This window comes from Sphingomonas sp. R86521, assembly GCF_042466235.1.
Lineage (GTDB): Bacteria > Pseudomonadota > Alphaproteobacteria > Sphingomonadales > Sphingomonadaceae > Sphingomonas.
In genome coordinates this window covers 62,695-174,470 of sequence record NZ_JAXHBY010000001.1, presented here as the reverse complement: position 1 = coordinate 174,470, position 111,776 = coordinate 62,695, and the positions used below count along the sequence as shown (strand labels likewise).

General features: G+C 67.5%; 109 protein-coding genes, 2 tRNA genes and 1 pseudogene (2 of these 112 only partly in view). 47 read left to right on the top strand and 65 right to left on the bottom strand.

Annotated features, from left to right (window positions below; genetic code table 11):
- Window positions 1–546: the 5' portion of an NAD(P) transhydrogenase subunit alpha gene (locus SJY20_RS00880; protein WP_380784718.1), read on the bottom strand. The gene continues 576 nt to the left of window position 1, outside the view; the window shows 546 of its 1,122 coding nt (coding positions 1–546); the start codon lies at window positions 544–546; its stop codon lies beyond the left edge, outside the window.
- A complete protein-coding gene (locus SJY20_RS00875) occupies window positions 546–671 on the bottom strand; it encodes an aa3-type cytochrome c oxidase subunit IV (RefSeq protein WP_380784717.1) in 126 nt (41 codons plus the stop codon). The genes SJY20_RS00880 and SJY20_RS00875 overlap by 1 nt, the downstream gene beginning before the upstream one ends.
- 130 nt (window positions 672–801) lie before the next feature.
- Here SJY20_RS00875 and SJY20_RS00870 point away from each other — a divergent pair, with 130 nt between their 5' ends.
- Window positions 802–2,217: a sigma-54-dependent transcriptional regulator gene (locus SJY20_RS00870; protein ID WP_380784716.1), complete on the top strand. Its 1,416-nt coding sequence runs from the start codon at window positions 802–804 to the stop codon at window positions 2,215–2,217.
- A gap of 19 nt (window positions 2,218–2,236) precedes the next feature.
- Here SJY20_RS00870 and SJY20_RS00865 read toward each other — a convergent pair whose 3' ends face one another.
- Window positions 2,237–2,521 carry a hypothetical protein gene (locus tag SJY20_RS00865; protein WP_380784715.1) on the bottom strand — a complete coding sequence of 95 codons (285 nt, stop codon included), beginning with the start codon at window positions 2,519–2,521 and terminating at the stop codon, window positions 2,237–2,239.
- Between the two features lie 630 nt (window positions 2,522–3,151).
- Here SJY20_RS00865 and SJY20_RS00860 point away from each other — a divergent pair.
- Window positions 3,152–4,072: an alpha/beta fold hydrolase gene (locus SJY20_RS00860; protein WP_380784714.1), complete on the top strand. Its 921-nt coding sequence runs from the start codon at window positions 3,152–3,154 to the stop codon at window positions 4,070–4,072.
- Window positions 4,069–4,593 carry a cupin domain-containing protein gene (locus SJY20_RS00855; RefSeq protein ID WP_380784713.1) on the top strand — a complete coding sequence of 175 codons (525 nt, stop codon included), beginning with the start codon at window positions 4,069–4,071 and terminating at the stop codon, window positions 4,591–4,593. Before SJY20_RS00860 ends, SJY20_RS00855 begins: the two co-directional genes overlap by 4 nt.
- Here SJY20_RS00855 and SJY20_RS00850 read toward each other — a convergent pair.
- The 6 genes and pseudogenes from SJY20_RS00850 to SJY20_RS00825 form a co-directional block, all read right to left on the bottom strand.
- Complete coding sequence (locus SJY20_RS00850) at window positions 4,574–5,458, bottom strand: bestrophin family protein (RefSeq protein ID WP_380784712.1); 885 nt, start codon at window positions 5,456–5,458, stop codon at window positions 4,574–4,576. The genes SJY20_RS00855 and SJY20_RS00850 overlap by 20 nt on opposite strands.
- A 69-nt stretch (window positions 5,459–5,527) precedes the next feature.
- Window positions 5,528–6,577, bottom strand: coding sequence for a dihydropteroate synthase (gene folP, locus SJY20_RS00845; protein WP_380784711.1), 1,050 nt, complete (start codon window positions 6,575–6,577; stop codon window positions 5,528–5,530).
- A 134-nt stretch (window positions 6,578–6,711) separates the two neighbouring features.
- A complete protein-coding gene (locus tag SJY20_RS00840) occupies window positions 6,712–7,866 on the bottom strand; it encodes a site-specific DNA-methyltransferase (RefSeq protein ID WP_380784710.1) in 1,155 nt (384 codons plus the stop codon).
- Window positions 7,867–8,014: 148 nt separating this feature from the next.
- Window positions 8,015–8,644 (bottom strand): ribonuclease HII, encoded by a 630-nt coding sequence (locus tag SJY20_RS00835; RefSeq protein WP_380784709.1) that lies wholly within the window; start codon window positions 8,642–8,644, stop codon window positions 8,015–8,017.
- Window positions 8,632–9,467 (bottom strand): annotated as a pseudogene (locus tag SJY20_RS00830) (hydroxymethylpyrimidine/phosphomethylpyrimidine kinase). Before SJY20_RS00830 ends, SJY20_RS00835 begins: the two are co-directional and overlap by 13 nt.
- Window positions 9,468–9,586: 119 nt before the next feature.
- Window positions 9,587–10,042: a peptidylprolyl isomerase gene (locus tag SJY20_RS00825; protein WP_380784708.1), complete on the bottom strand. Its 456-nt coding sequence runs from the start codon at window positions 10,040–10,042 to the stop codon at window positions 9,587–9,589.
- Between the two features lie 107 nt (window positions 10,043–10,149).
- Between SJY20_RS00825 and mgtE the strand changes: the two genes are divergently transcribed.
- Together mgtE and SJY20_RS00815 are read left to right on the top strand one after the other, a co-directional pair.
- Window positions 10,150–11,547: a magnesium transporter gene (gene mgtE / locus SJY20_RS00820; RefSeq protein WP_380784707.1), complete on the top strand. Its 1,398-nt coding sequence runs from the start codon at window positions 10,150–10,152 to the stop codon at window positions 11,545–11,547.
- Window positions 11,548–11,563: 16 nt separating this feature from the next.
- The gene (locus SJY20_RS00815) at window positions 11,564–11,980 is read left to right on the top strand and encodes a DUF1489 family protein (protein ID WP_380784706.1); all 417 of its coding nucleotides are present in this window, start codon (window positions 11,564–11,566) and stop codon (window positions 11,978–11,980) included.
- Between the two features lie 37 nt (window positions 11,981–12,017).
- On the opposite strand, the gene SJY20_RS00810 is transcribed toward SJY20_RS00815, so the two are convergent.
- From SJY20_RS00810 to SJY20_RS00785, 6 genes are all read right to left on the bottom strand, one after another.
- Window positions 12,018–12,713: a GIN domain-containing protein gene (locus SJY20_RS00810; protein ID WP_380784705.1), complete on the bottom strand. Its 696-nt coding sequence runs from the start codon at window positions 12,711–12,713 to the stop codon at window positions 12,018–12,020.
- 61 nt (window positions 12,714–12,774) lie between these two features.
- Window positions 12,775–13,506, bottom strand: coding sequence for a head GIN domain-containing protein (locus SJY20_RS00805; protein ID WP_380784704.1), 732 nt, complete (start codon window positions 13,504–13,506; stop codon window positions 12,775–12,777).
- Window positions 13,507–13,619: 113 nt separating this feature from the next.
- Window positions 13,620–14,153: a CarD family transcriptional regulator gene (locus tag SJY20_RS00800; RefSeq protein ID WP_380784703.1), complete on the bottom strand. Its 534-nt coding sequence runs from the start codon at window positions 14,151–14,153 to the stop codon at window positions 13,620–13,622.
- Window positions 14,154–14,356: 203 nt separating this feature from the next.
- Window positions 14,357–14,698: a ferredoxin FdxA gene (fdxA, locus tag SJY20_RS00795; RefSeq protein WP_147083476.1), complete on the bottom strand. Its 342-nt coding sequence runs from the start codon at window positions 14,696–14,698 to the stop codon at window positions 14,357–14,359.
- Window positions 14,699–15,212: 514 nt separating this feature from the next.
- On the bottom strand, window positions 15,213–15,518 hold the full coding sequence (locus SJY20_RS00790; protein WP_380784702.1) for an RNA-binding S4 domain-containing protein: 306 nt from the start codon (window positions 15,516–15,518) through the stop codon (window positions 15,213–15,215).
- Window positions 15,511–17,994 (bottom strand): helicase-related protein, encoded by a 2,484-nt coding sequence (locus SJY20_RS00785; protein ID WP_380784701.1) that lies wholly within the window; start codon window positions 17,992–17,994, stop codon window positions 15,511–15,513. Before SJY20_RS00785 ends, SJY20_RS00790 begins: the two co-directional genes overlap by 8 nt.
- Before the next feature lie 239 nt (window positions 17,995–18,233).
- Between SJY20_RS00785 and SJY20_RS00780 the strand changes: the two genes are divergently transcribed.
- The gene (locus SJY20_RS00780) at window positions 18,234–19,736 is read left to right on the top strand and encodes a M23 family metallopeptidase (RefSeq protein WP_380784700.1); all 1,503 of its coding nucleotides are present in this window, start codon (window positions 18,234–18,236) and stop codon (window positions 19,734–19,736) included.
- Here the strand turns inward: SJY20_RS00780 and SJY20_RS00775 are convergent.
- Window positions 19,733–20,620 carry a LysR substrate-binding domain-containing protein gene (locus tag SJY20_RS00775; RefSeq protein WP_380784699.1) on the bottom strand — a complete coding sequence of 296 codons (888 nt, stop codon included), beginning with the start codon at window positions 20,618–20,620 and terminating at the stop codon, window positions 19,733–19,735. The two genes, SJY20_RS00780 and SJY20_RS00775, sit on opposite strands and share 4 nt — an antisense overlap.
- Before the next feature lie 246 nt (window positions 20,621–20,866).
- On the opposite strand from SJY20_RS00775, the gene SJY20_RS00770 reads away from it, so the two are divergent.
- The gene (locus tag SJY20_RS00770) at window positions 20,867–23,137 is read left to right on the top strand and encodes a CDC48 family AAA ATPase (RefSeq protein WP_380788508.1); all 2,271 of its coding nucleotides are present in this window, start codon (window positions 20,867–20,869) and stop codon (window positions 23,135–23,137) included.
- Between the two features lie 53 nt (window positions 23,138–23,190).
- Here the strand turns inward: SJY20_RS00770 and SJY20_RS00765 are convergent, their stop codons facing one another.
- A complete protein-coding gene (locus SJY20_RS00765) occupies window positions 23,191–23,511 on the bottom strand; it encodes an antibiotic biosynthesis monooxygenase (RefSeq protein WP_380784698.1) in 321 nt (106 codons plus the stop codon).
- 158 nt (window positions 23,512–23,669) lie between these two features.
- Here SJY20_RS00765 and SJY20_RS00760 point away from each other — a divergent pair, with 158 nt between their 5' ends.
- Window positions 23,670–24,284: a class I SAM-dependent methyltransferase gene (locus SJY20_RS00760; protein ID WP_380784697.1), complete on the top strand. Its 615-nt coding sequence runs from the start codon at window positions 23,670–23,672 to the stop codon at window positions 24,282–24,284.
- A 271-nt stretch (window positions 24,285–24,555) separates the two neighbouring features.
- Here SJY20_RS00760 and SJY20_RS00755 read toward each other — a convergent pair whose 3' ends face one another.
- The gene (locus tag SJY20_RS00755) at window positions 24,556–25,716 is read right to left on the bottom strand and encodes a phosphatidylserine/phosphatidylglycerophosphate/cardiolipin synthase family protein (RefSeq protein ID WP_380784696.1); all 1,161 of its coding nucleotides are present in this window, start codon (window positions 25,714–25,716) and stop codon (window positions 24,556–24,558) included.
- Window positions 25,717–25,833: 117 nt separating this feature from the next.
- Between SJY20_RS00755 and rpoZ the strand changes: the two genes are divergently transcribed.
- Window positions 25,834–26,178 carry a DNA-directed RNA polymerase subunit omega gene (gene rpoZ / locus SJY20_RS00750; RefSeq protein ID WP_147083484.1) on the top strand — a complete coding sequence of 115 codons (345 nt, stop codon included), beginning with the start codon at window positions 25,834–25,836 and terminating at the stop codon, window positions 26,176–26,178.
- A 106-nt stretch (window positions 26,179–26,284) separates the two neighbouring features.
- Here rpoZ and SJY20_RS00745 read toward each other — a convergent pair whose 3' ends face one another.
- Both SJY20_RS00745 and SJY20_RS00740 read right to left on the bottom strand, forming a co-directional pair.
- On the bottom strand, window positions 26,285–26,977 hold the full coding sequence (locus tag SJY20_RS00745; protein WP_380784695.1) for an RlmE family RNA methyltransferase: 693 nt from the start codon (window positions 26,975–26,977) through the stop codon (window positions 26,285–26,287).
- A complete protein-coding gene (locus SJY20_RS00740) occupies window positions 26,974–27,993 on the bottom strand; it encodes a Ppx/GppA phosphatase family protein (protein WP_380784694.1) in 1,020 nt (339 codons plus the stop codon). The genes SJY20_RS00745 and SJY20_RS00740 overlap by 4 nt, the downstream gene beginning before the upstream one ends.
- A gap of 181 nt (window positions 27,994–28,174) precedes the next feature.
- Here SJY20_RS00740 and SJY20_RS00735 point away from each other — a divergent pair.
- Both SJY20_RS00735 and SJY20_RS00730 read left to right on the top strand, forming a co-directional pair.
- A tRNA-Gln gene (locus SJY20_RS00735) sits at window positions 28,175–28,248 on the top strand.
- Between the two features lie 234 nt (window positions 28,249–28,482).
- Window positions 28,483–29,004, top strand: coding sequence for a hypothetical protein (locus SJY20_RS00730; RefSeq protein ID WP_380784693.1), 522 nt, complete (start codon window positions 28,483–28,485; stop codon window positions 29,002–29,004).
- Window positions 29,005–29,089: 85 nt separating this feature from the next.
- On the opposite strand, the gene SJY20_RS00725 is transcribed toward SJY20_RS00730, so the two are convergent.
- Together SJY20_RS00725 and SJY20_RS00720 are read right to left on the bottom strand one after the other, a co-directional pair.
- Complete coding sequence (locus SJY20_RS00725) at window positions 29,090–30,463, bottom strand: FAD-containing oxidoreductase (RefSeq protein WP_380784692.1); 1,374 nt, start codon at window positions 30,461–30,463, stop codon at window positions 29,090–29,092.
- Window positions 30,460–30,915 carry a DUF4126 domain-containing protein gene (locus tag SJY20_RS00720; protein WP_380784691.1) on the bottom strand — a complete coding sequence of 152 codons (456 nt, stop codon included), beginning with the start codon at window positions 30,913–30,915 and terminating at the stop codon, window positions 30,460–30,462. Before SJY20_RS00720 ends, SJY20_RS00725 begins: the two co-directional genes overlap by 4 nt.
- Window positions 30,916–31,166: 251 nt before the next feature.
- On the opposite strand from SJY20_RS00720, the gene SJY20_RS00715 reads away from it, so the two are divergent.
- From SJY20_RS00715 to SJY20_RS00700, 4 genes are read left to right on the top strand one after another with little or no spacing between them, the layout of a single operon-like run.
- On the top strand, window positions 31,167–34,355 hold the full coding sequence (locus tag SJY20_RS00715; protein WP_380784690.1) for an efflux RND transporter permease subunit: 3,189 nt from the start codon (window positions 31,167–31,169) through the stop codon (window positions 34,353–34,355).
- On the top strand, window positions 34,348–35,490 hold the full coding sequence (locus SJY20_RS00710) for an efflux RND transporter periplasmic adaptor subunit (protein WP_380784689.1): 1,143 nt from the start codon (window positions 34,348–34,350) through the stop codon (window positions 35,488–35,490). Before SJY20_RS00715 ends, SJY20_RS00710 begins: the two co-directional genes overlap by 8 nt.
- Window position 35,491: 1 nt before the next feature.
- A complete protein-coding gene (locus SJY20_RS00705; RefSeq protein ID WP_380784688.1) occupies window positions 35,492–36,880 on the top strand; it encodes an efflux transporter outer membrane subunit in 1,389 nt (462 codons plus the stop codon).
- A 20-nt stretch (window positions 36,881–36,900) separates the two neighbouring features.
- Window positions 36,901–37,689: a DUF72 domain-containing protein gene (locus SJY20_RS00700; protein ID WP_380784687.1), complete on the top strand. Its 789-nt coding sequence runs from the start codon at window positions 36,901–36,903 to the stop codon at window positions 37,687–37,689.
- 19 nt (window positions 37,690–37,708) lie between these two features.
- Here SJY20_RS00700 and SJY20_RS00695 read toward each other — a convergent pair whose 3' ends face one another.
- Window positions 37,709–39,340, bottom strand: a complete 1,632-nt coding sequence (locus SJY20_RS00695; protein ID WP_380784686.1) for a uroporphyrinogen-III synthase — start codon at window positions 39,338–39,340, stop codon at window positions 37,709–37,711.
- Window positions 39,337–40,245, bottom strand: coding sequence for a hydroxymethylbilane synthase (hemC, locus tag SJY20_RS00690; RefSeq protein ID WP_380784685.1), 909 nt, complete (start codon window positions 40,243–40,245; stop codon window positions 39,337–39,339). The genes SJY20_RS00695 and hemC overlap by 4 nt, the downstream gene beginning before the upstream one ends.
- 92 nt (window positions 40,246–40,337) lie before the next feature.
- Here hemC and tsaD point away from each other — a divergent pair, with 92 nt between their 5' ends.
- The 3 genes from tsaD to SJY20_RS00675 are packed head-to-tail and all read left to right on the top strand — an operon-like array spanning window position 40,338 to window position 42,864.
- Window positions 40,338–41,363 carry a tRNA (adenosine(37)-N6)-threonylcarbamoyltransferase complex transferase subunit TsaD gene (gene tsaD, locus SJY20_RS00685; RefSeq protein ID WP_380784684.1) on the top strand — a complete coding sequence of 342 codons (1,026 nt, stop codon included), beginning with the start codon at window positions 40,338–40,340 and terminating at the stop codon, window positions 41,361–41,363.
- Window positions 41,360–42,331 carry an NAD(P)H-dependent glycerol-3-phosphate dehydrogenase gene (locus tag SJY20_RS00680; RefSeq protein ID WP_380784683.1) on the top strand — a complete coding sequence of 324 codons (972 nt, stop codon included), beginning with the start codon at window positions 41,360–41,362 and terminating at the stop codon, window positions 42,329–42,331. The genes tsaD and SJY20_RS00680 overlap by 4 nt, the downstream gene beginning before the upstream one ends.
- On the top strand, window positions 42,331–42,864 hold the full coding sequence (locus tag SJY20_RS00675; protein WP_380784682.1) for a DUF1697 domain-containing protein: 534 nt from the start codon (window positions 42,331–42,333) through the stop codon (window positions 42,862–42,864). Before SJY20_RS00680 ends, SJY20_RS00675 begins: the two co-directional genes overlap by 1 nt.
- Before the next feature lies 1 nt (window position 42,865).
- Here the strand turns inward: SJY20_RS00675 and SJY20_RS00670 are convergent, their stop codons facing one another.
- From SJY20_RS00670 to SJY20_RS00635, 8 genes are all read right to left on the bottom strand, one after another.
- Window positions 42,866–45,112, bottom strand: a complete 2,247-nt coding sequence (locus SJY20_RS00670) for a glycosyltransferase (RefSeq protein WP_380784681.1) — start codon at window positions 45,110–45,112, stop codon at window positions 42,866–42,868.
- Window positions 45,109–46,209 carry a zinc-binding alcohol dehydrogenase gene (locus SJY20_RS00665; protein ID WP_380784680.1) on the bottom strand — a complete coding sequence of 367 codons (1,101 nt, stop codon included), beginning with the start codon at window positions 46,207–46,209 and terminating at the stop codon, window positions 45,109–45,111. Before SJY20_RS00665 ends, SJY20_RS00670 begins: the two co-directional genes overlap by 4 nt.
- Complete coding sequence (locus tag SJY20_RS00660; protein WP_380784679.1) at window positions 46,202–48,268, bottom strand: glycosyltransferase; 2,067 nt, start codon at window positions 48,266–48,268, stop codon at window positions 46,202–46,204. Before SJY20_RS00660 ends, SJY20_RS00665 begins: the two co-directional genes overlap by 8 nt.
- A complete protein-coding gene (gene glf, locus SJY20_RS00655; protein WP_380788507.1) occupies window positions 48,265–50,451 on the bottom strand; it encodes a UDP-galactopyranose mutase in 2,187 nt (728 codons plus the stop codon). The genes SJY20_RS00660 and glf overlap by 4 nt, the downstream gene beginning before the upstream one ends.
- A gap of 180 nt (window positions 50,452–50,631) precedes the next feature.
- On the bottom strand, window positions 50,632–51,777 hold the full coding sequence (locus tag SJY20_RS00650; protein WP_380784678.1) for a glycosyltransferase: 1,146 nt from the start codon (window positions 51,775–51,777) through the stop codon (window positions 50,632–50,634).
- Window positions 51,778–51,846: 69 nt separating this feature from the next.
- Window positions 51,847–53,064: an MFS transporter gene (locus SJY20_RS00645; protein WP_380784677.1), complete on the bottom strand. Its 1,218-nt coding sequence runs from the start codon at window positions 53,062–53,064 to the stop codon at window positions 51,847–51,849.
- A gap of 12 nt (window positions 53,065–53,076) precedes the next feature.
- Complete coding sequence (gene nhaA / locus SJY20_RS00640; RefSeq protein WP_380784676.1) at window positions 53,077–54,207, bottom strand: Na+/H+ antiporter NhaA; 1,131 nt, start codon at window positions 54,205–54,207, stop codon at window positions 53,077–53,079.
- A 55-nt stretch (window positions 54,208–54,262) separates the two neighbouring features.
- The gene (locus SJY20_RS00635; protein ID WP_380784675.1) at window positions 54,263–55,624 is read right to left on the bottom strand and encodes an MATE family efflux transporter; all 1,362 of its coding nucleotides are present in this window, start codon (window positions 55,622–55,624) and stop codon (window positions 54,263–54,265) included.
- Between the two features lie 122 nt (window positions 55,625–55,746).
- Between SJY20_RS00635 and SJY20_RS00630 the strand changes: the two genes are divergently transcribed.
- Both SJY20_RS00630 and SJY20_RS00625 read left to right on the top strand, forming a co-directional pair.
- A tRNA-Leu gene (locus tag SJY20_RS00630) sits at window positions 55,747–55,833 on the top strand.
- Between the two features lie 65 nt (window positions 55,834–55,898).
- Window positions 55,899–56,048, top strand: coding sequence for a hypothetical protein (locus SJY20_RS00625; RefSeq protein WP_380784674.1), 150 nt, complete (start codon window positions 55,899–55,901; stop codon window positions 56,046–56,048).
- A 30-nt stretch (window positions 56,049–56,078) separates the two neighbouring features.
- Here SJY20_RS00625 and SJY20_RS00620 read toward each other — a convergent pair whose 3' ends face one another.
- On the bottom strand, window positions 56,079–56,687 hold the full coding sequence (locus SJY20_RS00620; protein ID WP_380784673.1) for a PilZ domain-containing protein: 609 nt from the start codon (window positions 56,685–56,687) through the stop codon (window positions 56,079–56,081).
- Between the two features lie 145 nt (window positions 56,688–56,832).
- The gene (locus tag SJY20_RS00615; protein WP_380784672.1) at window positions 56,833–57,300 is read right to left on the bottom strand and encodes a hypothetical protein; all 468 of its coding nucleotides are present in this window, start codon (window positions 57,298–57,300) and stop codon (window positions 56,833–56,835) included.
- 393 nt (window positions 57,301–57,693) lie between these two features.
- On the opposite strand from SJY20_RS00615, the gene SJY20_RS00610 reads away from it, so the two are divergent.
- From SJY20_RS00610 to SJY20_RS00590, 5 genes are all read left to right on the top strand, one after another.
- Window positions 57,694–57,858, top strand: coding sequence for a hypothetical protein (locus tag SJY20_RS00610; protein ID WP_380784671.1), 165 nt, complete (start codon window positions 57,694–57,696; stop codon window positions 57,856–57,858).
- Between the two features lie 77 nt (window positions 57,859–57,935).
- Window positions 57,936–59,000, top strand: coding sequence for a type III polyketide synthase (locus SJY20_RS00605; protein WP_380784670.1), 1,065 nt, complete (start codon window positions 57,936–57,938; stop codon window positions 58,998–59,000).
- Entirely contained in the window at window positions 59,000–59,674 is a 675-nt protein-coding gene (locus SJY20_RS00600) for a methyltransferase domain-containing protein (protein WP_380784669.1), read from the top strand. The genes SJY20_RS00605 and SJY20_RS00600 overlap by 1 nt, the downstream gene beginning before the upstream one ends.
- Window positions 59,653–60,759, top strand: a complete 1,107-nt coding sequence (locus SJY20_RS00595) for an NAD(P)/FAD-dependent oxidoreductase (protein ID WP_380784668.1) — start codon at window positions 59,653–59,655, stop codon at window positions 60,757–60,759. The genes SJY20_RS00600 and SJY20_RS00595 overlap by 22 nt, the downstream gene beginning before the upstream one ends.
- Before the next feature lie 33 nt (window positions 60,760–60,792).
- Window positions 60,793–62,934 (top strand): transglycosylase domain-containing protein, encoded by a 2,142-nt coding sequence (locus SJY20_RS00590; protein ID WP_380784667.1) that lies wholly within the window; start codon window positions 60,793–60,795, stop codon window positions 62,932–62,934.
- Here SJY20_RS00590 and SJY20_RS00585 read toward each other — a convergent pair.
- Genes SJY20_RS00585 through SJY20_RS00575 form a run of 3 tightly spaced genes read right to left on the bottom strand, consistent with a single transcriptional unit; the run spans window position 62,910 to window position 64,607 of the window.
- Entirely contained in the window at window positions 62,910–63,584 is a 675-nt protein-coding gene (locus SJY20_RS00585; RefSeq protein ID WP_380784666.1) for a M48 family metallopeptidase, read from the bottom strand. The two genes, SJY20_RS00590 and SJY20_RS00585, sit on opposite strands and share 25 nt — an antisense overlap.
- A 7-nt stretch (window positions 63,585–63,591) precedes the next feature.
- Window positions 63,592–64,032 (bottom strand): YcgN family cysteine cluster protein, encoded by a 441-nt coding sequence (locus SJY20_RS00580; protein ID WP_380788505.1) that lies wholly within the window; start codon window positions 64,030–64,032, stop codon window positions 63,592–63,594.
- Window positions 64,020–64,607, bottom strand: coding sequence for an SCO family protein (locus SJY20_RS00575; RefSeq protein WP_380784665.1), 588 nt, complete (start codon window positions 64,605–64,607; stop codon window positions 64,020–64,022). Before SJY20_RS00575 ends, SJY20_RS00580 begins: the two co-directional genes overlap by 13 nt.
- Before the next feature lie 74 nt (window positions 64,608–64,681).
- Between SJY20_RS00575 and SJY20_RS00570 the strand changes: the two genes are divergently transcribed.
- Window positions 64,682–65,278 (top strand): ankyrin repeat domain-containing protein, encoded by a 597-nt coding sequence (locus SJY20_RS00570; RefSeq protein ID WP_380784664.1) that lies wholly within the window; start codon window positions 64,682–64,684, stop codon window positions 65,276–65,278.
- A 7-nt stretch (window positions 65,279–65,285) separates the two neighbouring features.
- Here the strand turns inward: SJY20_RS00570 and SJY20_RS00565 are convergent, their stop codons facing one another.
- From SJY20_RS00565 to SJY20_RS00515, 11 genes are all read right to left on the bottom strand, one after another.
- Window positions 65,286–65,780, bottom strand: a complete 495-nt coding sequence (locus tag SJY20_RS00565; RefSeq protein WP_380784663.1) for an MmcB family DNA repair protein — start codon at window positions 65,778–65,780, stop codon at window positions 65,286–65,288.
- Between the two features lie 137 nt (window positions 65,781–65,917).
- Window positions 65,918–66,565, bottom strand: coding sequence for a cell wall hydrolase (locus SJY20_RS00560; protein WP_380784662.1), 648 nt, complete (start codon window positions 66,563–66,565; stop codon window positions 65,918–65,920).
- A 152-nt stretch (window positions 66,566–66,717) separates the two neighbouring features.
- A complete protein-coding gene (locus tag SJY20_RS00555; RefSeq protein WP_380784661.1) occupies window positions 66,718–67,041 on the bottom strand; it encodes a DUF1491 family protein in 324 nt (107 codons plus the stop codon).
- The gene (locus SJY20_RS00550) at window positions 67,038–67,502 is read right to left on the bottom strand and encodes a PaaI family thioesterase (protein ID WP_380784660.1); all 465 of its coding nucleotides are present in this window, start codon (window positions 67,500–67,502) and stop codon (window positions 67,038–67,040) included. The genes SJY20_RS00555 and SJY20_RS00550 overlap by 4 nt, the downstream gene beginning before the upstream one ends.
- Window positions 67,492–67,959, bottom strand: a complete 468-nt coding sequence (locus tag SJY20_RS00545) for a PTS sugar transporter subunit IIA (protein ID WP_380784659.1) — start codon at window positions 67,957–67,959, stop codon at window positions 67,492–67,494. Before SJY20_RS00545 ends, SJY20_RS00550 begins: the two co-directional genes overlap by 11 nt.
- 61 nt (window positions 67,960–68,020) lie before the next feature.
- A complete protein-coding gene (gene hpf, locus SJY20_RS00540; RefSeq protein WP_380784658.1) occupies window positions 68,021–68,623 on the bottom strand; it encodes a ribosome hibernation-promoting factor, HPF/YfiA family in 603 nt (200 codons plus the stop codon).
- A gap of 50 nt (window positions 68,624–68,673) precedes the next feature.
- Window positions 68,674–69,366, bottom strand: coding sequence for a DNA polymerase III subunit epsilon (gene dnaQ / locus SJY20_RS00535; protein WP_380784657.1), 693 nt, complete (start codon window positions 69,364–69,366; stop codon window positions 68,674–68,676).
- Window positions 69,367–69,373: 7 nt separating this feature from the next.
- Window positions 69,374–69,961 (bottom strand): dephospho-CoA kinase, encoded by a 588-nt coding sequence (gene coaE, locus SJY20_RS00530; RefSeq protein ID WP_380784656.1) that lies wholly within the window; start codon window positions 69,959–69,961, stop codon window positions 69,374–69,376.
- Window positions 69,958–70,770: a shikimate dehydrogenase family protein gene (locus tag SJY20_RS00525; RefSeq protein WP_380784655.1), complete on the bottom strand. Its 813-nt coding sequence runs from the start codon at window positions 70,768–70,770 to the stop codon at window positions 69,958–69,960. Before SJY20_RS00525 ends, coaE begins: the two co-directional genes overlap by 4 nt.
- A 28-nt stretch (window positions 70,771–70,798) precedes the next feature.
- Window positions 70,799–71,389 carry a Maf family protein gene (locus tag SJY20_RS00520; protein WP_380784654.1) on the bottom strand — a complete coding sequence of 197 codons (591 nt, stop codon included), beginning with the start codon at window positions 71,387–71,389 and terminating at the stop codon, window positions 70,799–70,801.
- A complete protein-coding gene (locus SJY20_RS00515; RefSeq protein WP_380784653.1) occupies window positions 71,386–72,204 on the bottom strand; it encodes a pyruvate, water dikinase regulatory protein in 819 nt (272 codons plus the stop codon). Before SJY20_RS00515 ends, SJY20_RS00520 begins: the two co-directional genes overlap by 4 nt.
- 306 nt (window positions 72,205–72,510) lie before the next feature.
- On the opposite strand from SJY20_RS00515, the gene hemE reads away from it, so the two are divergent.
- The 4 genes from hemE to SJY20_RS00495 all read left to right on the top strand — a co-directional run bounded on the left by hemE (window position 72,511) and on the right by SJY20_RS00495 (window position 76,453).
- The gene (gene hemE / locus SJY20_RS00510; protein WP_380784652.1) at window positions 72,511–73,539 is read left to right on the top strand and encodes a uroporphyrinogen decarboxylase; all 1,029 of its coding nucleotides are present in this window, start codon (window positions 72,511–72,513) and stop codon (window positions 73,537–73,539) included.
- On the top strand, window positions 73,536–73,997 hold the full coding sequence (locus tag SJY20_RS00505) for a CopD family protein (RefSeq protein ID WP_380784651.1): 462 nt from the start codon (window positions 73,536–73,538) through the stop codon (window positions 73,995–73,997). The genes hemE and SJY20_RS00505 overlap by 4 nt, the downstream gene beginning before the upstream one ends.
- A 265-nt stretch (window positions 73,998–74,262) precedes the next feature.
- Window positions 74,263–75,519 carry a transcription termination factor Rho gene (rho, locus tag SJY20_RS00500; protein ID WP_055874916.1) on the top strand — a complete coding sequence of 419 codons (1,257 nt, stop codon included), beginning with the start codon at window positions 74,263–74,265 and terminating at the stop codon, window positions 75,517–75,519.
- Window positions 75,520–75,733: 214 nt separating this feature from the next.
- Window positions 75,734–76,453, top strand: a complete 720-nt coding sequence (locus SJY20_RS00495) for a TerC family protein (RefSeq protein WP_380788503.1) — start codon at window positions 75,734–75,736, stop codon at window positions 76,451–76,453.
- Window positions 76,454–76,487: 34 nt separating this feature from the next.
- On the opposite strand, the gene SJY20_RS00490 is transcribed toward SJY20_RS00495, so the two are convergent.
- Entirely contained in the window at window positions 76,488–77,186 is a 699-nt protein-coding gene (locus tag SJY20_RS00490) for a dienelactone hydrolase family protein (protein ID WP_380784650.1), read from the bottom strand.
- 133 nt (window positions 77,187–77,319) lie between these two features.
- Here SJY20_RS00490 and mnmE point away from each other — a divergent pair, with 133 nt between their 5' ends.
- Genes mnmE through SJY20_RS00465 form a run of 5 tightly spaced genes read left to right on the top strand, consistent with a single transcriptional unit; the run spans window position 77,320 to window position 82,769 of the window.
- On the top strand, window positions 77,320–78,594 hold the full coding sequence (gene mnmE / locus SJY20_RS00485) for a tRNA uridine-5-carboxymethylaminomethyl(34) synthesis GTPase MnmE (protein ID WP_380788502.1): 1,275 nt from the start codon (window positions 77,320–77,322) through the stop codon (window positions 78,592–78,594).
- Window positions 78,595–78,653: 59 nt separating this feature from the next.
- Entirely contained in the window at window positions 78,654–80,489 is a 1,836-nt protein-coding gene (mnmG, locus tag SJY20_RS00480) for a tRNA uridine-5-carboxymethylaminomethyl(34) synthesis enzyme MnmG (RefSeq protein ID WP_380784649.1), read from the top strand.
- Complete coding sequence (locus SJY20_RS00475) at window positions 80,486–81,100, top strand: 16S rRNA (guanine(527)-N(7))-methyltransferase RsmG (RefSeq protein ID WP_380784648.1); 615 nt, start codon at window positions 80,486–80,488, stop codon at window positions 81,098–81,100. Before mnmG ends, SJY20_RS00475 begins: the two co-directional genes overlap by 4 nt.
- On the top strand, window positions 81,097–81,876 hold the full coding sequence (locus SJY20_RS00470) for a ParA family protein (RefSeq protein ID WP_380784647.1): 780 nt from the start codon (window positions 81,097–81,099) through the stop codon (window positions 81,874–81,876). Before SJY20_RS00475 ends, SJY20_RS00470 begins: the two co-directional genes overlap by 4 nt.
- Entirely contained in the window at window positions 81,873–82,769 is an 897-nt protein-coding gene (locus tag SJY20_RS00465) for a ParB/RepB/Spo0J family partition protein (RefSeq protein ID WP_380784646.1), read from the top strand. Before SJY20_RS00470 ends, SJY20_RS00465 begins: the two co-directional genes overlap by 4 nt.
- On the opposite strand, the gene holA is transcribed toward SJY20_RS00465, so the two are convergent.
- From holA to SJY20_RS00445, 4 genes are read right to left on the bottom strand one after another with little or no spacing between them, the layout of a single operon-like run.
- Entirely contained in the window at window positions 82,766–83,785 is a 1,020-nt protein-coding gene (gene holA / locus SJY20_RS00460) for a DNA polymerase III subunit delta (protein WP_380784645.1), read from the bottom strand. The genes SJY20_RS00465 and holA overlap by 4 nt on opposite strands.
- Entirely contained in the window at window positions 83,782–84,276 is a 495-nt protein-coding gene (lptE, locus tag SJY20_RS00455; RefSeq protein WP_380784644.1) for an LPS assembly lipoprotein LptE, read from the bottom strand. The genes holA and lptE overlap by 4 nt, the downstream gene beginning before the upstream one ends.
- Entirely contained in the window at window positions 84,273–86,867 is a 2,595-nt protein-coding gene (gene leuS / locus SJY20_RS00450) for a leucine--tRNA ligase (RefSeq protein ID WP_380784643.1), read from the bottom strand. The genes lptE and leuS overlap by 4 nt, the downstream gene beginning before the upstream one ends.
- Window positions 86,868–86,878: 11 nt before the next feature.
- Complete coding sequence (locus SJY20_RS00445) at window positions 86,879–87,322, bottom strand: DUF3576 domain-containing protein (protein WP_380784642.1); 444 nt, start codon at window positions 87,320–87,322, stop codon at window positions 86,879–86,881.
- Between the two features lie 255 nt (window positions 87,323–87,577).
- On the opposite strand from SJY20_RS00445, the gene SJY20_RS00440 reads away from it, so the two are divergent.
- Entirely contained in the window at window positions 87,578–88,291 is a 714-nt protein-coding gene (locus SJY20_RS00440; RefSeq protein WP_380784641.1) for a hypothetical protein, read from the top strand.
- A 179-nt stretch (window positions 88,292–88,470) separates the two neighbouring features.
- On the opposite strand, the gene SJY20_RS00435 is transcribed toward SJY20_RS00440, so the two are convergent.
- Window positions 88,471–88,947 (bottom strand): thiamine phosphate synthase, encoded by a 477-nt coding sequence (locus SJY20_RS00435; protein ID WP_380784640.1) that lies wholly within the window; start codon window positions 88,945–88,947, stop codon window positions 88,471–88,473.
- Window positions 88,948–89,004: 57 nt separating this feature from the next.
- Here SJY20_RS00435 and SJY20_RS00430 point away from each other — a divergent pair, with 57 nt between their 5' ends.
- Both SJY20_RS00430 and SJY20_RS00425 read left to right on the top strand, forming a co-directional pair.
- Window positions 89,005–89,661 (top strand): YggS family pyridoxal phosphate-dependent enzyme, encoded by a 657-nt coding sequence (locus SJY20_RS00430; RefSeq protein WP_380784639.1) that lies wholly within the window; start codon window positions 89,005–89,007, stop codon window positions 89,659–89,661.
- Complete coding sequence (locus SJY20_RS00425) at window positions 89,658–90,323, top strand: HAD family hydrolase (protein ID WP_380784638.1); 666 nt, start codon at window positions 89,658–89,660, stop codon at window positions 90,321–90,323. The genes SJY20_RS00430 and SJY20_RS00425 overlap by 4 nt, the downstream gene beginning before the upstream one ends.
- A gap of 73 nt (window positions 90,324–90,396) precedes the next feature.
- On the opposite strand, the gene SJY20_RS00420 is transcribed toward SJY20_RS00425, so the two are convergent.
- From SJY20_RS00420 to SJY20_RS00400, 5 genes are all read right to left on the bottom strand, one after another.
- Window positions 90,397–90,915 (bottom strand): YdcF family protein, encoded by a 519-nt coding sequence (locus tag SJY20_RS00420; protein WP_380784637.1) that lies wholly within the window; start codon window positions 90,913–90,915, stop codon window positions 90,397–90,399.
- A 1-nt stretch (window position 90,916) separates the two neighbouring features.
- Window positions 90,917–91,960, bottom strand: coding sequence for a GTP cyclohydrolase II (gene ribA / locus SJY20_RS00415; protein WP_380784636.1), 1,044 nt, complete (start codon window positions 91,958–91,960; stop codon window positions 90,917–90,919).
- Window positions 91,957–92,739: an exodeoxyribonuclease III gene (gene xth, locus SJY20_RS00410; protein WP_380784635.1), complete on the bottom strand. Its 783-nt coding sequence runs from the start codon at window positions 92,737–92,739 to the stop codon at window positions 91,957–91,959. The genes ribA and xth overlap by 4 nt, the downstream gene beginning before the upstream one ends.
- Window positions 92,740–93,046: 307 nt before the next feature.
- Window positions 93,047–93,664 carry an outer membrane lipoprotein carrier protein LolA gene (locus tag SJY20_RS00405; RefSeq protein WP_380784634.1) on the bottom strand — a complete coding sequence of 206 codons (618 nt, stop codon included), beginning with the start codon at window positions 93,662–93,664 and terminating at the stop codon, window positions 93,047–93,049.
- A 170-nt stretch (window positions 93,665–93,834) separates the two neighbouring features.
- Window positions 93,835–96,141 carry a DNA translocase FtsK gene (locus SJY20_RS00400; RefSeq protein WP_380784633.1) on the bottom strand — a complete coding sequence of 769 codons (2,307 nt, stop codon included), beginning with the start codon at window positions 96,139–96,141 and terminating at the stop codon, window positions 93,835–93,837.
- Window positions 96,142–96,247: 106 nt separating this feature from the next.
- Between SJY20_RS00400 and SJY20_RS00395 the strand changes: the two genes are divergently transcribed.
- Window positions 96,248–97,462 carry a UbiH/UbiF/VisC/COQ6 family ubiquinone biosynthesis hydroxylase gene (locus SJY20_RS00395; protein ID WP_380784632.1) on the top strand — a complete coding sequence of 405 codons (1,215 nt, stop codon included), beginning with the start codon at window positions 96,248–96,250 and terminating at the stop codon, window positions 97,460–97,462.
- A gap of 61 nt (window positions 97,463–97,523) precedes the next feature.
- Here SJY20_RS00395 and SJY20_RS00390 read toward each other — a convergent pair whose 3' ends face one another.
- The gene (locus SJY20_RS00390; protein ID WP_380784631.1) at window positions 97,524–98,612 is read right to left on the bottom strand and encodes an alkene reductase; all 1,089 of its coding nucleotides are present in this window, start codon (window positions 98,610–98,612) and stop codon (window positions 97,524–97,526) included.
- Between the two features lie 133 nt (window positions 98,613–98,745).
- On the opposite strand from SJY20_RS00390, the gene SJY20_RS00385 reads away from it, so the two are divergent.
- The 5 genes from SJY20_RS00385 (at window position 98,746) to SJY20_RS00365 (ending at window position 104,037) form a co-directional block, all read left to right on the top strand.
- Window positions 98,746–99,399, top strand: coding sequence for a COQ9 family protein (locus tag SJY20_RS00385; protein ID WP_380784630.1), 654 nt, complete (start codon window positions 98,746–98,748; stop codon window positions 99,397–99,399).
- Between the two features lie 194 nt (window positions 99,400–99,593).
- Complete coding sequence (locus tag SJY20_RS00380; protein WP_380784629.1) at window positions 99,594–99,857, top strand: ferrous iron transport protein A; 264 nt, start codon at window positions 99,594–99,596, stop codon at window positions 99,855–99,857.
- Between the two features lie 15 nt (window positions 99,858–99,872).
- Window positions 99,873–101,747, top strand: coding sequence for a ferrous iron transporter B (locus SJY20_RS00375; RefSeq protein ID WP_380784628.1), 1,875 nt, complete (start codon window positions 99,873–99,875; stop codon window positions 101,745–101,747).
- A 169-nt stretch (window positions 101,748–101,916) separates the two neighbouring features.
- Window positions 101,917–102,492 carry a single-stranded DNA-binding protein gene (gene ssb / locus SJY20_RS00370; protein ID WP_380784627.1) on the top strand — a complete coding sequence of 192 codons (576 nt, stop codon included), beginning with the start codon at window positions 101,917–101,919 and terminating at the stop codon, window positions 102,490–102,492.
- 24 nt (window positions 102,493–102,516) lie between these two features.
- Window positions 102,517–104,037: a sensor histidine kinase gene (locus SJY20_RS00365; RefSeq protein WP_380784626.1), complete on the top strand. Its 1,521-nt coding sequence runs from the start codon at window positions 102,517–102,519 to the stop codon at window positions 104,035–104,037.
- Window positions 104,038–104,060: 23 nt separating this feature from the next.
- On the opposite strand, the gene SJY20_RS00360 is transcribed toward SJY20_RS00365, so the two are convergent.
- Window positions 104,061–105,314, bottom strand: a complete 1,254-nt coding sequence (locus SJY20_RS00360) for a dipeptidase (protein ID WP_380784625.1) — start codon at window positions 105,312–105,314, stop codon at window positions 104,061–104,063.
- A gap of 185 nt (window positions 105,315–105,499) precedes the next feature.
- Window positions 105,500–106,267: an energy transducer TonB gene (locus SJY20_RS00355; protein WP_380784624.1), complete on the bottom strand. Its 768-nt coding sequence runs from the start codon at window positions 106,265–106,267 to the stop codon at window positions 105,500–105,502.
- A 169-nt stretch (window positions 106,268–106,436) separates the two neighbouring features.
- On the opposite strand from SJY20_RS00355, the gene bla reads away from it, so the two are divergent.
- Together bla and SJY20_RS00345 are read left to right on the top strand one after the other, a co-directional pair.
- Window positions 106,437–107,318, top strand: a complete 882-nt coding sequence (gene bla, locus SJY20_RS00350; RefSeq protein WP_380788500.1) for a subclass B3 metallo-beta-lactamase — start codon at window positions 106,437–106,439, stop codon at window positions 107,316–107,318.
- 52 nt (window positions 107,319–107,370) lie between these two features.
- The gene (locus SJY20_RS00345) at window positions 107,371–107,886 is read left to right on the top strand and encodes a ferritin-like domain-containing protein (protein WP_380784623.1); all 516 of its coding nucleotides are present in this window, start codon (window positions 107,371–107,373) and stop codon (window positions 107,884–107,886) included.
- A gap of 257 nt (window positions 107,887–108,143) precedes the next feature.
- On the opposite strand, the gene SJY20_RS00340 is transcribed toward SJY20_RS00345, so the two are convergent.
- The 3 genes from SJY20_RS00340 to sucC all read right to left on the bottom strand — a co-directional run bounded on the left by SJY20_RS00340 (window position 108,144) and on the right by sucC (window position 111,264).
- On the bottom strand, window positions 108,144–109,073 hold the full coding sequence (locus SJY20_RS00340; RefSeq protein ID WP_380784622.1) for an electron transfer flavoprotein subunit alpha/FixB family protein: 930 nt from the start codon (window positions 109,071–109,073) through the stop codon (window positions 108,144–108,146).
- Window positions 109,070–109,816 (bottom strand): electron transfer flavoprotein subunit beta/FixA family protein, encoded by a 747-nt coding sequence (locus SJY20_RS00335; protein WP_380784621.1) that lies wholly within the window; start codon window positions 109,814–109,816, stop codon window positions 109,070–109,072. Before SJY20_RS00335 ends, SJY20_RS00340 begins: the two co-directional genes overlap by 4 nt.
- Window positions 109,817–110,061: 245 nt before the next feature.
- Entirely contained in the window at window positions 110,062–111,264 is a 1,203-nt protein-coding gene (gene sucC / locus SJY20_RS00330) for an ADP-forming succinate--CoA ligase subunit beta (RefSeq protein WP_380784620.1), read from the bottom strand.
- A 265-nt stretch (window positions 111,265–111,529) separates the two neighbouring features.
- Here sucC and SJY20_RS00325 point away from each other — a divergent pair, with 265 nt between their 5' ends.
- On the top strand, window positions 111,530–111,776 hold the 5' portion of the coding sequence (locus SJY20_RS00325; RefSeq protein WP_380784619.1) for a pilus assembly protein PilZ. Its footprint extends 98 nt past the window's final position; the window shows 247 of its 345 coding nt (coding positions 1–247); it begins with the start codon at window positions 111,530–111,532; the stop codon falls past the right edge of the window.

Here is a 111,776-nt window from a genome sequence, read left to right as displayed (position 1 = left end):
GATCGCCTGCAGACCGGCGACGCCGACGCCCATCACGAACGCCTTCGCCGCGCTGACCGTGCCCGCCGCGGTCATCATCATCGGAAACGCACGGCCATATTCCGCCGCCGCATCGAGCACCGCCTTGTAGCCGGCCAGGTTCGACTGCGACGACAGGATATCCATCGACTGCGCGCGCGTGATGCGCGGCATGAATTCCATCGCCAGCGCTTCGTACCCCGCGGCCGCATAGCCATCGATGCGGGTGCGCTCCCCGAACGGGTTGAGGCTCGCGACGATCCACGCGCCGGGCGCGACGCCGGTCAGGCTCGCAGCATCGGGACCCTGCACGCCCAGCACGATGTCCGCCCCCGCCAGCGTGGCCGCGCGATCACCGACGGTCGCCCCGGCCTCGGCATAGGCGGCATCCGCGATCGACGCGGTTTCGCCCGCACCGGTCTCGACTGCCAGCGTCGCGCCGAGCGCGATGAACTTCTTCACCGTTTCGGGCGTCGCCGCGACGCGCCGCTCGCCGTCCGCTTGCTCTTTCAGGACGGCGATCTTCATCAGTGCGCGATCAGCCAGATGACGACGGCGGCGATGATCGCGACCGCGACGCTGCCCCATTTCATCATCGTGGTGACCTTGCCATAGGTCGCCACATGCGCATTCATGTTCCCGTCGCCGGCCATCGCCCATCCTCGATATCGTTGCTTCGACGCTATCCTGCCCCCGCCTAACCCTCAAGTCCACCGCGCAACGGCTTAAGGCGCCCTTTACCCTGGTGCGGTACGGCTGTCCTATTAGGGGACGGGAATCGCCATGACGCGCAACGGGCAGCGCCTAGTATTGTTGATCGACGACGAGCCGGCACAACGTCGCCTGGTCGCAGCCCTTGCCGCGCGCGGCGGCTGGCGGGCGATCTTCGCGACCGACAGCGAGATGGCGATCGCGACGCTGGGCACGCAGGATGGGATGCAGCTCGATGCGATCGTGCTCGATCATTGGGCACCCGACGGCGACGCCACCGCGCTGATCGCCGCGCTCCGCGAGCGCCGGCCCGCGCTGCCGATCCTGATGCTGACCGCCAATGGTTCGGTTTCGCATGCGGTCGCGGCGATGCGCGCCGGCGCCACCGACTTCCTGGTCAAGCCGCTCGCCCCCGACCGCTTCCTCGCCGCGCTCGACGCCGCGGTCGCCGGCACCACCGCGGGCGAGTTGCGGCCACTGACCGAGAAGATCCCTGCGCTGCTCGCGTTCGACGAGATCGTCGGTTCGTCGCCCGACTTCCGCTCGGCGCTCGCGATCGCCGCCAAGGCTGCGCGCGCCCGCGTCGCGGTGCTGCTCGAGGGCGAGATCGGCGTCGGCAAGGAGGTCATCGCCGAGGCGATCCATTCCGCCTCGCCGCGATCGAAAAAGCCGATGACGAGCGTCAATTGCGGTGCGATCCCGGCGAACCTGGTCGAATCCGAACTGTTCGGGCACGAAAAAGGCGCGTTCACCGGCGCGTTCGAACGCAAGATCGGTCGTTTCCAGGATGCCGACGGCGGCACGCTGTTCCTCGACGAGGTCGGCGAGATGCCGCTCGAGGCGCAGGTCAAATTGCTCCGCGTGCTGCAGACCGGCGAGGTCCAGCCGATCGGCGCGCGGCATCCACGCCAGGTCGACGTCCGCGTCATCGCCGCGACCAACAAGGCGCTGCTCGACGAGGTCGAGGCCGGGCGGTTCCGCGAGGACCTGTATTACCGGCTGAACGTCGTCCAGGTCGCGATCCCGCCTCTACGCGAGCGCACCGGCGACATTCCGGCGCTCGCCCGTCACCTGCTCGCGCGGATCGCGCAGCAGCCCGGCTTGCGTCCGCTCGGCATCACCGACGACGCGCTGGCGCTGCTGGTGCAATATGACTGGCCCGGCAACGTCCGCCAGCTCCAGAACGCGCTCTTCCGCGCCGCCGTGCTGTGCGAAGGCGCCGCGCTGACCAAGGCCGATTTCCCGCAGATCGCCGCCCTCGGCAACCGCCAGCGCGGCCCCACCGCGGCAGCCGCGGGCGGCGGCGGCGTCACGCTGTTCCGCCCCGACGGCAATCTCCGCGCACTGGAGGAGATCGAGGCCGACGTCATCCGCCTCGCGATCGGCCATTATCGCGGCCGCATGACCGAAGTCGCGCGGCGGCTCGGGATCGGCCGGTCGACGCTGTACCGCAAGCTCGGCGAACTGGGGATCGACAACGCCGCGTGAAGACGGCGCATCGCCGAGCCTATGTCGACGATGCCATGATACAATAGACGAGCACCGGAACGCCGACGACGACGATCAAGAGAAACAGGTTCATGTCGATCAGTCGCCCCAGCCATTTCTGGCTGTCGTCGGGCCTCTCTTCAAGTTCGGCTTTGGAATAGTCCTCGACGATTTCCATATCGAACTTGTTCGAGAAGAAATGCTTCGGCCGTACCCGGAGAAACGGTTGCGGCGGCGTGTTATCGCCCGAGCGATTACGGTTTGCCGGATTAGGCGTATCGGATTCTGAAATATCGTTTGGCACGGTGCGGTATCCGCTTATTCGAGATCATGGGCGCGCAGAGCACGTCCCAAAAGTCAGATCGAACGAAGCCCGAACTCAAACGGCCAATTGCCGCGAGCTCGGGCTAACCGCGTGCGGCGAGTTGGCCGGAATGGTCGCGGAAGCGCAAATGTGTCGCAGGAGCGTACATGCGGCTGTTATCAGGGACGTGCCGCCTGTTGTCAACGTCCGCCAAATCTACCGTTCTCGTCTTTGTCCGTTCTACCGAGAACTGGTTGTACGCGCTGGAAAAACAGCCTCATTCGCTTGGCCGATCTCGTAGCAGTCGTACACGCCCGGCCGCGCGCGGAGAGGAGACGTCAGCCGAACGGTCGACCTCCTACGATTTTCGCAGAACGCCCGCCGAAGGCCTCGACGCCGATCTCCATAGGTATAGCTTGTTACTTATCTTGAGTTTTTAATATAACCGCATCGTAAATATAGAATTTGCCGATTATAGTGTTATAAACGTCTTATTGGCGTGTTAGTATCAGCGCGATAGCGCGATAGTTATCCTGATTAGTTGGTTGTTGAGTTTGCTTGCCGAACTTGCCTGCGACTGCGTGCGCTCACGCGGTTGGCAGGTCGATGCCAAATGTCCGGAGATAAGTCATGATTCGATCCCTCATCGCCATGTTGACGGTCCTCGTGCTTTGCAGTCCCGCGGCGGCGCAGGCTCCGCCATTCTCATCGGCTTTCCGAACTCAGGAGATCGCGACGAATGGCGTCACCATCCATGTCCGCGTAGGCGGTAAGGGGCCCGCCGTCGTGTTGCTCCATGGTTACGGCGAAACCGGCGACATGTGGGCGCCGATGGCGGCCGATCTCGCACGCGACCACACCGTCATCGTTCCGGACCTTCGCGGTCTTGGCCTGTCGTCAAAGCCTGTCGGTGGCTTCGACAAGAAGACACAGGCAGGGGACGTTGCAGGGGTGATGGACGCCTTGAAGATCGCGAAGGCCGATCTCGTCACGCATGATATCGGAAATATGGTCGGCTACGCGTTCGCCGTTCAACACCCCGAGCGCGTGACGCGATTCGTCCTGATAGACGCGCCGCTTCCCGGCGTCGGTCCTTGGGAGGAGGTCCTCAAGAATCCGCTGCTCTGGCATTTCCGCTTTGGCGGCCCGGATATGGAGCGGCTCGTCGCAGGACGCGAGCGCATCTATCTCGACCGGTTCTGGAACGAGTTCTCGGCAACCCCCGCAGCCTTCACGGAAGGGTCGCGTGAGCATTATGCCAAGCTCTACGCCATGCCGGGCGCGATGCATTCCGGCTTCATGCAGTTTGCCGCGTTCGATCGGGACGCGATCGACAACACGGCGCTCCTTGCCGCCAAGGGCAAGCTGGACATGCCGGTACTGGCAATCGGCGGCGAGAAATCGTTCGGGCCGATGATGGCAACCGTCATGCGGTTCGCCGCCAGCAACGTGCAGGAGGGGATCATCCCCGGGTCGGGGCACTGGATCATGGAAGAAAACCCCAAGGCAACCGGCGCGATCGTCCGCGCCTTCCTCGAGCGAGGCAAGTGAGCGCCCGCAACCCAGTGCTCGGCCTGAGCCTTGCACTGGCAGCGACCTCTTCCGTGTTCGCGGCGCCACCGGTCGGCGAAATCCGCCTGAGTCCATCCGAGATCGCAGCTATGACAAAGGGCGGCGCCGGCACCGGCACGTCGGGCGTCGCCGGTATACAGACCACCACGCTGTACGGCGATCCAGCCGTCGCGGGCCCCTATACGATCGCGCTGCGTGTTCCGGCGAACACGCGGATCGCTGCGCACACCCACCGCGATGAGCGCTCTGCCGTCGTCGTGTCGGGCACCTGGTATTTCGGCTATGGCACCAAGGCCGGAGAGGCGGCTGTAAAGCCTCTCGTTTCCGGCAGCTTTTATACCGAACCGGCAGGCGCGCCGCATTTCGCGCTGACGCGTACCGAGCCGGCGCTGGTCTATATCAGCGGGTTTGGTCCGACCGACACGCACTATGTCGAGGCGGCGTCCGATCCAAGACCTTCGCGCGCGGATCGCCCCGCCACTACCACAGCACACCCTTGACCGGCGTCAGCGGCTCGGGTGCGGGGTCGCCGATGGCTTGCAGCAGGTCGATCTCGATCGTCCGGCACATCGCGTCGAGCGGGACGTCGTGGATGGTGTCCGCGAACGGGTCAACCAGGTCGTCGCCGATCTGAAGTACCGCCAGGAACATCAGCCCCGCGATCGTCGAGCCGATCGGCGTGGCGAACCCCAATGTCTCGACCAGCCCGATCGGCAGCAGGATGCAGAACAGCCGGGTAAAGATGCTCGGGAAGAAGCGGTACTGGTTGGGCAGTGGGGTGTTCTTGATCCGCTCCATCCCGCCCTGCGCGTTGGCGATGTCGACCAGGATGCGCTCGAACGAGGCCTGCTGGATGGTGTCGATCCAGCCGTTGCGGCGGCAGATGTCGATGCGTCGCCCGGTGCCGTCGAGGATGCCGTTGGCGATGTTGGTGCGCGCCAGCGCGAACGACGCCTCTTCCTCGGACAGGAACCGCCGGACCTCCGGTGGCACCGGATGGCGACGCAGTTGGCAGCGCAGCGCGTTCACATAGGCGATCTGGCGGAGCACGATGGTCCGCTTCATGTCGTGGCCCTCGGGTTCGGGCAGCATGTTGCGCGTCATCCGCGCCAGGCTGCGCGAGGCGTTGATCATCAGCCCCCACAGCCCGCGGCTTTCCCACCAGCGCTGATAGGCGGAATTGTCGCGGAACCCGAGGAACAGCGCCAGCGCGGTCCCGAACAGCGTCAGCGGCAGCGACGGCGCGTGGAACGGCAGCACGTAATAGGTGACGGTGACAATGACGTCCCACACGAACAGCCCAAGCAGCGGACGCCACACCTCGCTGAGGATCTGGCTGAGGCGAGGCGTAGCGGTAACGATCACGAGGCGGCTCCGATTATGAACGATCCGTCATGCCCGAACCGGGCATATGCTGCAACGCAGTAGAGATGGTCAGCCCCCGGTCAGCGCCTGATCGCGCAACCCGCGCCAGACCCTCAGCGCCTGGACCGTCTCGGCGACGTCATGGACGCGTAGGATCTGCACGCCCAGTTCGGCTCCGCGGACCGCGAGCGCAATCGAGCCGCCGAGACGCTGGTCGGGCGGCGCCTCGTTCGACAGCGCTCCGACCAGCCGCTTGCGACTGGCGCCGAGCAGGATCGGACACCCGAGCCCGTGGAAGATCGCGAGCCCGTTGAGCAGCGCGAGGTTCTCCGCGAGCGTCTTGCCGAAGCCGATGCCGGGATCGACGATGATCCGCGCGGGATCGACGCCGCCTGCGACCACCGCGGCGATCCGCGCCTCCAGCCAGTCGAACACATCGGTCAGGACGTTGGCATAGCCCCCGCTGCCGTGCCCGCCGGCCTTGGGATCGGGCGAGTGCATCAGCACCACCGGGCAACCGCTGCGCGCGACCATTCCGAGCGCGCGGTCGTCCCACAGCAGCGCCGAGACGTCGTTGACGATGTGCGCGCCCGCCGCCAGCGTCGCCTCCATCACCGCGGACTTGCGGGTGTCGATCGAGACCAGCGCACCGCTCGCGACCAGCCGTTCGGCGACCGGCAGCACGCGCGCGATCTCGTCGCCCTCCCACACCGCCGCGGCGCCGGGGCGGGTCGATTCGCCACCGAGGTCGATCAGCGTCGCGCCGGCCGCGGCCATGTCGACGCCGGCCGCAGCGGCATCGACGCCGTGCCTGCCGCCGTCGGAGAAGCTGTCGGGAGTGACGTTGAGGATACCGGCGACGACCGGCTGGTCGAACCGCAGCGTGCGACTGCCGAGCGTGAGCGGCGCGCGGGGGGCGACGATCGCGGCATGCAGCCGCGCGGCGCGATCGCCGAGCGCGACCGCGTCGGCGATCGGCATCGTTCGCCGGGTTCTCCCCTCGATCACCTCATACGCGGCGAACCACGTCATCCCGCCGGCAAGCCGCGCGACGGCGCCGTCGGGGTGGGTCATCGGGGTGTCGACGAACTGGACGGGGCGAAGGTGGAGGCTGGTCATGGCGTTCCTTGTGCGTCGGCCCTTGTTCCCCGGCGAAGGCCGGGGCCCAGTTGGCGGACGTTCGTGGCAACGAACGGTCCTTCGTCAGCAAGGACTCCCCACCTGGGCCCCGGCCTGCGCCGGGGAACAGCAAATCAGATCGTCGTCGCCAGCAGATAGGTCTGGCGCAGCGTGTCGATCGGCTTCAGCCCCTCGGGCGTCTCGTGGTGCCAAAAACTCCAGCCATTGCACGCCGGCGCGTTCTGCAGCGTCGAGCCGAGCTTGTGGATCGATCCGATCGTGCCGCAATCGCTGAGCAGCGATCCGTCGGCGCGCACCGCCGCACGCCAGCGCCGCTTGGCATCGGTCAGCACCGCACCCGGCACCAGATAGCCGTTTTCGACCAGCACCCCGAACGCGACCTTCGGCTGCGTCCGCGGGCTCATCATCGTCGACAGCGCCGATTCGTCGAGCGGCAGCGCGGCTTCGATCCGCTCCAGCGCCGCGTCGATATAATCGCCCTCGCGCTCGATCCCGATCCAGTGCCGCCCCAGCCGCTTCGCCACCGCGCCAGTCGTGCCAGTGCCGAAGAACGGATCGAGCACGACGTCGCCGGGCTTGGTGCACGCCAGCAGGATGCGATAGATCAGCGCCTCGGGCTTCTGCGTCGGATGCACCTTGGTGCCGTTCTTCTTCAGCCGCTCGCCCCCGCCGCAGATCGGGAACTCCCAGTCGGAGCGCATCTGCAGCTCGTCGTTGAGCGTCTTCATGCTGCGATAGTTGAAGGTGTATTTGGCCCTGTCGCCCTTCGACGCCCAGATCAGCGTCTCGTGCGCGTTGGTGAAGCGCGTCCCCCGGAAGTTGGGCATCGGGTTGGTCTTGCGCCAGACGATGTCGTTGAGGATCCAGAAGCCCTGGTCCTGCACCGCCGTGCCGACCCGGAAGATGTTGTGATAGCTGCCGATCACCCAGATCGTGCCATCGTCCTTAAGGATGCGGTGCGCTTCCTTGAGCCAGGCGCGGGTGAAATGGTCGTAGGCGGCGAAGGTGTCGAACTTGTCCCAGTCGTCTGTGACCGCGTCGACATGGCTGCCGTCGGGGCGGCACAGGTCGCCGCCGAGCTGAAGGTTGTAGGGCGGGTCGGCGAAGATCATGTCGACCGACTTCGCCGGCAGCGCGCGCATCGCCGCGATGCAATCGCCGCGCAGGATGCTGTCCAGCGGCAACACCACGGGCGCTACTGCAGAAACGGCTCGTGGCCTCGCGGCTGCAGAAACGGCTCGCGGCCGCGCGATTTCGATCACACCCATATGTCCGCCCCCATTGTCCGGGCATACCGGCGGAATCCTTCGACCCCGTCAAGCAAACTTTGGTTAAGGGCGGTGGCGGCGATCGCCGGTGTCGCGCGACATTCGACCGCTTCCCCGCCAGATATTGAGTCGGGTCGCACGCGCCGACTCAAGCAGTAGCGGTGTTGCGCGAAAGACTCAGCTCCAGACTTGCGTACGCCGCGGCGACCGGCGCGAAGCTGCGGCGGTGCAACGGGGTCGGCCCGTGCTCGCGCAATGCCTTCAGATGATGCTGGCAGCCATAGCCCTTGTTCGAATGCCAGTTGTACGCCGGGTGCAGTTCGGCATGCGCGAGCATGATGGTGTCGCGGGTGTGCTTGGCGACGATCGACGCGGCGGCGATCGACAGCGACTTGGCATCGCCGCCGACCAGCGCGGTCGCGGCATGGCGCCAGCGCGGCAGGCGGTTGCCGTCGACCAGCACGTGCGCGGGCGCCTGTGCCAGCGCCTCGACCGCCAGCGTCATCGCCTTCATCGTCGCCCAATAGATGTTGAGCGTGTCGATCTCGTCCGCCTCGACGATGCCGATCCCGACCACCGCGCAGCCCAGCAGCCGCGCGCACAGCCGTTCGCGCTCGGAGGCCGAAAGCTTCTTCGAATCGTCGATCCCGCGCGGCACCCCGCGCGCCGGCAGGATCACCGCGGCGGCGACCACCGGCCCGGCCAGCGGCCCGCGACCGGCCTCGTCGACGCCCGCGACCGGCGCGATGCACAGCTTTTCGTGTTTCAGTCCCGGCATCGGTCGAACGGTATCTTTCCCAGCGCGTGTCCCATCGGCCCATGGCCTTCGCCCAGACCGGGTGCTGCGGCAAGCGCGGCACGCACGAACGCGATGGCGCGGTCGATCGCGTCGGCGAGCGGCATGCCGGCGGCCAGACCGGTGGCGATCCCGCTGGCGAGCGTGCAGCCGGTGCCGTGGCTGTGCCGGGTGACGATGCGTGGGTTGGACCATGACGTCTCGCCGTCGTCGGCGACCAGCCGATCGGTGACGGTCTCGCTCTCGGCATGCCCGCCCTTGACCAGCACCGCAGCGCCGAGCGCACGGATCGCGGCTTCTCCGCCGAGCGCGGCGAGTTCGGGGAGGTTGGGGGTCACCAGCGTGGCGATCTGCATGAGGCGGGTAAAGGCGGCGATGGTGTCGACATCGGCCAGCACCGAACCACTGGTCGCGACCATGACGGGGTCGAAGACGATGGGGACCCGCCCGCCCCCTTGTTCCCCCGCGAAGGCGGGGGCCCAGCCTGGGCCCCCGCCTTCGCGGGGAACAACTGCGCCAGACGATCAGCTACGGCGTTGGCGGTTTCGGCTGATCCGATCATCCCGATCTTGACCGCATCGACGCCGATGTCGGACACGACCGAGTCAATCTGCGCTAGCACCATCGCGGTCGGGATCGGGTGAACCGCCTGCACGCCGAGCGTGTTCTGCGCGGTGATCGCGGTCACGGCGGTCAGCGCATGGCAACCCAGCATCGTGATCGTCTTGATATCGGCCTGGATACCGGCGCCACCGCCGGAATCCGATCCGGCGATGACGAGGATACGGGGGATGCGCGCGGACATGGAGTGTCCCTAGCGCCGTGCGCGTTGAGCGTCACCGTCCCCAGCGTACGTTCTCCTGCGAAAGCAGGAGAACACAGGCGTTTGCGTCACCCCGGCGTCAGCCGGGGTGACGGCATTGCTTACGCGGCGCGGGCCTTGACGATCTTGCCCGGCGTCTTCGGAGGCTCGCCCTTGGGCAGCGCGTCGATCAGGTCCATGCCGTCGGTGACTTCGCCCCAGACGGTGTACTGCTTGTCGAGGAATCGCGCGTCGTCGAACACGATGAAGAACTGCGAGTTCGCGGTGTCGGGCTGGTTGGTGCGCGCCATCGAGCACACGCCGCGGACATGCGGTTCGGCCGAGAATTCGGCCTTGAGGTTGGGCTTGTCGCTACCGCTCATGCCGGTGCCGGTGGGATCGCCGCCCTGCGCCATGAAGCCTGGGATCACGCGGTGGAAGACGACGCCGTCGTAGAAGCCGTCATTCGCCAGCTCGACGATCCGCTCGACATGCTTGGGCGCCAGATCGGGGCGCAGCTTGATCGTCACGTCGCCGCTTTCGAGCGTCAGCGTCAGCGTTTCGGGGGTGTCGGCCATGATAGTCTCCTGAATTGATCCGCGGCAGATAGGGAGCCGCCGCCCGACTGGCAAATGCGCGCCGGGCGGGTTAGGGCCCATCCGAACATCGAAAAAGCGAGCCAGCGATGAGCGAGATCGAGCTTCCCGAAGCGGAAACCGAAACCCAGCTCGATGAGGACGACCGGCTCAAACCCGAGTTCGTGCGTGCCGTGCTCGACGCGGTCGAGGCCGGCGACACCGAAAGCGCGCGGGCGCTGGTCGAGCCGCTGCATCCGGCCGACATCGCCGATCTGTTCGAGCTGACCCCGCGCGAGGATCGCGCGGGCCTCGCGCATGCGGTCAGCGACCTGCTCGACGGCGACGTCTTCGCCGAGATGAACGATTATGTCCGCGAGGACCTGATCGATGCGCTGACCCCGACCGAGGTCGCCGACCTGGCGTCCGAGCTCGACACCGATGACGCCGTCGCGATCATCGAGGACATGGACGAGGACGAGCAGCGCGCGGTGCTGCGCGCGCTCGACCCCGACGATCGCGCCGCGATCGAGGAAGCGCTGAGCTATCCCGAGGAATCCGCCGGCCGCCTGATGCAGCGCGAGCTGATCGCTGTCCCTGAGCATTGGACCGTCGGCGACGCGATCGATTACCTGCGCGGCCATGAAGAGCTGACGACCGATTTCTGGGAGATCTTCGTCGTCGATCCCGCGCACAAGCCGATCGGCACCTGCCAGCTGTCATGGATGCTGCGGACCCCGCGCGGGATCGCGATGGCCGACGTCATGAAGCGTGAACAGACGCTGATCCCGGTCGACATGGACCAGGAGGAAGTCGCGCTGCGCTTCCAGAAATACGCGCTGATCTCGGCGGCGGTGGTCGACAATGGCGGCCGGCTGGTCGGGATGATCACGGTCGACGACATCGTCCACATCATCTCCGAAGAAGCGGGCGAGGATACGCTGCGGCTGGCAGGTGCTGGCGACGGCGACATCAACGAACCGATCCGGCTGACCGTGCGGACGCGGATGACCTGGCTGATCGTCAACCTGGGGACGGCGATGATCGCGTCGTCGATCGTCGGGCTGTTCCAGGGCACAATCGCGACCTTCGCGCTGCTCGCGGTGCTGATGCCGATCGTCTCGGGGATGGGCGGCAATGCCGGGACGCAGACGCTGGCGGTGGTGGTGCGCGCGATCGCGACCAACCAGCTAACCAGTTCGAACACGCGGTGGATGGTGCTGCGCGAACTGCGGATCGCGGCGGCGAACGGCGCGATGCTGGGCGCTCTGATCGGCGTCGGCACGTACGTGATCTTCGACAATCGCGACCTGTCGATCGTGATCGCCGCGGCGATGATGATCAACAACGTCACCGCCGGACTGGGCGGCGTGCTGGTCCCGGTGACGCTCGACCGGATGAACGTCGATCCGGCGGTGTCGTCGGCGGTGTTCGTGACGACGCTGACCGATACGATGGGGTTCTTCTCGTTCCTCGGCCTCGCCACCTTGTGGGGGCTGCACGGCTGACCCATCTGGGCTGTCCATGCCGCTCCATCTGACAAAAGTCGCGTTCGGCGCGGAAAGCGTCGAGCATCTCGCCGAACGGCTGCGGCTGCGCGGGACGGAGGGGCCGGTGTTCCTGACGACGCGCTATCTACCGAAACGGCACGAGGAGATCGCGGGCCCGGTAGGCGAAGGGGGTTCGATGTTCTGGATCCTCAAGCACCAACTGGTCGCGCGCTCGCCGATCCTCGGGTTCGGCGAAGCGGAGGGCGGCCGCGTCGCGATCCATATCGATCCCGAGCTGGTGCTGGTCCAGGCGCGACCGAAGCGCGCGCATCAGGGCTGGCGGTATCTGGAGGGCGCGGACGCCCCGGTCGACCTGGGCGGCGATTCCAGCGGACTGGACGCGATGCCCGCGGCGCTGGTCGGCAAGCTCGCGGAACTTGCGCTGATCTGACCCCCCACCGTCACCCCAGCGCAGGCTGGGGTGACGATCAGGGGGATGCGGCCCCGCAGATCACCGGGCCACCGGCCGGCGCCTTCACGACGCATTTCGCCGGGCCGAGCACCGTCACCTTCCCCAGCCCGGTATTCGTGACCTGCGCGGACCCGCGCGCCCTAGCCTTGGTATCGCCGACACCGTCGACCGAGACGATCAGGTCGCTGGTGTCGAGCGCGGACGCGTCGATCACGCCGGGGCCACTGGTGGTCAGCCGTGCGCGCGCGGCGCGGCCTCCGATCGTCATCTGGCCGGTGCCGATCACGGTCGCGTTCAACTGGTCGGTATCGGCCTTGGCGAGCGTCAGGCTGCCGGCGCCGCTGACCGACAGGTCGACGCGCATCGCCTTCATCCCCGATATCGTCACCCGCCCGCCGCCGACCACGACCGCGGAGACCAGGGTCGGCGTGGTCAGCGTGACGACGACGGGTCCGGTACCGGTCCGCGATTGCTCACCCCAGCCGTTCAGGCCCTTGCCGACCACCAGCGTCGATCCGGTGACGCGGACCTCGACATCCTCGGTGGCCCGGCCGTCGCCCGAGATCGTCGCGCCCGGCGAGCGCCCGGTCTCGACACGGACCTCGAACGGGCCGTCGATGCGGATGCGTTCGAAGCTGCCGATCGAAACCGTACGGGTCGCGGCCGGCGCAGCGGCGGGAACGAGGAGCAGCGCGAGCAGGAGGTATCTCATGCTCGACAGCCTCGCGCGTCCCGCCGCGGCTGGCAAGTCGGGTGCCGACCCAGGCGCCAGCTCAGTTGGCGCAGCGAACCGAGCCGGACCCCATCTTCGACACCTTGCAGTGGGCGTTGGGGCCGAGGTCGACATCGCCCGACCCCATCATGTCGACCTGGGCGGCACCGTTGACGACCGCCGTGGCGTCGCCCGATCCCACGATCGCGACGGTCGCCGATCGCGCCTGGAGCTTGCTGCCTTCGACATTCCCCGATCCGGCGATCTCGATCTTCAGCGCCTTTGCGGTGCCCGCGGCGGTCGCGTTGCCCGACCCGGCGATCGAGAATGCGGCCTCCTCGACCTGTAGCGCGGCGACCTGCAAATTGCCCGATCCGGCGATCCCACCATCGAACTTGCTGCCTTCGACACGGTCGACGGTCATGTTGCCCGACCCCGCGACGTTCGCCTCGATCAGCCGCGGCAGCGTGACGAAGACCTTGACCTTGCTGCCCCCGCTCCAGTTCAACCCGGTGCGGTTCTTGCGGCCGACGTTGAGCGTCGACCCGTCCTTGTCGATGCGCAGCTTGTCGAGTTCCGCGGTCGGCCCCTCGGCGCGGACCGAGAAGCCGGTGCCGACGCGGACGTCGATATCGTCGGACCCCTTCAGCGCGATCCCGGTGAAGTCGGTGACCTGGAAGCTGCGGGCGCCGCCACTGCCTTGCGCGGCAACCGCGGTGCCCTCGGCGTCGCTGCTCGAACTGAACGAGCAGGCTGCGAGCGGGATAAGTAGGCCTAGCGCGAACGACTTCATGGCGATCCCTCCTGTGTGTTGCATGAACAATACACCGGATCGCCAGTCGCGCCAATCAAAAAAAAGGGCGGCCCCGAGGACCGCCCTTTCCGTACCCGGATAGGAGCCAGCGCTTACGCGGGCACCTTGTCCTTGTTGTAGATCGCGGCGGCAGCGCGGAGGATATCGAGGATCTTCTCCTGCGCCTTGGGCTCTTCGACCTCTTCCATCGCGGCGAGTTCGCGCGCCAGGCGGCTGGTCGCGCCTTCGAAGATCTGGCGCTCGGAATAGCTCTGCTCGGGCTGGTCGTCGGCACGGAACAGGTCGCGGACCACTTCGGCGATCGACACCAGATCGCCCGAGTTGATCTTCGCTTCATATTCCTGGGCGCGACGCGACCACATCGTGCGCTTGACCTTGGGCTTGCCCTTGAGCGTGTCCATCGCCTCGCGCATGGTCTTGTCCGACGACAGCTTGCGCATGCCGACGCTTTCGGCCTTGTTGGTCGGCACGCGGAGCGTCATGCGCTCCTTCTCGAACCGCAGCACATAGAGTTCCAGCGTCATGCCGGCAATTTCCGACCGTTGCAGGTCGATCACGCGGCCGACGCCGTGCTTCGGGTAAACAACATAATCACCGACGTCGAAGGACAGTGCCTTGGCAGCCATATGGGGCCTTTCCGGGTCATGCCTCCACAGCGATACAGCGGCAAAGGACTTGCCGCTCAGCTATCCGGGAGGGAATAGGGTTCGAACACACTCCAGCGGGCGCGATTCATCGTGCCCGTTACGGACCCTCTTAACAGCTTTGGAACAAAATTACCAGCCGATCATGGCAGGACGCTTGTCCCACCTCGCGACCGACGCGGACCTCAGTCGCCGGCGCCGGGCTCGGGCGAGAAATACTTGTCGAACTTGCCCTCGACGCCCTTCATCGCATCGGCATCGGGCGGCGTCTGGTTCGCGTTGCGCGTGACGTTGGGCCATTGCGCCGAGAAGGTGGTGTTGAGTTCGAGCCACTGCTCCAGCCCGCTCTCGGTGTCGGGCAGGATCGCTTCCGCCGGGCATTCGGGCTCGCACACGCCGCAGTCGATGCACTCGCTGGGGTTGATGACGAGCATGTTCTCGCCTTCGTAGAAGCAGTCCACGGGGCACACTTCCACGCAGTCCATGTACTTGCAGCGGATGCAGGCATCGGTGACGACGTAGGTCATTCTGGGCTCCCTTGGCCGAAGTCTTTCCGGCGACGAACGCGCCAGCGACTATGCGCGCATGCCGGTCGCGTCAATCATAGCAAGCCTTCTGCGAAACGTTATCAGGCTTTCGCCCGTCTCGCCCCCACGCGTCCCGGCCGCTCGGAGGCCACGCCGTCATCCTGACGAAAGTCAGGACCCAGAGCCACAAGGCGCTGTCCTATGGTATCCTGGGTCCTGACTTTCGTCAGGATGACGGGAGGGGGTGCGGCGGCGGCGTGCGCTTCGACGATCGCTCGTGCCGGTCGCGTCAATCATAGCAGGCCTTCTGCGAAACGTTATCAGGCTTTCGCTCGTCTCGCCCCTCACGCGCCCCGGCCGTTCGGAGGCCACTCCGTCATCCTGACGAAAGTCAGGACCCAGAGCCACAAGGCGCTGTCCTATGATATCCTGGGTCCTGACTTTCGTCAGGATGACGGGATGGGGTGCGGCGGCGGCGTGCGCTTTGGCGATCGCTCGCCCCGAAGCGCATCGGTCACTCGGCCGCGGAATCGCGGACGCTGTCGGCGGGCGTGTTGCCGGGGATCAGATCCTGATAACACGCCTGCGCCTCGGGGGCGGGGCCTCTCCGGGCGGGCAATGCTTCGATGCGGATCACGCGGACGTGGTCGCCGGCCGCGAACGTCAGGACGTTGCCGATGCGGACCGGGCAATGCGCGCGGTCGATCGGGCGGCCGTCGATGCGCAACCGGCCCTTCTCCGCGATCGCCTGCGCGGCGCTGCGGGTCTTGGCCAGCCGGACGTACCACAGGAAGCGATCGATCCGCATGCCGTCAGCCATGGCGGACGCGTTCGGCCAGCGCGGCGAACGCGCCGGACATCGCGGTGTCGAACGCCGGTGGCGGCGGCGCCTTGGCGGGCGGCCGGCCGCGCCAGACCCAGCGCGGGGTGTCGCCGGCGACCGGCCGAAAGCCGAGTTCCGCCATCAACCGATCGAGCGACGCCGCGTCCAGCCCGATCGACGTCGCGAGCGCCGGATCGGGCGCGAACGGCGTTCGGCCATCTCTGGAATCATGCGCCGCACGGGCGATCCGTTCGACCAAGTCGACGCGGACGCACTGGTGCGCGAGCGGACGGAAGCCGTTCTCTAGGCCGGCGCCCGACCGCGGCAACACCGTGGCTCCATCGGGCGCGGGCGACGGCGGCGTCCCCCGCGTCGCGAGCAACGCGCGGCGCCAATAGGCTGCACCCGGCTTCAGCAACCGCGCATCGAAAAGGTCTAGCGCCCCGATCGTGACGCCGATCGTGCGCAGCCGCTTGCGCTCGTCGGGGCGCAGCGCATCGAGCGACAGGCGCAGCGGCAGCCGCGGGGTGATGCCCCCCGCCGCCTCGACCGCGCTCGCCACCACGCGCAGCGCCGGCGTCGCCTGCGGATCGCGCGCGACCTCGGCAAGGCGGACCAGCCCGCCGACGCGCTTGCCCAGCATCGTCGCCAGCCACGCGCCGAGCCGCGCCTGCACCCGGTCGCGCATCGTCCGGTCGAGACAGTCGAGGTCGCGGTCGAGCACCAATTTCGGGCGTGCGAGCGACGGCCCCGCGCCCAGCGTCGCGACGCGGTGGCCGGCCCAGGCGATTCCGGTTTCGGTCAACGTGATATCGGCGTCGGCAGCATCCGAGAGCGCCTGCCCGCGCCGCGCCCGTTCGCCCGCGAGCCGCTTCTCGGCCGCCGCGAGCAGCAGCCGCTTGTCGCTCGCGCGGGCATCGGCGGCGACGGTGAAGCGAAAACCGTCGAGCCGGCCGATCGCATGCTCCTCGACCATCACCTCGCCCTCGGCACCGATCACGACCGGCAGCGACGACGCATCCGCGCCGATCTGGCGCATCAGCGCGGTGGTGCGCTTGTCGACGAAGCGCTGCGTCAGGCTGGCGTGGAGCGCATCCGACAGCCGTTCCTCGAGCGCGGCGGTGCGGCCAGCCCAATGCGCCGGATCGGCCAGCCAGTCGCTGCGCTGCGCAATATACGCCCAGCTGCGCGCGGCGGCGATCCGCCCCGCGATCACCTCGACATCGCCCGCGACGGTATCGAGGCGGGCGATCTCGTCGGCGAACCACTGGTGCGGGATATGCCCGCGCGCCTCGCTCAGATGGCCGAACAACCGCGAGACGAAGCGCGCATGCGGGTCGAGCCCGGTCTTGCGGAAATCGGGCACGCCGCACGCCGCCCACAACCGCGCCACCATCTTCGGATGCCGCGCCCGCTCACGGACCCAGCCTTCCTCCGCGAGCCGCTTCAGCACGCCGAGGTCGAGCGCCTGAGGCGCGGCGCGCAGGACGCCCGATGGCGGGCGCGCTTCCAGGCTGGCGATCAGCGCGTCGACGCTCGAGAAATCGGGTTCGCCCTGTCGCCAGTAGAGGTTCTCGAGCCGCGGGAAGCGGTGTTCCTCGATCGCCAGCACCTCTTCGGGCAGGAACGCGCCGGGGCCGTCGTCCGACAATGCGCCAAAGGTGCCGTCGCGCTGGTGGCGGCCGGCGCGGCCGGCGATCTGCGCCATCTCGGCGACGGTCAGCCGGCGCTGGCGCTTGCCGTCGAACTTGTTGAGCGACGCGAACGCGACATGCGCGACGTCCATGTTCAGCCCCATTCCGATCGCGTCGGTCGCGACCAGGTAATCGACCTCGCCGGCCTGGAACATAGCGACCTGCGCATTGCGAGTGCGGGGGGACAGCGCGCCCATCACCACCGCCGCGCCCCCGCGCAACCGCCGCAGCATCTCGGCGACCGCGTAGACCTCCTCTGCGGAGAACGCGACGATCGCGGAGCGCTTGGGCAACCGGCTGATCTTCCGCGCGCCGGCATAGCTCAGCGTCGAGAAGCGCGGGCGGTTGACGATCTCGGCGGTCGGGACCAGCGACTTGATCATCGGGCGCAGCGCTTCGGAGCCGAGGATCATCGTCTCCTCACGCCCGCGTGCGCGCAGCAACCGGTCGGTGAAGACATGGCCGCGCTCGGGATCGGCGCCGAGCTGCGCCTCGTCCAGGCCGACGAACGCGACATCCCGGTCGGGCATCGACTCGGCCGTGCACAGCAACCAGCGCGCGTCGGGCGGCGTGATCTTTTCCTCGCCGGTGATCAGCGCGACGCGGTTGGCGCCCTTGATCGCGACGACCCGGTCATAGACTTCGCGCGCCAGCAGCCGCAGCGGGAAGCCGATCATGCCGCTGGAATGCGCGCACATCCGCTCGATCGCGAGATGCGTCTTGCCCGTGTTGGTCGGCCCCAGCACCGCCGTGATCGCACCGGACCCATCGTCGTTCATCGCGGTAACATCGGAGGTTACAGGCGGGCTTGCAATGACTTGCGATAAGCAGACCGTCCAGAGAGGGCGCCGCGTGTTGGTTCCCACCCGAAGTTTCGAACCGGCTTCGGCGCACCACGCACTGTCGCAAAGGCAGCGTCGGTTAATTTGACTTTAGGGTCTGATCTCCACAACCACCGCACCCTGACCAGAGGGGAATACCGCCCTCTTTCCGACCCCAATTTTTCGAAAGTGCCCGCGTGTTTGTTCGTGACGAGACTGGAGTGGAGCTGGCAGGCGGCACCAACGCTCGTACCCTGGGGCGGGCGTTCGGCCGCGCGTTCGTGCCGGATCATGCAACAACGCCGCTCGATACCCTGCGCGAGACGATCGCGCGGATCGACTGGGTGCCCGACCTGGGATCGCGGATCGGGTCGCGCGACTGGTGGCGTGGCCTCGTTACCTGCAGCGCTTTGTGTGCCGCGACGTGGATGCTGTCGCCAGGCTTCCGTCCGCTGACCGGCACGGTACCACCGCCGCTGGCCGGTGCCGAATGGGACGAATCGCGTGCGCTGGCGATCTCACCGCTCGCGCTGGGCGCCGATACCGGCCGGCACATGGCCGCGAACGACCTGGTCGCGCCGCTCACCGAAGCACCCGAACGCCCGACCGTCGAACTCTCCGCGACGCTGGGCGAAGGCGACGCGATCGACCGGGTGCTGATGCGCGCCGGCGTCGGCCGCAACGATGCCGAAGCCGCCGCCGGGCTGGTCGCGCAGGCGGTCGATCCCCACGCGATCAAGGCGGGGACGCGGATCGCGCTGACGCTCGGCCGCCGTGCCGACCGCACCGTCGCGCGGCCGCTGGAGACGCTCGATTTCCGCGCACGGTTCGATCTCGGCCTGACGCTGTCGCGCGCCGCGAGCGGGCTGACGATGACTCGCAAGCCGATCGCGGTCGACGACACCCCGCTCCGTATCCAGGGCCTGGTCGGATCGAGCCTCTATCGCTCGGCGCGCGCCGCGGGCGTGCCGGCCAAGATCATCGAATCCTATATCAAGGCGATGGCGTCGCGGCTGTCGATCGGACGCGACGTCACCGCGGCGGACGGCTTCGACCTGGTCATCGCGCGCGAGCGGGCGGCGACCGGCGAGACCCGGATCGGCGACCTGCTGTTTGCCGGGCTCAACCAGGCGAGTCGGAAGCTGCAGCTGGTACGCTTCGGTGCGGAGGGCGCCGAGTCGGACGGCAATGTCGACGGCTGGTTCGACGCCAACGGCCAGACCGAACGGCGCGCGGTCTCGGGGCTGCCGGTGCTTGGCCGGATCACATCGAGCTTCGGGTGGCGGATGCATCCGCTGCTGGGCTTCACGCGGATGCACAAGGGGCTCGATATCGGCGCACCCTATGGCTCGCCGATCCACGCGATGACCGACGGCATCGTCGCGTTCGCGGGCCGCACCGGCGGTTACGGCAACTTCGTCAAGCTGGTCCACGGCGGCGGGATGGCGAGCGGCTACGGCCATATGAGCCGGATCGCGGTCTCGTCGGGCACCCGCGTCCACCAAGGCCAGGTGATCGGCTATGTCGGCTCGACGGGGATGTCGACCGGGCCGCATCTGCACTGGGAAGTCTGGCGCAACGGCACCGCGATCAACCCGCGGCTGGTCTCGTTCTCCAGCGTGACGGCGCTGTCGGGCGACAAGCTGCGCGCGTTCAAGGCCAAGGTGGCGCGGCTGCTCGCGGTGCGGGTCGGCGGCTAGACTCCCGCGGCGATCGTCTTGATCAGCCAGTCGTGGAACAGCTTCACCGGTTTTTGCTGCAGCGCGCGGGGGCGGCAGACGAACCAGTAGCTGTAGGGGCTCTCGACATCGATATCGAACAGCCGCACCAGCCGGGGGTCGTTGGCATCCTCGAAATGACTCGCGTGCATGAACGCGATGCCGAGGCCCTGCGCCGCCGCCTCGAGCATCAGCGCGCCCGAATCGAAATGGTCGATCGCCAGCGGCTCGATATCCTCCAGCCCCGCCGCGGTCCGCCATGCGGTGAAGGTGTCGGGCATGTCCCGGTGCAACAGCGCGGTCAGTTCGGACAGCTGTTCGGGCCGCGTCACCGGATCGGGCCGCTCCAGCAGGCTGCGCGCACCGATCACATAGACCGAATTGCGATCGAGCCGCTTGGCATAGAGCGTCGGGTCGATCTCGCGCTGCAACGCGATCACCGCGTCGAGCCCGTCGCCCAGCCGCGACACGCCGTGCCCCGCGGTATCGATGTCGAGGTGGAGTTCGGGATGCGAGACGCGCAGTTCGCCCAGCCGCGGGAACAGCCGCTGCGATGCGAACAGCGGCAGGATGCCGAGCCGCAGCCGCAGCACTTCGGTGCCGCTGGTCATCGATTCGACCGCATCCGACAGGCTGTCGAGCACCGGCGCGATCTGCGTCAGGAGCCGTTCGCCATCGGCGTTGAGCACCATCGCCTGGTGCCGCCGCGCGAACAACGGCTTGCCGATGAAGCGTTCCAGGCTCTGCACCCGGCGGCTCAGCGCGGGGGCCGACAGCGCCAGATCCTCCGCCGCAGCCTTGATCGACCCCAGCCGGGCGACCTGCACGAACGCCTCGATCGCACCCAAGGGGGGTAGTCTGCGCATGGTCACCTCCCCAACACCGTCTGGTGCAATCGTACCGACGATTGCGTGAACTGCAATCGTAGTGATTCCTTTCGCACTTGCAACATGAACCGGCGCGAGGGAAAGAAACCTCGCCTTTCAGGCATCCTCTCCTAAAAACTTTCACGGGCTGGCCTTTCGAGGCCGGCCCTTTTTTTGTCCGTCCAAGTCCTCGCGAACCGCCCGCCGGTCACCTATCTCTCGCGGTACGAAGCCGAAGGGATGATGATGGCCGACAGCGAAACTCCGACGCGGAAAATCCAGGTGGCGAACAGCCGCGCCGAGGACAGCGGCCGCGGGCTGGCGCATCTGCCGCGCGCGTTGATGGCGGCGCTGCAGATCGCCGAGGGCGACGTGATCGAGATCCTCGGCAAGCAGAACACGCCCGCGCGCGCCGTTGGGCCCTATCCCGAGGACGAGGGCCTCGACATCGTCCGCATCGACGGGTTGCAGCGCGCCAATGCCGGCGTCGGCTCGGGCGATTTCGTCGAGGTGCGCAAAGCCGAATCGAAGCCCGCCACCCGCGTGGTGTTCGCCCCCGCGCAGCAGAATTTGCGGCTCCAGGGGTCGACCAACGCGCTGAAGCGCACCTTCCTCGGGCGGCCGATCTGCCAGGGCGACATCGTCGCGACCGCGGGGCATCAGCGCGTCGGCAACATGCCGCCCAACGTCCAGCAGTTCATGAACGCGCCGGCCTATGCGTTGCAGGAGATCCGCCTCGCGGTGATCGCGGCGAGCCCCAAGGGCGTCGTCCATATCGACGAGAATACCGAGATCGAGCTGCGCGCCGAGTATGAGGAGCCCGCCGACGCACGGCGTGCCGACGTCACCTATGACGATATCGGCGGGATGGCGCAGACCATCGACCAGCTGCGCGAGATGGTCGAGCTGCCGCTGCGCTACCCCGAACTGTTCCAGCGCCTCGGCGTCGATCCGCCCAAGGGCGTGTTGCTGCATGGCCCGCCCGGCACCGGCAAGACGCGCCTCGCACGCGCCGTTGCCAATGAATCCGACGCGCAGTTCTTCCTGATCAACGGTCCCGAGATCATGGGGTCGGCGTATGGCGAGTCCGAGGGCAAGCTGCGCCAGGTGTTCGAGGAAGCGGCCAAGGCTGCGCCGTCGATCGTGTTCATCGACGAGATCGATTCGATCGCGCCGAAGCGTGGCCAGGTGTCGGGCGAGGCCGAGAAGCGCCTCGTCGCGCAGTTGCTGACACTGATGGACGGGCTTGAATCGCGTGCCAACCTCGTCGTGATCGCGGCGACCAACCGGCCCGAGGCGATCGACGAGGCGCTGCGGCGTCCCGGCCGGTTCGACCGCGAGATCGTCGTCGGCGTCCCCGACGAACGCGGGCGCCGCGAGATCATCGGCATCCACACCCGCGGCATGCCGCTGGGCGACCGGGTCGATCTCGATGAGCTGGCGCGCACTACCTATGGCTTCGTCGGCGCCGATCTGGCGGCGCTGACCCGCGAGGCGGCGATCGAGGCAGTGCGGCGGATCATGCCCAAGCTGAACCTCGAGGAGCGCACGATTCCGCCCGAGGTGCTCGACGAGCTGTCGGTGACGCGCGAGGACTTCCTCGGTGCCCTGAAGCGCGTCCAGCCATCAGCGATGCGCGAAGTCATGGTGCAGGCGCCGACGGTGCGCTGGGCCGATGTCGGCGGGCTCGACGACGCGCAGATGCGCCTGAAGGAGGGCGTCGAACTGCCGCTCAAGAACCCCGATGCGTTCCGGCGCCTGGGGATCCGCCCGGCCAAGGGCTTCCTGCTCTATGGTCCGCCGGGCACCGGCAAGACGCTGCTGGCCAAGGCGGTCGCGCGCGAGGCGGAGGCGAACTTCATCGCCACCAAGTCGAGCGACCTGCTGAGCAAATGGTATGGCGAAAGCGAGCAGCAGATCGCCCGGCTGTTCAGCCGCGCCCGCCAGGTCGCGCCGTGCGTGATCTTCATCGACGAACTCGATTCGCTGGTGCCCGCCCGCGGGTCCGGCGCCGGCGAGCCGCAGGTGACCGAGCGCGTCGTCAACACCATCCTGGCCGAGATGGACGGGCTGGAAGAGTTGCAGTCGGTGGTCGTGATCGGCGCGACCAACCGGCCCAACCTGATCGACCCGGCGTTGCTGCGGCCGGGGCGGTTCGACGAACTCGTCTATGTCGGCGTGCCGGACAAGGCGGGGCGTCGGCGTATCCTCGGCATCCAGACGCAGAAGATGCCGCTGGCCGCCGATGTCGACCTCGACGCGATCGCCAGCCGCACCGACCGGTTCAGCGGTGCGGACCTGGAGGACGTCGTGCGTCGTGCCGGCCTGGTCGCGCTGCGCCGCGCGATCGAATCGACCGAAGTGACGATGGCCGATTTCGACAAGGCGCTGACCGAATCGCGGGCGTCGGTGACGCCGGAGACCGAACGCGAATACGAACAGATGGCGGCGCGGCTCAAACAGGATGCGACCGCGATCCAGCCGATCGGCTTCGCATTCCCGAAGCGCGAGGACTGAGGTCGCCAGGCCGCCGTTCTTCCGCAAAGGCGGGAGAACGGCGGCGGATCGCATCATCCCGGCCAGCGATACCCGCGCGTCACCGTCGCGACCGACACGCTGTACCGGTCATACCACAGCGCCCGGCCCCGCTCGCGAATCGCGGTATGCTCGGCATGCTGGCGCCACGCGACCGCTGCGGCGTCATCCGCCCAATAGCTGACCGTGACACCGACGCCGTCGTCTCCACGTGCGCTGTCGATGCCGCGATACCCCGGTTGCGCGGCGGCAAGCCGGTCCATCGCCGCGGCGGCGGCGGCATAGCCCTCGTCATCCGCGTCGGTGCGACGGGAGACGAAGATGACTGCGGTCTGTCCGTTCCGATCGTCGTTCATCCGCACCGATTAGGCGCTGGTCCGGGCGTGGCAAGTCCCTGCCGACCCGCGTCTCGTCGCAGCCGTGCAACCGAGGTGCTTGAAACGCGTTCGGAAATCGTGCGACGGAGGGGTCAAAGCTTCGCCAGCGCGTGAGCAGTTGGAAATTAAGGAACGCGATGCCCAGTTCGACCACCGCCGCCCGACGTGCGCGCACCCGTCCCGCCGGCGTGCCGTCCCCGTGGCAGATGTTCTTCTCGGAATTCCTGAAGCATCCCGTGATGGTCGGGTCGGTCGTGCCGTCGTCGGACAAGCTGATTCGCAAGATGCTCGACCGCGTCGACTGGGCCAACTGCAAGCTGTTCGTCGAATATGGCCCGGGCGTCGGCACGTTCTGCCGCCCGATCCTCGACCGCATGGCGCCCGACGCCAAGCTGATAGTGATCGACACCAACGCCGATTTCATCCGCTATCTGCGTCACACCATCACCGACCCGCGCTTTTTCGCGGTGCTGGGGTCGGCCGCCGAAGTGCAGACGATCGTCAGCGATCACGGCTTCGAATCGGCCGATTACGTGCTGTCGGGCCTGCCGTTCTCGACCTTGCCGTCGGGTGTCGGCCCGGCGATCGCCGATGCGACACACGCCGTGCTCCGTCCGGGCGGCGCGTTCCTGGTGTATCAGTTCAGCCCCAAGGTGAAGGACTTCCTCACCCCCCATTTCGCGACTATCGATCACGACATGGAATGGTGGAACGTACCGCCGGCGCAGTTGTACTGGGCGTGGAAGGACTGAGCGGAGGCGGGGCCACGCCCGCGCCGGTGCGCGCAGCGCATCGCCAGGCCCGGCCGGCGGTTCGGCCAAGCCGAAGCCGTCCGACGGCGGCTTTGCCGTCGGCGCTGGGTAAGATCACACACTTTGTCCAGCATCGCGCCTCTGCCGTCACCCCAGCGAAGGCTGGGGTCTCCCAGTTGGTGAACGTCGCGGCCTGAACGGGGAGCCCCCAGCCTGCGCTGGGGTGACGGACGTTCTTCGCGATCCGCGGCGCATCCGATTGCGCCGCCCTTTACTCGTCGATCCCGAAGTTCAGTCCCCGCGACACGCTGGGGTCGACCACCGCCACCACGAAATACGCGCCGAACTGCTTCAGCCGCTGGAGCCAGCCGGTATTCGCCTTGTACAGCGCCGCGGTGATCTCGGTCGACCGCGCGACTTCGCCGTCGACATAGCAGCGGACGTGCGCGGCAAACGCCCGGTCCTCGATCCGCAGCATCAGTTCCAGGTTGATGAACAGGCTGCGCATGTCGAAATTGGCCGATCCGATATGGACCGCGTCGTCGATCACATACAGCTTCGTATGCAGCTTGGTCGGCTGGTATTCGAACACCCGCACGCCCTTGCGTAGCAGCCCGGCATAGGTGAAGCGCGCCGCCGCGATCGTCGCGTTGTTGTCGGATTTGCTGGCGGTGACGATGCGGACACTCGCGCGGCGCTTGCCGGCACGGTCCAGCCGTCGCAGCAACGCCGGGCTCGGCGTGAAATAGCCGGCGATGACGTCGATCCGGCTACCGGCACGCATGTCGCCGCGCACCGCCCGCGCCCAGGGCGACAGCCGCCGCGTCGGTCCGCCGATCAGCCAGCGGGTGGTGCCTTCGGTCTCGCTCCACCGCGACAACGCCGCGTTGATGTGGCGCAGCTTGCCGGTACCGGCGTGGATCCAATCGCTCAGCGCATCGAAATATCCGGCGAGCCGACCCGCGGCCGGCCCCTCGACCAGCAGTCCCAGGTCGCGCCATGCGTGATCGGCGACGGTGCCGAAATAATCGTCCTCGATATTGAACCCACCGATGATGATCCGTCGTTCGTCGGCGAGCGCGAGCTTCTGGTGGTTGCGCAACAGATAGCGGCGGCCGAACCGCGCCGAGAAGCGACAGACCGCAACGCCGGCGGCCTCGACGGAATCGAAGAAATGATCGCCGGTCTGGTCGCTGCCGAACCCGTCGACGATCAGCGCGACCGTTACCCCGCGTTCGGCGGCGGCGATCAGCGCGGCGTTGACGCGCCGCCCCGATTCGTCGTCGGCATAGATGTAATAGAGGATGCGCAGCGATCGTTCGGCGCCGTCGATCAGCGCGATCAACGCGTCCAGCCGTCGCGGGCCGGTGTCGAGCAGCGTCAACACATTGCCGTCGACGGTGAAGCTCGGCTGCGGCGGGGGCGTTTCCATGGTCGCGGGTGATGGCCATGCCGCGCGGTGCTGGCAAGCATCGGCGTTTTCTTGACTTCTACGCCTCGGTCGCCTAACCGGTCCGCTTCCATTTATCGTTGTTGCGAAGGATGCGGCATGGCGCGCGTTACCGTCGAGGATTGCGTCGACAAGATCCCCAACCGGTTCGACCTGGTGCTGTTCGCAGCACAGCGTGCGCGCCAGATTTCGGGCGGTGCCGAACTGACGCTCGAGCGTGACCGCGACAAGAACCCGGTCGTCGCGCTGCGCGAGATCGCCGACCAGAACGTCAAGCCGGCGCATCTCAAGGAACAGGTCATCCAGGGCCTGCAGAAGGTTCGCGTCGACGACGACGACGAGGTCGATGCAGTCGGCAGCCTGTCCGCTTCGGCCGAGGCGCTCCGCCTGACCGCCGCCGCGCCGCCGCGGAACCAGAATCTGGGTGCGGATTACGAGGGTTGAGGCACGGGGTCGGCTAACGCCGATCCGGTTCCGACTGCCAGCGCAGTGCGACTACAAAGCCCGCGGGTAACCCCCGCGGGCTTTTTCGTGTCCGCCCAGCGGCAGACTAGTCCTCGTCCGCCACGGCCGCTCTGGCGGAGCGGCCCTTGAACCCCTGCGCGACCACGAACCACTCCACCGACCCCTTGCGGCTCGCGGGCGGCTTGGCGTGCTTCACGCTGGTGAAGTTCCGCTTCATTTCGGCGACCAGCTGCGAATCCGCGCCGCCGGCAAACACCTTCGCGACGAACGCGCCGCCCGGCTGCAGCACGTCGCAGGCGAAATCGAGCGCGGTCTCGACCAGCGCCATCGTCCGCAGCGCGTCGGTCTGCGGGTGCCCGACGGTGTTCGCGGCCATGTCCGACAGCACCAGGTCGGGTGCGCCGCCCAGCGCCTCGATCAATTTGCCCGGCGCGGCATCGTCGAGGAAGTCCATCTCGAGGATCGTGACGCCGTCGATCGGGTCGACCGGCAACAGGTCGATCCCGACCACGGTCGCGCTCGGCAGCTTGCGGCGCAGCACCTGTGCCCAGCCGCCCGGGGCAAGCCCCAGATCGACGATCCGCTTCTTGCCGCGCAGGAACGCGAACCGCTCGTCGAGCTCGCTCAGCTTGTACGCCGCGCGGCTGCGGAAACCGTCGGCCTTGGCGCGCTTGACGTACGGGTCGTTCAGCTGCCGCTCGAGCCAGCGGGTCGATTGCGGGGTGCGCTTGCGCGCGGTGAGCACGCGGGTATGCCCGCCGGAGCCTCCGCGGCTCATGGCTTTTGCGCGCCCATCAGGCGGCGCAGGATGCCCTCGCGAATGCCGCGATCGGCGATGCCCAGGCGTTCGGCGGGCCACAAGTCCATGATCGTCTCCAATATCGCGCAGCCCGCGACCACCAGGTCGGCGCGCTCGTGGCCGATGCACGGCAGTTTCGCCCGGTCCTCGATCGCCATATGCGACAGATCCGCGCTGATCTTGCGCATCGCCGCCGCCGGCACGACCAATCCGTCGACCACCGAGCGATCATAGTGGCTAAGACCCAGATAAACACTCCCCAACGTCGTCACCGTACCGCTGGTGCCGAGCAGCCGCGGGCGTTCGACCTGTCGCGGCAGGCGGCTGGCGAAGTCGGCGAAGCTGTCGGCGACGATGCGGCGCATCCGCGTATAGGCCTCGCGCCGACCCGCTTCGCCTTCGCCGCCACCGGCGTGTTCGGTCAGCGACACCACGCCCCACGGCGCGGAATGCCAGTCGAGCACGGTCGGCACCGGGGTCGAGGTGTCGATCAGGACCAGCTCGGTCGATCCGCCGCCGATGTCGAACACCAGCGCCGGATCATTTCCGGGCTCGATCAGCGCATGACAGCCGAGCACCGCAAGTCGCGCTTCCTCCTCCGCCGAAATGACGTCGAGGTGGATGCCGGTCTCCTCCAGCGCGCGCGCGATGAAGGCGGCGCCGTTGGTCGCGCGCCGACACGCCTCGGTCGCGACCGAGCGCGCGAGCGTGACGTTGCGGCGCTTCAGCTTGTCCGAACATACCCGCAGCGCGGCGATCGTGCGCTCGATCGCGGCGTCGCTGAGCTGGCCGGTCGCGGCGAGCCCCTCGCCCAGCCGGACGATCCGCGAGAACGCGTCGACCACCGCGAAACCACCGCCATTCGGGCGCGCGATCAGCAATCTGCAATTGTTGGTACCCAGGTCGAGCGCGGCAAACGCCTGCGCATCGGACCAGCGGCCACGGGAGGGCCGGGTCGCCACCGGACGGGCAGGAACACCCTGCCGGTACGGCATTCGGGCGGAACCATCCCCCATCGCCGTAAAACTCGCTATCTGTCTGCCGTCGCGGGACGATACCCGCTCGGTGCTTGCCTTCGATGTAGCGCAGCACCGGGGCAACGACAAGGAGAGCGGCGCGGATCGTCTGCAACCCGTTGACACAGGGAGAGGCGCCGCCTAGATCGCCGACCGCTGATGCCCCGTCGTCTAATGGTAAGACTGCGGTTTCTGATACCGCCTATTGAGGTTCGAATCCTCACGGGGCATCCAGCCTTCTCTCGCCAAGCGATCGAGATCTTTTCATTTTGAGACGTGCCCTAGGACGCTCGCGGCGCTCGAGTTCATTGGCGGCGGTTGTCGGCTTGCACCGCGTGCAACGACGGACTCATCCCCATGACGGGCGGAAATAGGTTAGCGGGGCGCTAACCCTCAATATGCGGAACGATCGCCCCGCTCGTCGGCTTCTACCTCACGCTACAGTTCATGATCGCGAGAGGAATGACGATGACTTCGACCCTGGTATCCGCTGTGTTCGACACCCATGCCGAGGCCGAGCGCGCGGTATCCGATCTGCGCAGCGCCGGCGTGTCCGACAGCGCGATCTCGATCGTCGCGCAGCATGACGGCAAGACAGCCGCCACCGATGGCGGCGGCAACGACACGCAGGAGTTCGTCGGCAAGGTCGCGGCTGGTGCCGGGATCGGGACGTTGCTGGGGATCGCCGCGCTTGCGATTCCGGGGGTCGGTCCGCTGGTCGCCGCCGGTGCGATTGCGTCGGCGGCGATCCCCGCTGCGGCGGTGACCGGCGCTGCACTTGGCGGTGCCGTTGGTGGCCTGGAGAAGGTCATGACCGATCACGGCGTCAGCCGCGTCGATGCGAGCTATTATGAGGGCCGCATCAAGGAAGGCGGCGTGTTCGTTTCGGTCGACACGGCAACGGCGAACATCAGCCCGGACGTCGCTGCAGACGTGCTGCATCGCTCCGGTGGGCACACTTCCACGCGAACGAAGGTCGCTATGGCGTAATTACGCACGTCGCATCAATGATCTAACGAGGGGCGCTCCTGATTTGGGGCGCCCCTTTTGCGTCGACTATCGAGTGCGGTTCCGGTCAGGTGGCAGGCTTCAGATCGCCTAGCAGCGTGGGGATCAGCTCAGACACCGTCGGATGGATCGGTACTGCCCAGTGCAGGGTGTCGAGCGGCTGGTCGGCGTGCATCATGTCGAGGATGCCGTGGATCGCCTCGTCGCCGCCGGTACCGAGGATCGCCGCGCCCAGGATGCGGCGGGTCTCGGCGTCGGCGACGATCTTCATCAGCCCGGTCGTCTCGCCCTTTTCGATCGCACGCGAGACCCGGGTCATCGGTCGGCTCGACACCAGCAGCGGTCGGCCGGTCTTGCGCGCCTGGACTTCGGTCATGCCGACGCGGCCGAGCGGGGGATCGGTGTAGAGCGCATAGCCGGGCACGCGCTGGCTGACGCGGCGGTCGCCCTGGTCGAGCAGGTTGGCGGCGACGATCTCGTAATCGTTCCAGGCGGTATGCGTGAAGGCGCCGCGGCCGTTGCAGTCGCCGAGCGCCCAGATCCCGGGGACGTTGGTCGTCAGACGATCGTTGACCGTGATGTACCCCCTCGCGTCGACGGCGATCCCAGCCTTGTCGAGGCCGAGGTCGTCGCTGTTGGGGATGCGGCCGACCGCCAGCAGTACATGGCTGCCGACCACCGCGCGATCGCCTTCGGTGCAGTTGACGCCGACCGCGATGCCGTCGTTCGTGGCTGCGAAGGTGATGCAGGTTGCGCCGGTGCGGACCGCGATGCCCTCGGCCTCCAGCATCGTGCGGATCGCATCGCTGATCTCCGGGTCCTCGTGTGCAATCAGGCGGGGTGCCTTCTCGACGATCGTGACCTGCGCGCCGAAGCGACGGAACATCTGCGCGAATTCCAGGCCGATGTAACTGCCGCCGACGACGACGAGATGCTCGGGTAACGTGTCGAGCGTCAGCATCTCTTCGTTGGTCAGCGTTGTGACCTGGTCGCTGCCGGGCATTACCGGGCGCGACGGACGACCGCCGACGTTGAGGAAGATGCGTGGTGCGCTGATTTCCTCCGCGTTCACCGTCATCGTCGTCGGGCTCGTGAAGCGGGCTTGGCCGCGGATCAGCGTCAGCCCTGCCATGCCGGCGAGCCACGCTTCGTTGTTCTCGCGCGAACGGGTGGCGATCGCCTGCGCTCGCGCGATAACTGCGGAAAAGTCGACCGTGACCGGGCCAGTGCCGATGCCGAAATCGCTGGCGCGGCGGGCGAGGTGCGCGGCATAGGCGCTGGCGACGAGGGCCTTGGTCGGGGTGCAGCCGGTGTTGACGCAGGTTCCGCCGACACGGTCGCGCTCGACCAGCGCGACGGTCATGCCCGCCGCGGTCAGGCGACTCGCCAGCGCGGGACCAGCCTGCCCCGCGCCGACGACGATCGCGTCGAAATTCCTCAAAGCGCCAGGACGATCAGCACAGCACCGCCGATCGCCACGACGTCCTCGATCAGCGCCGCCGGACGATCGTTACCGAACGCGCGCGCCATTGCCGCGCGCGCCGCGGCACCGCCATAGGTGCCGAGCACCGCGCCGACGACACCGAGCACGGCGCCGGGCCAGAGGCTTCCCATCGACGCGCCGATCGCCGCACCGCTGATACCACCCATCAGCATCCGGGTGGCGAACTGCGGCGGAACCTTGCGACTCGGCGTCCCCGGCAGCTGGTCGGTGACCAGTTCCGCAAGCGCCAGTAGCGACAGGATCCACGGCGTGAAGCGGTAGCCGAGAAAGGCGAGCCATGTTCCATCCAGCGCTAGGCCATGGGAATGCGCGGCCCAGCTGACCGCGGCGGGGGCGGTCAGCGCGCGAAGTCCGGCGATGATACCGATAAGCAAGGCGAACAGGATCATGGCAGTGTCTCCCCATGGTGTCGTCCGGGCGACAGGTTAGGCGTTCTGCCGGGTTAAGCCAGCGATCTTCGCGCCCGGCGTGCGGCGCCCGAGCTGGAGACGGGGCCGGTTTTTCCGCTGCCTGCCGAGCCACGTCCGACGCGCCTTGAAACGTAAGCAATATTGACACTTGCTATCGTGCTGCGCTGCGGCAAGAGGGGAGCGGCGTCGCCGGCGATCACCTGCCGTCCACGCGCGAGGAGGTCCGCTGCGTGATCGGTATCGTCAGGGTCGCATTGTCGCGGCCCCTCACCTTCATCGTCATGGCGATCCTGGTCGCGGTGGTCGGTATCCTCGCCGCGATCCGCACCCCAGTCGACATCTTCCCCGAGATCAAGGTACCGGTGATCGCCGCCGCCTGGACCTATCAGGGGCTGTCGCCCGACGACATGGCGGGCCGGGTCATCACGCCGTACGAGCGCGTGCTGTCGACCACGGTCAACGACATCGACCATATCGAAAGCCAGTCGATGCCCGGCATCGGCGTGGTGAAGATCTATTTCCAGCCGGGCGCCGATATTCGCACCGCGACCGCGCAGGTCACCAGCGTCTCGCAGACCGTGCTGAAGCAGTTGCCGCCTGGCGTCACGCCGCCACTGATCCTCAACTATAGCGCATCGACGGTGCCGATCCTGCAGCTTGCGCTGTCGGGTCACGGACTGTCGGAGGGCAAGCTGTTCGACACCGCGGTCAACCAGATCCGGCCGGGGCTGGTCACCGTGCCGGGCGCGGCGATCCCGTATCCGTCGGGCGGGCGCCAGCGGCAGGTGCAGATCGACCTGGACCCGCAGGCGCTGCAGTCGAAGGGGCTATCGGCACAGGATGTCGGGCTGGCGATCGCCGCACAGAACCAGATCAACCCCGCGGGCTTCGCCAAGATCGGCGGGTTCCAGTACAATGTCCGGCTGAACAACGCGCCTGGATCGATCGACGAGCTCAACAACCTGCCGGTGAAGGTCGTCAACGGCGCGACGATCTATATGCGCGACGTCGCCCACGTCCGCGACGGCAGCGCCCCGCAGACCAACGTCGTCCATGTCGACGGGTCGCGATCGGTGCTGATGACGATCCTGAAGAACGGATCGACCTCGACGCTGGCGATCGTCCAGGGGATCAAGGACGCGCTGCCCGCGATCCAGGCGACCTTGCCCGACAGCCTGAAGATCGTGCCGATCGGCGACCAGTCGCTGTTCGTGAAGGCGGCGGTCGAGGGCGTGGTCAAGGAAGGCGGAATCGCGGCCGCGCTGACGTCGCTGATGATCCTGCTGTTCCTGGGATCGTGGCGCTCGACCGTGATCATCGCGATCTCGATCCCGCTGGCGATCCTTGCCGCGATCATCGCGCTGTCGGCGACCGGGCAGACGCTCAACGTCATGACGCTCGGCGGGCTCAGCCTTGCGGTCGGCATCCTGGTCGACGATGCGACGGTGACGATCGAGAACATCAACTGGCATCTGGAGCAGGGCAAGGGCGTCAAGCAGGCGATCCTCGACGGCGCCGCGCAGATCGTCACGCCGGCGTTCGTGTCGCTGTTGTGCATCTGCATCGTGTTCGTGCCGATGTTCTTCCTGCCGGGCGTCGCGGGCTTCCTGTTCGTGCCGTTGGCGCTGTCGGTGGTGTTCGCGATGATCGCGTCGTTCGTGCTCTCGCGCACGCTGGTGCCGACGATGGCGATGTATCTGTTGAAGCCGCATGCGGGCGACATTCACGCGGCGGGGACGCCGACCTCGCGCAATCCGCTGGTCCGGTTCCAGCGCGGGTTCGAGGCGCGGTTCGAGCGGGTCCGGGCCGGTTATGGCGGGTTGCTCGAACGCGCGCTGGCGACCGGCAAGCCGTTCCTGCTCGGGTTCATGGCGGTGATGCTGCTATCGCTGCTGCTGATCCCGTTCCTGGGCCAGAATTTCTTCCCAGCGGTCGATGCGGGACAGATCACGATGCACGTCCGGGCGCCGATCGGCAGCCGGATCGAGAGCACGTCGGCGCAGTTCGACCGTATCGCCGCGAAGGTCCGCGCGACCATCCCCGCCGAAGAACTGGTCTCGGTGGTCGACAACATCGGCCTGCCGGTGAGTTCGATCAACGCGGTGTACGGCAATTCGGGGACGATCGGCCCGCAGGACGGCGACATCCTGATCCAGCTGGCGCACGAGCATGCGCCGACCGCGGACTATGTGCGGAAACTGCGCGAGACGCTGCCGGGGGCGTTCCCGGGCGCGACCTTCTCGTTCCTGCCCGCCGATATCACCAGCCAGATCCTCAATTTCGGCGCGCCGGCACCGATCGACGTGCAGATCGCCGGCAAGGACGCCGCCGCCAACTATGCCTATGCGCGCACCCTGCTGCGCAAGATCGCCGCGATCCCCGGCGTCGCCGACTCGCGCATCCAGCAATCGGCGCGCTACCCCGAGCTGCGCGTCAACATCGACCGCAGCCGGATCGGGCAGCTGGGCCTGACCGAGCGCGACGTTACCGCCAGCGTCGGATCGTCGCTGGCCGGCACGCTGCAGACCGCGCCGGTCTATTACCTGAACCCCGAAAACGGGGTGTCGTACAGCGTGGTCGCCCAGACCCCGGAATACCGCGTCGGATCGATGAGCGACCTGTCGAACATCCCGGTCACCGGCACCACGACGGGCGGCACGGCGCAGGTGCTGGGCGGGATCGGCACGGTCGCCCGGGCAAGTTCGCCGGCGGTGATCTCGCACTACAACATCGCGCAGGCGATCGACATCTATGCGACGCCCAACGGCCGCGACCTCGGTGCGGTGGCGGGCGACATCAAGCGCGTGCTGGCGGAGGCTAAGGCGACGGTCCCCAAGGGCACCATTGTCACGCTGCGCGGCCAGTATGCGACGATGAACAGCGCATTCTCTGGGCTGTTCTTCGGGCTGATCGGCGCGATCGTGCTGATCTATCTACTGATCGTGGTGAACTTCCAGAGCTGGCTCGATCCGTTCGTGATCATCACCGCGCTGCCCGGTGCGATCGCCGGGATCGTGTGGATGCTGTTCCTGACGGGCACGACGCTGTCGGTGCCGGCGCTGACCGGGGCGATCATGTGCATGGGCGTCGCCACCGCGAATTCGATCCTGGTGGTCAGTTTCGCGCGCGAACGGCTGGCGGAGATCGGCGATTCGACCAAGGCGGCGCTGGAAGCGGGGATGACGCGCTTTCGGCCGGTGCTGATGACCGCGCTGGCGATGATTATCGGCATGCTGCCGATGGCGCTGGGCTTTGGTGAGGGTGGCGAGCAGAACGCGCCGCTGGGCCGTGCGGTGATCGGCGGGCTGATCGTCGCGACGATCGCGACATTGATGTTCGTGCCGGTGATCTTCAGCCTCGCGCATCGCCGCGACGCGGCGCGCGTACGTGATACGGATTTGGAGGAAGTGCATGTCTGAGTCCCGCGGATCGCTGAAGACGGTCGGGATCGTCGCGGTCGTCGTCGCGCTGGTGCTGGTGGCGGCCGGCATCTTCACGCGCCACCGGTCCGATTCGCAGCTCGCGACCTGGACCAGTGCGCAGGCGACCCCGATCGTCACCGTGATCCATCCCAAGGCGGCGGGCGACAGCGACGCACTGACGCTGCCGGGCGCGGTGCAGGCGTATAACAGCGCGGCGATCTTTGCGCGGACCACCGGATACATCCGCAAATGGTTCGTCGATATCGGCGACCCGGTCCGCGCGGGACAGACACTCGCGATCCTCGACGCGCCCGAAGTGGACCAGCAGGTCGCGGCAGCGGAGGCCGACCTGCAGACCGCGCGCGCGAACCGATCGCTTGCGGCGTCGACCGCGACGCGCTGGCGCGATCTGCTCGCCAAGGATGCGGTGTCGAAGCAGGAGACCGACGAGAAGATCGGCGACCTTGCCGCGAAGTCCGCGATCGCCAATGCGGCGTCGGCGAACGTCCGCCGGCTGGGCGCGCTGCAGGGCTTCACCCGGCTGACCGCGCCGTTCGCGGGCGTGGTGATCAGCCGGTCGACTCAGATCGGCGCGCTGGTGACGGCGGGAACGGCGGCATCGACGCCGCTGTTCACGGTCGCCGCGATCGATCGGATGCGAATCTATGTCCGCGTGCCACAGGCGAGTTCGGGGCAGATCCACCAGGGCATGCACGCGACGCTGACCGTGCCCGAGTTTCCGGGACGCAATTTCGACGTGACGCTGACCCGCAGCGCGGGCGCGGTCGACCCGCAGTCGGGCACCGTGCTCGTCGAGCTGCAGGCGCCCAACGCCGACCGCGCGCTGAAGGCCGGTGCCTATGCCCAAATCAAGTTCCCGGTCGGGGCCGGCGGCAGCGGCGTTCGCCTGCCGTCGAGCGCGCTGATCATCGGCGCCAAGGGGACGCAGGTCGCGGTGGTCGGCGCAGACGGCAAGGCACGGCTGAAGACCGTGACGATCGGTCGTGACGATGGCGACAGCGTCGCGATCAGCGCCGGGCTGACCGCCGCCGACCGCGTGATCGACAGCCCGCCCGATTCGCTCCAGTCGGGCGACCCGGTGCGGATCGCGCCGCCCGTGGCGGGGAAGTAGGATGCGCCGGCTGATCGGATGCCTGGCGCTCGCGGGGCTCGGCGGTTGTTCGCTGGCACCACCGTACAGCATCCCGCCAAGCCCGGCCGCGTCGGCGTACAAGGAGGCCGGATCCTGGCAGCTGGCCGCGTCCGAGCCTGCGCCAGGCGCGTGGTGGGACGCGTTCGACGATCCCGTGCTGGCCGAGCTGGAAGCGCGCATCGAGGCCGGCAATCCCGACCTCGCCGCCGCGGTGGCGCGTTACGATCAGGCGCGGGGACTGCTGCGCGAGAGCCGCGCCGATCTGTTTCCCAGCGTCAGTGTCGGTGCGGATGCCGAGCGTGCGCGTGTCTCCGCGGGACGGCCGCTGTCGCAGGGTAGTGCCGCGACCTACAACAACGCCTCGCTTGGCGCTTCGCTCGCCTATGAGATCGACCTGTTCGGCCGGGTGCGCAATTCGGTCCGTGCCGATGCCGCCGCGGCGCAGGCCAGCGCGGAGGATGTCGCGGGAACGCGCCTCGCGTTGCAGTCGACGCTGGCCGACACCTATTTCCAGATGCGCGGGCTGGATGCGCGTACCGTGCTGTTGCAGCAGACCGTTGCCGCGTTCCAGCGCGCCTATGACCTGACCGACACGCGGCACAGCGGCGGCATCGCATCGGGGATCGACGTCAGCCGTTCGGCCGCCTTGTTGTCGAGCGCGCGTGCGGAACTGTCCGCGGTCGCCGGCGAGCGCGCGGCGTTCGAACATGCGATCGCCGCGCTGGTCGGCGAATCGGCCTCGCGCTTTGCAATTCCGGTCGCCGACACGATGCGCAAGCCGCCGGTGTTCCCGGTCGGCATCCCCTCTACCCTGCTCCAGCGGCGCCCCGACGTGGTCGCCGCCGAACGCCGTATCGCCGCCGCCAACGCGCGGATCGGGGTCGCTCGCGCGGCGCAATATCCGTCGCTGACGCTGGGCGGATCGGGCGGGTTCGAGGCGGGGCACGGCAATATCCTGAGCGCGTCGAACAGCTTCTGGGCGCTGGGGCCGCTTTCGGCCGCGCTGGCGATCTTCGACGGCGGCGCGCGGCGGGCGCGGGTACGGATCAGCCGCGCGCAGTATGACGAGGCGGCGGCGAGCTATCGTTCGACCGTGCTGGCGGCGTTCCGCGAGGTCGAGGACGATTTGGCGCGCGCGCGTGCACTGGCGGCGCAGGAGGCGGACCAGCTTGCAGCAACGCGCGCGGCGGAGCGGACCCGCGACCTGGCGCTGACCCGCTACCGCGACGGCGCCTCGGACTATCTCGAGGTGGTCACCGCGCAGACCGCGGCGCTCGACGCCCAACGGCTGTTGCTCGAAGTGCAGAGCGCGCGGCTGCGGATCGCGGTGGATACGGTGCGTGCGATCGGCGGCGTCGCCACCGCCTGATTGGCGCGTATAGTGCCGTCATGAGCATCATTCGAATCGGCATCGGCGGCTGGACCTACGAACCCTGGCGCGGGACCTTCTATCCCGAGAAGTGGGCGCAGAAGCGCGAACTCGATTATGCCGCAGAGCACGTCACCGCGATCGAGATCAACGGCACCTATTACGGCAGCCAGAAGCCGGCGACCTTCGCATCCTGGGCAGCGGCGGTGCCCGACGGGTTCGTCTTCACGCTGAAGGCGTCGCGCTATTGCACCAACCGGAAGGTGCTGGCCGAGACGGGCGAGTCGATCGCGAAATTCGTCGGGCAGGGCATCGTCGAACTCGGCGACAAGCTCGGCCCGATCCTGTGGCAGTTCATGGCGACGAAGAAATTCGACGCGGACGATTTCGGGGCGTTCCTGAAGCTGCTGCCGGCCAAGCAGGACGGCATCGCACTGCGCCATGCGATCCAGGTTCGGCACGAGAGCTTTGCGGTGCCGGAATTCGTTGCGCTGTGCCGCGATGTGGGGGTGGCGATCGTCTATGCGGATTCTGCGGAATATCCGGCGATCGCCGATGTCACCGGCGACTTCGTCTATGCGCGGCTGGAGTCGGCGGAGGAGCGGTTCGTCGCGGGCTATGCACCGCACGCGCTCGACGACTGGGCGGCGAAGGCGAAGCTGTGGGCGGCGGGTGGCCGGCCGGAGGGCTTGCCTTATGTGACCGAGGCGGCACCGAAGAAGGCCGCGCGCGAGACGTTCGTGTTCTTCATCAACGGTGCCAAGGTCCGCGCGCCCCAGGGTGCGATGGCGTTGATCGAGCGGGTATAACGCCTGCTCTATGCGCGAGTCAGGGCGTTGGCGTCGCCGCCGTCGGTGCTACTGACGGCGTTACCGCAGGCGTTGCGGCCGGTGCAGCCACAGCGGGCGTAACCGGGACCGCATTCGGCTGTACCAACTGGCCCAGGATCGCGGCATTCTCGATCCCGTCCAGCGCATGGCGCGCCTGGACGTAACGCGCTGCCGACGCCATCCAGTCGCCGGCGTTGCGGGCGCCCGGCAGCCGCGCGACCTCCGCGCGTGCCGCCTCGACCTGGTCGCTCTCGAGCCAGCGCCGCGCGCGCGCGAGCCGGTCGGCGGCCATCGGCGGCGGGGTGTCGGATCGCCGCAGCACGATCAGCTGGTCGATCTGCTGGCGCAACGTCGCGCCCCAGGTCTCGCCGGTCGTTGCCGTGATCTCGGGCGCGATGTCGTCGAGGCCCTGGCGGAGGTCCTCGATCGTCACCGGCTGGCGCGCGGCCTGAATCACCGCGAAGGTCGCACGCGGCTGGCTTGCGCCGAAACGCAGCCGCAACTGTTCCTCAAGATAGCCGAGGGGCAACCCGCGATCGAGCGCGCGTCGCGCCGCGAATGCAACCAGCAGCCCTTCCGCGCGCGTCGCCTGGCCGCTGGCAGCGGCGGCATCGATGGTGACGGCTGCGGTGCGCGCTTCCAGGGCCGCCAATTGCCCGGCCAGTGCCGCCTCGCGCGTCGCCAGCATCGCCGGATCGAGCGCGGCGGCAGCGGCAGGCGCCTCGCCATTCGCGTTGAGCGGCTGTTGCGGGACATAGCCGGCGTTGGTCGTGGGCTTCTCGACGGTCGCGACGACCGGCGTCGTGGTGCCGAGCCAGCCGCGGCGCATCGCATAGCCCATCAGCGCGAGGCCCGCGGCGAACGCCAGCACGACGCACAGGAGGATGGTGCCAAGCCTGGCCCTGCGTGGCTGTGGGGTCGGCACATAGTCGGTCATGGCGTGCTTATCCCCGCCAGCGGACGCCCGGTCAATCGCGCGCGTCGCGGCCAGCGGGACGAGCGCGTCGTCGCTTGGCTCGGCGGCGATATCGACGCTCTCCCAGCCCTCGCCGGCCGCCTCGCCGACCGCGAGCGACAACGCGACCAGCGCGATGGCCCCGCGTTCGGTCTCGAACACCCGTGCCGCGAGCATCTGCGCGGCGCGGGTGGAGTGGAGCAGGACGACGCAGCCGGCCAATGCGCGGATATCGGAGTCGCTCACGGGGGTCGGATCGCTGGCATAGACGGTCAGCGCGGTGACGCCTTCGCCGGTCCGCGCGCGGTCCTGTCCCGCGAGGTGGAGCAGTCGGGCGAACCCCGCTTCGTGCGCGAGCGTGACCGCCGATGCGGCATCGCTCTCGCCGATCTTCGCGATCCCGAAGCCGGCCGCGCGCGCTACGGCGGCGGTGGCGGCGCCGACGGCGATGACGGGAAGGCCCTTGAGCGCGTCCAGTCCCGGGCCGCCGTGCCGGACCGCGTTGGCGCTGGTCAGCAACAGCGCGTCCCAATCGGTGGCGTCAGGGCCGGTCCAGGGGACCGGTGCGGCGGCGAAGAACGGCAATTGGCGGACGGTGAGCCCGAGCGCACGCAACCGGGCGGCGGTGGCGGCGTCACCCGGCGCGGGGCGCAGCACGACGACCGTACGGCTCACGCCGCGAACAGCCGCCGTACGCTGTCGGGGGCGCGGGTGAGCAGGTCGACCGCCAGCGCGGTGCCGAGATCGTCGCCGAGCGCGCCTTCGATCGATCCCGCGACGTCGCACGTGCCGTCCTCGGCGATCAGTTCGGCGCGCAGGTTGAGCGTCTCGCCCGCCAGCGACGCGAGCGCCGCGACCGGCGAATGGCAGTCCGCACCGAGCCGCGCGAGCAAGGCGCGTTCGGCGCTTACGCAGGCGCTGGTATCGGCATGGTCGATCGCCGCCACCAACGCGTGTGCCGTGCTACCGTCGAGCGTCTCGATCCCGATCGCGCCCTGTGCCGGCGCCGGCAGCATGACGTCGGTCGGGATCGCATGGCCGCAATCGGCGCGTCCCAGCCGGTCGAGCCCTGCCGCTGCGAGCAAAGTGGCGTCCATGTCGCCGCCCGCGACCTTGGCAAGCCGGGTGTCGACATTGCCGCGGATCAGCACGATGTCGAGGTCGGGGCGCAACCGCAGCAGCTGCGCACGACGACGCGGCGAGCTGGTCCCGACCACCGCACTGTCACGCAGGTCCTCGACGCGTTCCGCACCGATCAGCCGGTCGCGGACGTCGGCGCGCGGCAGCATCGCGGCGATGCGGATTTGCGCAGGGCGGATCGTCTCGACGTCCTTCATCGAATGCACGCAGGCGTCGATCTCGCCGGCCAGCAGCGCGCGGTCGAGCTCCTTGGTCCACAGCGCCTTGCCGCCGATCTCGGCGAGTGCGCGGTCCTGGACGCGGTCGCCGGTGGTCCTGATCACCACCGTCTCGATGTCGTCGGGCGTCCAGCCATGCGCGGCGCACAGCGCATCGCGCACCATCCCCGCCTGGGTGAGTGCCAGCGGCGAACCGCGCGTGCCGAGCCGGAAACGAGCCATCGCCCGGTCATGACGAAGCGCGGCGGCTTCGACAAGTCTGGGGAACAAGCCTGAGGGGGACAAGCGCGCGGGCGGGCGATAGGGTGCGCGGCATGATCATCCTCGGCATCGAATCCTCCTGCGACGAAACCGCCGCCGCGCTCGTGACCGGCGACCGCCGCGTGCTCGCGCACCGCCTGCTCGGGCAGGAAGCCGCACACGCGCCGTTCGGCGGCGTCGTTCCCGAAATCGCCGCGCGCGCGCATGTCGAGGCGCTGGAACCGCTAATCGTCGCGGCCCTGGCCGACGCGGGGCTCAAGCTGGCGGATGTCGATGCGATCGCCGCCACCGCGGGACCGGGGCTGATCGGCGGCGTGATGGTCGGGTTGGTGACCGGCAAGGCGCTCGCGCACGCCGCGGGGAAACCGCTGGTCGCGGTCAACCATCTGGAGGGGCATGCGCTCAGCCCGCGGCTGTCCGACCCCGATCTCGAATTCCCGTATCTGCTGCTGCTGGTGTCGGGCGGGCATTGCCAGTTGCTGCTGGTCGAAGGCGTCGGTCGCTATCGCCGACTGGCAACGACGATCGACGATGCGGCGGGCGAGGCGTTCGACAAGACCGCCAAGATCCTCGGGCTTGGTTTTCCCGGCGGCCCGGCGGTCGAGCGTGCGGCGGCGCTCGGTAATCCGAAGGCGGTGCCTTTGCCGCGACCGCTGAAAGGGTCGGTCGAACCGCATTTCTCGTTCGCAGGCCTCAAAAGCGCGGTGGCGCGCGTGGCGGGAGATTACCCACCGGAGGATCTCGCGGCGTCGTTCCAGGCAGCGGTGGTCGATTGCCTGATCGACCGAACCACCAAGGCGCTGGGTACCATCCACGGCGCGACCGCGCTGGTCGTCGCGGGCGGCGTTGCGGCCAACACCGCGGTGCGTTCGGCTCTGCAGGCGTTGGCCACCGCGCACGGCCTGCGCTTCGTCGCGCCGCCGTTGTGGCTGTGCACCGACAATGCCGCGATGATCGGCTGGGCCGGGGCTGAGCGGTTTGCCGCCGGCCTGACCGATCCGCTCGACGTCGCGGCGCGGCCACGCTGGCCGCTGGATCCCGGCGCCGAAACGGTGCGCGGCGCGGGGGTGAAGGCGTGATCGGGGTCATCGGTGGCGGTGCGTGGGGCACCGCCCTTGCGCAGGTCGCGGCGCAGCGCAGCGACGTGCTGCTGTGGGCGCGCGAAGACGCGGTGGTCGAGGGCATCAACGCCGCGCATGAGAACGCGCTGTTCCTTCCCGGCTGCACGCTGGCCCCGGCGATCCGCGCGACCGGCGACCTGTCGGACCTTGCCGCGTGCGACATCATCCTGGTCGTCGCCCCCGCGCAGCATGTCGGCGCGGTCCTGGCGGCGGCACCGGTCGGCACCATTCCGCTGGTGCTGTGCGCCAAGGGGATCGAAGCGGGCAGCAAGCGGCTGATCGGCGAAGTTGCGCGCGCGGTGCATCCGGACGCGCCGATCGCGGTGCTGTCGGGCCCGACGTTCGCACACGAGGTTGCGGCGGGGATGCCGACCGCGGTGACGCTGGCGTGCGAGGACGCCGCGCTCGGTGAGAGGCTGGCGGCGCGGCTCGCGGTGCCGCATTTCCGGACGTATGCGACCACCGACGTGATCGGCGCGGAGATCGGCGGGGCGGTCAAGAACGTGCTCGCGATCGGCTGCGGCGTGGTCGAGGGCGCCGGGCTCGGCCAGAATGCCCGCGCCGCGCTGATCGCGCGCGGCTTTGCCGAGATGACGCGGTTCGGCCTCGCGCGCGGCGCCCGCGCCGAAACGCTGGCCGGGCTGTCGGGGCTGGGCGACCTGGTTCTCACCTGCTCGTCGACCAGTTCGCGCAATTTCTCGCTGGGTGTCGGGCTTGGTCGCGGCGAGTCGGCGGCAACGCTGCTCGCCGATCGCCGCACCGTGGCGGAGGGTGCCTTCACCGCCCCCGTCCTCCGCGAAGCCGCGCGCGACGCGGGTGTCGACATGCCGATCACCGAGGCAGTGTGTCGGTTGCTGGAAGGCGCGTCGGTTGGCGACGTGATCGGCGACCTGCTCGCGCGACCGCTGAAGGGCGAGGCCGGCTGATGCGGGTTGCGGCCTTGCTGAAGGGGGTCAATGTCGGCGGCAACCGCAAGCTGCCGATGGCCGACCTGCGGGCGTTTATCGAGGGCCTGGGCTATGGACCGGCGGCGACGCTGCTCGCATCGGGCAACGTCGTGTTCGAAACGGATACCGATGCCGCCGTGCTGGAGCCGATGCTGGCGGAACAGGCAAAGACCGCGCTGGGCCTCGACACCGCGTGGTTCGTCCGCAGCCATGCCGAGCTGGCGCCGGTCGTCGCGGCGAACCCGTTTCCCGACGCGGCGCAGGTGCGGCCCAGCCATGTGCTCGTCGCCTTCCACCACACGCCGTTCCCCGCGGCGTTACTGGACGATCTGGCGGCAGGCTATGCGGGGCCCGAGCGGCTGGCGTGCGTGGGCCGCGAGCTGTTCGTGGATTATCCGGCGGGGATCGGGCGGTCGACGCTGCCTCAGGCGACGGCCAGGCTCAAATTTCCCACAGCGGCGACCGCGCGCAACTGGAATACGGTGCAGAAGCTTGCCGAACTGACCGCCTGACCTAAGCGGTTCGGCCAACGAACGCGTCTACCACCGTCGCCAGTGCGGGGTCGGCAACGCGACCTTCGATCGTCTCACCATGGCCTAGCAATCCGTTCGGGCAATAGCGTCCGTCGTCCCAGCCGGGGTGATCCAGCACCGGGTAGAGGCATATCCCTTCGACCGGGACGCCGAGCGCGATCGCCGCCTGCACCTCGGCGATGATCGACTGCAGCCAGGGTGCGCGGGCGTCGCCTTCGATCCCGGTTTCGGCGACGAAGATCGGGCGGCCGTAGCGGGCGTAGGTGTCCGCGAGGATTTCGCGGAACGGGCGCGCGCGCGGATCGCCATAGGCGAGCGGCGGGCCGCCATGGATCCACTGGTTGTTGTGGTAGAAATTGACTCCGACGATATCGAGCAGGTCGGGCCGCCCGCCGATCTGCGGCCAGGCGCGGCCGGCGATCATGTCCCAGCCCTGGAACTGCGCGATCCGGTGGCCTTCGGCGGCGGGAGCATCGTGCGGGCGCGACCGGTCGGTGACGACGTTGATCACCGGATCGGCGTGGACGAAGCGCGCGGGGGGATCGACCAGAAGGATCGCCTCCATCGCCGCGATCGACGCACGCGCGAGCTGGACCTTCAGTTCGTGCCCCCGTCCGCGCGCGAACGGGTTCAGGTAAGCCGCATCGCCGCCGCCCCAGGCCAGGAACGAGATCTCGTTCACGGGCGCATAGAAGCGGCGTTCGCCGGGACCTGCGGGGCCCAGATGACGTGCGGCGGCGGCGGCGAAGGCGGCGAAGCGGGTGACGAAGGCGGGGGTCCAGACGTCGATATCGTCGGGCCAGCCATAATGGAGCAGGTCCCAGATCACCTCGGTTCCTGCCGCCGCGGCACCGGCGCACTGGCGTTCGAGGCTGGACCAGTCGTAGCGGCCGGGTTCGCGCTCGATCAGATGCCAGCGCAGGCCGTCGCGGACGGTGAGGATGCCGTGCTGGGCCAGCGCGCGATAATCGTGTTCGGCGTGGACGTCGTGATGACTGGCTGCGATCACGTCGACGCGCGCGCGGTCGTGTGCGCGGCGGTGAGTGGAGCATTCGAACCCGCCCTGCAGGACGCTGCGGAACAGGCCGGTCGGGCGTGGCAGCGGCGGGCGCTCGGCGAGGACTGCGGCGAACAGCGCCTCCCATTGGGGGACGACGGCGGGGATGGCGTAGTCCGCGTCGACTTTCGCGCGCAGCGCGGTGCCGAGGCTGGTCGCTAGTTCTGGATCGGCCAGCAAGCGCAGCACGGCCGTCGCGACCGCCGGGGGATCCTCATGCGGTACGAACAGCCCGCTGACGCCGTCGACGATCTGTTCGGCGGTGCCGTTGTCGCAGGTCGCGACGACGGGCAGGCGCGCCGCACCGGCCTCGGCGATGACGTGCGGCATGCCCTCGCCGCGCGACAGCCAGACGAAGACGTCGAGCGCGGACAGCAGCGCCGGCACGTCGGCGCGGTCGCCCAGGAAGGTGAGGACGCGGTCGAGGCCCAGCGCGGTCGCTCGGGCGCGGAGGGCAATGGCATAGTCGGGCAGGAACGCATCGGGGCCGCCGATCACGACGAACCGGGCATCGGGCTGCCGCGCATGGATCAGCGCGGCGGCATCGATGAAATCCTCGACACGCTTCTTGGGGTCGAGTCGTCCGAGCCAGCCGATCAGCGGCACCCCGTCGGCGATCCCGAGCGCGGCACGCGTCGGTGCCCGCGTCGCGGCGTCAAAGGCGTGCGTGTCGACCATCGACGGGATCTCGACCGCGTGGTGGGGCCGATCGGGCATGCGGCTCGCCGCGGCATCGCGGATCGAGGCGCAGACGCCGACATAGCGCGCGGTGAAATGCTTGGGACCCGCCAGCGCTTCGGACACCAGCCCGCCATGCTCGATCAGCGGTGGGCGCAGGTGCAGCCGTTCCAGCGCGGGATAGATGTCGGCGACGTTCTGGCACGACACGACCAGGTCATAACCGGGGATCCGGCTGGCGAGATACGCGACGGTCTCGTCATAGCCGAGCGCATAGGGCGTGCGATCGACCGGCACGCCGATCGCCTCCAGCTGCGCATGGGTCTGTTCGGGCATGCCGGGCTTGCGGAAACACGCCACGACCTCGATCCGGTAGCGCGTCGGGTCGAGCGCCTGGGCGAGCAGCCGCACCTCGGTTTCCTCGCCGCCGACGACCAACCAGGCGAAGACGAACAGGATGCGGATCGGGCGGCCTTCGATCGGCGGGTTCAATCGGCGGCCTTGAAGACGATCTGCAGGAATTCGGGCCGCTCGCCGACCAGCCGCGCGATGAAGCCGGGCGCGTCGTCATAGGGTATGACGTGCGTGATCAGCTGCGCGCGGATGTCCGCGCCGCGGGCGACCAGGAGCTTGACGGTTTCGTTGGCGAGTCGGCGCTTGTCCCATTGCTGTGCAAGCCCGCGCGGGACGCGGTTGATCTGTGCGCAGCGTAAGGAGAGGCCGTTGTGATGGAACTCCTCGCCGAGCCGCAGCCGATCGGCGCCGCCCTGGTAGAAAGCGAGGTCGATCACCGTACCCTGCGGACGTAGTGCGCGCATCGCCGCATGCAGGCTGGCCGCATCCGCGCGGGTCTGGAACACCACGTCGGCACCGCGATCGTCGCCGCCGTGAAGCCAGCGCGACTTGGCGTAGTTCCACGCCTGATCCTCGGTCATCGCCGTCAACCCGAGGCATTCGGCGCGCAGCCGGCGGAACGGCGAGGGATCGGCGATCACGACTTCGCTGGCGCCGGCGGCTTGTGCGAACAGCGCGGTCAGCATCCCGACGACGCCTGCGCCGATCACCAGCGCCGGGCGTCCGCGGATACCGTCGCCAAGGCCAATGACGTTGGGTCCCAGCAGTTCGGCATCGGCGTGGAGGATGCCGTTGGCGGCGATCGGACCCATCTGGCCGATATAGATGCCGAGGATCGGATCCATTTCGGCCGGCAGCTTGACGAGCAGGTCGTTGAACGGATCGGCGGTGTGGCCGGTCTTGTGACCGAACACCGCACCGACGACGTCGCCGTTCGCGTAATCGTCGACCCGACTGTCGCTGACGCGCGCGCATTCCATGTAGCCGAGGAACGGCACCGGATAGTGCGCGCTCGCCTCGCCCTCGACGAACACGCCGCGGCCTGCATCCCAGCGCGAGTGGAGATACGGGTTGCTGTTCTTGACGAAGGTGAGCTCGGTCCCCGCGGAAAAGCCGGTGTAGAGCAGGTCGAGCCGGACCTGGCCCTCGGCTGGCGGCGCTTCGTCATAGCCGAAGAAATAGGCCTGGCCCGGGCGTTCGACGCCGAGTGAGCGGACGTGACGCCATTCAGACATGCGCCGCCTCCCGCGCCGGGCTGAGGTCGATCGCGCGGCCTTCGGTGGCGGACCGTTCGATCGCGAGCGCCAGACGGAGCGTGTCGAGCGCGGCGGGGTACGGACAGCGGATGCGGTTTGCCTTGCCCTGCACCGCGTCGATGAAGTCGCGGTCCTCGAGCATCACCGGATCGGCGCCGTTGCCACGTACCGGACGGCCGCGACCGATGTCGATCATCACGTCGCGGTCGGTCAGCTCGATCGCCAGCCCCTCGCCGTACAGATGCAGCCCGACGCGGTGGTTCCAGTTGAGCAGGCAGGTCGAGGCGAAATTGGCGATCGCGCCGCTCGCGAAGGTCAGCATCGCGGTGCTGGTGGTCGCGACGTCGAGCCCCGGGAAGGCGGCACGATCGACGTGCCCCGACTGGCCGTAGACGCGCACCACGTCGCCGACGAGATAGCGCGCGAGGTCGACCAGATGCGTGGTCTGTTCGAGCATCTGCCCGCCGGACGCGTCCTTCTTCCACCACCAGCGCGGCGGCGGCGTCGAATCGAGCCAATAGCCCGACAGCAATCGCGCCGGCGTCGCGGCCAGCAGCGCACGCACCTCATCGACGGTGTCGAGATAACGCCAGTGATAGCCGACCGCGGTAACGAGCCCGAGCCGTTCGACCGACGCCGCAACATCCTCCGCGGTGCCGAGATCGAGTGCGACCGGCTTCTCGACGAAGAACGGCAGGCCGGCGTCGATCGCGAGCCGCTCGGGCTCGCCGTGCGCAAACGGTGGTACGCAGATGAACAGCGCATCGAGCTCTACCGCGTCGATCATCGCCGCGGCATCGCCGAACGCGCGCGCGCCGAACCGTGCGGCGGCTTCGGTTGCGCGCGCCATGTCGACATCGGCGACCGCGACGATGCTGACGTCGTCGAACTGCTCCAGCACGCCGAAATGGCGATGCGCGATGCCGCCGGCGCCGATGAACCCGATGCGTGTCCGCTCCACGTGTATTCCCTGTGTCTGTCGTTGGGTGGCGGCGTAGACCGCGCGGGTGTCGGCGATCATGCGATCGGCGGTGAAACGGGCGCGGTGACGGTCGCGTGCGGCGTCGCCCATCGCGGTCAGCTGCGCCGGGTCGTCGAGCATCGCCACGACGGCGGCGGCGAAGCTGGCCGGATCGGCGGCGCTGAGGCGTCCGGTGACGCCGTCCTCGATCGCTTCGGCATTGCCCGGTGCATCGGTCGCGACGATCGGAAGGCCCGCCGCCATCGCCTCGAGCGCCGCCAGCGACAGCCCCTCGAACGTCGACGGCAGCAGCAGCAGGTCGGCGAGCGCCATCAGGTCGGCGATATCGCCGCGGTTGCCGAACATCCGCACCGTGCCGGCGAGACCTTCTGAGGCGATCGCACGTGCGGTCGGGATCAGCAGCGGCCCCTCTCCTGCCAACAGCACGACGCAATCGGGGTGCGCGGCGCGGATCGCTGGCAGTGCGTCGAGCAGCAGGCGATGGCCCTTCTGTTCGGCGAACCGCGCGATCATGAGCAGCACCGGCGCATCGCCGACGCCCCATTCGCCGCGCAACGCGTCGCGCGACCGCGTCGGCATGCGCGGCGCGACGCCGTTGTGGATCGTCTCGACCAGTGCTGCGTCGATGCCGGCGTCGTGATGGCTGGTCGCGACGGCATCCGACACGCAGATCAGCCGCGACAGGCCGGCTGCTGCATCGCGGTGGTCGGCGCGCTGCGCGTCGTCGGTCAGCAGATAGGGCAGATGTTCGGTGCGGATGACCGGCGCCCCGGCGGCGGCGGCGGCGCGCACCGCGGCATTGCCCTCCCAGCCGATCCCGGCATGGACGTGGACGAGATCGGGCGCGTCGCGCTGCAGCCAGCGGGTCAGCGCGCCGTGGTCGTCGTCGATCGCCTTCACCGCCAGGCCGTGCGCGGCGGCGCGGTCGAGCAGTCCGGTGCCACTGCGCCCGGCAACGGTGACCGCTACGTCGGTCATGCCGGTTGCCAGCGTCATCATGTGCTCGCCGACCCCCGAGGGAGCCGCGCTGTCGGTGAGCAGGCAGATCCGCATCATTCCGCCGCCTCGGCCTCAACGGCCACAGCTCGCGCGAAGACCTTGCGATAGGTCGCCAGCGCCTGCCCCACCACCTGGTCCATATTGTAGTAGCGATAGGTCGCGAGCCGCCCGACGAAGGTCACGCCCGGTTCGGCATCCGCCAGCGCCTCGTAGCGCTTGAACAGCGCCTGGTTCTCGGGCCGCGGGATCGGATAATAGGGATCCCCCTCCGCGCTCGGGATCTCATAGGTGATGCTGGTCTGCGGATGCACCTGGCCGGTGAGATGCTTGTATTCGGTGATCCGGGTGTGCGGCACCGTCTCGTCGGGATAGTTTACCACCGCGACTGGCTGGAACTGCGCGACGTCATGGGTCTGGTGGACGAACTCGAGGCTGCGATACGGCAGCCTGCCGAAGCGGAAGTCGAAATATTCGTCGATCGGGCCGGTGAAGACGATGTGATCGCACTCGATGCGCTCGATCACGTCGTGATAGTCGACGCCGAGTTCGATCTCGATCCCCGGATGATCGAGTATCGCCTCGAACATCTTCGTATAACCCTCGGCCGGCATCGCCTGGAACCGGTCGGTGAAATAGCGGTCGTCGGTCGAGGTCCGCGTCGGCACGCGCGCGGTGACGGTACGGTCGAGCTCGGACGGGTCGAGCCCCCATTGTTTCCGCGTATAGCCCTGGAAGAACGTCTCGTAGAGTTCGCGCCCGACCGCCGAGACCACCACGTCTCTCGACGTGCGGATATCGGTAACCGGCTCGGCCCGGGTCGCGAGGAACGCGGCGGCGTCCGCGTCCGTCTCCAGCGTCAAGCCGTAGAGCTGGTTCAGCGTGGTGCGGTTGATCGGCATCGGCACAAGCTCGCCTGCGACATCGGCGAGGACGCGGTGCTCGTACGGCCGCCAGTCGGTGAAACGCGACAGATAGTCGACGATGTCCGCCGAATTGGTGTGGAAGATGTGCGGGCCATAGCGATGCACCAGCACGCCCGCCGCATCGTGTTCGTCATAGGCGTTGCCGCCAATATGCGGGCGCTTGTCGATCACCAGCACGCGCTGCCCGGACTCCGCCGCCAGCCGTTCGGCCAGCACGGCGCCGGCAAAGCCCGCGCCGACCACCAGCGTATCATAACGCGGGCGCGGCGCGGTACGGCGCTCGCCGCGCAGCACCCGTGCGATCTCGCCGGCCATCGCCGCCTGCGTATCGTCCCACGACTGCGTAGCCAGCACGACATCCGCCTGATCCCGCCAGGCACCGCCCCGTGGCAGCGCGAGCGCCGCGTCGCAGGCCGCAACGAACCCGGCCGCGTCGCTGGCGATCGCGACCGCATCGAGATCGCCGTAATGCCGCACGACGTCGACGATCGGCGTCGAGACCACGGGCAAGCCGCCCGCCAGATATTCGGGCGTCTTGGTCGGGCTGATGAAGCGAGTCGCGGCGTTGATCGCGAACGGCATCAGCGCGACGTCCCACCCCGACAGATAGGCGGGTAGCTCCGCATAGCTGCGCGCGCCGAGCCAGTGGATGTTCGCGCGGCGCGGCAGATCGGCGGGGTCGATCTTCACGACCGGTCCGATCATCACCAGCGACCAGTCGGGCCGCGCCGCCGCCACCGCGTCGACCAGCGCCAGGTCGATGCGTTCGTCGATGACGCCGAAGAAGCCGAGTTTGGGACCCGCGATGCCGCGCTGGTCTTCGGGTTCGGCCACGTTCGCGCGGGCTTGCGCGAAATGGTCGACATCGACCGCGGACGGGAAGGCGTGGACGTCGGGATGGCGCCCGCGCTTGGCCTCGTACAGGCTGTAGCCGCCGGTGAAGACCAGGTCGGCACGTGCCAGCAGCCGCGCTTCCTGCTCGATCAACGCGGGGTCGGCGAAGCGGAATGCCGACAGCTCGTCCATGCAGTCGTACACCACCAGCGCCGCATCGACCGGTGCGGCGAAGTCGGCCATCGCCGGGGTGTAGAACCACAGCAACGGCTTTGCCGGCACGCTGGTCCGCACCAGCAGCGCCAGCAGGTCGCGCAGGCCAGCCGCGATATCGGCGGCATTCCACCAATGTGGCAGGCGGGGGCGCAGGACGATCACGCCGTCGGCCGGAAAGGGATGGTATTCGAGGAACGGCAGCGGATGGTCGCACGGGATATGCTCTTCCCAGAAGAACACCGGGCCGTTCGCCGCGAACCGTTTCATCAGATGCTGCGGTCGCTGGGTCACGAAGTCCCAGCGCAGATGCGAAAAACAGATGAGCGGTGGTGTCGCAATGGCGCCCGACTTGTCGGGGGTGGCCGTAGTCCCGTGCACGTGGTTCCGATCCGCGTCAGTCCGCGGTTGCCCGCAATCCTACCAAGCTAGCCGGCCAAATTTCCGACGTCATTGCTTTGAATCATGGATGGCAGCAATAATTTCGCCCAGTCGCCGGACGCTGTGCGGCCAGGTCCAGTGGTCGAGAACGGCCGCCCGTGGGTCGTAGGTCGCAGCGGTGTCGCGCAGTGTCATGATCGCATCGCCAAACCCCTCCGCGGTCGCGGTGATCCCGGTTTCCGGCAGGATATACTGCAGCCCGCACGACAGCGCCGCATTGGCGAGCACCGGCAGGCCGGCCAGCATGTATTCGGTGAGGATCGCCGGCGCGCCATCGTCGACACCGCAGACCACGCCGAAGCGCGCGCGGTTCATCAGCTGGTTGACCGCGTCGATCCCGACGCCCGGCGGCCCGACGAACTCGACCGACAGATTGCGCTCCGCGGCGTCGCGCCGGAGGTCGTCCGCCATCTCGCCATAGCCGAACACGCACAGCGCGCGGACGTCGCGGGGCAGCCGTGCCAGCGCGTCGAACAGGATGTCGTGGCGCTTATAGGGTTGCGCGGCGGCGACGTAGATCAGGTCGACATCCTTGGCGGTCCCGAGTGGGCGGAACTGGTCGATCGCGGCGAAGTCTGGGCCGACAGGGAGGATTGCGGTCGCCATGCCGGGGTGGCGCGCCACGACCGCGTCGGACTGCCACTGCGCGCCGGTCAGCACGAGATCGAACAGCGCGCTGCACTCGGGCGGTACGCGCAGCGCGGGCGCGTCGATCGAATTATAGAGGATGATGCTGTTCGCGCAGAGTTCGAGCACCGACGGCGCAACGCCCAGGCCATAGACGATCAGGATATGCGGCGCGCCGTACCGACGGATGAAGGCCTCCATCGCGGTCGACGCGAACGGCGCGGCATCCCCGTCCAGACGGAAGCCGCGGCGGCCAAGCACCGCGGTCTCGCGGCGAAACGGCGACGGCCCTGCCCCGCGCCAATGGTGCCAGATCTCGGCCTGCTCAACGATGCCGGCGGCGACGAGTGCAAGTGGCAGGCGTTCGAGATAGCTGCCGACGACGTCGACCGGTTCCGACGCCGCGGGTCCGTTCGCGTAGTTCGGCGGCGGCTGCAGCTCCGGCCAGGCGGCATCGCCGTCCTCGACCCAGTCGCTGATGACGACCACGGATCTGCGGACGGTCAGGGGAACGCGTTCGTGGCGCATGCAAACTCTCGGCAGGCGGGATCGCCACGCGGAATCATGTCGTCGCCGCCGTCCGAGCGCAACGATACTCTAGTTGATCCGGGTTGGCTCCGTGGCGAGAGGCGGCACCGTGCGCAGGATCGCCGCGATCGCGAGTGCCGCGACGATCAGCACCAGGCAGAACGCGGTCACGCCGGGCCAGCCGGCGTGCGTCCAGGCAAAGCCGCCCGCCGACCCCAGCACGCTCGATCCCATGTAATAGAAGAACAGATAGAACGCTGCCGCCTGCCCCCGCGCAGTGCTGGCGCGTCGCCCGACCCAGGCGCTCGCGATCGAATGTGCGCCGAAGAAGCCGATCGTCACCACGCCGATCCCTGCGACCACGAGCACCAGCGGCCGCATCGCGGTGAGCCCGATCCCGGCCATCGTCAGGACCACGGGCACCCAGAATACCCGCCGCCGCCCCAGTCGGCCCGCGAGCGTCCCGAACCATGCCGAGCTCGCCGAACCGAGGATGTAGAGCAGAAACACCGCGCCGACCGCCGCCTGGCTGAGCGCATAGGGCGGTGCCATCAGCCGGAAGCCCGCGTAATTGTACACCGTGACGAACACGCCCATCAGCAGGAACGCCTCGGCATAGAGCAGCGGCATCGCCCGGTCGGCGAACAGCGCCGCGGCGCTGCGCAGCATCGCACCCGGGCGGCTGCCGTTCGCGACGAAGTTGCGCGACGGCGGGGCGAGCCGTCGGAACGCCTCCGCCATCGTCAGGCCAATGACGCCGACCACGCCGAGCGCCCAACGCCAGCCACCGAGATCCGCGACCAGGCTGGCGACCAGGCGGCCGCCCATCCCGCCGAACGCGCTGCCCGCGATATACAGGCCCATCGCCGAGCCGACCGACGCCGCGTCGACCTCTTCGGCGACATAGGCCATCGCCACCGCCGGCACGCCTGCCAACGCGATGCCCGTCAGGAAGCGCAGCACCAGCAGTCCGCTCCACCCTGGCACCACCGCGGCGGCGAGCGTCAACGCGCCGGCCGCGAACATCGCCGCGATCATCAGCGGTCGCCGGCCGACGCGGTCCGACAGCAACCCCGCGAACAGGATACCGATCGCCAGCGGTCCGGTCGCCAGCGACACCGCGAGCGACGCGGTCTCGGCAGTCAGCCGGTACTGCGCGGCAAACGACGGCAACAAAGGCTGCACCGAATAGAGCAGCGAGAAGGTCGAAAACCCGGCGAACAGCATTGCCAGTGTCAGCCGCCGGAACGCCGGCGTGCCCCCGGCGATGGCGGCATCAGAACCCACGCGACATCCGCTTCACCTTCGTCCCGCCCACCATAACACGGCAAACCCCGCCAGCGCCGCGAGTAGCGATCCGCCGAGCACGCCGACCTTCACCGCATCCAGCCGCGCAGCGTCACCGGCAAAGGCCAGTCCACCGATGAACAAACTCATCGTGAAACCGATCCCCGCGAGCAGTGCGACACCCCAGATCTGGAGCCAGCTTGCCCCGCTCGGCCGCGGCGCGAACCCGGTCTGGTCGGCGACCCAGATCGCGCCGAAGATGCCGACCTGTTTACCGACGAACAGTCCCGCCGCGACGCCGAGCACCAGCGGGTCGCGCAGCGTATCCCACCCGATCCCGCCGAGTCCGACGCCTGCATTGGCGAACGCGAACAGTGGCAGGATCGCGAACCCGACCCAGGGCTGGATCGCATGTTCGATGCGCTCCGCGGTGGTGACCGGGATGGTCAGCGCCGCGACGACGCCCGCAACCGTCGCGTGCACGCCCGACTGCAGCACGAGCGCCCACAGCACCGCAAACCCGACCAGATACGGCCACGCCCGCCGCTCGCCATGCCGGTCGAGCGCGACCATCGCCGCGACCACGCCGGCGGCCGCTGCGAGTGCCGCAAGGTCGATCGCGGCGGTGTAACCTAGCGCGATGATCGCCACCGCGCCCATGTCGTCGGCGATCGCGACCGCGGTGAGGAAAAGCTTCAACGACGCGGGCGCTCGACTGCCGAGCAACGCCAGCACGCCGATCGCGAACGCGATATCGGTCGCTGCCGGGATCGCCCAGCCGCGGGTCAGCCCCGGCGTGGTGCCCGCCAGCGCTAGGTACACCAAAGCCGGCACGATCATTCCCGCCGCCGCCGCGACGAACGGCAGTCGCCGCTGCGCCGCGGTCGCGAGCTCGCCTGCGACCAGCTCGCGCTTGATCTCCAACCCCACGGTCAGGAAGAATATCGCCATCAAGGCGTCGTCGATCCACGCGTGCACCGATAACGGCCCCGCCTGGGCGTGCAGCACCGCGTCGTAGCCGCCGGCAAGCGGCGAATTGGCGATCGTGATCGCACAGGCCGCGGCAAGGATCAGGGCGATGCCGCCGGCTGCGGGGCTGGCGTGCCAGGGTCGCGCGACGGACGTCGGGGATTGGTGCACCATGACTCCCCTTAGCAAGCGTCGCCCGGCGGCCCAAACGGAACGCTGCGTTACGCGGTCATGCCCGCCGCAACCGCCGCGCAACCTGCCAGAACCGCGCGCCGTGCAGGATCGCAGCGGTCAGCATCCCCAGCCCGGACGCCCATACCAGCGCCATCGGCCCGAACCCCGCATGCGCCATCCACCACCCCGCGCCACCGGTGACGATGAAATAGGCGGCGATGCCGTTGATCCCGGCCACCACCTGATCGCCGAGAGAGCGCAGCGCATACACCAGCACCACCTGCGCGCCATCGAACAGGATGAACGGCGCCCAGACCGGCAGCATCGCCAGCGCGACCGCATGCGCCGCGGGCTCGGCGGGGAAGCCCGCGACGATCGCATGCCGTCCGACGATCAGCAGGATCGCGCATCCGCCGAGCGCCAGCATTGCCAGCGCCGTCGCGATCAACGCGCGCGACACGCCGGCCAACGGGTCGCCCTCGCCCACCGCGTTGCCGACTCGTACCCCCGCGGCCGAACCGAGCCCCAGCGCCAGCGCGAACGTTACATTGTGCATCGCGAACACGATCTGGAACGCATGCGCCACCGCGTCGCCGAACTGCGTCGACAGCGCGATCAGAATCGAAAAGCCGGCGAGTTCCAGCCCGGACGCCAGTGCCGGCACCGCCCCGAAGGCCGCCAGCGCGACCATACCGCGCGGCACGCCAGCCCAGGCGGCACGGTCGATTCGTCGCATCCCGCGCGCCTTCGCCCGCGGTAGCCAGAGCGCAGCCCCGACCATTCCCACCGCACCGAGCATCGAGGCGACGACCGTCGCTGTCGCCGCACCGACCGCGCCCATTGCCGGCAGTCCGAGATGCCCGCCCGCCAATGCCCAGGCGAGCACCGCGTTGAGCGGCAGGATCGCCAAGTTGACGATCGTGACGCGCCGCGGTCGGCTGACCCCTTCGAGAAAGAAACTCGCGGCGAGCATCACCAACTGCGGCGGATAGGTCAGTGCCATCACCCGCACCACGCGCGCAGCGGGCGCGACCAGTCCCGGGGCGACGCCGATCGCGCTCAGCATCGGCGTCGCGAACGCATACGTTATTCCCGCCAGGACCAGCCCGAGCAGCAGCGCGAACGCCAGTCCCTCGCGCAGCACTTGCCCGGTCTGCGGCAGGTCGCCTGCACCATCGGCGCGCGCGGTATGGACGATGATGCCCGACAGCCACGCCAGCCCGGTGACGATCGCGATGAAGGTGAGCGAGCGACTCGCGCCGAGCGCCGCGACCTCGTGCACGCCGACCAGCCCGACCACGACCACGTCGGTCACATGAAGGATCGTCCAGTTGAGGCTGGTCAGCGCAACCGGCCAGGCGAGCGTCAGCACGCGCCGCGTCTCCGCCCGATTGGTGTGCGAGAGGAGCGTGGTCATTCCCCCCGCTACCCAATACGGCTTTGTTTGGGAATGCGCGCAAAGGCGTTGCAGGCCGGCGAAAGCCTTGCTAGTGGCACCGGCCTACCAGCTGCCGGATGCAAGTCCGGCCTGTATCACGTGCGGCCGTGGCGGAACTGGTAGACGCGCAACGTTGAGGTCGTTGTGGGCGAAAGCCCGTGGAAGTTCGAGTCTTCTCGGCCGCACCATTTCTCCCCTGCCCGGGTAAGGCTCCGGGCCAGGTCCGGATCGCCATCCGCCGAGGAACCTTCCGATGTCCATCGACGATACGATGATCGACACGCCCGATGGTCCTATGACCTTTGCGCAGTGGAAGAAGAAGAATCCGGTTCAGCTGCCGTCGCGCCGGACGAAGGGGAAGAAACTGCCCAACAAGGTGAAGCTGACGACCGACGAGAAATAAGCTCGCCCGCGCCTTAGCAGGCGGCAGCGATCAGCATCCGAGAACCTGCGACAACGTCGTCAGCGACAGCGACGCGACGAAGCGCACCCCGAACGAATCGTCGCGGGTCCAGCACACCGTACCGTAGACCGGCGTTTCCATGTCCGGCAGCATGATCTGGCCGGTCAGCCCGGTCGTCACCGGCGTGTCGCTCATCATCTTGGCGCCGCCTGCGGAAATGTCGATCAGTGCCGCGGTGAACGGCGCGCCCTCGAACCGGAGGCGTGCCAGCGCCGCGATCGGGAAGCGCGGCGACCGTGCAGTCCGGCCATCGTCCTGCTTCAGCGTGAACACCCGGTCGACGTCCTGTGGTTCGTCGAACTCGAACCCTGCCTTCACCCCTTTGACCCAGCGCACCGTACCGGCAACCAGCGGCAGCCCGCGTACTTCGATGCGCAATCGTTCGCCGACCACCGGCGCCGTCGTGAAACGCGCCATCAACCCGAACGCGGAGATGTTGTGGACGAGGCAGACGGTTTCATGGTCGCCACGACAAACCTTGCCGATCAGCAGGACGATAGAATGGCGTTGGCCACCACGACGCTCCCGCACCACAGCGGTCGGCACTGGGCGGTCCTGATCGTCCTGGTCATCCAGCATTGCGCGCCCCCTCGGTTGCAATGAAACGGCTTTCGCACGAATCAGCCGTCATTGAAACTTCACATGGTGCCAGAATGTTGCAACGCAACGATTTAACCGCAGTGTCCCTTCCTTGCGGTCGCCGACTGGCGGCCGAACGCGCATGTCAGGATTTGGCGATTGCCTGCAGATAGTTGCAGATGGCGTCCTTCCCAACCGCGCTGAGCGAAATCTCGACGCGGCGGCGGTCGGCAGGGTCGATCACGCGGTCGATCAACCGCAGTTTGTAGAGATGCTCGATCCAGCGTTGCGACGTCGTCACCGGTGCGTCCGCCATTGCTACCAACGCCTTGATGTTCATCGGCTGCGGATTGTCGTGCGCCACGAACAGCGCCAGCAGCATGTCCCAGGCGGGTTCATGGAACAGCTCGGCGGGCAGATGCTGACGCCGCATGCGCCGTTCGGCCATGATCGCGTGCGCCCGGCCGATCAATGCGGCGGGACTGAGCGTCCCATCCTCCGCCGCTGCGACCGGTTCGGCCAACGCCGCTAGCCGTCCGTCAAACTCTTCAGTCACCGCCAGCAGCTTGGCGGTCAGTTCCTTCATCAACCCGACGACGCTATCATTGTGCACACCAGGCTCCCCATCGTCCCGTTTCCCCACGCCCTTTCGCACCTCGGGTAAAGTACGGAACGGCGCATGATTCGCGGAGAGTAGCCACATTGCGTGGAACGGGCCAAGTGAAACGTGTCGTGTTTGGTTACACCGCGTTAACCGAAGATGTCGCCATCACCGCCGCCACATAGCCAAAGCAAGACCAAAGCCGGTTGCGGGAAAACCATTTCAGATCATATTTTTGGAAAAATCTTACCTTACGTGGTAACGCGTTGCTCTACGCGGCAATTCAAAACCATTGCGGTTGCATCTGTCCCGATGCGGGCGTAGCCCCAAAATTAAACATGGCGAACCCTTAAGCGCCTCCCTACCTGACCGGCTGTTTCAGGTTCGCGGGAGCCCAGGAGAGTGATGATGAATGCGATGCGGGTCTATTCGATGCTACAGGAAGCGTGCCGCGCCCTCGAAGACGCCGGCGATCACGCGATCGCGGCCTATGTCGGGACCGGGATGGCGATGGTCGAGGAGAAATATGGCGTCGGCCACGATCATCGCGACTCCGCCGGCCACGACTAAACGCCGGCGGTGACCGAATCACGGTACGGTTTGCCGATATCGCGCGTTAAAGGGTGATATTCGCGCGAAAGGTTTCCGTGCCTGCCTATTTGAACGCCGTCGGTTCCGCCGTTCCCGACCATGATATCCACCACGCGTTTATCGATTGGGCGCGCGAGCGGGTCGAAGCGCGGTCGAAACGGCTGTTCGAGCGGATGGCGGACCGATCGGGAATCGCGCATCGCTGGTCGATCCTGCCCCCCACCGAGGCGGGCGCATCGCCGGTCGGCGAGGGCGGATTCTACGCCGCTGCATCGTTCCCGGGCACGGCCGCGCGCATGACGCTGTATGCCGAACATGCACCGGCGCTGGCGATCGCGGCGGTCGATGCATTGCGGGCGAAAGTTGCGCTCGACGGCGTCACCCATCTGGTGGTGGCGAGCTGCACCGGGTTCGTGGCACCGGGAATCGACCAGATCGTGGCAAGGCGGATCGGTCTGTCTCCCACTATCGAACGGCTGCTGATCGGCTTCATGGGCTGTTACGCCGCCATCGTCGCGTTGCGGACCGCGCGCCACATCGTCCGTTCCGAACCGGACGCACGCGTGCTGGTGGTGACCGTCGAGCTTTCGACGCTGCATCTGCAAGCGGTGAGCGCGATCGAACCGTTGCTGGCGATGCTCCAGTTCGGAGACGGTGCAGCGGCGGCGCTGGTTACGGGCGACGCCAGCGGGTTCGCGCTAGAGGCGCCGTTCGCAACCACGCTGGCCGACAGCGACCACCTGATCCGCTGGGACATCACCGACAGCGGCTTTGCTATGCACCTGTCGGGGGAAGTGCCGGGGCGGATCGCCGCAGCCATCACCGAGCCGGAATTCCGTGCCGTCGCCAGCGGTGGCCATCCGCCGGAAAGCGTCGATGCCTGGGCGGTGCATGCCGGCGGGCGATCGATCCTCGATGCGGTCGAGCATGCACTGCACCTGCCGCCGGAGGCGCTGGCAGCATCGCGCGCGGTGCTGGCGGAGAACGGCAACATGTCGTCCGCGACTTTGATGTTCGTGCTCGAACAACTGCTGGCAGGGCCGAAGGTGACGCGCGGCGTCGCGCTGGCGTTCGGACCCGGGCTGGCGGCCGAGGGCTTAGGCTTCCGGAGCGCGCCGTGATGCTGGTTCGCTCTCATGCCGAAGAACAGATGGACGCGGACGATCTCGATCCCGCGGTCTATGCCGCGGTGGTCGGCGACCTTGCCCGGGTCAATGTCGTCACGCTGGCTGCCCGCCCTACCCTCGCATTTCTCGCGCGTGCCGCCGCGCGGTCGAAATCGCTCAGGATCCTCGACGTCGGCTTTGGCGATGGCGACATGCTCCGCCGGATCGCACGCTGGGCGGCGAAGCGCGGGGTATCGGTCGAACTCGTCGGCGTCGACCTCAATCCGCGCAGCGAGGCCGCGGCACGCGTGCATGGCGGGGCGATCCGGTATGTGACAGGCGATTATGCCGACTTGGCCAACGAGCCTTGGGACGTGATCGTCAGCAGCCTCGTCGCGCACCACATGTCCCACGCCCAGCTGGTCGCGTTCCTGCGCTTCATGGAAGCGCACGCGCGCGTCGGCTGGTTGGTCAACGACCTGCACCGTCATCGCTTCGCGCATGCCGGCTTCCCGTTGCTCGCGACGTTGGCGCGCTGGCATCCGATGGTCCGGCACGACGGTACGCTGTCGATCGCGCGCAGCTATCGGCCCGATGAATGGCCGCCGATCCTGTCCGAGGCTGGCGTCGAGGATGCGCGGGTGTTCCGCGCCTTTCCGTTTCGGCTGTGCGTCGAACGCCTGCGCTGATCGTCGGCGGCGGCCCCGCGGGCGCCGCGACTGCGATCGGATTCGCGCGCGCCGGCGTCCCGCACTTATTGCTCGAACGATCGCGAGAGACCGGCGACGCGCTGTGCGGCGGGTTCTTGAGCTGGCGGACGCTGGAGACGCTGGCCGGGCTGGGGATCGATCCCGATGCGCTCAATCCGGCGCGCGTGACCGACGTCCGGCTGTTTGCGGGTACCCGCCGCGCCGAGGCAAAGCTGCCCCGCCCTGCCATCAACGTCTCGCGCCACCGTCTCGATACCGTGCTGCTGGCCGAAGCGGAACGACTCGGTTCGGCCGTGGAACGCGGCGTCACCGTGCGCGAGATCGACGCACGAACGGTGCGCACCGCGGACGGCGCGACGATGACCACCGACGCGCTGTTCCTCGCCAGCGGCAAGCACGACATCCGTGGCCTCGCGCGTCCGGAAGAAGCTCGCGGTGCCGACCCGACGCTGGGACTGCGCGTGCACATAACCCCATCGCCAGCGTTGGCCCGGTCGCTCGCCGGGCGGATCGAGCTGCACCTGTTCGATCGCGGCTATGCCGGGCTGGCGTTGCAGGAGGATGGCCGCGCGAACCTGTGCCTGGCGGTCCACCGCTCGCGATTGCAGGAGGCGGGGACGCCGCGGCAGCTGCTCGATGCGCTCGGCCGCGAACTACCCGCGCTCGGCGAGTGGATCGCGCGGATCGCGGATCCGGTCGATGCTATCGCCAACGTCCCCTATGGCTGGCGTGAGCGGCACGGCGAAGCGGGGCTGTTCCGGCTCGGCGACCAGGCTGGCGTCATTCCGTCGCTCGCCGGGGAGGGCATGGGGATCGCGCTCGCCAGCGGCGTCGCCGCCGCCGATGCCTATCGCCGAGATGGGCCCGGTGCCGCCGCGGATTGGCAGGTCGATTTCGCCCGTCGGATCGCGCGGCCGATCGGCGTCGCAGGACTGGTGCGCCGCGTTGCCGAGACCGCGGGGGCCGCGTGGCTGCTACCGATGGTCCGACCGTCGCTGATCCGGCTGGTCGCACATGCGACGCGGATCGCGCCCCAACCTGCGGTCCCCGATCTCCGCTTGTAGGGCGCACGCATAGCGCGTAATTCGGCGTCGTTCATGGCTCGTGCGCGTACCTCCCCACCCCGATGGCGCCGCCGGCTGATCATCCTGATCCAGCTGCTCGTCGGCCTGGCCGTCCTGGCGTTCGCGGCGCTGGTGATCGCGGTCTATGTCGCGAAATCGCAGCTGCCGACCTTCGACAGTCTGAAATCGTCGCCCAACGGCCAGATGATCCGCGTCCACGCCGCCGACGGCACCGTGATCGTGTCGCTCGGACCGAGCTATGGCGAATGGCTGCCGTACAACCAGATCCCGCAGGTGATGCGCGACGCGACCATCTCGGTCGAGGATCGCCGCTTCCGCTCGCATTTCGGGGTCGACCCGATCGGCGTCGCGCGCTCGATCAAGGTGCGCTGGGATCGCGGCCGTTTCACCCAGGGCGGTTCGACGATCACCCAGCAGCTGGCGCGCAACGTCTTCCTCAACAACCAGAAGAAGTTCGCGCGGAAATTCCAGGAGGCGATCCTGGCGTTCGCGATCGAGCGCCAGTTCACCAAGGATCAGATCCTCGAACTGTATCTGAACAAGGTGTATTATGGCGGTGGCGCGTACGGGATCGACGCGGCCTCGCGCAAATTCTTCGGGCATGGCGCAGACCATCTGAGCCTGGCCGAGGCCGCGGTAATCGCGGGGCTAGTCAAGGCGCCATCCAACTATTCTCCGACCGCCGATGCCGAGGCTGCGGTCGGTCGCGCGGGCGTCGTCATTAAGACGATGGAGGAGACCGGCGCGATCACGTCGGCACAGGCTGCCGATGCCGACATCCAGGGCCTGAAGCTGGCGCCCGAGCCCAAGCAGAACAGCGTACGCTATTTCACCGACTGGGCGCTGCCGCAGCTGGATACGCTGATCGACGAGACCACCCAGCCGCTAGAGGTGTGGACGACGCTGGACCTGTCGATGCAGCGCCAGGCCGATGAGGCAGTCCGGGCGAATGCGCCGCCGGGTGCGCAAGGTGCACTGGTCGCGCTCGATCGCGGCGGCGAAGTGCGCGCGATGGTTGGCGGCAAGGATTACGTGTCGTCGATCTACAACCGCGCGACACAGGCGGTCCGCCAGCCGGGCTCCGCTTTCAAGCTGTTCGTGTACCTCGCCGCGCTGGAAGCGGGCCACAAGCCCGAGGATTCGATCGTCGACGAACCCGTGACGATCGCTGGATGGAGCCCGCGGAACGATTCACGTCATAATTCCGGCGCGGTTTCGCTGCGCACCGCGTTTGCCTATTCGCTCAACACGGTCGCGGCGAAGCTGGGCCAGGAGGTCGGCTTCGCGACGGTCGCCGACATGGCGCGGCGGTTCGGGATCACCACGCCGGTCAATACCCATCCGTCGATGGTACTCGGCACTTCCGACGTGCGGCTGCTCGACATGACGCGCGCATTTGCCAGCGTCGCCGCCAAGGGCGTCGCCGTGACGCCGTACGGCATCACGCGCGTCAGCTCGAACGGCCAGACGATCTACACGCATGAGGTCGACCGCAGCCACGTGCTGGTCGCGCCCTATGTCGCTGCCGAGATGACCGACCTGCTGCAGACCGCGGTCAACACCGGCACCGGGCGCGCCGCACAGATCGGCCGCCCGGTCGCGGGCAAGACCGGGACCACCAGTTCGTCGAAGGATGGCTGGTTCCTCGGCTTCTCCAGCGGGATCACCACCGGCGTGTGGATGGGCCGCGACGATGCGCGTCCGATCGCTGGGCTGCACGGCGGCACTGCGCCCGCGCGCGCCTGGGCGGCATTCATGAAGCCCGCGACCGCCAGCCGCCCGATCGAACAGTTCGAGACGCAGGTAACCCTGCCCGAATGGCAGCTGGAGCCCGACGAGGAGAGCTATTTCGGCCAGCCCGACAATAGCCAGGACGGAGGTCAGGGCCAGGACGGCGGCCAGATGGTCGACGGCGACGGCAACCCGATCGAGCGCCCCGCCCCCGCGCGCCAGGCGGCTCCTGCCGACGATTCCGGATCACCGGCGATCGAGAGCGACCAGCCCGCGCCGGCACCGCCGCAACAGTTGAACCAGGACTGGATCGACCGCGTCACCGGTCGCGATGCGCCGCGTCGCGAGGCACCGGCGGGACGCCAGCCGCTACAGCGCGACGTGCCGCGCGATCGCTATCAGGACGACCGCCCGACCCAGTGAAGCGCGGCGCCGTGCGTGCGTAGCCAGGCGCGCGCGGGCATCGGGTCGGCCTCGAGCAGGTCGGCGACAAGCGCGTGGAACGCCGGCGCGTGGTTCATATGGACGCGGTGCGCGACTTCGTGCGCGACGGTCGCGCGACGCACCCAGCCCGGCGCGAGGATCAGCCGCCAGCTATAGCGGATCGCACCGCTCGACGCGCAACTGCCCCAACGCCCCTTGGGATCACCGATCGCCACGCGACTGACCGATACGCCCGCCTTTGCGGCGAACTCGGTGGTCTCGCGGGTAAGCATTTCCAACGCGATGCGCTTGATCCAGGCCTCTACCCGGCGCGGGACGGTATCGAGCGGGCCCGAGCATGACAGCATGTCCCCTTCGCGCAACAGAGTGCGGCGGCGGCCCTCCTGCCAGGCGATGGTCAGCGGTTCGTCGGCGACGGTGACGATCGTGCCGGGTTCGAACGGCATCGCCAGCGGCAGTTTCGCACGCTGTTCGGCGAGCCAACCGGCCTTTTCCTCCGCCCAGGCCAGCACGGGTTTGAGCGCCGCACGTTTCGGCAGCACCAGTTTGGCACGGCCGCTGGCGGGATCGATCGACAGCCGCGCACGGCGGGCGCGCGGGTGGCGAACGATCTCCAAGCCGTCGATCACCGGCGGCTCACAGCTCGCGCTCGATCACGTGGTATTCCAACTCGCCGGCCTCGTCCTCGCTGACCGTCCAGCCGCGGACCGACTGCTTGGCACGATGCACCGCCTCGCGGTCCCCGCAGACCAGATAATGCCAGCCGGGCAGGGGCTCCCCCGCCGCGCGCAGGCGATAGGCGCAGGTGCTCGGCAGCCAGTCGATGCCGTGGACGTTGCCCGTCGTCAGCCGGACGCATTCGGGGACATAGGCATGGCGGTGGCGATAGTCGGAACATTGCCCGCTGCGCCGGTCGAGCAGGCGGCACGCCACGTTGGTCGGCACCAGCTCGCCGGTGTCCTCGTCCTCAAGCTTATGGATGCAGCATTTGCCGCAGCCGTCGCACAGCGCCTCCCACTGGCCGCGGTCGAGCTGTTCGATCGGCGTGGTTTCCCAGAAGCGCGTCACGACACCCAGCGCTTGATCTCGTCGGCCACGGCCTGCGGTCCCTGTTCCTGCGGCAACAGCGCGATCGGCTTGCCATCCGGGGCCATCAGATAGGCCTGGCGGCTGTGGTTTACGAGGTAGCCGCCGCCGGGCGAGGGGTCTCCCTTGGCAGAGAAGACGGCGAATTCCTTCTTCACGCCCTCGATCTGTTGGACCGTGCCGGTCAGCCCGACCATCCGCGGATGGAACGCCGATACGAAGGCCTTCAACACCGCAGGCGTATCGCGGGTCGGATCGACCGTGACGAAGATCGGCACGATCTTCGCGGCAACCGCCGGATCGGTCCGTTCCAGCGACTTCAGCGCGGCGCCGATCGCCTGGACGTCGGTCGGGCAGACATCGGGGCAGAAGGTGTAGCCGAAATACATGATCCGGTATTTGCCCGCGAAGTCGCGATCCGAGACGCTGCGGCCGTTCTGATCGGTCAGCGTAAACGGGCCGCCGATCCGCGCGCCTTCCAATGGGGGGCGGGCAGGAGCGACCGGCGCCGGGCTGCAGGCGGACAGCGCAAGCGCGCCGAACAGGGCAAATCGAACTAGGGTCATGATGTCGCCAGCCTTGATCTGTTCGCGGTTGCAGCGCAAGCGTCGGGCACCGCATCGCCGCCAAGGAATCCGAGATGTCGCCCACCCGCCTGCTGCTCGCCGCCCTGCTCCTGACCGCCGGGGGCCCTGCGCTCGCGCAGCAACAATCGGCGGGGTACAAGTTCCTGTCCGCGGTGCGCGACGCCAAGAACAACGACGTGCTGGAAATGCTCAACAAGCCCGGCAGCAGCATCGTCAACGCGCGCGACGTGACCACCGGCGAGGGTGCGCTGCACATCGTCATCAAGCGCGGCGACGAGACCTATCTGCGCTTCCTGCTGCAAAAGGGGGCCGACGCCAATCTGCGCGACGGCAAGGGCAACACCCCGCTGCTGCTGGCGGTGACGATGGGGCAGGCGGGGATGATCCCGATCCTGACCGCTGCGAAGGCCAACCCGAACCTGGGCAATTCGGCGGGCGAGACGCCGCTGATCCGCGCGGTGCAGCGCCGCGACGTCGGCATGATCCGCATCCTGCTGAACGAGGGTGCCGATCCGGACCAAGCCGACATCATGGCCGGCATGTCGGCGCGCGCCTATGCCAAGCAGGACGGTCGCAACCCGGTGGTGACCAAGCTGCTCGAGGACGCGCCGAAGAAGACCCAGAAGGCCGTATCGGGGCCTAAATTCTAGGTTTGCCCTAAAACATCAGACCATCGGCATCGGGATCGACCGTCCCGATCAACCGGCGCGCGGCGCGGCGCCCGAACGCCAGCGTGCAACGCTTGCGTACATGCGCGGGCAGGGGGGTGGAATGCGCCTCCCGGACGATCGCGGCGTCATAGCGATCGGCGACGATGATCCCGGTCCGCTCGGGCAGGAACGCCGAGCCTTCGAGCGGAGCGGTATCGAACCCCGCCGGCACTGCCCAGTAATAGCGGTCGCAATGCGCGAGGTAGTCGGGCCATTTGCCGTCGCCGAGCAAATCGGCACGCGACACCTTGATCTCCACGATGACGATGTTGCCGCGCGCGTCGAGCGCCATCAGGTCGGCGCGTCGGCCGCCGTCGAGCGGGACTTCAGCCATCGCGGTCAGATCGTGGCGGAGCAGCATGCGGACGACGCCGCGTGCGACCTCCGCGGCGCACAGCGGTGAGCCGGGGGCGTCGGTGCAGGCGGAAGGAACATCGAGCATGGACCGGAAATAGAACAATCCGCGAACAGGGCAACCCCGTTCGCGGACTGTTCGACCAGCTGATGTCTAAAGATAGGAGGGCGGGTGGAGTTCAAGCCGGCCAGCGGCTGTGCGCGACCCGCTCGGCCCCAGCGCTATCAGCGATAGAAGATGTGGTTGCCGATCGCTGCGATCTTGGTCAGGCGGCCGCCGGGGCTGCGGTTCGGGGTGTTGAAGAACAGCGCCTTGGGAGCCGGGCTGTTCCACGCGCTGGCGAGTGCGACCTTGGCGACGGCAATCGCGGTACGATAGGCCTTGCCGGCGCTGATCGCGGGGATGTGGCCGCCGCGGACGAAGCTGAACTGGCCACGCTGCGTGACGACGTCGCAGACGTCGGACGGGAAGCGACCCGACTTGGCGCGGTTGATGATGACTTCGGCAACCGCCAGCTGGCCGACGAGCGGCTCACCCTTGGATTCGAAATACACGGCGCCGGCGAGGCACTGGAGCGAGTCGTTTGAGGCGGCGGCGTCCTGCGCGGCGACGGCTTCAGCGAGGGAATCGAATTCTTCGGCTTCGGTGGTTGCGACCGGTGCGGTGGTGACGGCCTGATCGAAGGCGGGGGTCACGGCGGGCACGATCTGCGGAACATTTGCCGAGGGAAGCGTGTTGTAGCTTGCAGAAACGGGAGTCGTGATCGCGACGCGACCGAGTTCCGTTGCGCTGCCAGGCGTGCTGTGTCCAAGCAGGCCGGCAAGTGAGAAAGTCATGGCTGCGATTGTCGCGGCCCGCTGCAAAATCGTCATTCACTCGAGTTAATATGCGGTTGGACCACGGACCCGAGCGGCTAGGCCACTCGTCCGGGCATCCCCCCGACTGCGTAATCGACCCGGATCGCACCCGCACCGACACAACGCGATTTTCGTTGTAATCCCCCTCGGTTCACAGGGGATTCAAGTCAATCGTCGAGCATCACTTCCGCGGCGAAGCGTTCCGCGCCTGCGATGTCCACCTCGATAACCCATAGATCGGGGTCGCGGGCACGACGGCGGCGCCAATACCCGTCGAGGTCCTCGGTCGGAGTCGAGTCGATCAATATCGCGCGGCCGCCCTCGCCGAATCCGCGCTCCAGCAGCTTGGGGGAGCCACCCCGATCGATCGCAACAACCAGCATCGATCCGTCTTGCGTGCCCTTCGCCAGCACCATGCCGGAGCCACCAGAATCGTTGACACGACGGAGCAGGGCGGTGGCGATGACAGTCGTTGGCAGTCGGCCGGTCACGACGGGATACTGATGCGATAGCCGGGCAGGTCGGCAAGCGGGATGCGCGAGCGCATGAACGTACCCGTACCCCGCGCGGCCTCTTCCCCGTCGGCGTCGATCAACCGGGCATCGGCGACGAACACCCGCCGCTTGCCGCTGATCCAGCGTCCCTCGGCGATGACCGGCCCGGCCTTCAACGGCCGCGTGAGCAGCAGGTTGAACGCCGTCGTCAGCAGGAATCGATCGGTGACGAGGCTGTTCGCGGCGTAGAAGGCGGCGTCGTCGAGCATCTTGAAATAGCTGGTGCCGTGCGCCGCGCCGCCAGCATGATAATGGCGCTCGTCGATCGTGAACCGGATTCGCGCAACCCCGCTTTCCGGGATCTCGAGCGTCGATTCGAATAACTGGTTGATCGGCGCCGCTGCGTACAAAGCTTCGAGCGCGCGGAAATGCGCCTGCGCGCCACTCTCAGGCGGCATCGCGCGTCTCGTCCGTCGCGAACAGCGCATACAGTGTATCGCGCGATCCGGTCCCGCGCAGCTTCGCCAGGAACGCCTGGTCGCGCAGCCGCCGCGACACCCGCGCGAGCGCCTTCAGGTGGACGGCACCGGCATCGGTCGGCGACAGCAGCAGGAAGACCAGATCGACCGGCAGATCGTCGACCGCCTGGAAATCGACCGGCTGCGCCAGTCGCGCGAAGACCGCGGTCACCTGTTCGAGCCCTTCGATCTTGGCATGCGGGATCGCGACACCGCCGCCAAACCCGGTCGATCCCAGCTTCTCACGTGCGGCGAGGCGCTCCGCGATAAGCTTCGCATCGCCGTGGATCACGGTCGCCGCTACGCTTGCCAAATGCTGGAGCACGGCTTTCTTGTTCGCGGCGACGACGCCTGTCAGCACGGCGTCCTCGCGCAGCATATCGCTGAAATCGTTCATTGCCGTGCCATGAATCTGTAAGCCCCCGCACAGCGCCTTAGCGTGCGCGGGGGTATAAAGGCTATGCCGTAGCCGACGGCGCTGCGGCGCGTTGTGGCTCGACCCAGCCGATCGTGCCGTCACCGCGGCGATACACCATGTTGTGCGCGCCGGTGCCGGCATTCTCGAACAGCAACGCCGCAGTGTTGCGTAGATCGAGCATCATCACCGCGTCGGAGACGCTGGCGACGGGAATATCGACGCGGGTCTCGGCGATGATCAGGGGGGCGTCCGCGACGTCCTCTTCCCCCAAGCTTTCCTGGAACAGCGTATAGCCCGCATTGTCGTAGCCGATGCTCTCCGCGGCCGCGACGGCCTCGCCGGCATGGCGATCCTTCAGGCGGCGCATGTAGCGGCGCAGCTGCGTCTCGATCTTGGCGGCGGCGCCGTCGAACGCGGCACGGGCGTCATAGGCGTCAGAATGCCCCTTGAGGACGAGGCCTTTCATGACGTGCGCGACGATATCGCAGGTGAACCCGGCGTCGTGCGGACCCTTTCCGAAGGTTACTTCCGCTGAAATCGCGCGCGAGAAATATTTATCGGCGATACCCTGGAGTCGGTCTTCCACATGGCTGTTGAGCGCATCGCCGGTGGCGACCTGATGACCAGAAATCCGGATATCCATTATAGTCTCCTCATTGGCCGGACGGTCCTGTTGGCTCCGTCCGCTCAGCGTCATCCGGACGCCGCGGCCCCCCAGATCGGATCCTTGATCCTGCTCATAAACGCTGCATGCGCCGCAAGGTCTCCCTCGCTCACCACGAAAACACGCGGCGGGCGGGCGATACGGGGCGTGCGTGCGACGACCGGTGAGGCACTCGCCGCGCTGGCCTCTGCAATCAGGCCAAGCCCGATCTGTCGTCCACCCAGCAGCTCTACATAGACCTGTGCCAGCAGCTGCGCGTCGAGCAGCGCGCCGTGCAACACGCGGTGGCTGCGATCGATCCCGAACCGCGAACACAGCGCATCGAGCGAATGCTTGGCACCGGGATGACGGCTACGCGCGATCTGCAGCGTGTCGACCATCCGGCCCATATGGACGATTGGGCGGCCGCAGCGTTGCAGCTCGCCGTTCAGGAAGGAGAAATCGAACCCGGCATTGTGCGCGATCATCGGCGCGTCGCCGATGAAGTCGATGAGATCGTGGACCGCTTCGCCGAACCGCGGCTTGTCCGACAGGAACGTCTCGCTCAGGCCGTGGACGTTGAACGCCTCGACCGGCATGTCGCGTTCGGGATGGTAATAGGCGTGGAAGGTGCGACCGGTCTCGACCCGGTTGACCATCTCGACACAGCCGATCTCGACCATGCGGTCGCCGCCTGAAAAACTGAGGCCGGTGGTTTCGGTGTCGAAGACAATCTCGCGCATCGGCAGGTTATCCTCCTTCGGTGCCCGTCACGCAAGCGATCACCGCGCGAACCTGGGCGCGGGTTTCCTCGAAGCCGATGTCGGTCGCGATGACGAAATCCGCACGCGCGCGCTTCTCCGCGTCGGGCATCTGGCGGGCGAGGATCGCCTGGAAGGTCTCGACGGTCATGCCGGGGCGTGCCAGCACCCGCGCGCTCTGGACCGCGGCGGGGGCGGAAACCACGACGACCCGATCGACCTTTGCATCGCCGCCGGTTTCGAACAGGAGCGGCACGTCGAATACCACCAGCGCATTGCCGTGCTGCGATAGAAAAGCGGCGCGGGCCACCGCGACGGCCGGATGCACGATCGCTTCGAGCCGCGCGATCGCGGCGTCGTCGCCGAACACCATCGACCCCAGCCGCTTGCGGTCGACTGCGCCATCTGCCGTCGTTCCGGGAAAGGCCGCCTCGATTGCAGGGACAAGCGCACCGCCAGATGCTTGCAACCGATGCACTTCGGCATCGGCATCGAACACCGGAACGCCGAGATCGGCGAACATCCCCGCGACCGCGGACTTGCCCATGCCGATCGATCCGGTGAGCCCGATGATCATGCCGTGAGCAGCGTCCGCAAGGCGTCGTCGTGGTCGCGGGGAGGTTCCACGTGGAACAATATTTCGAACGCCACCGCCGCCTGCGCGATCAGCATTTCGAGACCGTCCACTGTCTCGAGATCGCGTTTGCGCGCGGCCTTGAGAAGCCCGGTCTCGAGCGGCGAGTATACGATGTCGTAGACCAGGCTGTCGTCGTCGAGCGCGCTCAGATCGATGTCGAGCGGTGGTTGTCCGGCCATGCCGAGTACGCTTGTGTTGACCAGCAACCGCGAAAGTGGGGCGGCCGGCGCCAAGGGCAGGGCCTGGCCTTTGAGTTTGAACAGGGCCAGCAAGGCGGCGCCCTTGAGTGGATTGCGGTTGAGGATGGTCACCGGCCCGACCCCCATCCGCGACAGCGCGAACAGCACCGCACGCGCTGCGCCACCGGCACCGATCACCGTCACCGGCTGGCCGGCGATATCGAGGTCGTCGATCGGCGCCCAGAATCCTGCGGCATCGGTATTGGTCCCGATCATCGCGCCGTCAGTGCCGCGGAACACGGTGTTGATCGCGCCGATCGTCCCGCGAACGTCGCCGGGGTCGGTGACGTGATCGAGCGCGGCCAGCTTGTGTGGCATGGTGATGTTGCACCCCTGCCAGGCGGGATCGGCCTTGCGACTTTCGAAATACGCGGGAAGCGCGTCGGCGGTGACGTGCGCCCTGCGATATTCGGCGTCGATACCGAGCGCATCGAGCCAGAAGCCGTGAATGATCGGCGACTTTGATTGCGCGATCGGGTCGCCGATCACTTCGGCATAGGGTTTCGTCATCGTTGGTCCTCGTTAACCCGTCGGATCGTCATGCCGGCAGCTCGCCCCGCACGCGCAGATAATCCAGGACGTTCAGCAATGGCATGCCCAATACCGTGAACTGGCTGCCGTCGATCTTCTCGAACAATTGTACGCCGGGCCCCTCGACCCGGTAGCATCCCACGCACCCGGAAATCGCCGGCCATTCGGTGTCCAGATAGGTCTCGATGAATGCGTCCGACAGCGGACGTACGAAGACCTTCGCACGTTCGACATGCCGCCACACGACTTGCCCGTTCTCGGCGATCACCGCGGCGCTCCACAGATCATGGCGTGCCCCCGACATTCGACGAAGATGGTCGGCGGCATCGGCGCGGTCGACCGGCTTGTCGAGGATGCTGCCATCCTCAAGCGCGACCAGGGAATCGCTGCCGAGCACGAGGTAGCCGGGCTTGCGCGCCGAAACCTTCAACGCCTTCAACTCGGCGAGCGCATCCGCCAGATCGCGAGGCGAAAGATGGCGCAACGCGGGTTTCGCGGCGTCCTCATCGACGCCGGCATGCGTCGCCTCGAACGGCACGCCCGCCGCTACGAGCATCGCACGGCGCGATGCACTCTGCGATGCAAGGATCAGCGTCATGCCGTCACGCCTCGCCGGTCGTTGCAGAGCGCGATGATCGCCGCCGCGGTTTCCTCGATCGACCGGCGGGTGACGTCGATCACCGGCCAGCCATTGTCGGCGAACATCCGCCGCGCAAAGGCGAGCTCGCGCATCACCGCCTCCTCCTCGACATAGGACGTATCCGGCGCCTGTTGCAGCGACAGCAACCGGTTGCGACGGACCTGGATCAATCGATCCGCGCTGGTCGTCAGCCCGACGATCAGCGGGTGCTTGAGCCCGTAGAGATTGGCCGGCGGTGGGCTTTCGACGACGATCGGGATGTTCGCGGCTTTGTAGCCGCGGTTGGCGAGGTAGATCGAGGTCGGCGTCTTCGACGAGCGCGAGACCCCGGCGAGGACGACATCCGCCTCTTCCCATTCCTCCGATGCGATCCCGTCGTCATGCGCGATGGTCCACTGGATCGCATCGACGCGGGCGAAATACGCGGCGTCGAGGACATGCTGGCGGCCCGGACGTGCCTTGGCCTGCTGACCGAGCAGCCCCGACAATGCGTCGTTGACCGGGTCGAGCGGCGCCACTGCAGGCAAGCCAAGTGTCAGGCAGCGCTGTTCGAGGATCCGCCGCGTCGCCGGGTTCACCAGCGTGAAGATCACCAGGCCCGGGTTCTGCGCGACCTCCTGCAGGATGCGTTCGAGATGCGCCTCGGTCCGGACCATCGGCCAGAAGTGGCGGACGGTTTCGACGTCGTCATATTGCGCGAGCGCCGCCTTCGCGATGTTCTCGAGCGTCTCGCCGGTGGAGTCCGACAACAGGTGGAGATGCAGGCGCATCATCGGCCGGTGCCGGGCGGTTCTGTGGATAACATGGGCACAAGGGCTAGCGTAACTCGGCCTCTCCGCCAAGCGACCCGGGACCCGTGGAAAACCCGCAATCTATCCACAGCCGCGCACACAGGGAGGGTTTCACTCCACAGCCTGTGGATAACGGGGACGCGCGATCCGAATCACACCGTTTCCGGCGTGCCGCCGCGGTCAAGCTGTTGGCAATTCCGGGATCACCGCATAAGCCCCGACATCCACCTGCCAATCACTTCAACAATCCTTTCTAAGAATCTTCTTATTAGAAGAAGGGGACGCCCGTTGACCGATCCCAAGCCCCTGCTCGCAACATTGCGTGGCGAGCGTCAGGCGGTGCCGCCGTTATGGCTGATGCGCCAAGCCGGACGCTATCTTCCCGAATATCGCGCGTTGCGGGCGGAGAAGGGCGGCTTCCTCGCGCTTGCGACCGATCCGGAGGCGGCCGCCGAGGTGACATTGCAGCCGATCCGCCGGTTCGGGTTCGACGGATCGATCCTGTTCTCCGACATCCTGATGGTGCCTTGGGCGCTGGGGCAGGACCTGAGCTTCGGGGTGGGCGAGGGGCCGCGGCTGGAGCCGGCGCTGATGAACCATGCGCTCGATCGCCTTCATGCCCAACCCGCGCGCCTAGAGCCGGTCTATGGCACCGTCGCGCGTGTCGCCGCAGCCTTACCGCCCGAGACGACGTTCCTGGGCTTTGCGGGGTCTCCTTGGACGGTCGCGACCTATATGGTGGCGGGGAAGGGGAGCAAGGACCAGGGCGAGACGCGGCGCTTCGCCTATGCCGACCCGGTCGGGTTCGGCGCGATCATCGATGCGATCGCCGACAGCACCATCGACTATCTGGCGAAACAGATCGAAGCGGGGGTCGATGCGGTCCAGCTGTTCGACAGCTGGTCGGGCAGCCTGTCGCCGGCGCAGTTCGAACGGTGGGTGATCGCGCCGACTGCGCGGATCGTGTCGGCGCTGCACGAACGCTGTCCGGGCGTGCCGGTGATCGGCTTTCCCAAGGGCGCCGGGGGGAAACTGCCGGCCTATGCGCGGGAAACCGGCGTCGATGCGATCGGGCTGGACGAGACGGTCGATCCGGTCTGGGCGAATAGCGTCCTGCCAGCGGACATGCCGGTGCAGGGCAATCTCGATCCGCTCGCGCTGATCGCGGGCGGTGCCGATCTCGACGACGCGATCGACCGCATCCTTGCCGCGTTCGCCGAGCGTCCGCATATCTTCAACCTCGGCCACGGCATCCTGCCCGACACGCCGGTTGCGCATGTTGAATATCTGATCGCCCGCATACGGAGCACGACATGACCGGTTTCCTGGGAGCGGCGTATGACTGGATGAAGGCCGCCCATCTGATCTTCGTGATCTTCTGGATGGCGGGGCTGTTCATGCTGCCGCGCTATCTGGTGTATCATCAGGAGGCGCTGGCCGCCGGCAACGCGGCCGAAGCGGCGAACTGGGTCGAGCGTGAGGGCAAGATCCGCAGCATCATCCTGACCCCGGCGATGATCGTGGTCTGGGTGCTGGGGATCGCACTCGCGCTGAACCTGGGGATTGCGGACGGCGCGCCTGGGCTCGGGTGGCTTCATCTGAAGCTGGTGCTGGTGGTGATCCTGTCGGGCTATCACGGCTGGGCGGTGGGCTATGCCAAGAAGCTCGCGCGCGGTGCACCGACGTTGACGGGGAAACAGTTGCGGATGCTCAACGAGGTGCCGGCGTTGGCGGTGACGTTGATCGTGGTGCTGGTGATCGTGAAGCCGTTCTGAATTCGTGTTCTCCTGCGAACGCAGGAGCCCCGGTTACAAGCGATGGCATTCGTGATCCTGGGCCCCTGCGTTCGCAGGGGAACGGTAGCGCGCGATGACCATGCACCGCTTGACTTGCCCCGCCCCCAATTCTACCTCAAATCCAGATACGGCCTCCTGGCGTCCTGCCCGGTCGTGACTTTATGCTTAGTTCGTTCGCCCAGTTCCGCTTTTGAAGCGCGCTCCGCCGAACCCGCCTCCCGTCGATCGCTATCCGGAAATCCCCATGCATCTCAAAGACCTGAAGAAGAAAAAGCCTGCCGAGCTGGTGAGCATGGCCGAGGAACTCGGGGTCGAGAGTGCGTCGACGCTCCGGAAACAGGATCTGCTGTTCGCGATCCTGAAGGTCCAGGCGGACAATGGCGACCAGATCATGGGACTCGGCACGATCGAAGTGCTGCCCGACGGCTTTGGCTTCCTGCGCTCGCCGGAATCGAACTATCTGGCCGGCCCGGACGACATCTACATCTCGCCGAACCAGGTCCGGAAGTTCGGCCTTCGGACCGGTGACACGGTCGAGGGCGAGATCCGCGGGCCGAAGGATGGCGAGCGCTATTTCTCGCTGGTGAAGCTCACCGCGGTCAATTTCGACGACCCCGACGTCGTCCGCCACCGCGTCAATTTCGACAACCTCACGCCGCTCTATCCCGAGAGCAAGCTGACGCTCGATCCCGCCGACCCTACCGTCAAGGACAAGTCGGCGCGGGTCATCGACATCGTCTCGCCGCAGGGCAAGGGCCAGCGCACGTTGATCGTCGCGCCGCCACGCGTCGGCAAGACGGTCATGTTGCAGAACATGGCCAAGGCGATCACCGACAACCACCCCGAGGTGTTCTTGATCGTCCTGCTGATCGACGAGCGCCCCGAGGAAGTCACCGACATGCAGCGCAGCGTGAAGGGCGAGGTGGTCAGTTCGACCTTCGACGAACCCGCACAACGCCATGTGCAAGTCGCTGAGATGGTGATCGAAAAAGCCAAGCGCCTGGTCGAGCATAAGAAGGATGTCGTGATCCTGCTCGACTCGATCACGCGTCTGGGTCGTGCCTACAACACCGTCGTGCCGTCGTCGGGCAAGGTCCTGACCGGTGGTGTCGACGCGAACGCACTGCAGCGTCCGAAGCGCTTCTTCGGTGCCGCACGTAACATCGAGGAGGGCGGTTCGCTCTCGATCATCGCGACTGCGCTGATCGATACGGGCAGCCGCATGGACGAGGTGATCTTCGAGGAGTTCAAGGGCACCGGCAACTCGGAAATCGTGCTCGATCGCAAGGTTGCGGACAAGCGCATCTTCCCGGCGCTGGACGTCGGCAAGTCGGGTACCCGCAAGGAAGAGCTGCTGGTGGACAAGGCCAAGCTCAGCAAGATGTGGGTCCTGCGCCGCATCCTGATGCAGATGGGCACGATCGACGCGATGGAGTTCCTGCTCGACAAAATGAAGGATTCGAAGACCAACGAGAATTTCTTCGATTCCATGAATCAATAACCGAGTGCGGCCTGCTGCAAGCTGCAGCAGGACTCGCACCGGTTCGGCCGGCGGGGGTACCGCCCCGACCGACGACGTGGGCCCAGTTGGTAGAGGGGCCCATGTCCGCCAAGCAAACGCAACGGCACGCGAGAGCAATGGCTTTCGCGTGCCGTTTTGCTATTGAACACACCGTATATCGTCACCGGGAGCTGACATTTTGAGCATCATCGCCATGCTGGCCACCGCCGCGACGACCGTCGCCGGCCCCGGTTCGCCACTGGAAATCTGGCATCACATCGTCGCGGATTTCTCCAACCTCGGCGACCCGAAGGCGCTTGCCGCGTTTGGATCGGTGCTGATGATCGATCTCGTCCTCGCGGGCGACAACGCGATCGTCGTCGGAGCGCTGGCGGCGGGGCTGCCGTCCGACCAGCGCAAGAAGGTCATCCTGATCGGTATCGGCGCCGCACTGGTGCTGCGCATCTTCTTCGCGCTGATCGTGACGTGGCTGATGGGGATCGTCGGGCTGATCTTCGCCGGCGGGTTGTTGCTGCTCTGGGTGTGCTGGAAGTTCTGGCGCGAAATCCGCGAAGGTGCGCAGAACGCAGGCTCCGAGGAAATCGCGGGCGACGAACGCTCGGGTATCCGATCATCGAAGGGGTTCGCCAGCGCGGCCTGGGCCGTCGCGGTCGCCGATGTCTCGATGAGCCTGGACAACGTCCTGGCGGTCGCCGGTGCCGCACGCGAGCATCCCGGTATCCTCGTCATCGGCCTGCTGCTGTCGGTCGCTATGATGGGTCTTGCCGCGAACTACATCGCGCGAGTCATCAACCGGTATCGCTGGATCGCCTATATCGGCCTTGCGGTCATCCTCGTGGTCGCGGTCAAGATGATCTACGAAGGCTGGGTGGGGACCGGCGAGACGCTGGGGCTGGCGACGCTCTTCACCTGATCGAAAAGGGGAGCCGCGGCTCCCCTTTTTTGTATCAGGCGAGATGCTCGGCGAAGAATACCGCGGTGCGTTCGTCCGCGAGTGTGGCTGCGGCGTCCGACCGGCGGGTGCCGAATTCGGTCGCGAAGCCGTGGTCTACGCCGGGATAATCGTACAGCGTCACCTTGGGGTGATCGTCGAGCCCGGCGTGGATCGCCGCCTGTGCGGCCTTGTCGACGAAGTGATCCTCTTCGGGAATGTGCAGCAGGACGGGGTTGGCGATGGCGTGCTTCTCGCCGAGCAGGCCGTCGATGCTGACGCCGTAATAGCCGACGCTCGCATCCGCATCGGTGCGCGCCGCGGTCATGAAGGCGAGCCGACCGCCGAGGCAATAGCCGACGACCCCGACCTTGCCGCCGTCGACATGGCTACGCGCGGTGCGGATCGTCGCCTCGATATCGGCGATGCCGCTGTCCTGGTCGAAGGTCCCGAGATAGCCGAGCGCCTGCTTGAACTCGGACTCGATATCGGGGTCGAGCTCGATGCCTGGCTCGAGCCGCCAGAACAGGTCGGGTGCGATCGCGAGATACCCGGCCTCGGCGAGCGTATCGCACTTGCGGCGGATGCCGGCGTTCACGCCGAAGATTTCCTGGATGACGACGATCGCCGCCTTCGCTTCCGTCTGCGGCTTGGCGATATAGGCGGAGAAGCGGCCGCTGCCGTCCAGCGTGTCGATCGTGATCGTGGCAGTCATGACAAGGTCTCCATCAGGGAATCCGTGGCCGTTGCGGGCCGATAGCCGTTGCGGGTGCGACGGCGTCAGGGGCATATGGGCACGGGCTATCCAGCGCACCACCGCGCCGCTCAAGAGAGACCGGATATTGGATATCGATACGATCTTCGCGACGTCGAGCGGTCGGCCGCCGGCGGCGATCGCCGTGATCAGGATTAGCGGGCCGCGCGCGTTTGCGGCTGCCGAGCGACTGGCGGGTGTCCTGCCCGAACCGCGGCGCGCCAGTCTGCGGGCGTTGCGCGAGGGCGACACTCTGCTCGATCGTTCGCTGGTGCTGGTGTTTCCCGGGCCAGCCACCGCGACCGGCGAGGATCTGGTCGAGTTTCATTGTCATGGCGGCCGCGCGGTGATTGCGGCGGTAGAGGCGGCACTGACGCGGATCGAGGGCTTGCGGCTGGCGGTCGCGGGGGAGTTTACCCGTCGCGCGCTCGCCAATGGGCGCATCGATCTTGCCGAGGCGGAGGGGCTTGCCGATCTGCTTGAGGCCGAGACCGAGGGGCAGCGCCGCGCCGCGCTCGACGCCACCGAGGGGCGCGTCAGCCTGGCGATACGCGGGTGGATGGACCGCGCGGCAATGCTGTCGGCGCGGGTCGAGGCGATGCTGGACTTCGCCGATGAGGATGATGTCGACAGCGATGCCGCTGCGTTCGCTGCCATTCGGGCGGGCGCCACCGAACTCGCGGCAGACATTGCGACGGTGATCGATGCGCCTCCGGTCGAGCGGTTGAAGGATGGGTTGCGGGTAGTGATCGCCGGCCCGCCCAACAGCGGCAAGTCGACCCTGCTCAACCTGCTGGGTGATCGGGATGCCGCGATCGTGTCACCGATATCGGGGACGACGCGCGACCGCATCGACGTGCCTGTGACGCGCCGCGGGATTGCCTATGTGCTGACCGACACGGCGGGACTGGTCGGGACAGACGATCCGATTGAGGCGATCGGCGTGGCGCGTGCCGAAGATGCGATCCGCCTGGCGGATATCGTGCTTTGGTTGGGGGATGCCCGTCCGCCCCGGGACGATGCGATCTGGGTTCATGCTCGGGCGGACGTGGTAGGTCGCGAGAATGTTCCGGCTGGGCGCGCGTTCGCGGTTGCTCAGGCCGATTGCGGATCGGGCGAACGGGTGTGGGGAGCGTTGCACGACCGAGCCATTGGCATGCTGCCCCACGACGACGCGCTTGCCCTGAAGCGGGAGCAGCGGTTGCGGTGCGCTGATGCGATTGCCGCCCTACGGGATCCGACGAACGATCCGTTGATCCTTGGCGAGGCCCTGCGACAGGCGCGGATGGCGTTGGCGGCGATCTTAGGGCTCGATGCCACGGGGGAGATGCTCGACGCGCTATTCATTCGGTTCTGCATCGGTAAATGATGTTCCACGTGGAACATCGCCGCTTTGACCCAAGGCGCGCTGCGGCCTAGGGCAGGAGCATGTTCGACGTACTCGTAATCGGCGGAGGCCATGCCGGCACCGAAGCCGCTACTGCCGCCGCACGGCGTGGCGCGCGGACCGCACTCATCTCGTTCGATGCCGCTCAGATCGGAGTGATGTCCTGCAACCCTGCGATCGGTGGGCTTGGCAAGGGGCATATCGTTCGCGAGGTCGACGCCTTCGACGGGCTAATCGCGCGCGCGGCCGACGCTGCGGCGATCCACCACCGGATGCTTAATCGCAGCAAGGGCGCGGCGGTCTGGGGCCCGCGAGTGCAAGCCGACCGGCGGCTTTATTCTGCTGCGATCCGGCAGATGATCGCTGCGACCCCGAACCTGACGGTCGTCGAGGGCGAGGCGGTCGCGCTGAAGCTTGAGGGCGATCGTGCGATCGGGATTGTCCTGGCCGACGGTTCGACCATCGAAGCGCGCGCGATCGTGCTCGCTACGGGCACGTTCCTGGGCGCACGGCTGTTTCGTGGGGACGAACGGGAGGAGGGCGGTCGCATTGGTGAACGCGCCGCGAAGCCGCTTGCCGCACAATTGCGTGCGCGCGATCTGCCGATGGCGCGGCTCAAGACGGGGACGCCGCCGCGGCTCGATGGTCGCACGATCGACTGGGCGGTGCTTGCCGAGCAGCCGTCCGACCCGGAGCCGTGGACGATGTCGCCGATGACGCGCGAGCCGAGCCTGCCGCAGATCGCGTGTGCGATCACGCGGACGACGATGGCAACGCACGACGTGATCAGGGCGGCCTTCGATCGCTCGCCGCTGTTCAGCGGTGCGATCGAAGGTGCGGGGCCGCGCTATTGCCCATCGATCGAGGACAAGGTCCAGCGGTTCGGCGACCGCGATGGACATCAGGTTTTTCTCGAACCCGAGGGTTTGGACGATCGCGCGGTTTATCCCAACGGCCTGTCGACATCCTTGCCCGCCGATGTCCAGTCTGCGTTTCTCGCGACCATTCCGGGGCTCGAGCGCGCGATCGTGACGGTGCCTGGCTACGCCGTCGAATATGATCATATCGATCCCCGCGCGCTGGATGCGACGCTTGCGCTTGGTGCGATCCCTGGTGTGTTCTGTGCCGGGCAGATCAATGGCACCACGGGGTATGAGGAAGCAGCGGGGCAGGGGCTAGTCGCCGGGCTCAACGCCGCGGCCTTTGCATGCGATCTGCCGCCTGTCATCCTCGATAGGGCATCGAGCTATCTGGGCGTGATGATAGACGACCTGGTCCTGCAGGGCGTGACCGAGCCCTATCGCATGCTTACCGCGCGGGCGGAGTTTCGGTTGTCGTTGCGTGCCGACAATGCGGAGACGCGACTGGGCGCGATCGCCCGTCAGGCAGGATGTTTGGGCCAAGAGCGGATTGCGCATCAGGACGGACGGGATGCGCAACGTGTCGCATTTCGGGCGGCCCTTTCGCATGAACTGACAGCGACCGAGATTGCGGATCAGGGTGTTGCGATCAGCCGTGATGGCGCGCGGCGGACGGCGTTCGACTGGCTGCGGTTCGACGGTGTCGCACTGTCACATGTCGCCCCCGAAGCGGCGTCCGGACGCTCCGCGGCTGTCGTTGCCGAAGGATTGGAGGACGCGCGGTACGCGCCCTATGTCGAACGCCAGGCAGCCGAGGTCGCGCGGATGCGACTGGATGAGGCGATTCCCTTGCCCGACGCAATTCGCTACGCGTCGGTTCCTGGTCTCTCGCAGGAGATGATCGATCGCTTGAGCGCAGCACGGCCGGCGTCGTTGGCAGCGGCGGCGCGGGTCCGTGGGATCACCCCTGCAGCCTTGTCCGCCGTGTTGCTCCACACCCGAAAGATGGCGGCATGACCGAAGACGATGCGAAGGCCTGGATTGCCGAACGATTCGACGTAGAGGCGGTCGAGCGGCTGACGGCGTTCATCGGCATGGTGGTCGCGGAAACCCCGCACCAGAATCTGATCGCGCCGTCGACGATCGAGTCGATCTGGGCTCGGCATGCCGTGGACTCGCTCCAGCTGGTCGGGATGGCGGGGGCGTCGCCGTCGGACTGGATCGATATCGGTACCGGTGGTGGGTTTCCCGGCCTGGCAGTCGCGCTGGTCGCGCCGGTCCGAATGGTACTCATCGAACCGCGTCGGCGCCGCGCCGACTTCCTGTCGCTTTGTATCGCACGACTGGGCATCGGCGACCGCGTCACGGTAGAAGCCAGGAAGATCGAGTCTGTGGTCGGAACGGCGCAGATCATTTCCGCCCGGGCGGTCGCATCGCTGCGAAACCTTTTGCACGCTGCCGCACACTGCTCCACTAAGGATACGCGGTGGCTACTCCCGCGAGGTCGCCTCGACGAGGATGAGCTTGCCGCGTTGCACGAACATTGGCGGTTTATGTTCCACGTGGAACAAAGCGTCACGAGCCCGGAGTCGTCGATCGTGGTTCTGGACAAGGTGAACGCCAAGTGATCTGTATCGCCGTGGCGAACCAGAAGGGCGGGGTGGGCAAGACCACCAGCGCCATAAACCTGTCGACCGCACTCGCGGCGACAGGGATGCGCGTCCTGCTTATCGATCTCGATCCGCAGGGCAATGCGTCGACCGGGCTCGGCATCCCGCATTCCGCGCGCGAGCGATCGAGCTACGACGTGCTGGTCGGCGAGACCTCGATCGACGATGCGGTGGTGCATAGCCGGGTGCCGCGTCTCGATGTCGTGCCGGCGACTGTCGACTTGTCCGGTGCCGAGATCGAGCTGGTCGACTTCGACGCGCGCACCCATCGTCTTGATCGTGCGATGAAGTCCGCGCGCGGCAACTGGGACATCGTGCTGATCGACTGCCCGCCATCGCTTGGGCTTCTGACGATCAACGCGATGGTGGCGGCGGATTCGTTGCTGGTCCCATTGCAGTGCGAGTTCTTCGCGCTCGAAGGGCTGTCGCAGCTGCTCAGCACCGTCGAGCGGATCCGCCAGCGCTTCAATCCGGGGCTGTCGATCCTCGGCGTCGCGCTGACGATGTACGATCGCCGCAACCGGCTGACCGACCAGGTATCGGCGGATGTTCGCGCGGTGCTGGGCAAGGTCGTGTTCGAGACCGTAATCCCGCGCAACGTCCGCCTATCGGAAGCGCCAAGCCACGGGCTGCCCGCGTTGATCTACGATCATCGCTGCTCGGGGTCGCAGGCCTATATCGCGCTCGCTCGCGAGTTGCTGGTGCGTCTGCCCGCCGCGGCGAAGGCGGCATGAGCGAGGGGATGAAACGCGGCCGTCCGGGTCTAGGGCGCGGCCTGAACGCGCTGCTCGGCGAGATAGCGCGCGAGGCGCCGATTACACCGGGTAGCGAACCGCCACCGTCGGGTGTGCGGATGCTGCCGGTCAGTTCGCTGTCGCCGCATCCCGACCAGCCCCGACGCCATTTCGACGAGGCCAAACTCGACGAGCTCGCCGCCTCGATCGCGTCGCGTGGGTTAATCCAACCGATCGTGGTGCGTCCACATGGCCATGACTACCAGATCGTCGCGGGCGAGCGGCGCTGGCGGGCGGCACAGCGCGCGCGGCTGCACGAGGTGCCCGTCGTCGTCCGCGACTTCGACGATTCCGAAACGCTAGAGATCGCGCTGATCGAGAACATCCAGCGGCAGGATCTCAACGCGATCGAAGAGGCGCAGGCCTATCAGCGGCTCGCCGGCGAATATGGCCACACCCAGGACGCGCTGGCCAAGATCGTCCACAAGTCGCGGAGCCATGTCGCCAACCTGTTGCGGCTGCTCGAACTGCCCGAGGCTGTCCAGTCGCAGGTGATAGACGGATCGTTGTCGATGGGTCACGCGCGGGCGCTGCTCGGCGCGCCCGATGTCGAGGCGCTGGCCGATCAGGTCGTGGCGAAGGGGCTGTCGGTTCGCGAGACCGAGAAGCTGACGCGCGAGGCGAAGCCGGCGCGGGCGCGTAGCGGCGGATCGCCCGCCGAGCCTCGGATACCGGATGCCGACATCGCCGCGCTGGAACGCCAGCTTGCCGACTTGCTGGGGCTGCAGGTCCGGGTCGCGCATGCCGAGACCGGGGGGACGCTGACGATCAGCTATGCGACGCTCGACCAGCTCGACATGGTGTGCCAGCGGCTGACCGGCGGGGCAATCTAGTTACGGCGGGCGATGCCCTGCGCGATCGTCGTCACGGCTGATTCGGCGAGCACGCCGCCGGCGTTGCCCGATGCCATTACCGCACGTTCCGCAGCCCGCACGCGTGCGATCGCTGCTGCGATCATGACCGGGGACCAGCGGCGTAGCGAGCGCGCGGTTTGCGCCTCTTCCTTGTAGAAGATGCGGTGGCGTTTCATCACCGCGTCGGGCGTGTCGCCGCGGTCGATTTCGGCGCGCATGTCGGCGAGGGTCATCAAGCGGCGAACCAGTTGGCGTAGCCACGGGATCGGCGATGTACCCGCTTCGTCGAGCATTGCCAGTTCGCTGCCGAGATCGGCAACACGGCCTTCGATGACCGCGTCGACCGCGTGGGTCATTTCGGCATCGCCGAGGTCCGCGCCGATCCGGTCCAGCGCGTCGTGATCCAGGTCGTGCGGGCGATCGGGCGCGGCGTCGAGATACAGCGCGAGCTTCTCGATCTCGCGCGTCATCACCGCGCGGTCGCCACCGGTGGTTTCGGCAAGTCGTCGGGCGACGCCGCTTGCGGGGCGCAGACCATGCTCGCTCGCGATCGTCGCGGCGATGCGTTCAGCGTCCTGTGCGGTGGGGGCGTAGCAGGCGAAGGCCATCGCGCGCGGCGAGTCGATCGCGAGCTTGACGATCTTGGCGCTGGTCTTGACGTTGGGGGCGATCGCAACGACGGGGTTGCCTGCTCGTTCGGCCTGCAACAGCGCTGTGAAAGCGTCCAGGCTCTCCTCGCCGACGTTGGCGATCCGGACGTAGCGCGCGCTTGCGAACAGCGACATTCCGGCGGCCTCGTCGACCAGGCGCGCCGGATCGGACTTGAGGGTGGCGCCATCGAGGTCGACGCGTTCGGCCTCGGCGCCCATCGCCTTGCCGAGGACTCGCGCGAGATCGGATGCGCCAGCCTCGTCGGGGCCGTGGAGCAGGTACAGCCGGATATCGGCGCCGGGCTTGGCGAGCGCGGTCCGGATCTGACCCGCGTTGGCCTTCACGGCTTGGCGGGCGTGCGCCGCGCGTAGAGCGCGACCCGCGCGACGATTTGGTCAGCGACGATCGTCGAGAGCCGCTCGAGCGCGGTATTCTCGGCCGCGATGGTCGCGTATTCGGAACGCACGACATCGACGCCGGCGTCCGATCCGGCGGTCGCATCGACCAGCACGGTGCCGTCGGACAGCCGAACCAGCTGGTAGCGGGCGCGGAGCACGCGACGTTCGCGTGAGACGCTGTCGTCGCGGCGTACGCCGAGCCCGCTGATCTGATCGTCGAGCCGAACGTCGAGCCGGTACAGCGGTGCGCCCGAAGCCTGGAAGCGATCGCGCAGCGCGGTCGCCATCAGCCAACCGGACTTGCCCTCAATCGGGGCGACCTCGACCTGTCCCAGCGAGGTCGCGACCGCGCCGCTGCCGCCGCCGGCATAGAGCGGGTGGAGGCCGCACGCGGACAGCGAGAGCGCCGCGCCGAGCAGGAAGCCAGCGCGGATCATGCGACGATGTTCACGAGGCGGTCGGGCACGGTGATGACCTTTCGGGGGGGCTTGCCGTCGAGCAGCCGGACGATCTTGTCCGACGCCAATGCTGCGGCTTCGACCTGATCCTTGGGCGCACCCTTGGCGAAGACCAGCGTATCGCGCAGCTTGCCGTTGATCTGGATCGCGATCGTCACCTCGTCGTCGACGAGCAGCGCCGCGTCAACGTCTGGCCAGGCGGCGTCGGCGATCAAGCCGGTGTTCCCAGCCGCGGCCCAGGCTTCCTCGGCCACGTGCGGCACCATCGGGCTGGCAAGACGCAGCAGCGATGCGACCGCGGCGTCGCGGTCGGCGGAGGGCGCCGCCTTCTCGATCGCGCTGACGAAGCTGTAGAGCCGCGCGACGGCCTTGTTGAACTGTAACGCCTCGATATCGCCGGCGACGTCGTTGGTGGTGCGATGCGCGAGTTTGCGCAAGGCCAGATCGTCGCCGGTACCGGCCGCGCCGCCTTCGGTTTCGACCACGCGCCATAGCCGCTGGACGAACCGCCACGCGCCTTCGATGCCGGATTCGGACCAGGGCAGGTCGCGTTCCGGCGGCGAATCGGAGAGCACGAACCAGCGCACCGCATCGGCGCCGTACTGGTCGACAATCGGCTCGGGATCGACGGTGTTCTTCTTCGATTTCGACATCTTCGTCACGCGACCGACCGTCACGGGGCCGCCGGTGGCGATCTCGATATACCCGGCGTCGGTCTTGCGGACCTCTTCGGGAGACAGCCACTTCGTCTTTACCGGCGCGTCGTTCGACTCGTCGGTGTCGGTGTCGGTGTCGGTGTCGGGCTGTGCGTCGCCAGCGTCGCCTCGGCTATAGGTCTCGTGCGTGACCATCCCCTGCGTAAACAGCCCGGCGAACGGTTCGGCGATGTCGAGCATGCCGATGTGGTTCAGCGCGCGCGTCCAGAACCGTGCGTAGAGCAGATGCAGGATCGCGTGCTCGACGCCGCCGATATACTGGTTGACCGGCAGCCACTTCTCCGCGCCGGAGCGGTCGAACGGCTTGGCGTCCGGCTGGCTGGCGAAGCGGATGAAATACCACGACGAATCGACGAAGGTGTCGAGCGTATCGGTCTCGCGCCGCGCGTCGGCGCCGCACGACGGGCAGGGGACGTGCTTCCACGTCGGATGGCGATCGAGCGGGTTGCCGGGGATCGCGAACGACACGTCCTCGGGCAGGATGATCGGCAACTGGTCCTTGGGCACCGGGACCACGCCGCATGCGTCGCAGTGGATGATCGGGATGGGCGTGCCCCAGTAGCGCTGGCGGCTGACGCCCCAGTCGCGCAATTTAAAGACCGTCGTGCCCTTGCCCCAGCCTTCGCCCTCGGCGCGCTCGATCACGGTGCGTTTGGCGTCCTCGATGTCCATGCCGTCGAGGAAGTGCGAATTGATCAGATTGCCCGCACCCGTCCAGGCGGTATCGCCGACGAACACGGGGGCCTCGTCATCGCCTTCGCTGACGACGCGCTTTACGGGCAGGTCGTATTTGCGCGCGAAATCGAGATCGCGCTGGTCGTGCGCAGGCACGCCGAACACTGCGCCGGTGCCGTATTCCATCAGCACGAAGTTCGCGATGTAGACCGGGAGTTCCCACGTCTTGTCGAGCGGATGCACCGCGCGGAGGCCGGTATCGAAGCCGAGCTTTTCCTGCGTGTCGAGTTCGGCCGCGGTGGTGCCGCCACGCTTGCAGAGTTCGATGAAGGCCGCGGCGTCGGGGTTCGTCTCGGCGATTGCGCGCGCGATCGGGTGATCCGCAGCGACTGCGACGAAGCTGGAGCCGAACATCGTGTCGGGGCGGGTGGTGAAGACCTCGACCGAGCCGATGCCGGTCGCGTTGCCCGCCAGAGCGAAGCTGAACTGCAGGCCCTGGCTGCGGCCGATCCAGTTTTCCTGCATCAGCTTGACCTTGTCGGGCCAGTGCTCGAGCGCTCCCAACCCGTCGACGAGTTCATCTGCAAAATCGGTGATCTTGAGGAACCACTGCGACAGTTTCCGACGCTCGACCAGCGCACCCGAGCGCCAGCCGCGACCGTCGATCACCTGCTCGTTGGCGAGCACGGTCATGTCGACCGGATCCCAGTTGACCGCCGATTCCTTGCGATAGACTAGCCCCGCCGCGAACAGGTCGAGGAACAGCGCCTGTTCGTGGCCGTAATAGTCGGGCTCGCAGGTCGCGAGTTCGCGGGACCAGTCGAGTGCGAAGCCTAGGCGCTTCAGCTGCGCTTTCATCGTCGCGATGTTGGCGCGGGTCCAGGTGCCCGGATGGACGCCCTTTTCCATCGCCGCGTTCTCGGCGGGCATGCCGAACGCGTCCCAGCCCATCGGATGCAGCACTTCCATGCCGTTCATCCGACGGAACCGCGCGAGCACGTCGCCCATCGTGTAGTTGCGGACATGCCCCATGTGGATGCGCCCCGACGGATAGGGGAACATCTCGAGCACGTACGAGCGCGGCTTGGTCGACAGGTCGTCGGCGGCGAATGTCTTGCGCTCGTCCCAGACCTTCTGCCACGCCGCGTCCGCCTTCAACGCATTGAAACGCGACGCCATTATATCAGTCCTCAGCCCGCAATCGAGGCGCGGCGCAGGTCGCGGGCCTTCGTCAGGATGATGTCTTCGAGCTTCTGCGTGGTCGACGCCTGGACCGGCGCGGAGACCCACTGACCGTTCTGGTTGACCTCGCGGAGAGCGGCGACACGCAGCGCATCGGCGCGCAGATCCTGGTCGAGGATCGAGACCGTGACCTTCATCCGCTCGGCGGGGGTCTGCGGGTTCACGTACCAGTCGGTGACGATGACGCCGCCGTTCGAATCGGTCTGTAGCAGCGGCATGAACGATAGCGTGTCGAGGCTGGCGCGCCACAGATAGGCGTTGACGCCGATCGTCGTGATCTTCGACGCGGCGAGATCGGCCTTGGGCCGCGCACTGCCGCCGCCGCACGCGGCGAGGGAAAGGGTGGCCGAGAGAGTGGCGACCACGAGCGCGGTACGATGGCGGCGGAACATGGGCATCATCCTGGCAAGAAAACTAACGTCTGCCTCTACAGGCGCGACCGGGGCCCCGCAAGGCGCGCGGGCGTGCCTGGGGCGAGTCGGCAGGCGGTTGCCAGCGGATCGGGGAGGACCTCGCGAAAAGGTCGTATGTGTGCGGATTGCAACAGTTCCGAATAATTACTCAGAGCAGCGCCGACGGCGTGGTTGCGCCGGATCGTTTCGTGGTAGGCCCCGTTCAACGACGACAAATGTCAAAGGGGCGAGTTGGTGTTGAACAGGCGCGTGATGGCGGGAATGGTTGCTGGGGTGCTCGTCACCGCCGGCGCCCTTGTCGCGCCCGCCTTCGGCGCCTCCGAACAGCCCGCGCGAATCGTCCGGCATGCGCCGATGGCGATTCGCGGGCTGGGCAGCTTCACGCCTGCCGCCGCCGACCCGCGACTCGCGGCGTTGTTCGCTCGCGGCGGTGTCGATGCCGGGACCTTTCGCTTTACCCCGGCCGAAACCCGTCGCGATACGCGTGCGGTGACGGTTGCGGTGCGCGCCCGCACGAATCGCGATGCCGACAACAGCCGCCTGGCTGCGACCAATGTCGCCCCGACCGTGGGTCTGGCCCCGATCGCGTATAACCTGGGTATGTCGGTCGGCTGGAAGCGGTTCGCGATTTCGGGCGATGTCGGCCATATCGACATGGCCGGGATGCCGGGCAGCCGCGAATCGGCTGATCTTGCGGTCAGCTATTCGGCCAAGCGCTTCACAGGCAGCGTGAAGGCGGCGACCGATCGCCCGCTCGCGAATGCGCCGCGTCTGGTCGAGGAGGCACCGACCTACTCGGTCGATCTGGGCGGGTCCTATTCGCTGACGCGTAACATCGATGTGACCGCGGGCGTCCGCTATCGCTCCGACCGCGAGCGCTTTGCGCGGATCGAGGATGACCGGCGTGACAGCCAGGCGGTCTATCTGGGTACCGCATTCCGGTTCTAAGCCTTTCAGCAAAGTGATACTTTGCTGAAGTAGAGGTGTGGTGGCGTTTGTGAGAACTGCCCGTCACCCCGGACTTGGTCCGGGGTCCACCGTAAGGCGCACCCAACATCCTGAGAGTGGGCGGAACCGTGGATGCCGGAACGCGTCCGGCATGACGGAAGGGACCGACCGCTCGTCCCTCAAATAACCCATGCGTCGATGGCGGCCCAGCCATGAAACCCGCTTAGCCGTCGCCAACGACGTTCGGTCATGCCGCCTAGTGCGATGAGCGGGATACCGAGCCCGCGTCCGATCCGTATCGCCTCTGCCGCACCGATACCGCGATCGCCGACGTGCGACCGCGTCGGGTAGATCGGCGAGACGAACAGCGCATCGGCGCCGGCCCGTTGGCCGCCCAATGCTTCGGTGCGGCTGTGTGCGGGCCATGTCCGCAGCCCTTTAGTGGGTGCAGCGCCGTGAACGCCGTCCGCGGCGGGGATGCCGATGCCGACTGTGAGGACGACCAGACGTCGCGCCTGGGCAATGCGCCTGATCCGTCGCAGCAGGGTTCGCCGTTCCACAGGCGGCGTCGCATGATGGCGGAACACCACCCCCGATCCGGGGGGCAGGCGGCAGAGTGCGGGCCATAGCGCGTCGCCCATGCGCTCGTCTGTCATCAGCCAGCGGGTCGGGATGGGCTTTCGGGCGCGCACCGCGCTGCTATAGCGCACGCCATGACATCCGACACCCTGAGCGAAATCCAGGCGCGCATCGCCAAGGCCGCCACCATCGCCGATCGCCGCCCTGCCGACGTGACCCTGATCGCGGTCTCCAAGACGCATCCCGCCGAGGCGATCGAACCGCTGTTGCGCGCCGGGCACCGTGTGTTCGCCGAGAATCGCGTTGCCGAAACCGCGGCGAAATGGCCGGCGCTGCGCGAGGCATATCCCGGGGTCGAGCTGCACCTGATCGGCCAACTCCAGTCCAACAAGGCGGCCGAGGCGGTCGCGCTGTTCGACGCGATCCATGTCGTCGACCGGCCGTCGCTGGTCGCCGCGCTCGCCAAGGCGATGGACGCCGCGGATCGCCATCCGGCCTGCTTCGTCCAGGTCAATATTGGCGACGAGCCACAAAAGGGCGGGTGTGCGATCGCTGATCTGCCAGCGTTGCTGGAGGCGTCGCGCGACGCCGGGCTGCCGATCGCCGGGCTGATGTGCCTGCCCCCCGCCGATACCGAAGCCGCGCCCTATTTCGCGCTGCTGGCCAAACTCGCGCGCGACGCCGGCCTGGAGGGGTTGAGCATGGGAATGTCGGACGATTTCGAGACGGCGGTCACGCTGGGTGCGACGCATGTCCGGATCGGCAGCGCGCTGTTCGGAGCGCGGGCGTGAAGGTCGCGGCGATCCTGTTCGATTTCGACGGCGTACTGATCGAGAGCGAGGCGGCAGGCAACCGGCAGATCGCCGAATGGCTGACCGCGGCTGGGCATCCGACGACGCCAGCGGAATCGATGGCGAACTTCATGGGGCTTGCGGGGCCGCAGTTCGTCGCGGCGGTCGAACGCTGGATCGGCCGGCCGTTGCCCGCGGACTTCCACGCCGCGCGCGCCGACGAGGATGCGCGGGTGATGGCGGCGGGAGTCGATGCGGTCGAGGGCGCGGTGGCGTTCGTCCGGTCGTTGCCGGCGGATCTGCCGAAAGCGATCGTATCGTCGAGCCCGACGTCATGGATCGCGCGGCATCTCGACCATATCGGGCTGCGCGAGGCGTTCGGCGAGCACCTGTACAGCGGGCGCGAGCATGTCGCGAACGGCAAGCCGGCGCCGGACCTGTATCTGTTCGCGGCGGATCGTTTGGGCGTGCCGATCGAACGGACTGCGATCCTCGAGGATTCGCCGGTTGGGGCGACGGGGGCGGTGGCGTCCGGGGGGTATGTGATCGGACTGGCCGCGGGGTCGCATTGCGCGCCGGACCATGGCGCGCGGCTGACGGCAATCGGAGTGGATGCGATCGCGCGTGATTTTGGTGAGGTGGCGCGGCTGGTGGGTCTCTAGCCTCATCCGTCATCTCGGGCTTGTCCCGGGATCCAGGATACCACGCGCAGCGTTTGCGGCTCTGGATCCCGGGTCAAGCCCGGGATGACGGTTTGGACTTGCGTCGCAATCGCACCGCGGTGCCGGCGACCAGATCATAGGGTAGCGCCAGCGCCTCGCGCAGCGACATCTTCGCGCGGTATCGTTTGCGGCCGGTATGCGGGAGGCGGACCGGGCGGGTCTTCATGCCGAGCAGCGCGAAGAGCATGCGGACGCGGGGCTGGTGATAGCCGTCGGTGCAGGTCAGGCACTCGTCGCAATCGTGCAGCTTTGCGAAGCGCACCGCGGCGCGCACCTGTTCGAGCGTGTCGATGCTGGCTTCGTCGAGATGGATGCGGGACGGCTCGATAGTGTTGGCGAGGGTCCGCGCCATCACCGACGCTTCGGACGGTCCGTGCGTGCCCTTGGCGCCCGAGCAGAACAGGTGTGCGTCGGCATAGCGGCGAGCCGCGGCTTCGGCATAGGCGATGCGGCGAGCGAGCGTCGGGCTGGCGCGGCCATCGGCGCGGACTGCGGCGCCGAAGATCACGATGAGGCGGCGGGGCTGGTCCACCCTAGAACTGATGCCCGGTGCGGTCGCGCTTGGTCGCGAGATAGCGTGCATTGTGCGGGTTGGACGGCAGTTGATGTGGGACGCGCTCGATCACCGTCACCCCGGTCGCCTCCAGCCCGGCGACCTTGGCGGGGTTGTTGGTGAGCAGCCTGATGTTGCGCTGGCCGAGCAGGGTCAGCATCCGCGCGGCGACGCCGAAATCGCGCGCGTCGACCGCAAAGCCGAGCCGGGTATTGGCGTCGACGGTATCGAACCCCTGGTCCTGAAGCGCATAGGCGCGCAGCTTGTTGACGAGACCGATCCCGCGGCCCTCCTGGCGAAGGTAGAGCAGGATGCCCCAGCCGCTGTCGCGGATCGCGTGGATCGCGGCATGGAGTTGCGGGCCACAGTCGCATTTCAGGCTGCCGAGCACGTCGCCGGTCAAGCATTCGCTGTGCAGGCGGACGAGGGGGAGCTGGCCGTTGGGCTGGCCGATCAGCAACGCGATATGCTCGTCGGCGCTTTCGGGCGAGCGGAACGCGACGATCTCGGCGTCTTCGGCGCCCTCGACGGGGAGCCGGGCGCGCGTTGCCAGCGTGAGGCGGGTGGCGTCCTCATGCGCGTCGATGTCCGCGGTGGTGATCGCGACTTCGGGTTCGCCGGTGCCGAGGAAGAAGGCGGGCAGAAGCCCGGCGATCCGCGCGAGCCTGAGCGCCGCGCTTGCCGCTTGCGGGTGCGCCACGGGGAGCGTGCGGAAGGGACCCTTCAGCGGGGTCGCGAGATCGAACTGCGGGTCGGCGAGCGCGGTGGCGGCGGCGAAATCGATCCACGGCGCGCGATCGATCAGGACCGGTGCGGTGGGGTCTGCGGCTTCGAGCTGGTTGGCGAGCTTCAGCGTCACCGCGCGGCCAGACGATATCAGCACGCCGCCGTTGGCGGGTGGATCGAATGCGGCGAGGCGGTCGGCATCCGCGGTCTCGACCGCCAGCAGCGTCAGGCCGTCGATCGCGATCGGCCACCCGCGACGCAGCGCATCGACCGCACGCGCCGCGGCGCGCGGGTTCAAAACGCGAACTCGGTCATGATCGGGACATGATCGGACGGCTTCAGCCAGCTGCGGCACGATTCGAACACGGTGTGCGCCACGGCATGCTCGGCCGCGCCCCTGGTCGCCCACATGTGATCGAGGCGGCGGCCGCGATCGGAGGCGGCCCAGTCCTTGGCGCGGTAGCTCCACCACGTGAACAGGCGCTCCGGGGCGGGGTGGAAGTGGCGGCCGAGATCGGTCCAGTCGCCGGCGGCCTGGAGCTGGTCCAGCGCGGCGACCTCGATCGGGGTGTGGCTGACGACGTCGAGCAGCTGCTTGTGGCTCCAGACATCGGATTCCAGTGGGGCGATGTTGAAGTCGCCGACCAGGATCGTCGGGCAGGCGAGGCTTTCGGACCAGCGCGTCATGCGTTCGACGAAATCGAGCTTCTGGCCGAATTTCGGGTTCACCTCGCGGTCGGGGACATCTCCGCCGGCCGGGACGTAGACGTTCTCCAGGCGGACGCCGTTCTCGAGCCGGACGCCGACATGGCGCGCCTCCTGGTTCGCCTGCCAGTCGAGGCGGTCGTCGAGCGTGATCGGGACGCGCGACAGGATCGCGACGCCGTGATGCATGCGCTGGCCGTGGAGGACGATGTGGCGATAGCCGAGCGCGCGAAACGGTTCGAGCGGGAAGTCGCCGTCGATGACCTTGGTCTCCTGCAGGCACAGGATGTCGGGTTCGTTCTCGCGAAGGAACTGTTCGACGATGCCGATCCGGAAGCGGACCGAGTTGATGTTCCACGAGACGATCTTCACGGGGGAGTAGGTAGGCCCGACCGCGCTGCGTCACAAGACGGCGCGACATGGGCGAAGCCCCTGTCGTCGAACGGGCCTTGCCCGCCGGCCGCGCTTGAGGGGTTTGCAGGCTTGCCTGCTGCCCCTCTACGCGAAAGGCCCCCGCTCCGGGGGCGTGGAGCGAGGGCCGACTCAGCGTTCGTCACGCAGGCGAGATATGAAGAAACCAGGCAACAGGGGGGAAAATCCTGGCGCCCCACATCCGCGAGGAACCCTCTAGGCGCGTGAACCTGTCGCTCGGATGAATGAAACGTCCGATCCGGGAAGATTAGCGCGTCGTCGAGCGCCGCGGGTCGTTCCAGCGGAAAATATTGTCGCTGACCGGCGCGCCGAAGCGCTGGTTCGACAGCCGAATCGTGGTGCGGTTGTTCTGGCTGTCGAGTGCGACCCAGCCCTGCAGCATCAGCCCGCCCGGCGCGGCGCCGTCGCGCGCGAAGACCAGCGTGATGCGGCCATATTCGGGATGCTTGGGATCGTTCGCCTCGACCGAGACCAAGCGATTGTCGATACCGGGAATGAGTTTGGCATAGCGGGTGATGTCGCGGCTGGGGTCGAGCAGGACGCCGAGCGGCGAGTTCTTGATCGGCCAGCGCTGCACCTGCTTCACCGAATAATCGATGAAGGTCAGCGCGCCGCTTTCCGCAACGATCAGGATCGGCACGCCCTTCTGGTACTGGAAGCGAAGCTTGCCGGGCTTCTTGAGCGTCAGCACGCCGGTCAGGACCTTGCCGTTGCGATCCGACTGCGAGAAGTCGGCGGTCATCGTCGTCACCGACTGGAGGTGACGCTGGACGGCGGCGAGGTCGCCGGTCGCCTGGGCCGACAGCGCGGCGGGGGCGCTGAGCGTGACGGCGGCGATCGTTGCGATCAGGGCGGGACGGTACATGAAATTCTCCTAGGGCCGGGTGAGTGGCCGACGCGGCTTGAACGCGCACTGAACCCCTATTCCGTCATCCTGACGCCGTCGGGGTTTAACGTTACACGCGGTGCGCTTGGTACTCTGGGTCCTGACTTTCGTCAGGATGACGGGGGTGGGGGTAAGAGGGTGGGTGCCCTCTAGATCGCATGACCTTCGGTATCGCGAAGCACTTCGCGGCGGCCGACATGGTCGGGGCGGCCGACGATGCCGTCCTTTTCCATCCGCTCGATCAGCCGCGCCGCCGAGTTGTAGCCGATCCGGAGCTGGCGCTGGAGCCACGAGGTCGAGGCCTTCTGGCTTTCGCAGACCAGCTGGATGGCATTGCGATATTGCTGGTCCTCGGCGGAATCCTCGCCGGTCGGGGTACCGTCGAGGACGAAGCCGTCTTCGGGTTCCTCGGTGACCGACGAGATATAGTCGGGCAGCCCCTGCGATCGCCAGTGATCGGCGACCGCGCGGACTTCGTCGTCGCTGACGAACGGACCGTGGACGCGGACGATACCCTTGCCGCCGGGCATATAGAGCATGTCGCCGCGACCCAGCAGCTGCTCGGCACCCTGTTCGCCGAGGATGGTGCGCGAATCGATCTTCGAGGTGACGTGGAAGCTGATGCGGGTCGGCAGGTTCGCCTTGATCACGCCGGTGATGACGTCGACCGACGGCCGCTGCGTCGCCATGATCAGGTGGATGCCCGCGGCGCGCGCCTTTTGCGCGAGCCGCTGGATCAGGAACTCGACCTCCTTGCCGGCGGTCATCATGAGATCCGCGAGCTCGTCGACGATCACGACGATCTGCGGCAGCACGTCGTATTCGAGCTTCTCTTCCTCGTACATCGGCGCGCCGGTGTCGGGGTGATACCCCGTCTGGACTTTCCGCCCGAGCGGCTGGCCCTTGGCCTTGGCGCCGCGAACCTTGTCGTTGAAGCTGGCGAGGCTGCGGACGCCGACCGAGGACATCTGGCGATAGCGGTCCTCCATCTGCTCGACCGCCCATTTCAGCGCACGCACCGCTTTGGCTGGATCGGTGACGACCGGCGACAACAGATGCGGGATGTCGTCGTACATGCTCAGTTCGAGCATCTTCGGATCGATCATGATCATCCGGCACTGGCTGGGCGTAAGCTTGTAGAGCAGCGACAGGATCATCGAGTTCAGGCCGACCGACTTGCCCGAGCCGGTGGTGCCCGCGACGAGCAGATGCGGCATCGGCGCGAGATCGGCGATCACCGAATCGCCTGCGATATTCTTGCCGAGGATGATCGGCAGCTGCGCCTGCTGATCCTCGAAGGTCTGGCTTCCGACGAGTTCGTGCAGCGACACCGCCTCGCGGCGCGCGTTCGGCAGTTCGATGCCGATGACGTTGCGCCCAGGGATCACCGCGACGCGCGCGGAAATCGCCGACATGTTGCGGGCGATGTCGTCCGCGAGCGCGATCACGCGACTGGCCTTGATGCCCGGCGCGGGTTCGAGTTCGTACATCGTCACGACCGGGCCCGGCCGCACTTCGATGATCGCGCCCTTGACGTGGAAATCGTCGAGCACGTTTTCGAGCAGGCGCGCGTTGCGCTCGAGGCCCGCCTTGTCGATCACGTTGCCCTGGCTTGGCGGCGAGGGCGTGAGCAGGTCGAGCGGGGGCAATGTATAGTTGTCGCGCAGATCGAGTTGCGACTGGGGCTTTGGTCGTGCCTGCGACGGCGCGACCTGGCGGTCGGCGATCACCGGGGCGGGGCGCGGATCGGGTTCCGCGACCGCGCGCGGGGTGACCGGCTTGCGGGTCAGCGTCAGCGGTTCCTCGTCGTCGATCTCGTCATAGCCGAGATCCTGCGGGTCCAGGTCGGCGCGACCGGCGCGGCGCAGGCGCCAGCTGCGCTCGCCGAGTTCGATCTCGAGACTGCGCGCCCAGACGATCGCACCGGCGACGCCCACCAGCAGCCCGATCGCGCGGGCGGACCAGAGTTCGGCGACCGGTTCGCCGATGAACGACAACGCCCATTGCGTAGCGTTCGCGACGGCAAGGCCGACGACGCCGCCCCATCCTGCGGGGAGCGCCAGCACCGACGAGTCGGAGACGAACGCCAATGCACTGGCCATCAGCGCGACGCCCAAGGCAGCCTGGCGCAGCATCCGGCCCCAGCGCCCGGCGGGTAGGTCGCGCCACAGCCGGGTGCCGACGATCGGGCCGACCGGCAACAGCAGCGCGACCGCGGGGCCGAACAGCGACAGCGCGATGTCGGCGAACCATGCCCCCGGCGGTCCGATCAAGTTGGCGGGATAGCCGCCGGAAGCGGTGTTCAGCGCGGGATCGCTAGCGTGATAGCTGGCCAGCGCGACCGCCATCGCCAGCGTTAGCAGGAAGATCGCGATGCTGGCGATCAACGCGCCGCTGCGCACCGCGCCGGCCTTTACCGTCTCACGCCACAAGGCTGGCTGCGCGCGGCTCGCCATGTCGAAATCCCCAATGTCCGTAAACCATGGTTTTCATCGTCCGACCCCGGGCCGTCGTCAAGTCAGCAGCGTTGGCACAGGACGGTTGGCGGGATAGAGCGGCTTCATGGACACAGATGTCATCATTCTCGGCGGCGGGCTGGTAGGCGCGACGCTGGCACTCGCGCTCGACGTGCACGGTGTTTCCTCGGTCGTCATCGACCCGGCGGACCCGGCGGTGACGCTGGCGCCGGGCTTCGACGGGCGGGCGTCGGCGGTGGCCAGCGCCAGCCACCGGATGCTCGATGCGATCGGCGTCAGCGCCGCGCTGGCGGGCAAGGGCTGCGCGATCCGGCATATCCGGGTCAGCGACGGGCTGGAGCCGGGGGCACTCGATTTCATCCCCGACGCCGACGATGGCGCGCTCGGCACGATGTACGAGAACAAGCTGCTGCGGCGCGCGCTGTTCGACGCCGCTAGCAGCGCGGCTCATGTCGACCTGCGGATGCAGACGCGGGCGGTGAGCGTCGATCGATCGGCAGCCGGCGTGGTCGCGACACTCGATTCAGGGGATAGCGTGCGCGCGCCGCTGCTGATCGCGGCGGAGGGGCGCAATTCGCCGACCCGCGAGGCGGCGGGGATCTCGGTGGCGCGGTGGCAGTATGATCACACTGCGATCATCGGGGCGTTCCACCACGAGCGATCGCACGGGGATACCGCGTACGAGATCTTCTATTCGGCGGGGCCGTTCGCGTTGCTGCCGCTGCCCGACGATGCCGACGGGCATCGCTCCGCGATCGTGTGGACGGTCGACGCCAAGGACGGCGCTGCGATGCTGAAGCTCGGGGATCGGGCGTTCCTGGCCGAGGCGGAAAAGCGGATGGGCGGGTTCCTGGGTGCGTTGTCGAACACGAGCCCGCGGGCGTCGTATCCGCTGGGCTTTCATCATGCGGCGCGGATTACCGCCGAGCGGCTGGCGCTGATCGGCGACGCGGCGCACGGAATCCATCCGATCGCGGGGCAGGGGCTGAACCTTGGCTTCCGCGATGTCGCGACGCTGGCGGAGGTGCTGGTCGAGGGCAAGCGGCTTGGGCTGGACCTGGGCGATGCGGCGCTGCTCGATCGGTATCAGCGGTGGCGCGGGCTCGACACGTTCATGGTGGCGATCGCGACCGATACGCTGACCCGGCTGTTCGGGGTGCCGGGCAAGACCGCGAGCGCGGTGCGGCGGTTCGGGATTTCCGCTGTCAACGCGATCCCGCCGTTGAAGGACCGGTTCATGGCAGAGGCGCGCGGCGAGAGCGGCGATTTGCCGAAACTGCTGCAGGGATTGATGGTCTGAGACGTCGCGGATGAGGGAAGGCAGGCAGTGCGCCGCCTGCCTCCCCTTCGACCCTCGCGGCTCAGGCGTCCGCGGTTTCCAGCGCGGGATAGTCGATATAGCCCTTGGGGCCGCGGCTGTACCACGTCGCCATCTCATCCTGGTTGAGCGGTGCGCCGGTGCGCAGACGCTCGGGCAGGTCGGGGTTGGCGATGAAGGTGCGACCGAACGCGATCGCGTCGGCGACGCCCGAATCGATCGCCGCCTGCGCCTCGTCGACGGTGCGGTAATCCGAGTTCAGCACCAGCGGGCCGGTGAAGGCCTCGCGGATCTGCGGGCTGATCTTGGGCACGTCGGTGCGGCCGAAGGTGCCGTTCGGGCCGGGCTCGCGCAGTTCGAGGAAGCCGATGCCGATCTCCGACAGCGCCTTGGCCGCGGCGGTGAACAGCGGGATCGGGTTGCTGTCGTCGACGCCCTGCGAATCACCGTTGGGCGACAGCCGGATCGAGGTGCGGTCGGCGCCGATGACGCTCGCGACGCGCTCGGTGACTTCGCGCATCAGGCGGATGCGGTTCTCGATGCTGCCGCCGTAGCGGTCGTCGCGGAAGTTCGCGTTGTCGCGCAGGAACTGGTCGATCAGATAGCCGTTCGCGCCGTGCACCTGGACGCCGTCGAACCCGGCGGCCTTGGCATTGCGCGCCGCCAGTTCGTAATCGGCGAGCAGCCGCGGGATCTCGTCGGTTTCCAGCGGACGTGCGCTCTCGAAGTCCTGCTTGCCCTCATAGGTATGCGCCTGGCCCGCGGTCGCGGTCGCCGAGGACGATACCGGCTGGCCGCCGATCACCGACGAATGGACCTGGCGACCCATGTGCCACAGCTGCACGACGATGCGGCCGCCGGCGGCATGGACCGAATCGGTCACGGGCTTCCACCCGGCGACCTGTTCGTCGGTCCACAGACCGGGCGCGTACGGCCAGCCCAGGCCTTCGCGGCTCATGCCGGTGGCTTCCGAGATGATCAGGCCGGCGCTGGCGCGCTGCGTGTAATACTCGACCATGATATCGGTCGGCACGGCATCCTTGTCGGCTCGGCCGCGCGTCAGCGGTGCCATCAGAATGCGGTTGGGGGCGGTGATCGCGCCCAGTTTGATCGGATCGAAGAGGTTCGGCATGGGGACTCCTTAGTGCCTGACGCGCGGAAGATAGGGCGCTAAGGCTCGGCTCGCATCGCCGTCCGGCGGAAAGAATAACTTGGGGGCGTTGCGCACCACGTCGTGGCGCCCATCTGAAAGGTCGGGAGACGACATGACCGAAGACCTGACGCTCGACGAGATCCGCGACCGGCTCGCCTCCGGTATCGCCGCCAACGCGGCGTTCGACGGCTGGGGCGACGCGGCGCGCGACATGGCGGCCGAGGGTGCGGGGATCGATACCGATGTCGCGGCACTGGCGTTTCCGGGCGGTGCGGTCGACATGATCGACGCCTGGTTCGCGAGCATCGACGCGGCGATGGCGGTCGCGCTGCCCGCGGAGGTGCTGGCGCCGATGAAGGTTCGCGCGCGGATCACCGCGCTGGTCGAGGCGCGGATCGATGCGGTGGCGCCGTACCGCGAATCGCTGCGCCGCGCGCTCGCGATCTTGGCGTTGCCGCAGCATGTCGCCCGCGGCGCGAAGCTCGGCTGGCGCAGCGTCGACGTGATGTGGCGCGCCGCGGGCGACGTCTCGACCGACTATAATCACTACACCAAGCGGACCATCCTGCTGGGCGTGTACGGCGCGACGATGACCGTGCTGCTCGACGACGACAGCGAAGGGCAGGCCGAGACGCGCGCGTTCCTGGCGCGACGGGTCGACGGGATCATGGCGTTCGAACAGGCCAAGGCGAAGTTCCTCACGCGCACTGCGAACCGGCCTAGTCTGTCGCGGTTTGTTGGCCGGTTGCGCTACCCGGTGCGGTGACCGGGTATTAGCTCCCCCCGTCATCCCGGGCTTGCCCCGGGATCCAGGGTTACTGGCGATACCGTTTGTGGCCCTGGATCCCGGGACGAGCCCGGGATGACGGCGCTCAGATGAATCGGATCGTGGCTTGTCTGCGCCACAAGACATCACTCGGGGCTTTCCCTTTTGATCCGTTACTGATAATCAGTCGCATCATGAGCAAGCCGCACAGCCTCGAAACGCTTCCGCACCGTCAACACGGTGTGGTCGCCGCGATCGACTGGGCGAAACTGGCGGTGCCCGAGGCGCGCAGGCTTCGCGAACTGGGCTTCGACGAGGGCGTCGATGTCGAGGTGCTGCACCGCGCGGCGCTGGGTCGCGGGCCGATCGCGTGTCGTATCGGGCGGATGACGGTGGCGTTGCGCCGGGCCGTTGCCGGCGCCATCCACGTTTCGCCTGCGCACGCCCCCGCCGAATAAAGGCCGCACGATAGAATGAACGCCGCACCTTTGGTGGCACTGGTCGGCAATCCCAATGCCGGCAAGAGCGCGCTGTTCAATGCGCTGACCGGCGCACGACAGAAGGTCGGCAATTATCCCGGCGTGACGGTCGAGCGTAAAGCCGGACGGCTGGTGCTCGACGACGGGCGACCGGTCGAACTGGTCGACCTGCCCGGCGCTTACAGCCTCGAACCATCCTCCCCCGACGAACGCGTCACCCGCGACGTCGTCACCGGCACGCAGGACGGCGAACGCCTGCCCGATGCGCTGGTGGTGGTGGTCGACGCCTCGAACCTCGACAACCATCTGCGCTTTACGCTGCAGCTGATCGCGCTGGGCCTGCCGGTGATCGTCGCGCTCAACATGGTCGATCTGGCCGAGCGCGACGGGCTGACGCTCGACCCCAAGGTGCTGGCGCGCGAGCTGGGGGTGCCGGTGATCCCGACCGTCGCGGTGCGGCGGCGCGGGCTCGACGAGTTGCGCGCACAGCTTGGGCAGATCGTCGTCGCCGGGCCGATGCGACTGCGCGCCTCCACTGGCGCGGTGCAGGAGGACATCGTCACGCTGCAGCGCCGCGCGCGGCAGATCGCGAATGCGGCGACGGTGTCGGAGACCACTGTGCGGCGCTGGACGCACATGCTCGACGCGGTCGCGCTGCACCCGGTCGCGGGGCCGATCCTGTTGCTCGCGATCATGTTCACGATGTTCCAGGCGGTGTTCAGCTGGGCACAGCCGTTCATGGACGCGATCGACTCCGGGTTCGTGTGGGTGCAATCGACCATCGCCGCCGAATTCGCGCCATCGCTGCTGCGATCGCTGATCGCCGACGGGGTGATCGCGGGCGTCGGCGCGGTGATCGTGTTCCTGCCGCAGATCCTAATCCTGTTCCTCTTCATCCTGGTGCTCGAGGCCAGCGGCTACATGGTCCGCGCGGCGTTCCTTATGGACCGGGTGATGGCCAGCGTCGGGCTGTCGGGCCGCGCGTTCATCCCGCTGCTGTCGAGCTTCGCCTGCGCGATCCCGGGGATCATGGCGACGCGAACGATCGACGACGAGAAGGACCGGCTGACGACGATCCTGATCGCGCCGCTGATGACGTGTTCGGCGCGGCTGCCGGTCTATACGCTGATCATCGGCGCGTTCATTCCCAACACCATGGTGCTGCCGTTCGTCGGGCTGCAGGGGCTGGTAATGCTCGGGCTGTACATCATGGGCATCGTCGGTGCGTTCGTCGCGGCGCTGGTGCTGCGGCGGACGGTGACCAAGGGCGTGTCGTCGGGCTTCATGATGGAGATGCCCAAATACCAGTGGCCGCAGTGGCGCGATGTCGCGATCGGGCTGTGGAGCCGCGCGCAGATCTTCCTGAAGCGCGCCGGCGGGATCATCCTGACCTCGACGATCATCCTGTGGGTGTTGCTGAGCTTCCCCAAGCCGCCCGAGCAGCCGGCGGGTGCACCGAAGATCTCGGCGGTCGATTATTCCGTCGCCGGGCGGATCGCCAACGGCATCGCGCCGGTGTTCGCGCCGATCGGCTTCAACCGCGATATCGTGCTGGCGCTGATCCCGGCGATGGCCGCGCGCGAGGTCGCGGTGGCGGCGATCGGCACGGTCTATGCGATCGACGATCCCGAGAGCAACCAGGGCGGCAAGGCGATGATCGAGAACCTGCGCGGCCGCTGGAGCCTGCCCACCGCGCTCGCCTTCCTGATGTGGTTCGTGTTCGCGCCGCAGTGCATTTCGACGATCGCCGTCACCCGCCGCGAGACCAATGGGTGGAAATGGCCGGCCTTCATGGTTGGCTATTTGTTCGCCGCCGCGTACATCATGGCTGGCATCACATACTGGCTGGCGGTAGCCGCGGGTTTGTAGGTGATGCGCTGAGCGGACTCCAAATCCGTTCAAGGCGTAGGTCCTGGTCCTTCTCCCCAGAAGCGATCATCCCTTCCACCGGGTAATCTGCACCCAGGTCCTACGCCGATACCTTCTATTCGTTCATGCTCGTCTGAGCAATCAAACCTTACTAGTGGAGTCCTGGTTCGTGGCAGGCAGCGTCAACAAGGTCATCATCGTCGGCAATCTGGGTCGCGACCCCGAGAGCAAGGCGTTCCAGAACGGCGGCAAGGTCGTCAACCTGCGCATCGCGACGTCGGAGTCCTGGAAGGACAAGATGTCGGGCGAGCGCAAGGAAAAGACCGAATGGCATTCGGTCGCGATCTTCAACGAAGGGCTCGCCAACGTCGCGGAGAAGTATCTGCGCAAGGGCTCGAAGGTCTATATCGAAGGCGCGTTGCAGACCCGCAAATGGCAGGACCAGGCGGGTGCCGACAAATATTCGACCGAGATCGTGCTGCAGGGCTTCAACAGCGTGCTGGTGATGCTCGACGGTCCCGGCGGCGGCCAGGGTGCCGGCGGTGGCGGCGGCGGATCGCGCAGCGGCGGCGGTGACGACTGGGCCGGTGGCGGCGGCGGCAACGACTATGGCAGCGGCGGTTCGTCCGGTGGTGGTTACGGCGGCGGTGGCGGCGGAAGCCGTGGCGGCGGCGGTGGCGGTGCACCCGCGGGTGGCGCGCGTGGCGGCTTCTCGGACGATCTCGACGACGACGTACCGTTCTGATCCGGGGTGACGGGCGATCGCGACATGACGACTGAGGGCTCGGCCGACGAGGCGATCCGCACCCGCGTGATCGCGGCGTACGATGTCGCGGGCGCGCGTGTCGCCGGCCAGCTCGACGACATCGTCGCGTTCGCGGCGGAACTATGCGGCGTGCCGGTCGCGCTCGTCAGCCTGGTCGAGGAAGAATATCAGCGGTTCCTGGCGCGGATCGGTACCGACCTGCTCGCGACCCCGCGCAGCCAGTCGTTCTGTGCGCATGCGATGCTGGGGCACGAGGTGATGCAGGTGCCGGATGCGCGCGAAGATCCGCGCTTCGCCGACAATGCGCTCGTCACCGGCGCACCGTTCATCCGGTTCTATGCGGGCGCGCCGCTGGTTTCCAGCGAGGGTGTGCCGCTGGGCGCGCTGTGCGTGATCGATAGCGAGCCGCGCGCGGCGCTGACGCCGTTGCAGCATCGCGGGCTTCTGATCCTCGCGAAGGCGGCGATGGGGCGGCTGGACGATCGCCGCGTCGCACGTGAGCAGGGCGAAGCCGAAGCCGCCGCGCGCCGCGTCCTCGAAGCAAGCGACCTGAAATTCCGGACACTCGCCGACACCATGCCACAGATGGTGTGGTCGACACTGCCCGACGGCTTCCACGATTACTACAACGCGCGCTGGTACGAGTTCACAGGTGCGCCCGAAGGCACCACCGACGGAGAGGGATGGAACGGCATGTTCCACGTCGACGACCAGGACCGCGCTTGGGCCGCGTGGCGGCACTCGCTGGAGACCGGCGAACCGTACGGCATCGAATATCGCCTGCGCCATTTCGACGGCACCTATCGCTGGGTGCTGGGTCGTGCGCTGCCGGTGCGCGACCAGGACGGCGCGATCATGCGCTGGTTCGGGACCTGTACCGACATCCACGAACAGAAGCTGGCGTATGAGGAACGCGAGGTCATCAGCCAGGAGCTGAGCCACCGCATCAAGAACATCTTCGCGGTGATATCGGGGCTGATCTCGTTCGCGGCGCGCGGCAAGCCGGAGTTCGCGGCGACCGCGACCGACCTGCGCCACCGCATCACCGCGCTGGGACGCGCTCACGACTTCGTCCGTCCGCACAGCGCGCAGTCGCGGCCGACGGTGCGGCAGGATAGCCTTCACGGTCTGCTCGCCGATCTGTTCGAACCCTATAAGCAGGGCGACGGGGTCCGCCTTGCGGTGATCGGCGACGACGTCCGGGTCGACGATCGTTCGGCGACGCCGATCGCCCTGCTGTTCCACGAGTTGGCGACCAACGCGACCAAGTACGGCGCGCTGAGTACCGTAACGGGCGCGGTCGAGGTCGCGATCGCCGCGGGGGCGGATACCGTCGTGATCACCTGGCGCGAGCGTGGTGGTCCGCCAGTCGCGGCACCGGCGGGAAGCGGCGGGTTCGGCAGCCAGCTGATCGAAATGAGCGCCGTGCGGCAACTGGGCGGGACGGTCGCGCGTGACTGGCGGCCCGAGGGCTTGGTGATGGATATCGCGATCCCGGCGAGCGCGCTGAGCCGCGCCGCCTAACTAGTCCCGGTTATCGCGGGCGGTCAGCGCGAGGCGATGTCCGTCGCGTCGTTCACGGGCGTTCCGGCCATGCCCTTCGCGACCGCCTCGACACGCTCCATGACCCGTAGGATGTTGCCACCGGCCAGTTTGGCGAGGTCGGCGTCGCTCCAGCCGCGGCGGACCAGTTCGGCGAACAGCGTCGGGTAGCCATCGACCCCCTTCATGTCGGCAGGGCCGGTACCCTGGATCCCGTCGAAATCGCCGCCGAGACCGACATGGTCGACACCCGCAACCTTGGCGATGTGGTCGACATGGTCGGCGACCGTCGCCGATGTCACGCGGGGTTCGGGATGGGCGGCATCCCAGGCGATCAGCGGGCCGGCGGCCTTGTTGCCGTAGGCGTTACCGGGCACGCCGACCGACTTGGCATAGGCCGATCGCGCCTGGTCCCAGGCGCGCCACTGCGTCGACAAGAAGGCGGGGTAGCAATTGACCATCACCACGCCGCCATTGATGCCGATCGCGGCGAGCAGGTCGTCGGGGATGTTGCGCGGTGCGTCCGCCAGCGCGCGGGCGCTGGAGTGCGAGGCGATCACCGGCGCGATGGTCACCGCGAGCGCGGCGCGCATCGTCGCGTCGGAGACGTGCGCGAGATCGACGATCATGCCGATGCGGTTCATCTCGGTGACGACCTGGCGACCAAACGCGCTGAGCCCGTTGGCGCGGGGCGCATCGGTGGACGAATCGGCCCAGGCCAGGCTCTTGCCGTGGGTCAGCGTCATGTAGCCGACGCCGAGCGCGCGGTATTGGCGGAGGACCGACAGCCGACCGTCGATCTGATGCCCGCCCTCGACGCCGATCAGCGACGCGATCCGCCCCGCCTTCTGGATGCGGCGGACGTCGGCGGCGGTGGTCGCCAGTTCGAAGGTGCTGGGATTGGCGGCGACCATGCGGCGGACGATGTCGATCTCTTCGAGCGTCGTCTCGACCGCCGCCGGGCCGGTGGTGTCGGCGGGGATCCACACCGACCAGAACTGCGCGCCGACATGGCCTTTGCGCAGCCGCGGGATGTCGGTCTGCATCGGATAGGGCAGTGCGGCGGTGCCCTGCGCCAGCGGCACCGCCTCGGGCTTGGCATCGCCGTGTTCGCGGATTTCCCAGGGGAGGTCGTTATGCCCGTCGATCACCGGTGTGCGCGTGAGGATGCGGTCGACGCGCGCGGCGATGGCCGGGGCAATGGCCGGAGCGGCGGCCGAGGGTTCGGCGGCGGCGAGCAGGAGAAGCGCGGTGATCATGGGTGCAGGGCTCGCGAAAGGCCGCAAAGGTAACACTCACGCGCATGTTGTCGCGTGCAGAGGACCGTTGCTGGGCCGGTGTTCGTCATGGCCGCGAAGGTGACACAGCATCGCCGGTGTAGGACAGTGGTTTTCTGCGCCCGCTGCATAACCCCAGGCTAATGCCGCAGGATTGCCGGCGGGGTTCAGTCGTCGCCGTCTCCGCTGCCGTCGTCCTCGACCTCGAACCAGTCCTGGTTGTGGAACACCGTCGAGACCACAGGGCGTCCCGCCGCGTCGAGCGAGGGCCGGTAGCGATAGCGTTTCTCGATCAGGCGACAGGTGATGCCGTCGAGCGCGGGCTTGCCGCTGGATCGGGTGACGCGGCATTGCGAGACGCGGCCGTCGATGCCGACGGTATAGCGCACGCCCATGCGCCCGACGACGTTGTTCTCGCCGACCAGCGACTCCGCCTCGTGATAGTCGCCGCGGCTGAAGCGGCTTTTCAGCAGGCGCGGCGGGGTCTCGTCGCCGCCGTCTCCGTCGCCATCGCCGGAGCGGCCGCTGCCCGTGCCGTTGCCGATCCCGCCCGCGCCGGTTCCGGGGCCGGGGACGGGCGCGGCACCGGCGGTCGCCTCGGCGCCGACGCCGGCTTTGAGCGCGGCGACGACGGGTGGCGGGACGATCGGCGGGACGATCGGCTTGGGCGCGACGACTTCGGTGGCTTTGGCGCGCAGGTTGGCGGGGGAGGCCGCGCCCTCGGGGCGGTGACTCCTGGCGGGGCGGGGGATGATGCGTTCGGGTGGCGGCGGCGGCGGGGGCGGACCGACCGCGAAGAGTTTGAGCGCATCGGGTGCGGCGCCGGGCATGCTGACGCCGAGGCCGAGGATCAGCGCGTAGCCGACCAGGCCGCAGAGCAGGACTGACCCGGTGGCGGAGGCGATACGGTCGCGGGGGGCCTGGACGCCGTACATGAGGCGTATCTGGGTTTGCTCGGGGCGGAGGGCAAGCCGGGCCGTCGTGCCGGGCTTGACCCGGGGGCTGGAGCCGCGAACGGTGTCGCTCGGTACTCTGGATCCCGGGACGAGCCCGGAATGACGGTTTTTGGGGGAGAGGGTTGTGGCAAGGATCGTTCGCTTGGCTGTGTTGGCGGCTTGCGTGTTCGCGGCGCAGGCTCGCGCTCAAGTGCCGGATGCGCCGCGCACGGCGAGCTTTGCCGAGCATCAGCGGCAATGTTCGGGGAAGGACGGGTGGAGCGATCCGGCGCCGCCGGTGCGGATATTCGGCAATGTCTATGATGTCGGGAGCTGCGGGATCGTCGCGCTGCTGGTCGTCGGGCCCAAGGGGCATGTGCTGATCGATGCGGCGACTGCAGAGGCGGTGCCGTCGATCGTGGCGAACATCCGGCGGCTGGGGTGGCGGCCTTCGGACGTGAAGCTGCTGCTGTCGAGCCACGAGCATGTCGACCATGCCGGCGGGTTTCGTGCGCTCCAACAGGTCACCGGCGCGACGCTAGTGGCGACCGCGGCGGCGCGGAAGGCGCTCGAAAGCGGGGTGCCCGCGGCAGACGATCCGCAGGGAAACGGCATCAGTGAATTCGCCGGAGCGCGGGTCGGGCGAATCGTCCGTGATGGCGAGATCGTGGTGCTGGGGCCGTTGCGGCTGACCGCGCATACGACGCCAGGGCATGCCCCGGGCAGCACGTCCTGGACCTGGCAGTCGTGCGACAGGGGCGTGTGCCGGGCGATGGTCTATGCCGACAGCCTGAGTGCGATCTCGGCGGACGGATACCGGTTTGCCGACCATCCGGCCTATGTCGCGGCGTTCCGCGCCAGCCTGGCCAAGGTCGCGCGATTGCCGTGCGATATCGTCGTCACACCGCACCCGGCGGCCAGCGACCTGTATGCGCGACTGTCGGGCGCGAAGCCGCTGGTGGATCGGAACGGGTGCGCCGCCTATGCCGCGGCGGCCGGTGCGAAACTGGAAAAGCGGCTCGCGGACGAGCGGAAACTTCGCGTTCGATAGGACGTTGTGCGGCCAGAAGCGATTGGCTTCGCCTGCTATGCAAGGACGTATCATGGGCCTTTTTTCAAAAGACATCGCGACGTTCGAGGACCTGTTCCTGCACCAGTTGCAGGACGTGTATTATGCCGAGAACCAGATCACCAAGGCGCTGCCCAAGATGGCGGAGAAGGCGACCGCGCCAGCGCTGAAGAAGGGATTCGAGACGCATCTGCGCGAGACCGAGGGGCAGATCGTGCGGCTGGAGCGGATCTTCGAGTTGCTCGGCGAGAAGGTGAAGGCGGTGACCTGCCCGGCGATCGACGGAATCATCAAGGAAGCCAACGAGGTCGCCGGCGAGATCGAGGACAAGGCGGTGCTCGACGCCGGCCTGATCGCGTCGGCGCAGGCGGTCGAGCATTACGAGATCGCGCGCTATGGCACGATGATCGCGTGGGCCAACCAGCTGGGCCGCACCGAGATCGCCGCGATCCTGCAGGAAACGCTCGATGAGGAATATGCGACGGACGACAAGCTGACGGCGATGGCGACGTCGAAGATCAATCCGAAGGCCGAGGCGGTTACGGCGTAATCGGCGTGGATGCCGGACTTGGTCCGGCATCCACGGTGGCGCGAAACCTACGGCGTTGATTCGCGGCACAGTGGACCCCGGAACGAGTCCGGGGTGACGGCTGGTTGGTAACGAAGAAGGGCGGCTCGACGTTAAGTCGGGCCGCCCTTTTCGTGGCGCGCGACACGGGAGAAAATCCCGTGTCGTCGGTCGGCGCTGGCGCGCCGCCGGCCGGTCTTGCTGTTGCGCGGGGGCTTTGCCCCGCGCATCGGCTTTGCCTACAGCTTCGACGTCAATTCCGGCACGATCTTGAACAGGTCGCCGACGAGGCCGATGTCCGCGACCTGGAAGATCGGTGCATCCTCGTCCTTGTTGATCGCGATGATCGTCTTCGAGTCCTTCATCCCCGCGAGATGCTGGATCGCGCCGGAGATGCCGATCGCGATATAAACTTCGGGGGCGACGATCTTTCCGGTCTGGCCGACCTGATAGTCGTTGGGCGCATAGCCCGCGTCGACGGCGGCGCGGCTGGCGCCGACGCCGGCACCGAGCTTGTCGGCAAGCGGATCAATCAGGGCGTGGAACTGCTCGTCGGATCCGAGCGCGCGACCGCCCGAGACGATGATCTTGGCGCTGGTCAGTTCGGGCCGGGTGTTTGCCGCGATCTCCGAACCGGCAAAGCTCGACAGGCCCGCATCGCCGGTCGTGGCGACGGCTTCGATCTCGCCGGTGCCACCTTCGGTCGCGGCCTTGTCGAACGCGGTGCCGCGGACCGTGATGACCTTCTTCGCATCCGACGACTGTACGGTCGCGATCGCGTTGCCGGCATAGATCGGACGCGTGAAGGTGTCCTCGCTCTCGACCGACAGGATGTCGCTGATCTGCATGACGTCGAGCAGCGCTGCCACGCGAGGGGCGATGTTCTTGCCATTGGTGGTCGACGGCGCGACGAACGCGTCGTGAGTGGCCATCAGCTGGGCGACGAGCGGCGCGACGTTCTCGGCAAGCGCATGCGCGTACGCAGCGTCGTCGGCGACATGGACTTTGCCCACGCCGGCGATCTTCGTAGCCGCCGCGGCGACCGCATCGACGCCCTGGCCGACGACCAACAGATGGACTTCGCCGAGCTGCGATGCGGCGGTGACCGCGGACAGCGTGGCATCCTTGACGGCGGTACCGTCATGTTCGACCCATACGAGCGTCTTCACTTGGCGACTCCCATTGCCTGTAGTTTACCGACCAGTTCGTCGACCGACGCGACCTTGATCCCGGCCGAGCGCTTGGCGGGCTCGACCACCTTCAGCGTGGTCAGCCGCGGGGTGACGTCGACGCCGAAATCGGCCGGCGTCTTGTTCGCCATCGGCTTCGACTTTGCCTTCATGATGTTGGGCAGCGACGCGTAGCGCGGCTCGTTGAGGCGAAGATCGGTGGTGATGATCGCGGGCAGCTTCAGCGTGTCGGTCTCGGCACCGCCATCGACTTCGCGGGTCACGTGGACCGATCCGTCGGCGATCTCGACCTTCGACGCGAACGTGCCCTGGCCCCAGCCGAGCAGGCCGGCGAGCATCTGCCCGGTCTGGTTGTTGTCGTCGTCGATCGCCTGCTTGCCGAGGATGACGAGGTCGGGCTTTTCCTCATCGACGATCTTGGCGAGGATTTTCGCGACGCCCAGCGGCTCGACCTTGGTCTCGCTGACCACCAGGATGGCACGGTCGGCGCCCATCGCGAGTGCGGTGCGGAGCGTTTCCTGGCTCTTCTGCTCGCCGATCGAGACGACGACGATTTCCGTGACGCCCTTGTCCTTGAGGCGGATCGCCTCTTCGACCGCGATCTCGTCGAACGGGTTCATGCTCATCTTGACGTTGGCCAGATCGACGCCTGTGCCGTCCGCCTTCACGCGGGGTTTCACGTTGTAATCAAGCACGCGCTTGACCGGTACCAGCACCTTCATCGGGGTTCCTTCCAAGGTGAATATCGTCTTTTCGGTCACCGTCACAGGGTGGCGGCGTTGGCGCGACAGATGGCTGTTTCGAGCCGTTTTCGCAAGTGCGGTACGGATTCATCGCTATGCCGTAGCGTCACGACGCAGTGCCGACCGGATCACACGCCGGATAGCCTGCAGTACCAACGAAAAAGGGCCCGGACGTTTCCGTCCGAGCCCCGTCTTTCGCAGAATCAGTATGCAGTCGGTAGCGGTTAGGCCGCGACCTTCTGGACCTCTGCGACGATCTTCTTCGCGGCATCGCCGAGGTCGTTCGCGGGAACGATCGCGAGGCCCGAGTTGGCGAGGATTTCCTTGCCTTTCTCGACGTTGGTGCCCTCGAGGCGAACAACCAGCGGAACCGAGAGGTTCACTTCCTTCGCCGCGGCGACGATGCCGTCGGCGATGATGTCGCACTTCATGATGCCGCCGAAGATGTTGACGAGGATGCCCTTCACGTTCGGATCCGCGAGAATGATCTTGAACGCCGCCGTCACCTTCTCCTTGTTGGCGCCGCCGCCGACGTCGAGGAAGTTGGCCGGGAACATGCCGTTGAGCTTGATGATGTCCATCGTCGCCATCGCGAGGCCGGCACCGTTGACCATGCAGCCGATGTCGCCATCGAGCTTGATGTAGGCGAGGTCGTACTTGGACGCTTCGAGCTCGGCGGGATCTTCCTCGGTCTCGTCGCGCAGCTGGAGCAGGTCCTTGTGGCGGAACAGCGCATTGCCGTCGAATGCGACCTTCGCGTCGAGCACCATCAGCTTGCCGTCGTTCGTCACGGCGAGCGGGTTGATCTCGATCTGCTCGGCATCGGTGCCCATGAACGCGTCATACAGCTTCGACGCGGTGTTCGCGGCCTGCTTGGCGAGATCGCCGGTCAGGCCGAGCGCTGCAGCGACCGAACGGCCGTGATGGGGCATGAAGCCGGTCGCCTGGTCGATATCGATCGACTGGATCTTCTCGGGCGTGTCGTGCGCGACCGCCTCGATGTCCATGCCGCCTTCGGTCGAGACGACCATCATGACGCGGCCGGTGGTGCGGTTGAGCGTCAGCGCGAGGTAGAACTCCTTGTCGATGTCGACGCCATCGGTGACGTACAGGCGGTTGACCTGCTTGCCCGCGTCACCCGTCTGGATCGTGACGAGCGTGTTGCCGAGCATGTCGGTTGCCGCTGCGCGAACCTCGTCCTCGGTCTTGGCGAGGCGGACACCGCCCTTGCCATCGGGGCCCAATTCGACGAACTTGCCCTTGCCGCGGCCGCCGGCGTGGATCTGCGCCTTGACGACATAGAGCGGTCCGGGAAGCTTCTTCGAGGCCTCGACGGCTTCCTCGACGGTCAGTGCCGCGAAACCGGCAGGCACGGGGACGCCGAACTTGGCCAGCAATTCCTTGGCCTGATATTCATGGATGTTCATCGGGAGGCTCCACGCATTTGGAAAATCGGGAATTGGGGCGCGTAAAGCACAGCCGGCAGTTCAAATCCACCCTTAAGGGTATTGCGACTGATTCGCGTTTGCAACAAGATGGTTTTCTCCACCGGGATCGGGGCTTTGCCATTTAGACGCCGTCGAGACCCGAGGCGCTGAAGGCCAGATCGCAGCAGCACGCCGACCCTGAATCCCAGCGCCAGCGGGACGAACGTTTGGAAAGAAGTAACCCTTTCGCGGCATCATGCCAGCCATGACACAACCCGCCCTTGATTCGTCCGACGATCCGACCGGGGAAGACCCCACCGGCGAGGAGCTTCGTCGCGCGCTTCGCAAGTCCGTCAAGATGCGCGCGCACCTGCGCGATCGCGGGCAGACGCGGTTCGAGATCGAGGTCACCGACCTGTCGCTGTCGGGGTTTCGCGCCGAGACCAGCTTTACGCTGTGGCCCGGCACCGTGGTGTGGCTGACGCTGCCGGGGCTCGCCGCGCTGGAAGCGG

What these genes read in the sequence shown, in the direction of transcription:
- SJY20_RS00875 (WP_380784717.1), bottom strand. Translation starts at nt 671, where the DNA reads ATGGCCGGCGACGGGAACATGAATGCGCATGTGGCGACCTATGGCAAG.
- SJY20_RS00870 (WP_380784716.1), top strand. Translation starts at nt 802, where the DNA reads ATGACGCGCAACGGGCAGCGCCTAGTATTGTTGATCGACGACGAGCCG.
- SJY20_RS00860 (WP_380784714.1), top strand. Translation starts at nt 3,152, where the DNA reads ATGATTCGATCCCTCATCGCCATGTTGACGGTCCTCGTGCTTTGCAGT.
- folP (WP_380784711.1), bottom strand. Translation starts at nt 6,577, where the DNA reads ATGACCAGCCTCCACCTTCGCCCCGTCCAGTTCGTCGACACCCCGATG.
- SJY20_RS00840 (WP_380784710.1), bottom strand. Translation starts at nt 7,866, where the DNA reads ATGGGTGTGATCGAAATCGCGCGGCCGCGAGCCGTTTCTGCAGCCGCG.
- SJY20_RS00835 (WP_380784709.1), bottom strand. Translation starts at nt 8,644, where the DNA reads ATGCCGGGACTGAAACACGAAAAGCTGTGCATCGCGCCGGTCGCGGGC.
- SJY20_RS00825 (WP_380784708.1), bottom strand. Translation starts at nt 10,042, where the DNA reads ATGGCCGACACCCCCGAAACGCTGACGCTGACGCTCGAAAGCGGCGAC.
- mgtE (WP_380784707.1), top strand. Translation starts at nt 10,150, where the DNA reads ATGAGCGAGATCGAGCTTCCCGAAGCGGAAACCGAAACCCAGCTCGAT.
- SJY20_RS00815 (WP_380784706.1), top strand. Translation starts at nt 11,564, where the DNA reads ATGCCGCTCCATCTGACAAAAGTCGCGTTCGGCGCGGAAAGCGTCGAG.
- SJY20_RS00810 (WP_380784705.1), bottom strand. Translation starts at nt 12,713, where the DNA reads ATGAGATACCTCCTGCTCGCGCTGCTCCTCGTTCCCGCCGCTGCGCCG.
- SJY20_RS00805 (WP_380784704.1), bottom strand. Translation starts at nt 13,506, where the DNA reads ATGAAGTCGTTCGCGCTAGGCCTACTTATCCCGCTCGCAGCCTGCTCG.
- SJY20_RS00800 (WP_380784703.1), bottom strand. Translation starts at nt 14,153, where the DNA reads ATGGCTGCCAAGGCACTGTCCTTCGACGTCGGTGATTATGTTGTTTAC.
- fdxA (WP_147083476.1), bottom strand. Translation starts at nt 14,698, where the DNA reads ATGACCTACGTCGTCACCGATGCCTGCATCCGCTGCAAGTACATGGAC.
- SJY20_RS00790 (WP_380784702.1), bottom strand. Translation starts at nt 15,518, where the DNA reads ATGGCTGACGGCATGCGGATCGATCGCTTCCTGTGGTACGTCCGGCTG.
- SJY20_RS00785 (WP_380784701.1), bottom strand. Translation starts at nt 17,994, where the DNA reads ATGAACGACGATGGGTCCGGTGCGATCACGGCGGTGCTGGGGCCGACC.
- SJY20_RS00775 (WP_380784699.1), bottom strand. Translation starts at nt 20,620, where the DNA reads ATGCGCAGACTACCCCCCTTGGGTGCGATCGAGGCGTTCGTGCAGGTC.
- SJY20_RS00770 (WP_380788508.1), top strand. Translation starts at nt 20,867, where the DNA reads ATGGCCGACAGCGAAACTCCGACGCGGAAAATCCAGGTGGCGAACAGC.
- SJY20_RS00765 (WP_380784698.1), bottom strand. Translation starts at nt 23,511, where the DNA reads ATGAACGACGATCGGAACGGACAGACCGCAGTCATCTTCGTCTCCCGT.
- SJY20_RS00760 (WP_380784697.1), top strand. Translation starts at nt 23,670, where the DNA reads ATGCCCAGTTCGACCACCGCCGCCCGACGTGCGCGCACCCGTCCCGCC.
- SJY20_RS00755 (WP_380784696.1), bottom strand. Translation starts at nt 25,716, where the DNA reads ATGGAAACGCCCCCGCCGCAGCCGAGCTTCACCGTCGACGGCAATGTG.
- rpoZ (WP_147083484.1), top strand. Translation starts at nt 25,834, where the DNA reads ATGGCGCGCGTTACCGTCGAGGATTGCGTCGACAAGATCCCCAACCGG.
- SJY20_RS00745 (WP_380784695.1), bottom strand. Translation starts at nt 26,977, where the DNA reads ATGAGCCGCGGAGGCTCCGGCGGGCATACCCGCGTGCTCACCGCGCGC.
- SJY20_RS00740 (WP_380784694.1), bottom strand. Translation starts at nt 27,993, where the DNA reads ATGCCGTACCGGCAGGGTGTTCCTGCCCGTCCGGTGGCGACCCGGCCC.
- SJY20_RS00730 (WP_380784693.1), top strand. Translation starts at nt 28,483, where the DNA reads ATGACTTCGACCCTGGTATCCGCTGTGTTCGACACCCATGCCGAGGCC.
- SJY20_RS00720 (WP_380784691.1), bottom strand. Translation starts at nt 30,915, where the DNA reads ATGATCCTGTTCGCCTTGCTTATCGGTATCATCGCCGGACTTCGCGCG.
- SJY20_RS00710 (WP_380784689.1), top strand. Translation starts at nt 34,348, where the DNA reads ATGTCTGAGTCCCGCGGATCGCTGAAGACGGTCGGGATCGTCGCGGTC.
- SJY20_RS00705 (WP_380784688.1), top strand. Translation starts at nt 35,492, where the DNA reads ATGCGCCGGCTGATCGGATGCCTGGCGCTCGCGGGGCTCGGCGGTTGT.
- SJY20_RS00700 (WP_380784687.1), top strand. Translation starts at nt 36,901, where the DNA reads ATGAGCATCATTCGAATCGGCATCGGCGGCTGGACCTACGAACCCTGG.
- hemC (WP_380784685.1), bottom strand. Translation starts at nt 40,245, where the DNA reads ATGGCTCGTTTCCGGCTCGGCACGCGCGGTTCGCCGCTGGCACTCACC.
- tsaD (WP_380784684.1), top strand. Translation starts at nt 40,338, where the DNA reads ATGATCATCCTCGGCATCGAATCCTCCTGCGACGAAACCGCCGCCGCG.
- SJY20_RS00675 (WP_380784682.1), top strand. Translation starts at nt 42,331, where the DNA reads ATGCGGGTTGCGGCCTTGCTGAAGGGGGTCAATGTCGGCGGCAACCGC.
- SJY20_RS00665 (WP_380784680.1), bottom strand. Translation starts at nt 46,209, where the DNA reads ATGTCTGAATGGCGTCACGTCCGCTCACTCGGCGTCGAACGCCCGGGC.
- SJY20_RS00660 (WP_380784679.1), bottom strand. Translation starts at nt 48,268, where the DNA reads ATGATGCGGATCTGCCTGCTCACCGACAGCGCGGCTCCCTCGGGGGTC.
- glf (WP_380788507.1), bottom strand. Translation starts at nt 50,451, where the DNA reads ATGAAACGGTTCGCGGCGAACGGCCCGGTGTTCTTCTGGGAAGAGCAT.
- SJY20_RS00650 (WP_380784678.1), bottom strand. Translation starts at nt 51,777, where the DNA reads ATGCGCCACGAACGCGTTCCCCTGACCGTCCGCAGATCCGTGGTCGTC.
- nhaA (WP_380784676.1), bottom strand. Translation starts at nt 54,207, where the DNA reads ATGGTGCACCAATCCCCGACGTCCGTCGCGCGACCCTGGCACGCCAGC.
- SJY20_RS00635 (WP_380784675.1), bottom strand. Translation starts at nt 55,624, where the DNA reads ATGACCACGCTCCTCTCGCACACCAATCGGGCGGAGACGCGGCGCGTG.
- SJY20_RS00625 (WP_380784674.1), top strand. Translation starts at nt 55,899, where the DNA reads ATGTCCATCGACGATACGATGATCGACACGCCCGATGGTCCTATGACC.
- SJY20_RS00620 (WP_380784673.1), bottom strand. Translation starts at nt 56,687, where the DNA reads ATGCTGGATGACCAGGACGATCAGGACCGCCCAGTGCCGACCGCTGTG.
- SJY20_RS00610 (WP_380784671.1), top strand. Translation starts at nt 57,694, where the DNA reads ATGATGAATGCGATGCGGGTCTATTCGATGCTACAGGAAGCGTGCCGC.
- SJY20_RS00600 (WP_380784669.1), top strand. Translation starts at nt 59,000, where the DNA reads ATGCTGGTTCGCTCTCATGCCGAAGAACAGATGGACGCGGACGATCTC.
- SJY20_RS00590 (WP_380784667.1), top strand. Translation starts at nt 60,793, where the DNA reads ATGGCTCGTGCGCGTACCTCCCCACCCCGATGGCGCCGCCGGCTGATC.
- SJY20_RS00575 (WP_380784665.1), bottom strand. Translation starts at nt 64,607, where the DNA reads ATGACCCTAGTTCGATTTGCCCTGTTCGGCGCGCTTGCGCTGTCCGCC.
- SJY20_RS00570 (WP_380784664.1), top strand. Translation starts at nt 64,682, where the DNA reads ATGTCGCCCACCCGCCTGCTGCTCGCCGCCCTGCTCCTGACCGCCGGG.
- SJY20_RS00565 (WP_380784663.1), bottom strand. Translation starts at nt 65,780, where the DNA reads ATGCTCGATGTTCCTTCCGCCTGCACCGACGCCCCCGGCTCACCGCTG.
- SJY20_RS00560 (WP_380784662.1), bottom strand. Translation starts at nt 66,565, where the DNA reads ATGACGATTTTGCAGCGGGCCGCGACAATCGCAGCCATGACTTTCTCA.
- SJY20_RS00550 (WP_380784660.1), bottom strand. Translation starts at nt 67,502, where the DNA reads ATGCCGCCTGAGAGTGGCGCGCAGGCGCATTTCCGCGCGCTCGAAGCT.
- SJY20_RS00545 (WP_380784659.1), bottom strand. Translation starts at nt 67,959, where the DNA reads ATGAACGATTTCAGCGATATGCTGCGCGAGGACGCCGTGCTGACAGGC.
- hpf (WP_380784658.1), bottom strand. Translation starts at nt 68,623, where the DNA reads ATGGATATCCGGATTTCTGGTCATCAGGTCGCCACCGGCGATGCGCTC.
- dnaQ (WP_380784657.1), bottom strand. Translation starts at nt 69,366, where the DNA reads ATGCGCGAGATTGTCTTCGACACCGAAACCACCGGCCTCAGTTTTTCA.
- coaE (WP_380784656.1), bottom strand. Translation starts at nt 69,961, where the DNA reads ATGATCATCGGGCTCACCGGATCGATCGGCATGGGCAAGTCCGCGGTC.
- SJY20_RS00525 (WP_380784655.1), bottom strand. Translation starts at nt 70,770, where the DNA reads ATGACGAAACCCTATGCCGAAGTGATCGGCGACCCGATCGCGCAATCA.
- SJY20_RS00520 (WP_380784654.1), bottom strand. Translation starts at nt 71,389, where the DNA reads ATGACGCTGATCCTTGCATCGCAGAGTGCATCGCGCCGTGCGATGCTC.
- SJY20_RS00515 (WP_380784653.1), bottom strand. Translation starts at nt 72,204, where the DNA reads ATGATGCGCCTGCATCTCCACCTGTTGTCGGACTCCACCGGCGAGACG.
- SJY20_RS00505 (WP_380784651.1), top strand. Translation starts at nt 73,536, where the DNA reads ATGACCGGTTTCCTGGGAGCGGCGTATGACTGGATGAAGGCCGCCCAT.
- rho (WP_055874916.1), top strand. Translation starts at nt 74,263, where the DNA reads ATGCATCTCAAAGACCTGAAGAAGAAAAAGCCTGCCGAGCTGGTGAGC.
- SJY20_RS00495 (WP_380788503.1), top strand. Translation starts at nt 75,734, where the DNA reads ATGCTGGCCACCGCCGCGACGACCGTCGCCGGCCCCGGTTCGCCACTG.
- SJY20_RS00490 (WP_380784650.1), bottom strand. Translation starts at nt 77,186, where the DNA reads ATGACTGCCACGATCACGATCGACACGCTGGACGGCAGCGGCCGCTTC.
- mnmG (WP_380784649.1), top strand. Translation starts at nt 78,654, where the DNA reads ATGTTCGACGTACTCGTAATCGGCGGAGGCCATGCCGGCACCGAAGCC.
- SJY20_RS00475 (WP_380784648.1), top strand. Translation starts at nt 80,486, where the DNA reads ATGACCGAAGACGATGCGAAGGCCTGGATTGCCGAACGATTCGACGTA.
- SJY20_RS00465 (WP_380784646.1), top strand. Translation starts at nt 81,873, where the DNA reads ATGAGCGAGGGGATGAAACGCGGCCGTCCGGGTCTAGGGCGCGGCCTG.
- lptE (WP_380784644.1), bottom strand. Translation starts at nt 84,276, where the DNA reads ATGATCCGCGCTGGCTTCCTGCTCGGCGCGGCGCTCTCGCTGTCCGCG.
- leuS (WP_380784643.1), bottom strand. Translation starts at nt 86,867, where the DNA reads ATGGCGTCGCGTTTCAATGCGTTGAAGGCGGACGCGGCGTGGCAGAAG.
- SJY20_RS00445 (WP_380784642.1), bottom strand. Translation starts at nt 87,322, where the DNA reads ATGTTCCGCCGCCATCGTACCGCGCTCGTGGTCGCCACTCTCTCGGCC.
- SJY20_RS00435 (WP_380784640.1), bottom strand. Translation starts at nt 88,947, where the DNA reads ATGACAGACGAGCGCATGGGCGACGCGCTATGGCCCGCACTCTGCCGC.
- SJY20_RS00430 (WP_380784639.1), top strand. Translation starts at nt 89,005, where the DNA reads ATGACATCCGACACCCTGAGCGAAATCCAGGCGCGCATCGCCAAGGCC.
- SJY20_RS00405 (WP_380784634.1), bottom strand. Translation starts at nt 93,664, where the DNA reads ATGTACCGTCCCGCCCTGATCGCAACGATCGCCGCCGTCACGCTCAGC.
- SJY20_RS00400 (WP_380784633.1), bottom strand. Translation starts at nt 96,141, where the DNA reads ATGGCGAGCCGCGCGCAGCCAGCCTTGTGGCGTGAGACGGTAAAGGCC.
- SJY20_RS00395 (WP_380784632.1), top strand. Translation starts at nt 96,248, where the DNA reads ATGGACACAGATGTCATCATTCTCGGCGGCGGGCTGGTAGGCGCGACG.
- SJY20_RS00390 (WP_380784631.1), bottom strand. Translation starts at nt 98,612, where the DNA reads ATGCCGAACCTCTTCGATCCGATCAAACTGGGCGCGATCACCGCCCCC.
- SJY20_RS00385 (WP_380784630.1), top strand. Translation starts at nt 98,746, where the DNA reads ATGACCGAAGACCTGACGCTCGACGAGATCCGCGACCGGCTCGCCTCC.
- SJY20_RS00380 (WP_380784629.1), top strand. Translation starts at nt 99,594, where the DNA reads ATGAGCAAGCCGCACAGCCTCGAAACGCTTCCGCACCGTCAACACGGT.
- SJY20_RS00375 (WP_380784628.1), top strand. Translation starts at nt 99,873, where the DNA reads ATGAACGCCGCACCTTTGGTGGCACTGGTCGGCAATCCCAATGCCGGC.
- SJY20_RS00365 (WP_380784626.1), top strand. Translation starts at nt 102,517, where the DNA reads ATGACGACTGAGGGCTCGGCCGACGAGGCGATCCGCACCCGCGTGATC.
- SJY20_RS00360 (WP_380784625.1), bottom strand. Translation starts at nt 105,314, where the DNA reads ATGATCACCGCGCTTCTCCTGCTCGCCGCCGCCGAACCCTCGGCCGCC.
- SJY20_RS00355 (WP_380784624.1), bottom strand. Translation starts at nt 106,267, where the DNA reads ATGTACGGCGTCCAGGCCCCCCGCGACCGTATCGCCTCCGCCACCGGG.
- SJY20_RS00345 (WP_380784623.1), top strand. Translation starts at nt 107,371, where the DNA reads ATGGGCCTTTTTTCAAAAGACATCGCGACGTTCGAGGACCTGTTCCTG.
- SJY20_RS00335 (WP_380784621.1), bottom strand. Translation starts at nt 109,816, where the DNA reads ATGAAGGTGCTGGTACCGGTCAAGCGCGTGCTTGATTACAACGTGAAA.
- sucC (WP_380784620.1), bottom strand. Translation starts at nt 111,264, where the DNA reads ATGAACATCCATGAATATCAGGCCAAGGAATTGCTGGCCAAGTTCGGC.